Genomic DNA, 104,345 nt, shown 5'->3' with positions numbered 1-104,345 from the left:
GGCTTGCGCGACGGCCTGTTCACGGCGGTCAAGAGCTTTATCGAGCTGCATTCGCTCTTGCCCAAAGGCGTGAAGCTGATGCCCGAAGACGTGTTTGCCCGCGCCAGCTACGTGTTGTCGGCCAAGGTGCTGGACCCGCAGTTTCAAGGCCAGATCAAGGAGCGGCTGAACTCGCGCGATGCGGTGCGGCTGGTGTCGAGCTTTGTCCGACCGGCCCTGGAGCTGTGGTTGAACCAGCACGTCGAGTACGGCAAGAAGCTGGCGGAACTGGCGATCAAGGCGGCGCAGTTCCGCCAGAAAGCGGGCCAGAAGGTCGAGAAGCGCAAGGGCTCGGGTGTAGCCGTATTGCCGGGTAAGCTGACCGATTGCGAAAGCCGCGACCTGGCTTACAACGAGGTCTTTCTGGTCGAGGGCGACTCGGCCGGTGGCAGCGCCAAGATGGGGCGCGACAAGGAGAGCCAGGCGGTTTTGCCGCTGCGCGGCAAGGTGCTCAACACCTGGGAGGTCGAGCGTGACCGCCTGTTTGCCAACAATGAAATTCACGATATTTCGGTGGCGATTGGCGTTGATCCGCATGGGCCCAACGATTCGCCCGATTTGAGCGGGCTGCGCTACGGCAAGGTCTGCATTTTGTCGGATGCCGACGTGGACGGCTCGCACATCCAGGTGCTGCTGCTGACGCTGTTTTTCAAGCATTTCCCCAAGTTGATCGAGACCGGCCATATTTTTGTGGCACGCCCGCCGCTGTTTCGGGTCGATGCGCCTGCACGCGGCAAGAAGCCCGCCTCCAAGGCCTATGCGCTCGATGAGGGCGAGCTGACCGCCATTCTGGACAAGCTGCGCAAGGAAGGTGTGCGCGAGGGCGCCTGGAGCATCAGCCGCTTCAAAGGCCTGGGCGAGATGAATGCCGAGCAGTTGTGGGATACCACCTTGAACCCCGACACCCGGCGCTTGCTGCCGGTGCAGTTGGGCAGCATCGATCTTCTGCAAACGCAAAATTTGTTCACCCAACTGATGGGCAAGGGCGAGGCGGCGGCCCGGCGCGAGCTGATGGAATTGCATGGCGATACGGTCGAGATCGATATTTAGAATTTTTTAAGACTTTTAGGGCTCTAGCCCCCGTCCTGTATGCATTAGTAGCTATTATTTTTATACGGTAATCGCTGTCTTCATGGTGTCGCTGCGCAGCAGCCGGGTTTGGCTGCCTCCTCATGCTGGAGTACCAGAAATCGTCGGCCGCCCAACCCAGCCACTGCGCGGGTCCGTTTGAAATTTTTGCTTTGATTTAATGAAATCCGACTACTGTTTTCTATGACTGATCAACTAATTTTTGACATTGCACCACTGGCCGAGCCTGAGGGTGACGATGCGCTGAATCTGGCGACCTACGCCCAGCGTGCCTACCTGGAATACGCCCTGAGCGTGGTCAAGGGTCGCGCCTTGCCCGATGTTTGCGACGGCCAGAAACCTGTGCAGCGGCGCATTTTGTACGCCATGAGTCGCATGGGCTTGGGATATGGTGGCCCCAACGGCAATACGGGGGCCAAGCCGGTCAAATCGGCTCGGATAGTCGGTGACGTGCTGGGGCGCTTTCACCCACATGGGGACTCCTCGGTGTATGACGCTGCGGTGCGCATGGCGCAGGACTTTTCACAGCGCTACCCTTTGATTGACGGCCACGGCAACTTCGGCTCGCGTGACGGCGACGGCGCCGCCGCGATGCGTTACACCGAGGCGCGTTTGGCCAAGATCACCGGGCTGCTGCTCGATGAAATCGACGAAGGCACGGTCGATTTCGTTCCCAACTACGACGGATCGACGCAGGAGCCCAGCCAGTTGCCGGCGCGCTTGCCCTTCAACCTGCTCAATGGCGCCAGCGGCATTGCGGTCGGGCTCGCCACCGAAATCCCGAGCCACAACCTGCGCGAGGTGGCCGATGCCTGCATCGCGCTGATCAAGTCGCCCCAGCTCAGCGAGGCGGAGTTGTTCGCGCTGATTCCCGGCCCGGACTACCCCGGTGGCGGCCAGATCATCAGCAGCGCGGAAGACATTGCCGACGCTTACCGCAGCGGCCGCGGCTCGCTCAAATGCCGGGCGCGCTGGAAGATTGAAGACCTGGCGCGCGGCCAGTGGCGCCTGGTGCTGACCGAGTTGCCGCCGGGGGTCAGCACGCAGCGGGTGTTGGAGGAAATTGAAGAACTGAGCAACCCCAAGATCAAGGCCGGCAAAAAGGCCCTGTCGTTGGAGCAAAACCAGCTCAAGGCGACGCTCCTGTCGGTGCTCGACGGCGTGCGCGATGAATCGAGCAAAGACGCCGCCGTGCGTCTGGTGTGCGAGCCCAAGACCAGCAAGATCAGCCAGCAGGAGCTCATCACCACGCTGCTGGCGCACACCAGTCTGGAGAGCTCCAGCCCGATCAACCTGACCATGATCGGGTTGGATGGCCGGCCGACGCAAAAGTCCTTGCGTCAGATGCTGACCGAGTGGATCGCGTTCCGCCAGCAAACCATCGAGCGGCGCTCGCAACACCGCCTGGACAAGGTGCTGGACCGCATCCATATCCTGGAAGGGCGCGCACTGGTGCTGCTCAATATCGACGAAGTGATCGCCATCATTCGCCAGGCCGACGAGCCCAAGGCGGCGCTGATCGCCCGGTTTAACCTGTCGGACCGGCAGGCTGAGGACATATTGGAAATCCGCCTGCGCCAACTGGCGCGGCTGGAGGCGATCAAGATCGAGCAGGAGCTGGCCGGACTGCGCGGCGAGCAGCAAAAGCTCGAAGAAATCCTGGGCAGCCCAGCCACCTTGCGCCGCCTGATGATCAAGGAAATTGAGCTTGATGCCAAAACCTTTGCCGACCCGCGCCGCACGCTGATCCAGACCGAGAAAAAAGCGGTGCTCGAAGTCAAGGTGGTGGATGAGCCAGTGACGGTGGTGGTGAGTCAAATGGGCTGGGTGCGTGCGCAAAAAGGCTGGGCCAGCGAGCGCGCTGTCAACGGCGGCCTACCGGCGGAATACAACTTCAAGGCTGGTGACGCGCTTTACGACACCTTTGAATGCCGCACGGTCGACACGCTGCTGGTGTTTGGCAGCAATGGCCGGGTCTATTCGGTGGCGGTGGCATTGTTGCCAGGCGCGCGCGGTGACGGTCAACCGATCACGAGCCTGATTGAGTTGGAGAGTGGCACCGCGCTGCTGTATTACTTTGCCGGCCCGGCCACGGCGACCCTGCTGCTGAGCAGTTCGGGCGGCTACGGTTTTATGGCGTCGGTGGAGAACATGAGTTCGCGCCTGAAGGCGGGCAAGGCCTTCGTCACCTGCAACGCAGGCGAAACCTTGTGCAAGCCGTCACCGGTGGCGGGCGGCTCGGGGTCTGTGCCGTGGGTCGCTGCCACGCACGTGGCTTGCGCCTCAACTGGCGGACGCATTTTGACCTTCGAGATCGACCAGCTCAAAACCATGGCCACCGGCGGGCGCGGGCTGATGCTGATTGATCTGGAAGACAAGGACACGCTGGCCGGCGCTTGCGCTTACCTGCGCAGCGTCAAGATCGAAGGCATCGGGCGCGGTGGCAAAGCGCGCGACGAGACGCTGGAGATTCGCAGCCTCAACAACGCGCGGGCGGTGCGCGGGCGCAAAGGAAAGGTCGCTGATCTGGGCTTCAAGCCGACGACGGTCACGCGCGTGGCTTGAGGTTGCACGCCAGGCATGTCGCAAAGCATGGGGGCTGGTATGGCTGGGGACCGATTTCTGGGCCTTTGACAGCATGAGGGCCCTGGCCATGCCAGCCCCCATGCCACTTTACTGGATGAATTGCACCGGGATTCAGGTGTCGATGGAAGCGCTCCAGCGCTGGTCCCAGTCGTGGACCTGGCCGCTGCGGGCTTTTTCGGTGTCGCGGCGGTCGCGCTTGGTGGGGCGGCCTTGCGTCAGGCTCAGGGCCGGTTCCGGTGCCAGGCGGCGTTGCTCGGCGGCAAGGGCGCGGCTGGCGATGGACTCGGCGGTTTCCTGGAACAGCAGCGCGGCCACGGGCGCCGGGCCGCGCTTGTCACTGATGCCTTGCACGACCACGGTGCGGGTGATGGGGCCGGTGCGCAGCAGCAGCGTGTCGCCGACTTTGACTTCACGCGCCGGTTTGACCGCCACGCCGTTGACATGCACCCGGCCCTTGTCAATTTCTTCGCTGGCCAGACTGCGCGTTTTGTAAAAGCGGGCGGCCCACAGCCATTTGTCGATGCGCAATCGTTCCATTAGCTGGCACGCTTGATGGGTGATGGACGTGACACGACCAGATACCAGTCAATTTTCTGGCAGGTCGTGCAGCGTGATGAGATGCATGAAGGCTGCCAAGACCTCGTGCTTGAAGCCAATCCGGGTTCTGCCGACACCGTCACCGCCATTGAGAATCAGTTGATGCAAGTACTCGACGCAATCCTTGTGACCCCAAAACATGTCGATGGCGCTGGCGATGCGCGCGTGATGGGTGCGGATGACTGCCATCTCGTGGTCAATCTGGAATTGCCGCGGCAACTCCTGAATCGGCAGGGGCCGCGTGGTCTCATCCGCTTCATTGTTGATGAGTTCTGGAAAGAAGCCTGCGTATTTGCTATTGGTCATGGCTTGTGGTACTTGAGGTGTGCCTGCGCAGCAGGGTCGGCTTGCTCACAAAATGCAGTATTACAACGGAGACGTTCATCAGGGCCATCGCGTGATTCTGTCACTATTTTCTGGGCGGCGGCGGAGCCGGGCTTCGAGTTCATCAAGATCGAACGGTTTGGGCAGGGAGTCGTCGACACCGGCGTCGCCAGACCGTCTTCCACCAGCAGCAGTTTCATGGGTCAAGCCAGCACGTCGACGACGCTGGTCATGGTTGCTTGCTTGTGTTGGCTAAGCAGCTGCCAGGCGCCAGAGCGAGGTCACTTCACGCGACCTGGCATCGGCCAGCGGGTCGCTGGCATCCGACGCCTTGGGGTGCTGCGGTTTGGCATCGATGCGGCTCACCACGCGCAGGCCGTTAGCCTCGAACGCCGCCAGCAGTTCTTCGCGCGTGCGCAGACCCAGATGTTCGGCCAGGTTGGACAAGATCAGCCAGCCTTCCCCTTTGGGGGCGAGGTGGGCGGTCAGTCCCTTCAGAAAGCCGGTCAACATGCGCCCGCCTTCGTCGTACACCGCGCGTTCAATCGGCGAGCTGGGCCGCGCGGGCAGCCAGGGTGGGTTGCACACCACGAGCGAGGCTTGCCCCTCTGGAAACAGATCCGTCTGCACCAGTTGAACCTTGTCGGTTACGTTCAAACGCGTCAGGTTGTCCCGCGCGCAGGCCAGCGCCCGGGGGTCTTGATCGGTGGCCACAATCTGGCGGACGCCGCGCCGCGCCAGCACGGCGGATAGCACGCCGGTGCCGGTACCAACGTCAAACGCGATCAATGCCTGCCCGCTCGGGGGTTTGGGCAAATGCGCGGTGGCAACCAGATGGATGTATTCGCCACGCACCGGGGAGAACACGCCGTAATGCGGATGAATACGGTTGTGGGGAGGCTCGCCGAGCGCAGCAATTTCAACGCCTTTGCGGCGCCATTCGTGCGCGCTGGTGATGCCCAGCAATTCACGCAAGGAGACCACCGAGACGCCCGCAGGTTCATTCGCTGGGCCCCATGCCTCGGTGCAGGCAAGCTTCACGTCTGGCGCGCGGCGCAGGGGAATGCTGTAGTCGGCATTGACTGGAATCAACAGCATGCCCAGCATGCGCGCCCGCTGCGACTGCGCCAGGCGGTGCAGGTGAAAGGCCTGCGCCACCGGCACTGGCGTGGCTGCCTTTTTGCGCTTGCGCGTGGGAACCTGGTCCGTGCGGCGTGCCAGGGCCTGCAGCAGCTGCTTGGCATTCTGAAAATCGCCGCGCCAGAGCAGGGCCGTACCTTCGCAGGCCAGTCGGTAGGCAATGTCGGCGGTGGTGGTGTCATCGGCCAGCACGACTCGTTTGGGCGGTGGTGCACCGCGCTCCGAGCGCCAGCGCGCTGAACGCTCCTGCTCGGCCTCAAGCCAGCGGATCACAGGCGGCGGGTTGGTGGCAGGTTCTGTAGCGACAGGGGAAGGTGAATTAGGCATCGGCTGGGTCATTCGCAGAAAAATGGAGATTGCGTGTTTTAACAGATGGGCCAACTCAATCGGCGTGTCGGTATTTTCCCTGGCGTAAATAGACACTTTCGGACACCCGATCGGCCGCCAGGGCTCGCATGCTGGGCATGCTGTTGATTCCAGTCAATGCCGACTACAGCATTCCCCTGCGCCGCGCGCCAGACGTGAAGCTTGCCTGCACGAATGAACCTGCGGCTAGGCCGGCCTGAATCTGTTGTCCTTTTTTCAGCCCGCCATTAATTTGTGCACCAAGTCCCCGGTGTTGGATGCCTTGTATTTGCGCATCAGGCGGGCGCGGTAAATTTCAACCGTCCGGTGGCTGATGGCCAGCGTTTTGCCGATTTCCTTGCTGGTCAATCCATCCATCAGGTGCGCCGCCACCTCGCGTTCGCGCGCCGTCAACTCCGCCTTGACCGGGCGGCGCGAGCTCAGGTCTTTGAAGGTCCAGATACCGGTTTCATGCGGTGCGTCCGGGTTGAGCGCGCGGCCGGTGACATGACACCAGAATGTTTCACCGTTGGCGCGCTTCATGATGCGGTCGTCGGCGTAGGTGCCGTTGCGGTTCAACAAGGGGGCAATGCGCGAGCCCGTGCGCTCAAATTCAATGGCGCTGGGGTACAGCACCTGAAAGGACTGACCCACCAATAATTCACGCGAGGCACCAAACATCTCGCACAGGTGGCGGTTGCAGTCCAGCATGGTGCGGTTGCTTGAGAGGGCGAGGCCGACGGGCGCCAGATCGAAGGCAAGACGGTAATCGATATCCATGCGGTGTGGGCGAGCAATACTTAGGGTTTGTACTTTACGGAAAACTACGTATGAAGTTAGGTAGTATCGTAAGGCCATTATTTCTTTGAAGGAGATTGCACAGTGAACAAAATTTACCCTAACGCGGCCAAAGCACTGGAAGGCATCGTCAAAGATGGCCAGTTGCTGGCCGTTGGCGGCTTTGGTCTGTGTGGCATTCCCGAGGCCCTGATTGACGCCCTGTGTGCCAGCGGCGTCAAAGACCTCACCGTCATTTCCAACAATGCTGGCGTTGATGGCTTTGGCTTGGGCAAGCTCCTTGACACGCGCCAGATCACCAAAATGATCTCCAGCTACGTCGGTGAGAACAAGGAATTTGAACGCCAGTACCTGTCGGGCGAACTGCAGTTGGACTTCACGCCGCAAGGCACGCTGGCTGAAAAGCTGCGTGCTGGCGGCGCTGGCATTCCCGCTTTCTATGTGCGCACCGGCGTGGGCACGCTGGTGGCTGAGGGCAAAGAAACGCGCGAGTTTGATGGCCATACGTACATCATGGAGCGAGCGCTCGTGCCCGAGGTGTCCTTGGTCAAGGCCTGGAAGGCTGACAAGAGCGGCAATCTGCTGTTCAGGCGCACGGCGCGCAATTTCAACCCGGCGGTGGCGATGGCCGGCAAAATCACGGTGGTTGAGGTTGAAGAAATCGTTGAGGTGGGCACCTTCGACCCGGATTCGGTTCACTTGCCAGGAATTTACGTACACCGGATTGTTCTCAATGCGCATCCCGAGAAGCGGATTGAGCAGAGAACGATCACCGAAACATCGACCAAGAAAGCAGGAGTCTGATCATGGCCTGGACACGCGAACAAATGGCTGCCAAAGCGGCAGAAGAGCTTAAAGACGGTTTTTACGTCAACCTCGGCATCGGTTTGCCCACCCTGGTGGCGAACTTTGTGTCACCCGACATTGAAGTCTGGCTGCAAAGTGAAAACGGCATGCTGGGAATCGGTCCGTTTCCCACCGAAGACGAAGTCGACGCCGACCTGATCAACGCCGGCAAACAGACCGTGACCACGATCCCCGGTTCGTCCATCTTTGGCAGCCACGACAGCTTTGCCATGATCCGTGGCGGCAAGATCAACCTGAGTATTCTGGGTGCCATGCAGGTGAGCGAGAAAGGCGATCTGGCCAACTGGATGATCCCCGGCAAGATGGTCAAAGGCATGGGCGGTGCGATGGACCTGGTGGGCGGCGTCAAGAGCGTCGTCGTGCTGATGGAACACGTGGCCAAGAAGAAGGATGGCACCATTGATTTGAAAATCTTGCCCAGCTGCACGTTGCCATTGACCGGTGTCGGCGTGGTGGACCGCATCATCACCGACCTGGCCGTGCTGGACGTGACGCCGCATGGCCTGAAAGTGGTGGAGATGGCCCCGGGCGTAACGCTCGAAGAACTGCAGGCCAAGACCGGCGTGCAACTGCATTAAACGGTGCTCTAAGCGACTTGCGTCGCCGCCCAGGAAATGCGCGCAAATTCGCGTTGCAGTTGAGCGCGAACGTCCTGGTCAAAGTTCTTCAGCGGGTTGCTCTGCCGTATTTCGTCGATTGAAATCAGCTGGCCTTTACGGGCGAAAAGAATGCTGTTGCTTTTTTTCTGTGAGGCGACTTCCAGCAAATTGCCGTCAAAAGCCAGCCGGATGCGTGCGGTGAACAGGGCGTGTTGGGGATCGTCATGGTGCAGGTTGGCTACCATGACACCTTGCGGTGAGAGCGCCTGATAGCAGTCGTTGTAAAAGCGTTGTGAACACAGGCTGGGCGCCAGCCCCGCGCTGTCAAAGCCGTCAACCAGCAGCACGTCATAACCGATGGAGTTGTTGGCTGCGGCGTCACGGACAAAGTCGGCCCCGTCAGCGCAAACAAGCTCGATGCGCTGGGCATCTTCCGGCACTTCAAACTCGTGACGCAGCGCAATCACCTGCGGGTTGATCTCGACCATCGTCAGGTGTGCGTTGGGCAGGTGGCGGTAGCAAAACTTCAGTAGCGACCCACCGCCGAGTCCAATCATGGCAATGCGGGCCGGTCGACTGTTCAACAGCAAAAAGCCCATCATCGTGCGCGTGTAATCCACCTCCAGTTGGTTGGGATGCGCACTGCACATGCGGCTTTGCAGTTGGTCGAGCGTGAAATACAGGGATTTATGACCATCGGCCGAGAAAATGAAAGGTGCATCCCCTGCCGATGCGTCGACTTGGGGCTTAGACATCACGACGGGACGGCGCGTCCGCGCAGGACCGCGGCCCTGAGCAGCGGCAGACGGTCGTTGCCGAAATACATGTCGTCGCCGAGGAAAATGGTGGGCGAACCAAAGCCGCCACGCGCAATCACTTCTTCGGTGTTCGCTTTGAGCTGCGCCTTGATGGCAGGTTGCCCGATGCCGGCCAAGAACGCGTCTCCATCGACACCGACTTGGCCGCAGATTTCAATAAGCACGGCGTCCTGCGAAATGTCTTCTTCGCGCGTCCAGTAGGCTTCAAATACCGCCGTGGCAAAAGGCAGCAGCTTGCCCTGCGGCTCCAGCCAGAGGCAGCCGCGCATGGCCTTGACACTGTTGACTGGAAAGACCCTGGGCGGGAAGACAATCTTCAGACCCGTCTCGCGCGCCCAGTCCTGCAGGTCTTTGAGCATGTAAGCCCATTTGGCGGGCACCGGGTTGTCGCGCATGGCATAGACGCTGGGGTTGACGGCGTTAAAAATGCCGCCCACCAGCACCGGTCGCCAGCGCACCGGCTCATTCAATTCGGCGGCCAGTGGCTGCAGGTTGTGAAAGGCCAGATAGGTCCAGGGGCTGGAGCAGTCAAAGAAAAATTCAATCATGCTGGTTTTCCTTCAAATGAGTTTGTGATCACCGGCACGCACGCTCTGCGCCGTTTGTCCAAACAGTGCCTTGCGTGCGGTTTCGCTCATGGTGCCAGCGCGCAGGTCCTTGAGCACATCAAGCCCGCGCAGGACGGCCGGGCGCAGGAACAGTGCGTCATACCAGCGCTTGATGTGGGGAAATTCGTCGAGAGACACCTTCTGCGCCTGATGGGTTCGGATCCAGGGGAAGATCGCCATGTCGGCAATGGAGTAGTCAGGCCCGGCCACAAACGCGCCGGTCTTGCCGAGCTGGGTGTTGAGGACGCCATAAAGGCGGTTCACCTCTTTGCCGTATCGATCAATGGCGTAGGGTACTTTTTCGGGCGCATAGAGCAAAAAATGACCGTTTTGCCCCGCCATCGGTCCCAGTCCGCCCATCTGCCACATCAACCATTGCATGATCTGGGTCCTACCGCGCACGTCGCCGGGCATGAAGAGGCCGGTCTTCTCCGCGAGGTAAATCAGAATGGCGCCACTCTCAAACACTGCGATCGGCTCGCCGCCATCGGCGGGATCATGGTCGACGATGGCAGGCATGCGGTTGTTGGGGCTGATCGCTAAAAAATCGGGCGCAAACTGCTCGCCCTTGCCAATGTTCACCGGGAACAGATCGTACGGCAGCTTGCATTCTTCCAGCATGATGGAGATTTTCCAACCGTTGGGGGTGGGCCAGTAATACAAATCAATCATTAGGATTCCCTTTTCTTTGGATTCGGCATGATATTCTCCAAAGTCCAGGACGGAAATGTTGATCGGTCAGATCAGCATTCCAGTGTCAAATATTGCCTTGCTCATGAGACGCAGGGCGGCCAAACCGAATCACGTATGGACGAAGCTCAGTTCGAATTCATTGAAATTCATCAATTGCGACTTGGCATGTTCATCGAACTCGGGCTCGGCTGGATGTCACATCCATTTCCCACCGGCAGCTTCAAAATTAGCTCTGAGAAGCAGCTTGCGGTGATTCGCAGCCTGGGTTTGAAACGTGTTCGTTATTTGCCTGGCAAGAGTGATCTGTTGTCAGGGTTCGAAAATGTCGATGGCCCGCAGGTCGCGGCGGGCGCTGACCCGGGTGAACAAACCAAGCCAGACCTTAGTTTGGAGCCAACTGACGAGCTTCGTCTTCGCAAACAGCGCAGTGATCTGTTGAGCGCTCAGCAGCGCCAGCTGATCGTCTGTGAACGCCGCTTTGTTGACGCCATTCAACACTACAAGCTGGCCGTAGAACAAGTCAGCGCCTTGCCTGGTGCGGCCAAGCAACAGTGTTTTGGCGTGGTCAGCGGGTTTGTTGGTGACATGCTGGAGGAAGGCGAGTTGGCCATTCGCTTGTTGTCAGAGGGTATGGGGGACAAAGCGTCCATGCATCCGGTCAATGTGACCATTCTTTCACTGCTGCTTGGCCGGTCGTTGGGTCTGCCACAGCCAGACATGCTTGATCTGGGCATGGGGGCGTTCTTGCATGACATCGGCAAAACCCGTTTGCCGGATCGCGTGCGCTGGCCGGAAGAGAATTTTTCGACAGCTGAATACAAGTTGTACCAGGAGCATGTTGCGCAAGGCGTCACTCTGGGTCAGCACATGGACTTGAGCGCTGGCGCCGTACAAGCCATCGCCCAGCATCACGAGGCGATGGACGGCAGTGGTTTCCCGGGCCGACTCAAGGGCGACAGTCTGTCCACGCCGAGCAAAATTTTGTCGCTCATCAACCAGTATGACAACTTGTGCAACCCGGGCCGGCCATCGGCCGCAATCACCCCGCATGAAGCCCTGGCGCTCATTTTTGCCCAACTGAAGAACCGTTTTGACAGCGTGGCCCTGAATGCATTTATTCGCATGATGGGTGTTTACCCGCCAGGTTCTGTTGTGCAATTGGCCGACGAACGATTTGCCCTGGTGGTGTCGGTCAATTCCACCCGGCCGCTCAAGCCCCGGGTGATCGTGTATGAGCCCCGTATCCCCAAGCATGAGGCGCTGATTCTGGACTTGGAGCTCGTGCCTGATATCGGGATTCGGCGCAGTCTCAAGCCAACGAGTTTGCCGCGGGACGCCATGGATTACCTGTCGCCGCGACAGCGAATTTGTTATTTTTTTGAAAATGCAATCAATTCATCATCAGACGAGGTTGGAGCGTGACGTCGCCCGGGTGGGGACTCTTGATTGATGGCTTGATCGAGGCCGTCTGGCTGGTTGATCCGGTGAGTTTGCGCATCCTCTTGGTCAATCGCGCAGCGGCCGACTTGTTGGGGCTGCCGGCAGAGGAGTTGGTGGGCAAGCCCGCGATTGAGCTGACCGCGACGCCGGAAGACCAGTTCTTTTGGGAAGATGTCGCCGCTGGTTTGGTGGATGGCATTCACTCCGAAACCCTGTTGCGCGGCGCCGATGGCATGGCCGTCCCGGTGGAACGCCGTGTCAGCCGGGTTTGGCCCGAGACCGGTCGTGCCGTGTATTTGGTGGGCATCCGCGATATGCGTCAACAGCGCCGCGCCGAGGCTGAACTTGAAAGCTTGGTGACAGAGCTGCGTGCCACACTCGAATCTACCGCCGATGGCATTCTGGTCATTGATCGCGATGACGACATCCGCAACTACAACCGGCACTTTGCCGCCATGTGGGACGTGCCCGAAGAACTGCTGTTGAAGCGCGATGGCAGGGCTTTGTCTGCCCATCTTGCCTCATGTGTCGTCGATGAAACAGCGTATGAGAATCGGCTTCTGGAGATCACCGAGGATCCCTTATTGGAGAGCACCGATTTACTGGTTTTGACCACTGGGCGTCTGCTGGAACGGGTGTCACTGCCGCAATACAGCCGAGGACGCGCGACCGGTCGCGTGTTCTCATTTCGCGACATCACGCAGAGCGTTGACGCCCAGTCCCGGCTGCGTCTGGCGGCCAAGGTTTTCGAGTCAAGTGTGGAGGCGATCTTTATTACGGACCCAAGCCTGACGATACTGGCCGTCAATCCCGTGTGTGAGCGCTTGACAGAAGCGACCCAATCTCAATTACTGGGGCAGTCGGCGAGGGATTTTTTTCAAGACTCGCATGATGCTGAATTGATGGTTCGTGTGGACCAAGTGCTGCGCGATGCGGGTGTCTGGCGCGGTCAGGTTTGGCTCAATCGAGTCGGTCGTGCCGCTTGTGCTGTTCATTTGTCCTGGGTGTTGTTGCGAGATGAGCAGGGCGCTGTTTTGCACACCATTGGTTTTCTCAAGGACCTGACCGAAGAACTTGCGGCCCAAAAACGGATTGAGCAACTGGCTTACAGCGACGCCCTCACCGGCCTGCCCAATAAATTACTGTTGTCGCAGCGGGTCGGCTATGCATTGCGCGTGGCAGAGCGCCACAGCGCGCAATTTGGCGTTTTTTTTCTGGATCTGGATCACTTCAAGAATATCAATGACTCGATGGGGCATGTGTTTGGCGACCGGGTTCTGGTCGAGGTGGCCGAACGCATCAAACGGTGCTTGCGTGACGCCGACACCTTGTGCCGGCTCGGTGGCGATGACTTTGTTATCTTTGTCCAGGAAATGGACGCCCGTGGTGCAGAAGTGTTGGCACACCGCATTCTCGACCTGATGGCGCAGGCTTTTTTGATCGAGGAGACCAGCTTTTCGGTTGGCTGCAGCATCGGTATTGCGCTGTTTCCGGCCGACGGCCGCTCACTTGATGAATTGATCAAATGTGCTGACACGGCGATGTACTTGGTCAAGGAACGTGGACGCGGCAGTTTTCGTTTCTATCAGCCGCAGATGAACGTTGATTTGCTGTCGCGCATGAAAATGGACCATGCCATGCGCCGGGCCATGGAGCAGGGTTTGTTCCAGCTGCACTACCAACCCCAGATATCCCTGGACACCGGGCAGTTGCTGGGCGTGGAGGCGCTGATCCGCTGGTCCGATAGCGAATTGGGCCATGTGTCGCCCGTGGTGTTTATTCCCTTGGCGGAGGCATCGGGCTTCATCGTCACGATCGGTACCTGGGTGCTCAAGGAGGCCGTGCGGCAGGCGGTGCTCTGGCACGGTGGCGGCACGCCAGTCGCAGTTTCGGTCAACGTGTCCGCGTTGCAGTTTCAGCAGGCCGATTTTGTGGAAATTGTTGCCAATGTGCTGATCGCATCAAGGTTGCCGCCCCACCTGTTGGAGCTTGAATTGACCGAGTCCATTTTGGTCAGGGACGCGAATGAAACCTTGACCCGATTGCACGCCTTGGCGGCCCTCGGTGTCGCCCTGTCGATTGACGACTTTGGCACCGGTTATTCGAGTTTGGCTTATCTGAAAAGATTCCCCATCTCCAAGCTCAAGATCGATCGCTCTTTTGTGATGGGTTTGCCTGACGACGAAAGTGACCGGGCCATCGTGAGTGCGACCATTGGCATGGCGCGCGGCCTCAAATTGAAAGTGGTTGCAGAAGGGGTCGAAACCATTGCGCAAAGGGACTACCTGGCGGCGCTCAATTGCGAAGCGTTTCAGGGTTTTCTTTGTTCGCCTGGGCTGCCTGCCGATGAGCTTGAACGCCTGATGGCGTCATTGCCGCAAGCCTGCTCAATTGAAGCTCTCAAGAACTGCAACTGATTTCGATGCTGCTGGCCCAATCGGGCGGAGACGCCGCGTAGTCCTCAAAGCCGGCATGTTCCTCAAAGGGCGATTCAAGCAGCCTCAGCAAGGTCTCAACTACTGAATAGTCTTTCAGTTTTGACGCTTGGATAGCTTGTTCGCCCAAAAAATTGCGCAGCACAAATTTTGGATTGGTTTCAAGCATCAAATCGGCCGCTAGCCCGCGTGGAATAAGCGCAAGCCGCTCTGAATAGCGTAGTAACCACGCGTCTGCGCCGGATCGATCCAGAAACAATTCCCGCACCGATGGGGCGTGTGTACCGGCGGCGACATGGCTCAGGCGCCGCCAGAACAGGGTGTAGTCCACCCTGTCTTGGGCCAGCAGTTGCAGGATGTCTTGCAGCAGCCCCTGATCTACCGTGGCCGTGTTGGCGCTGGCATCCAACAGCCCCAGTTTGGCAAACATCAGGCGCTCAAAGACGGCGGGAAACACGGTCTTGTAGGATTCAAGCGCCGCGATGGCGAGTTCCTGCTCGCCGATCAGCGGCAGCAAAGCTTGCCCCAGACAAAACAGGTTCCAGTAGGCGATGTTAGGCTGCTGGTCGAAGGCGTAGCGGCCTTGGGTGTCGGAATGGTTGCAGATGTGGCCGGGGTCAAAGCCATCGAGAAACTGGAACGGGCCGTAGTCGATGGTCAGACCCAGAATGCTCATGTTGTCGGTGTTCAAGACGCCATGGCAAAAGCCGACCGCCTGCCACTGCGCCACCATGGTCGCAGTGCGCTCGCTCACCGCCTCCAGCAGGGCCGCGTATGGGTTCCCGGAAAACTTGGCGCTTGCGCGGCAGGCCGGGTAAAAGCGGTCAATCACGTAGTCGGCCAGGATCTTGAGCTGCGCAGGCTGGTCATGATGGCAAAAGTGCTCAAAGTGGCCGAACCGGATGAAGCTGGGCGCCACCCGCGTCACCACGGCGGCAGTCTCGACGGTCTCGCGCCGTATCGGTGCATCCGAGCCGATGACGCACAGGGCGCGCGAGGTGGCGATGCCCAGGCCGTGCATCGCTTCGCTGCACAAGAACTCGCGGATGCTCGAACGCAACACGGCACGCCCGTCGCCCATACGGGAGTAGGGCGTCAGCCCGGAACCTTTCAGCTGCACCTCCAGGCCCCCGGTTTCGCCCAGCAAAATGGCACGGCCATCACCCAGTTGCCCGGCCCACTGGCCAAACTGATGGCCGCTGTAGACGCTGGCCAGCGGCTGCGTGCCTGCCATCGGTTGGTTGCCCGCCAGCACCTGGAGCAGCTCTGGCGAGTTCAGCCACAACGCGTTGAGACCCAACTCACGGGCCACGGAGGCGCTGCGGCCAACCCAATAAGGCGCAGGCAGTGGCCAGGGGGCGAGTGGCGTGAAAAAGCGTTTGCCCAGTTGGGCGAAGCTGTTGCGCCAGGTTAATCCCACATCGAGGGCGGTGAAGTTTTGTGCGGCCAGGGTCATGGTCGAATTGTGTCGCAGGACGCTGTCGCACAAGGCGCGCAGGGTTATCCACGCAGCGGGCGCCCGTGGCTCAGTTTTCAGGCGTACCGGGTGGATTTTCTGGCGTTGAAAAAAACTGCGTCAACGCGTCGTCGTTGGGAATATCCACACGTCCGAATTCAAGCGTCACCAGCCCACGTTGGGCCAAGGACTGCGTGGCTCGGTTTTCAGCGCTGAGCCTTTCCCGAATCTTTCGCCGCACGCTACCCCAGAAAACTGGACGACCGCCCCTTCACGGGAACGGTGGATTGGGCAAAGTGCAGGCCATTTGCATGAAAACCGCAGTACCATGCTGGCGGACCAATAGACCAATTTTGAGGAGAAGTTTCATGCTCGGGTTGATGCAAAGCCACCAATTGTTGATTTCGTCGCTGATCGAATTTGCAGATCGCCACCACGGCGAAGGTGAAGTCGTGTCGCGTCGGGTGGAGGGGGACATTCACCGCTGCACTTACAAGGACATAGCGTCACGTTCCCGACAGGTTGCCAATGCGCTGGATGGCATGAAGTTGCCCTTCAGCGACCGGGTGGCCACCCTCGCCTGGAATGGCTACCGCCACCTGGAAATGTACTTTGGCGTGAGCGGATCGGGTCGGGTGCTGCATACGCTCAATCCGCGCCTGCACCCGGACCAGATTGTCTGGATTGCCAACCACGCCGAAGATTCCGTGCTGTGTTTTGACACGAGCTTTTTGCCCATTGTCAAAGCCATCCATAGCCGCTGCACCACCATCAAACACTTTGTGGCCCTGTGTGATGCCGACAAACTGCCGGCCGACAGCGGCATTCCCGGCCTGCTAAGTTATGAAGCCTGGATTGGCGCGCAATCGAGCATTTATCAGTGGCCCTCATTTGATGAAAATTCGGCGTCCAGCATGTGCTACACCAGCGGCACCACCGGCAACCCCAAGGGAGCGCTGTACAGCCATCGATCCACCATGCTGCATGCGTTTGCGGGCGCTTTGCCAGACGCCTTGAGCATGAGCGCGCGCGACACCGTGTTGCCCGTGGTACCCATGTTCCACGTCAATGCCTGGGGCTTGCCATACTCTGCGGCCATGACGGGGGCGAAACTGGTGTTTCCGGGGCCAGCCATGGACGGAAAATCCATCTTTGAATTGATCGAGAGCGAACGTGTGTCGTTTGCTGCCGGTGTGCCCACCGTATGGCAGATGATGCTGAGTCATATGCAGGCCGGTGGTTTGCGTTTCAGCACGCTCAAGCGCACTGTCATTGGCGGCTCGGCCTGCCCGCCGGCCATGATCACAGCTTTCAATGACGTCTATGGGGTGGAGGTCCTGCATGCCTGGGGTATGACGGAAATGTCACCCCTGGGCACGGTCTGCACCCTCAAGAACAAGCATCTTACGATGTCGCCAGAGGAAAAAATGAAGGTCCGGCTCAAGCAGGGGCGGGGCGTTTTCGGCGTGGACATGAAAATTGTGGATGGCAACGGGAACGAATTGCCTTGGGACGGCAAGACCTACGGTGACCTGCTGGTCAAGGGTCCGTGGATCATCAGTGACTATTTCAAAGGCGAGGGTGGCTCACCCTTGGTCGACGGCTGGTTCCCGACTGGCGACGTCGCCACCATTGATGCCGATGGCTACATGCAGATCACCGACCGCAGCAAAGACGTCATCAAGTCCGGCGGTGAGTGGATCAGTTCCATTGATGTAGAGAACATTGCCATGTCCCATCCAGCCGTGGCGATGGCGGCTTGCATCGGCATGAAGCATCCCAAGTGGGACGAGCGGCCCATCATCGCCGTGATGAAGAAACCCGGTGCGGACGTCTTGCGTGACGAGTTGCTTGCCTTTTATGAAGGCAAAACTGCCAAGTGGCAGATACCGGACGACGTCGTTTTTGTCGACGCGATTCCGCTCGGTGGCACCGGCAAGATGCAGAAGAGCAAATTGCGTGAACTGCTCAAGGATTACAAGCTGCCGGATGCCTGAGACCTGATTCGATTCGTGTCGCCTGGGTGATTCATCGTACGGGAAATCCCTCATGGGACAAGCCAAAAATGCTTGTACGCTGGACGGGTGTTGATGTATCAAAACCCAGGAGATTTATATATGAAATTGGTAAGGAATGTTGTCGCTGCCACGGTGGCTGCTTTGTGCGTCGGTGGTGCGTTGGCCCAGGCTGGATCAACCGTCAAGATCGCTTTTATTGATCCGCTGTCCGGCCCATTCGCCAATGTGGGGCAAAACCAGCTCAAAAGCTGGCAGTTTGTGGCCGAGCGCTTGAGTGGGGCCAAAAACCCCGCCGGCGTGAAGTTCGAAGTCACAGGTTTTGACAACAAGGGGTCTCCCCAGGAAAGCCTGAACTCACTCAAGGCGGCCATCGACCAGGGTTTTCGCTACGTGACCCAAGGCAACGGCTCAGGTGCCGGGTTGGCGATTGCCGATGCTGTGTCCAAACACAATGCGCGCAATCCCGGCAAAGAAGTCGTGTACCTCAATTACGCCGCAGTTGATCCAGCCATGACCAACGAGAAATGCGACTACTGGCATTTCCGCCTCGACGCCGACACCAGCATGAAGATGGAGGCGTTGACCGCCTTCATGAAGGATCAGCCGAACGTCAAAAATGTTTATTTGATCAACCAGAACTACTCTCACGGGCAGCAGGTTGCCAAGTATTTCAAGCAGGGTATTGCCCGCAAACGCCCTGACGTGAAGATTGTGGGTGATGATCTGCATCCCATTGGTCAGGTCAAAGACTTTGCACCTTATGTCGCCAAGATCAAGCAGTCCGGCGCCGACACCATCGTGACCGGCAATTGGGGCGCGGATTTGACGCTGCTTGTCAAGGCGCTCAATGATGCCGGTCTCAAATTGCCGATGTACACCTACTACGCCCAGGTCACCGGGACGCCCACCGCGCTGGCTGCGGGTGGCGGTGACAGCGAGGTGTACGTCATTGCCTATGGTCACGCCAACCACACCGGCGAGATCGGTGCGATTACGGCGGATTTCAAAAATAAGTTCAACGACGACTATTACACCCTGGCTACTTACAACGGCATCAACGTGATGGCGGCCGCGATGGCCAAAGCCAAGTCCAGCGACCCGGTCAAGGTAGCCGCCGCGATGGAGGGTTTGACGGTCAAGAGCTTTGCGGGTGAAGTACAAATGCGCAAGTCCGATCACCAGTTGCAGCAGTCCATGTTTGTCACCAAGTGGCAAAAAGTCGACAAGAAATATCCGTACAGCGTGGAGAACACCGGCTACACCTTCGTACCGGTTAAGCAGATGGACGCGTTCATTGCCAGCACGCCAACCAGCTGCCAGATGAAGCGACCGGCCTAAGACCAGTGACGCTGGACGGGTGTTGATTGACTGAAACTAAGGAGATTTTTATGAAATTTGTAATAAACGTTGTTGCAGCTGCGGCTGCGGTATTTTGTGCCGGCAGCGCGCTTGCCCAAAAGGGCGAGACCGTCAAAATTGCCATGATCGAGGGACTGTCCGGGCCGATGGCCAACGTGGGCCAGAACCAGCTGAAGAACTGGCAGTTCCTTGCCGACCGCGCCAATGGCGTCAGGAACCCGGCAGGCGTGAGATTTGAAATCGTTGGTATGGACAGCAAAGGGTCGCCACAAGAAGCACTCAACACCTTCAAAGCGGCGGTCGACCAGGGCTTTCGTTACATCGCGCAGGGAAACGGTTCCGGCGCGGCGCTTGCCTTGTCCGATGCAGTCGCCAAGCACAACGAGCGTAACCCTGGCAAGGAAGTGGTCTACCTGAATTACTCCGCAGTGGATCCGGCCTTGACCAATGAGAAATGCAATTATTGGCACTTCCGGCTGGATGCAGACACGTCGCAGAAAATGGAGGCGCTGACCAGCTTCATAAAAGACAAGCCCGAAGTCAAAAAGGTCTACTTGCTTAACCAGAATTACTCACACGGCCAGCAGGTCAGCAAGTATTTCAAGGAAGGTATGGCCCGCAAGCGGCCCGATGCCCAGATGGTTGGCGATGATCTAGTGCCGATGGGTCAGGTCAAGGACTTTTCTCCCTATGTCGCCAAGATCAAGGCGTCGGGGGCCGACACCATCGTGACGGGCAATTGGGGGCAAGACCTGACGCTGTTCGTCAAGGCATTGAACGACTCTGGGCTCAAGCTGCCGATGTATACCTACTATGCCGGTGTGTCGGGCACGCCCACCGCGCTGGCCGCAGGCGGTGAAGGCGAGATTTATCAGATCGCGTACAACCATTCCAACTACACGGGTGGCATGGGCAAACTGGCGAACGACTTCCAGAAGAAGTTTGGCGATGACTTCTACACCTTCTCCATCTACAACGGCCTCGTGCTTTTAAGTGAAGGCATGGCCAAGGCAAGGTCCACCGACCCGGTCAAGGTGGCTGCCGCGATGGAGGGGCTGAAGTTCCAGGGCTTCAACGGCGACTCCGAGATGCGCAAGTCAGACCACCAGATGCAGCAGGGCTTGTACATTTCAAAATGGCAAAAAGTGGACAAAAAGTACCCTTATAGTGCTGAAAAAACCGGTTACACCTTTGCGCCTGTCAAATACATTGAGGCGTATGTGGCCAGCACACCCACCAGCTGCCAGATGAAGCGTCCAGGCTAAAACTGCCAAGAGATGAACCCAGGGTGACATTGCTTGTCACCGTGGCGTTCATTGCCGGCGATTGATGGCCGGTTTTTTTTGCACCAACCCTGGCGGTTGTTTGCTGTTGCTTAAATTCACCAATTCACGGGTACTGCATGGAGTTCTACACCATTTCCCTGCTCAACGGCATCAGTTACGGCATGCTGCTGTTCATGCTGAGTTCCGGGCTGACGCTGATCTTCAGCATGATGGGCGTTCTCAACTTTGCCCATGCCTCCTTTTACATGTTGGGCGCCTACTTCGCGTACACGGTCACGTCGCTGCTGGGTTTCTGGGCCGCCCTGTTGGTAGCGCCGGTCCTGGTCGGCCTGGTGGGCGCAGGCTTTGAAAAATATTTTCTGCGTCGGGTGCACAAGTTTGGCCACGTGCCTGAACTGCTGATCACCTTTGGACTGAGCTACATCATTCTGGAACTGGTGCAACTGGTGTGGGGGCGCAGTTCGGTCGACTACCGGGTGCCGGTGGCGCTCGATGGACCTTTGTTCACGCTTTATGGCACCCAGTTTCCCATGTACCGGGGCTTCATGATGGCGGTGGCCCTGTTGATGTTGATCTCTATCTGGCTGTTGCTGACCCGCACGCGCATTGGCTTGGTGATTCAGGCGGCTTTGACGCACCCGGAGATGGTGGAGGCCTTGGGGCATAACGTGCCGCGTGTCTTCATGCTGGTGTTTGGCGGCGGCTGCGCGCTGGCGGGCCTGGCCGGCGTGATTGGTGGCAATGCCTATGTGACGGAGCCGAGCATGGCATTCTCAGTCGGCGGTGTTATTTTTGTGGTCGTGGTGGTGGGTGGCATGGGTTCCTTGGCGGGTGCTTTTCTGGCCTCCATCCTTATTGGCGTGCTGCAGACTTTTGCCGTGGCGATTGATGCATCGCTGATGTCGGCCTTGCAGACGGTCGGCGTGACGCTGGCACCAGAGACATTCGGCTATGCGTTGTGGAAGCTCAAGCTCAGCCAGGTCGCACCCATCCTGCCGTATCTGTTTCTGGTGCTGATTCTTATCTTCCGGCCCAAGGGTCTTCTTGGCACGCGGGAGGGTTGATCCATGAGCAGCAAGGTTTATCAATTCAAACCGTTTAATGTTGGTCGTGTCCTTATCTGGAGCCTGTTTGCCTTGGTCCTGCTGATGGCACCGCTGGTGTTTACCAGCAGCCTGAGCCAGACCATGCTCAGCCAGATGGGCATTGCCATCATTGTCTGCCTGAGCTACAACATTTTGCTGGGGCAGGGCGGCATGCTGAGCTTTGGTCATGCGGTCTATTCGGGCATGGGCTCGTTTTTGGCGATTCACACGCTCAATCAGGTCAGTGGAGGCTGGCCCTTGCCGGTGAGTCTGGTGCCCATTGCGGGTGGACTCTCCAGCATGCTGGTCGCCATCCTGTTGGGCTGGGTCACCACCAAGAAGGCAGCGACACCGTTTGCCATGATCACGCTCGGCATTGGCGAACTGGTATGGGCCATGTCGCTGATGTTCCCCGAGTTTTTTGGCGGTGAGGGCGGCGTATCGGGTAACCGCGTGGCGGGTGCCAAGACCTTTGGCATCACTTACGGGCCGCAGATCGAGCTGTATTACCTGATTGCTGTCTACACCTTTGTCTGTACCGGCCTGATGTTTGCGTTTACCCGCACGCCACTGGGGCGCATGCTTAACGCCGTGCGCGACAACCCCGAACGCGTGGAATTCGTCGGCTATGACACGCAGAAGGTGCGCTATTTCGCTTTCATCATCGCCGCCTTTTTTGCCGGCATTTCGGGCGGATTGGCGGCCCTGAATTTTGAAATTGTCACCTCGGAAGTCGTCAGTGGTTACCGCTCCGGCGCCTATCTGCTTTTCACTTTCTTGGGCGGGGCCACCTTCTTCTTCGGGCCCATCCTGGGCGGCATTCTGATGGTGCTCGCGTTTGTGCTGCTGTCCGAGTTCACCAAGGCGTGGCTCTTGTACCTGGGTCTGGTTTTCCTGTTCATGGTGATGTATGCACCGGGCGGCGTCGCCTCGCTGCTCATGATGAACTTGCGGGTGGCCAAGTTTGGCCACTTGCGAAAACTTTGGGTCAGCTATCTGGCCTTGGGGCTCACGGCGCTGGTCGTGCTGCTGGGGGCGGCGGCAATGATCGAGATGGTCTATCACCTGCAGCTCAACGCGGCGCTCGGGCCGGAGTTGAGCTTTCTGGGTGCTACCCTGGACTCGAAGGGTCTGAACAGCTGGTTTGGCTCCGCGTTCGTCATGTTGACGGGGCTGGGTCTGTTTGAACTCTGCCGCCGCCAGTTTGCGCGCGAGTGGGGGCAGATCCAGGAGAACATTGAGAAAGAGATCAAACGGATGGAAACGCTATGAGCTTCGCTCTGGAACTCAAGGACTTGCGCAAAAGTTTTGGCAAGACAGCGATCATTCGCGGTATCAATCTGGCTGTGCCACAAGGCGAGCGGGTTGGCATCATCGGCCCCAATGGCGCTGGCAAGTCCACCCTGTTCAACCTGATCAGTGGCCGCTTCGAGCCCACCAGTGGTGAGGTACTTCTAAACGGTCAGCGCCTGAATGGAAAAAAACCATTTGAGATCAACCGCATGGGTTTGAGCCGCAGTTTCCAGATCACCAATATCTTCCCCAAACTCAGCGTGTTCGAGAATTTGCGCTGCGGCGTACTCTGGAGCCTGGGTTACAAGTACACTTTTTTGAAGTTTTTGGCCGATCTGGACGACGCCAATGAGCGCGCCGATGAACTGATGCAAATGGTCAAGCTGGATAAAAAGCGTGACGTGCTGGCCATCAACCTCACTTATGCGGAGCAGCGGGCGCTGGAGATCGGCATCACCATCGCCGGGGGCGCCAGCGTCATTCTGCTCGATGAGCCCACGGCAGGGATGAGCAAGTCAGAGACCAGCCGATTCATCTCGCTGATCAAAGAAGTGACGGTGGGCAAGACGCTGTTGACGGTGGAGCACGACATGGGTGTGGTATTTGGCCTGGCTGACAAGATCGCGGTGGTGGTTTACGGCGAGCTGTTGGCCTACGACACCCCGGAGGCGGTGCGCGCAAACGCGCTGGTGCAAGAGGCTTACCTCGGCTCCTCCGTGGCGGACATGCAGGCAGGGGGGCATTGAGCATGTTGAAGATAGAAAATCTGCACGCCTTCTACGGCAAGAGCCATGTGCTGCATGGCGTTCACTTTGGCGTTGCGGCCGGTGAAATTGTTTCGCTGTTGGGACGCAACGGTTCCGGGCGCTCCTCCACCGCCAAGGCCATCATGGGCCTGGTGGATTGCGAAGGTTCGCTCTTGTGGCGCGGGCAGGAGTTGCTGGGCAAGAAGACCTTTGAGATCGCGCATCTGGGCCTGGGCTACGTGCCCGAGAGCCGTGACATTTTCCCCAACCTGACGGTGGAGCAGAATTTGTACTTGGGGCAGAAGAATGCCCGCAAGGCCGGGCGCTGGTCATTGGATGACATGTACCAGATGTTTCCGCGGCTCAAGGAGCGGCAAAACATGCTGGCCGGCGTGATGTCGGGCGGCGAGCAGCAGATGCTCACGCTGTGCCGCTCGCTGATGGGCGACCCTGATTTGATCATCATCGACGAGCCCACCGAAGGCCTGGCGCCCAAAATTGTCGAACTGGTGGCGCACTACCTCAAAGAACTGAAAAATCGGGGCATTTCGGTGCTGTTGATAGAGCAGAAACTGACCATTGCCATGGATATTTCCGATCGCTGCCTGGTCATGGGCCACGGCAGCATTGTGTTCAGCGGCACGCCCGACGAATTGCGCAAAGACAGCTACACGCGCAAGGAGTGGCTGGAGGTTTAGGCGATTTGTCCCACCTGCGACAAACCCGAAGTGGACTCCTGGGTATAGTCAACATTTGCAACTTATCGCACGATCGTTCTATTTTTTTATTACCGAGGAATGCAAGCATGACCGCTGACTACAAAGTGCATGGCGACATCGCCGTGATTACGCTCAACAACCCGCCTGTCAATGGTCTGGGTTATGCCACACGGGTGGCGCTCACCGACGGTTTGTCCAAAGCCAATGACGATGCAGCCGTGAAAGCCATCGTCATCACCGGCGCCGGAAAAGCGTTCTCGGGTGGTGCCGACATCAAGGAATTTGGAAGCCCCAAAGCCTTGCAGGAGCCCAATCTGCACAGTGTCATTCTGATGGTTGAAAACTCCAGCAAACCGGTCATCGCCGCCATTCATACCGTCTGCATGGGTGGTGGGCTGGAACTGTCGCTGGGCTGCCATTACCGCATTGCGGCGCCCGGTTGCAGCGTGGCGCTGCCGGAAGTCAAGCTCGGTTTGCTGCCCGGTGCCGGCGGCACACAGCGCCTGCCGCGCGCGCTGGGCGTGGAGCCCGCTCTGAACATGATTGTCAGCGGTGAGCCGGTCAAGAGTGAAATGCTGGCCATGCTGCCGGGCCAACAGTTGTTTAACAAAATGGCCGCGTCCAGCGAGTCCTTGCTGCAAGAAGCCCTGGCGTATGCCAGCGAGGTGGCCGACGTGCGGCCGCTGCCCCTGGTGCGTAACCTGCCCTGCAAACATCCGCAAGGCGATGCTTATTTTCAATTTGCCCGCAATATGGTGGGCGGCATGTCGAAGAACTTTCCGGCGCCGCTCAAATGCGTGGATGCGGTGGAAGCTGCCGCAAAGAAGAAGTTTGATGACGGCCTGCTCACGGAGCGCGACCTATTCATCAACCTGATGTGGACCCCGGAGAGCCGGGCCTTGCGCCACATTTTCATGGCCCAGCGCGCCGCCTCGAAGATTCCGGACGTGCCAGCCGACACGCCGACACGCGAGATCAAGTCCATCGCGGTCATTGGCGCAGGCACGATGGGCGGCGGTATTTCGATGAACTTTTTGAATGCCGGCATTGCGGTGAAGATGCTGGAGATGAAGCAGGACGCGCTCGATCGCGGCATTGCGACCATTCGCAAGAATTACGAAGCCCAGGTCAAGAAGGGCAAACTCAAGCAAGACAAATACGAGCAGCGCATGAGCCTGCTGAGCACGACGCTGAGCTACGACGACCTCAAAGACGCCGACATGGTGATCGAGGCCGTGTTTGAAGAAATTGGCGTGAAAGAAGCGGTGTTCAAGGAACTTGACCGGGTCATGAAGCCAGGCGCCATTCTGGCCAGCAACACCTCGACGCTGGACGTGAACAAGATCGCTTCCTTCACCCAGCGTCCGCAAGACGTGGTGGGCATGCATTTCTTCAGCCCGGCCAATGTGATGAAGCTGCTCGAAGTGATCCGCGGTGAGAAAACGGCCAAGGACGTGCTGGCCACGGTGATGGCGCTGGCGAAAAAAATCAAGAAGACCGCCGTGGTATCGGGCGTGTGCGATGGTTTCATTGGCAACCGCATGATCGAGCAATATGGCCGCCAGGGCGGCTTTCTGCTGGACGAAGGCTGCACGCCAGCGCAGGTTGACAAGGCGGTGGAGAAATTTGGCTTTGCCATGGGCCCGTTCCGCATGGGTGACCTGGCCGGCAACGACATCGGTTGGGCCATCCGCAAGCGCCGCTACCTTGAAAAACCTGACATGAAGTACAGCAAGACTGCGGACCTGTTGTGTGAAAAAGGCCGCTATGGCCAGAAGACGGGTGCCGGCTGGTATGACTACGTGGCGGGCAAGCGCGACGCGATCCCCAATGCTGAAGTGGTGAAAATGATTGAAGACCATCGCGCCTCGCTGGGCATCACCCCGCGCAAGATTTCGGACGAAGAGATTGTGCAGCGTCTGGTGTATTCGCTGGTCAATGAAGCGGCGCACATCCTGGAAGAAGGCATTGCCTCCAAAGCCAGCGACATTGACATGGTGTATCTGATGGGCTACGGTTTCCCGATCTGGCGCGGTGGCCCGATGAACTACGCCGATGAAGTGGGCCTGTTCAACGTGGTGCAAGCCATGCACCGCTTTGCCAAGAACCCGCTCGACGATGCCAAGTTCTGGCAACCTGCCCCCTTGCTGGCCAAGTTGGCGGCTGAAGGCAAGACATTCAATTAAAAATTTGTGGGACAGACCGTCGCCACACGAAGTGGGCAAGCTCTGTCCCCAACACTTTAGAAAGATCAAAATGACTGCAGCCGTAATCGTTTCCACCGCCCGCACGCCGCTCGCCAAGAGCTGGAAGGGTTCTTTCAACATGACCCATGGCGCCACGCTCGGTGGCCATGCCGTCGAACACGCCATCAAGCGCGCCGGCATCGAGGCCGCTGAGGTCGAAGATGTCCTCATGGGCTGTGCCACGCCCGAAGGTGCGACCGGCGCCAACATTGCCCGTCAGATCGCGCTGCGTGCCGGCTGCCCGGTGACCGTGCCAGGCATGACCATCAACCGTTTTTGCTCCTCCGGTCTGCAAACGATCGCCATGGCGTCGCAACGCATCATTGCGGGCGAGGGCGACATTTTTGTCGCCGGGGGCGTAGAGGCCATCTCCTGCGTGCAGCAGGAGATGAACCAGCACATGCTGACCGACCCCTGGCTGCTGAAAAACAAGCCCGAGGTTTACCTCAATATGCTGCAAACGGCCGAGATCGTGGCCAAGCGCTACAACATTAGCCGCGACGCGATGGATGAGTACGGTGCTGCCAGCCAGCAGCGCGCCACGGCGGCGCTGGCCGCCGGTCTGTTCGATGATGAGATTGCGCCGATCAGCGTGATCATGGGTGTGGCCGACAAGGTGATGGGCCTGACGACCAAAAAAGTGACCGTCAGCCAGGACGAGGGCATTCGCGCTGGAACCACCAAAGAGGGCATCAGTGGGCTGCGCTCGGCCGTGCCGGGCGGCCTGATCACCGCTGGCAACGCCAGCCAGTTCTCCGATGGCGGTGGCGCTGTCGTGGTCATGCACGAATCGGTTGCCGAGAAAAAAGGTCTCAAGCCACTGGGCCGTTTCCTGGGCTTTGCCGTGGCCGGTTGCGAGCCCGACGAGATGGGCATCGGCCCGGTGTTTGCCATCCCCAAGGTGTTGGCGCGCCTGGGTCTGAAGATCGACGACATCGACCTGTGGGAGCTCAATGAAGCTTTTGCCGTGCAAGTGCTGTATTGCCGCGACCGGCTGGGCATTCCCCATGACCGGCTCAACGTCAACGGTGGCGCCATTGCTGTGGGACACCCCTATGGTGTCAGCGGCCAGCGCCTGACCGGTCACGCCCTGATCGAGGGCAGGCGCCGCGGTGCCAAACGCGTTTGCGTCACCATGTGCATTGGTGGCGGCATGGGCGCAGCAGGCATATTTGAGGTGCTGTGACGCCTCGCCGCTCGCGGCGTAACAAACCAGGGTCGGGCGCAAACAGATGAGCGGCCCGGCCTTTTTTTTGATGGGATGCAACCATGTCTTTACGTTCTACGCTTGATTTTCTGCTGTACCAGTGGCTTGACGCCGAGTCTCTGAACCAGCGGCCGCGTTTTGCCGAGCATTCACGCGAGACCTTTGATGCGGTGTTTGAGACCTGCGAGCGCATTGCGCGTGAAAAGTACGCCCCGTTCAACCGGCTGGTGGACACGCAGGAGCCGCATTTCGACGGTGACAAAGTGATCTTGCCACAAGCCACCTATGAGGCGCAAAAAGCCTACGCCGAATCCGGCATGCTCAGCGCAGCGCAAGACTTTGAGCATGGGGGCATGCAGTTGCCGTACACCATTGAGGCGGCGGCAAATTCGTTTTTTGCCATGGCCTCGGTCAGCATCGGCTCGGGCATGCTGAGCACCGGCAACGCCAATTTGCTGATGGCGCATGGCACGCCGATGCAAAAACAGGTGTTTGCCAGCAATGAGTTTTCTGGACGTTTCTCGGGCACCATGTGTCTGTCTGAGCCGCAGGCAGGCTCTTCTCTGAGCGACGTGGCCACCCGCGCAACGCCTGACGGTGAGGACTTTGCGCAAGACCCGCTGGGTGCGCGCTACCGCATGCGCGGCAACAAGATGTGGATTTCGGCCGGTGACCACGAGTTGACGGAGAACATCATTCACCTGGTGCTCGCCAAAATACCTGGGCCGGACAGTCAGTTACCGGCCGGCACGCGTGGCATTTCGCTCTTCATCGTCCCCAAGAAATTGGTGAATACGGCGGGAGAATTAACCGGCGAGCGCAATGACGTCGCGCTGGCGGGCCTGAATCACAAGCTGGGCTGGCGTGGCACGGTCAACACCTTGCTCAATTTCGGCGAAGGCAAATACCCGGTCGTCAGCACCGGCGGCGGCCTGGACGGCAAGGGCGCTGGCGCCGTCGGCTACCTGGTGGGCCAACCGGGCGAGGGCCTGCGCTGCATGTTCCACATGATGAACGAGGCGCGCATCGGCGTCGGTATTGCAGCGGTGATGCTCGGTCAGGCGGGTTATGAAGCCTCGCTGGACTACGCCAAGACCCGGCCCCAGGGCCGACCCAGCGGCCCCGCCGGCAAGGACGCCACTCGGCCTCAAGTGCCCATCATTGAACACGCCGACGTCAAGCGCATGCTGCTGGCGCAAAAGTCCTATTGCGAAGGGGCGCTGGCACTGGCCTTGTACTGCGCCCGCCTGGTCGACGAGCAGCACACCGGTACACCTGATGCCGCGGATGAGGCGCGCCTGCTGCTCGAAGTGCTGACCCCGATTGCCAAGAGCTGGCCCAGTGAGTGGTGTCTGGAGGCCAACTCGTTGGCGATCCAGGTCCACGGCGGTTATGGCTACACGCGCGACTTCCCGGTCGAGCAGTATTGGCGCGACAACCGTCTGAACATGATCCACGAAGGCACGCACGGCATTCAGGCGATGGACTTGCTCGGGCGCAAGGTGCTCATGGAGAACGGGCGCGGGCTGGCGCTGCTGGCCGGGCGCATCCAGGCCACGGCCGCGCAGGCTCAACAGGTGCCCGAATTGACGGCGCATGCTGCAGCTTTGACCGCCGCTTGGCAGCAGGTAACAAACGCCACCCAGGCGGCCTGGGCCACCGGCAAACCGGTTGACGCGCTGGCCAATGCAGTGCCCTATCTGCAGGCCTTTGGCCACACCGTGCTGGCCTGGATATGGCTCGATGTGGCGCTAGCCACGGTGCGCCTGGATGCTTCGCAATTGATAGCTGTTAACATAGGCAGGATGAGGGCTGCAGCCTATTTTTATCATTATGAATTGCCAAAAATAGGCGCCTGGCTGCAGGTGGTTGCCAACCGCGACCTGACCTGCGCCGACATGCCGGCCGACGCGTTCTGAGGCAGCGACCAGCGCTTGTGTAGAGCGCCGGGCGTCTTCGTTGATGCCACCTCGCATTTCTTCCTGCCGCTCTCAATCGGTGCCACTGTCGATTGCGTGTAGGATAAAAAAATGCACATCAACAAGAACCCGCGCCGCAATGAGTCACCGTCGTAACCCACGCACCTTGCTGACGCCTGCCATGCACAGCGTGCTGGACCGCATGACGCGTGCTAACCAGATGCCGCTGCACGCGCTCACGCCCGCGCAAGCACGCCTCGCCTACGAGGTCGGGGCCGGTTTTCTGGACATCACCGCGCCGGCGCTGCAGCGGGTGGAGAGTTTCACTGTACCTGCGCGTGATGGCCATGCTTTGCCGGTGCGGCTCTATGTCCCCAGCACCGAGCAGTTGCCGATCCTGGTCTATTTCCATGGCGGCGGTTTCACCATTGGCGGCATCGCCACGCACGATGTGTTGTGCCGCACCTTGAGTCATCTGGCGCATTGCGCGGTCTTGTCGGTGGCCTACCGGCTGGCGCCTGAACATCAATTCCCGGTCGCGCACAACGACGCCTGGGATGCTCTGCAATGGGTCGCCAGCCACGGCGCCAGCCTGGGTCTGAACGCCAGCCTCCTCGCCGTCGGGGGCGACAGCGCCGGGGGCACGCTGGCTTGCGCCTGCGCGCTGCAGGCCAGAGCCCTGGGCTTGCCGCTGGCATTGCAATTGCTCTTTTACCCCGGCTGCACCGCGCACCACGACACGCCTTCCCACAAAACCTTCGCTCATGGCTTCATGCTGGAGGAGGCGCACATTGAATATTTCTTTGACCAGTACATTCCCGCCTTGAAGGACCGCGATGACTGGCGTTTTGCGCCGCTCAATGCCCCGGATGTCGACGGTGTTGCGCCGGCCTGGTTCGGCCTGGCGGAATGCGACCCGCTGGTGGATGAAGGCATTTTGTACGCCGACAAATTGCGCGCAGCCGCCGTGCCGGTCGACCTGGAGATTTACCGCGGTGTGGTGCACGGCTTTGCCATGATGGGGCGGGCCATTCCAGAGGCGCGCCGCGCCCATCTGGACGCCGCCCGCGCGCTGCAACACGCTTTTCAGACCAACCTTTGAGCCAAAAAAGTCCCATGACTGACACCGCCCGCCAGCAGTTCCGCTTCGTCCACCGCCTGCGCGTGCGCTGGGCCGAAGTGGACATGCAAAAAATCGTATTCAACGCGCACTACCTGATGTACTTTGATACCGCCATCACGGACTACTGGCGCGCGCTGGCGCTGCCGTACGAGGCCACTTTTGTGGCACTGCAGGGTGACTTGTATGTCAAGAAAGCCACGCTGGAGTTTCACGCGTCGGCGCGGCTGGATGACCAGTTGGACGTGGCGCTCAAATGCAGCCGCATCGGCAGTTCGTCGATGCTGTTCACGGGCGCCATTTTTCGGGGCGAAGAGCACTTGATCAGTTGCGAACTGGTTTACGTGTTTGCCGACCCCGTCACACAAACGTCCAGGCCGGTGCCCACGTCCTTGCGCGACATCCTGCTGGGCTATGAAGCGGGCCAAACCATGATGGAGGTCGCGGTCGGTGATTGGCAGGCGCTGGGCGAGGGGGCGCGCACGGTGCGGGGCGAGGTGTTTGTGCAAGAGCAGCAGATTCCGATCGAGATGGAGCAAGACGCGGCAGATGAGACCGCGCTTCACGTGCTGATTCGCAATCGGCTGGGCCTGGCCGTGGCCACCGGGCGGCTGTTGCAGCCTGCACCGGGTGTGGGTCAAATTGGCCGGCTGGCGGTGAACCGGGTGCTGCGCGGGTCGAACCTGGGCCGCGCGGCGCTGCAAGCCCTGATGGCGGCTGCGGCCCAGCGTGGCGACCTTGAGGTGATGTTGCACGCCCAAAGCAGCGCGCAGGGTTTTTATGCAGCGCAAGGCTTCGTGCCGCGTGGGCCATCCTTTGTGGAAGCCGGGATCTCGCACATTGAGATGGTGCGCACCTTGCAATGACGCCTGAAAAAAACTATCAATTGAATAGCTACTGAGGCCCTGTCTTAAAGGGCCAGAGGCCAATTTCATATAAATTTTAGGGCAAGACCTGCCAATCCGAGCGTGCACTCCTGAATCGTCCGATTGCGCCAGAGGGCGAGCAGTGGAGGGTCTTGGGTCCAATGCCCTCATGCCAAGGTTTGGTCGCGAGGCTGTTCAAAGTCGTGAGGTTTAACGCGCCTGCTTGGCCTGGCGGCGCCGCCGCTTGTCACCAACACAGCACGCTAGGCGCTCATTCGCCTGAGATTGTCAAAAGTAGGTATTAACCCTTATTTGCGCTATTAATCGCACATTAACGTTCGATCAACGAACGATAATGGACAATTTAGTTCATTTCAAAAGCGCGCAATAGATAAAGTAACGAAGCTTTCTGGAATTTATCTGTTCATCGCACGTTCAAACCGCTTTCGATGACAACAAAGCCCTTTCACATCAGGAGACAAAAATGCAAGATCTCATTTCTCATCAACTCGTCAAGTACCTCGAAGACCGCGGCGTTGAGCATATTTTTGGCTTGTGCGGCCACACCAATATTGCCGTGCTGACGGCGCTTGAAAAAAGCAGTATCAAATTCATCAACACCCGCCACGAACAGGTGGCAGCCCACGCGGCGGACGGCTACGCCCGCGCCAGGAAAACCACGGCTGTGGTGCTCAGCCACCTCGGCCCTGGACTGACCAATGCGGCTACCGGTGTTGCCAATGCCGCGCTGGATTCAATTCCCATGGTGGTGATTGCCGGTGACGTGCCCAGCCACTACTACGGCAAGCACCCTCACCAGGAAGTCAACTTGCACGCCGATGCCGCCCAATCAGAAATTTACCGTCCCTTTTGCAAGCGCGTCTGGCGTGTCGAGCGCCCGGACCTGTTCCCTGAAATCATTGAAAAAGCATTTCAACTGGCTGAAACAGGCCGCCCCGGCCCCGTGCTGGTGTCCGTGCCGATGGACATCTTCTCCAAGCCAGTGGACGTCGAACTGTTTGCCAAGCTCAAGCGCCACACCAAGAAGCTGCACACCCCCAGCATCGATGATGAAGTCGCCACCCAGATCATCGAAGCGCTGGTGGCCGCCAAAACACCGCAGCTCCATGTCGGTGGCGGCGTGGTATTGGCCGACGCCACGGCCGAGTTGCAGGAGTTCGTGGACCACATGAGCCTGCCGCTGTCGCACAGCCTGATGGGCAAGGGCGTGCTGCCGGACGATCACCCGTTCATCCTGGGCATGACCGGTTTCTGGGGCACCAAATTCATCAACGACAAGTGCCTGAACGCTGACCTCGTGTTGGGCTTGGGCACGCGTTTTGCCGAAGCCGACTGCAGCTCGTGGGAGAACGCGTACACCTTCGACTTCACGAAATCGAAGCTGATCCACATCGACATCGACCCCAGCGAAATAGGCCGCAACTACCCGGTGCAAATCGGTGCCGTGGCAGACCTGAAGCAAGCGCTGAAGGTGCTCAACCGCGTCGCCAAAAAGCTCTACCCGCAAGGCTTCAAGAACGAAGCACTCAAGGCCGAGATGGCCGCCAACCGCAGCACCTTCAAGGCAGGCCTGGTGGCCGCACAGCAAAGCGACGCCTTCCCGATGCGCCCCGAGCGCATCCTGGCCGATGCGCGCGCCGTGTTGCCGCGCGACGTGATCATCACCACCGACGTGGGCTGGAACAAGAACGGTGTCGGTCAACAGTTTGACATCTTCACGCCCGGCAGCATCCTGACCCCCGGCGGCTTTGCAACCATGGGCTTTGGCGCACCGGCGGCCATCGGCGCCAAGATTGCCTGCCCGGACCGCGTTGTGGTCTCGCTGGTAGGTGACGGTGGCTTCGGTCAGAACCCGGCGATGTTGGCCACCGCGGTTGAAAGCAATGTGCCGGTCATCTGGGTGATCATGAACAACTGCGCGTTCGGCACCATCGCCGGCCTGCAGCTGGCGCACTACGGCACCACGGTCGGCACGCTGTTTTTCAAGGACGGTGAGCCCTTCCAGGCTGACTTTGCCGCCATTGCCCGGGCCTACGGTGCTGAAGGCATTCGCGTCACCTCTGCCGAGGAATTCAAGCCTGCGCTGGAAAAAGCCATTGCGTCCAACCGCCCCTTCGTTATCGACGTGGCGATGCAAAACGCCCCGGTGGAGACCGCGGGCCACTGGAACATCATGGACATTTACTCGCCCGGCAAGAAGGTTCACCACGCAGACACCAGCGCCATTGCTGGTGCTGGCAGCAAGAAATAAGCCGCTCAATTCAGTGAGATCATCATGAAACACACCTATTCATTGGCCCATCTCACCGCCATGGCGCTGCCGCCGGTGGATTTGATCGAGGTGGCCGCCAGGACGGGCTACGACTATGTCGGTCTGCGACTCTCGCGCGTGACCGATGCCGAACCGCTCTACCCGATCATCTCCAGCAAGACCGCCATGGCGGCCACCAAAGCCAAACTGGCGGACACAGGCGTGAAGGTGTGGGACGTGGAACTGGCCCGCATGGACCCCAGCCACGACGCCCAAAGTTACTACCCCATGCTCGACGCCACAGCCGAGCTGGGTGCGCACCATGTGATTTGCCAGTTGCCCGACCCGGATCGCGAACGCGCCCACGCCCGCTTTGCCACACTGTGCGACTACGCCAAGACGCTGGACATCACCATCAACCTGGAGTTTCCCTGGTGGACAGAAACCGGCAGCCTGGAAACCGCCACCACCGCGCTCAATACCGTGAAGCGCTCCAACGCCGGCATGTTGATCGACATGCTGCATTTCTTCCGTTCCAATTCCAGCCGTGAAGCGCTCAAGGCCTTGCCGCGTGAATGGTTTCACTCTGCCCATGTCTGTGATGGCCCTAGAACCATCGCACCGGGCATCGACAGCATCCTGTTTGAGGCCCGCAGCGACCGCTACTTTCCCGGCGACGGGGCCTTTGGCGTGAAAGAGATTCTGGCTTGCCTGCCGCAGCAAATCACCTACACCCTTGAAATCCCCGGCGACGCGCTGGCCGCCCAGATTGGTTTTGAAGAGTACGCCCGCCGCGCCCTGCTAACCGCCCAGAAAAACCTGGACTGATCCCCTACCCACTGAAACCGGAGACAAACCATGAGCAACATTCCCCCCGAACTCAAAAAGACCGAGATCAATGCCGAACAGCGCGAAGAACTCGACAGCGCCTTTGCCAAAGCCCGCGCTGCCTTGGCCATTATTGAAACTTACGACCAGGCGCGCATCGACCGCCTGTGCCAAGCTGTCGCCTGGGCCGTTTCCAACAAGAAAACCTTCACCCGCCTGGTGGCTGAAGGCATTGCAGAAAGCCGCCTGGGTGACCCGGACAGCCGCATGGGCAAGCGCATGAAAATCCGGGGTATCTTGCGTGATGCATTGCGCCAAAAGAGCGTGGGCATCATTGAAGAAATCCCTGAAAAAGGCATCGTCAAATACGGCAAACCCGCTGGTGTGGTCGCGTGTATCGTCCCCACCACCAACCCGGACCTGACGCCCGCTGGCAACGCCATTTACGGCATCAAGGCCCGTGACGCGGTCATCTTCTCGCCGCATCCGCGCGCCAAGAAGACCTCCTTCGAGACTGTGCGCCTGATGCGCGAGGCTCTGGAAAAAGAAGGCGCGCCGCCTGACCTGCTGCAATGCCTGACCCGCGTGAACATTCCGATGTCGCAAGCGCTGATGGCTGAAGCGGATCTGGTGATCGCCACCGGTGGCCAGCCGATGGTGCGCGCCGCCTACAGCTCGGGCACCCCTGCCTATGGTGTCGGTGCTGGCAATTCCACCATGATCATCGACGAGACCGCCAACATCGAAGAAGCGGCCATGAATACCCGCTTGAGCAAGACGTCCGACTTCGGCTCGGGCTGCTCGGCCGATGGCAACCTGATCATTCAGGAAGGCATTTTTGATGCGTTTCTGGCTCAATTGGTCAAAGAAGGCGGCTACATCGCCAACGACACCGAGAAGGCGGCGCTGCGCAAAGCCATGTGGGACGACGAGCTGCACCGCCTGGCCGACACTGTGGCCGTGGCACCGCAAAAACTGGCCGAGGCCGCGGGCTTCTCCATCCCCGCTGACCGCAAGTTCATCATCGTGCACGGCGATGCCATCGGCAAGGGCCATCCGTACTCGGGTGAAAAGCTCACCACGTTGCTGGCCGTGTACAAGTACGGCACCTTTGACGAAGCCCTGAACATGATGCGCGGCATTTACAACGTGGGCGGCAAGGGGCACTCCTGCGGCATCTATTCGTTCAACCAGGACCACATCCACCAACTCGCCATGGCGGCGCCCGTGAGCCGCATCATGGTGCGCCAACCGCAGTCAAAAGCAAACGCAGGCGCCTTCAACAACGGCATGCCCATGACCTCCAGCCTGGGCTGCGGCACCTGGGGCGGCAACGTGATCAGCGAAAACGTCAGCCTGAAGCACTACATGAATACCACCTGGGTGTCCGTGCCCATCAAGGAAGACCGCCCGTCTGACCGGGAGCTGTTTGGCGCGTTTTATGATCCGGCCATGGAAGAGGGCGAGTTCACAGCCGAAGACATGACCAGCGCCTGCTAAACAAGCCCTGACATGACGTAAAGTGGCTGCCGTGCGCTCTTGTAGCGCTGGCAGGCTTTTTTATTGAGGAGATCCTTATGCAAATCAACAAACCGATCGAATTGAACGGACAACCCATCGCTGGCGGCAAGTTTCCGCTGATCTGTACCCCGCTGGTCGGGCGCACGTTGGACAAGCTGATGGCAGAACTGGCTGTGGTGCTGCCCAAGAAGCCTGACGTGCTGGAATGGCGCGTTGATTATTTTGAGCAAATTGGCGATGCAGCCGGCGTCATTTCTGCGGCAGTAGCTATCAAAAAGGCAGCAGGGGACATTCCTTTGCTGTTCACCCGCCGCTCCACCATGGAGGGGGGTGAAAAGATCGCTTTGAGCGAAGAGCAGGTCATCGCCATGTACACGGCCGTGTGCGAGAGCAAAACCATCGACCTCATCGACTATGAAATGGCCAACGACGCCGCCAACATCGTGCGTGTGCGCGATGCGGCCAAAGCCAACGGTATCAAACTGGTGCTGTCGTTCCACAACTTCTCTTACACACCGGGTCTCGAAACACTGGCAGCCAAGTTCCTCACCGCCGATCAGTTGGGCGCCGACGTGGCCAAGGTGGCCGTCATGCCACGCGATCTGGACGATGTGCTGACGCTGCTCACGGCCACCCGCGAAGCCAGCAAGAAGCTGCGCATTCCGCTGATCAGCATGTCCATGGGGCCGCTGGGCGCGCTGACCCGCATGATCGGCGGTGCGTTTGGCTCTTCGCTCAGCTTCGCGGTCGGAGCCGCCGCCTCGGCACCGGGTCAGGTGCCGATTGAAGACCTGAACACCGTTCTGAGCATTGTCAACAAGTCCATGGGGTGCACCTAAATTAAGTGCTTTTTTGGCCTCTAGCCCTTGTCGTGCAGGCTTTTTGTGCTTCTATATTAATAGCAGTTATGCGAGTGCCGAAAGAGCGCACGACACCCAAGCCCACCGGGCCGGATCACCGGTTTGACTTTGTCCAGCATGGTGTTTTCCTATTGTCGTGATTGAAACGTCTTGACCCCTTGGTGTCTCCAGGCCATTCCAACAGGGCGCATTCAAGACTACAGTGGCCTCCCTGCTGCTTTTTTCAATGACCCTCAAGCCTGCGGCAAAGGGTCTGGAAGATCGCATGAGTATGTTTGTTGTCACTGTCACCAAAGGAGCGCGAAATGGAAAATATTGCAGAGAGTTCAGCTGGCAAGTGTCCCGTCATGCATGGAGGTGTCACATCGGCGGGCAGGTCTAACATGGACTGGTGGCCCAAAACGCTGAGCCTGGACATCCTGCACCAGCACGATAGCAAGACCAACCCGATGGGTGCGGACTTCAACTACCGGGAACAGGTCAGCAAGCTCGATGTCGACGCGCTGAAAAATGATCTCAAGGCCCTGATGACCGACAGCCAGGCGTGGTGGCCCGCTGACTGGGGCCACTATGGCGGCCTGATGATCCGCCTGGCGTGGCACTCGGCAGGCACCTACCGCGTCGCTGATGGCCGTGGCGGTGGCGGCAAGGGCAATCAGCGCTTCGCCCCGCTGAACTCCTGGCCTGACAACGTGAATCTGGACAAGGCCCGTCGCCTGTTGTGGCCGATCAAGAAGAAGTATGGCAACAAGCTCAGCTGGGCCGATCTGATCATCCTGGCGGGCACCATGGCCTATGAATCGATGGGCCTGGAGACCTTCGGTTTCGGTTTTGGCCGCGAAGACATCTGGCACCCCGAGAAAGACACCTACTGGGGTGCCGAGAAAGAGTGGCTGGCCCCGAGCGGCAGCGCCAACAGCCGCTACTCCGGTGAGCGTGCCCTGGAGAACCCGCTGGCTGCGGTGATGATGGGCCTGATTTACGTCAACCCGGAAGGCGTGGATGGCCAGCCCGACCCTCTGAAGACGGCTCACGACGTGCGCGTGACCTTCGAGCGCATGGCCATGAACGACGAGGAAACCGTTGCCCTGACGGCGGGCGGCCACACGGTCGGCAAGTGCCATGGCAACGGCGACCCCAAGCAACTCGGGCCCGATCCTGAAGCCGCTGACGTGCAAGACCAGGGGCTGGGCTGGATCAACAAGACCAGCCGCGGTATCGGCCGCAACACAGTGACCAGCGGCCTCGAAGGTGCCTGGACCACCCGTCCCACCCAGTGGGACAACGGCTACTTCGCCATGCTGCTCAACCACGACTGGGAACTCAAAAAGAGCCCGGCCGGTGCCTGGCAGTGGGAGCCGATCAACATCAAAGAAGAGGACAAGCCGGTTGATGTGGAAGACCCCAGCATCCGCCACAACCCGATCATGACCGATGCCGACATGGCCATGAAGATGGACCCCGAGTACAGCAAGATCTCAGAGCGTTTCTACAAAGACCCGGACTACTTCTCGGACGTTTTTGCCCGCGCGTGGTTCAAGCTGACGCACCGCGACATGGGCCCCAAGGCCCGCTACCTTGGCCCGGATGTGCCCAAGGAAGACCTGATCTGGCAAGACCCGGTAAGCCCCGGCCGCGCCGACTACGACGTGGCCGCCGTCAAGGCCAGGATTGCCGCCAGTGGGCTGAGCATTCCCGAGTTGGTGGCCACGGCTTGGGACAGCGCCCGCACCTTCCGGGGCTCCGACAAGCGCGGTGGCGCCAATGGGGCACGCATTCGCCTGGCCCCGCAAAGGCACTGGGAGGGCAATGAACCTGAGCGCCTGGGCAAGGTGCTGGCCGTACTGGAAGGCATTGCGTCGCAGACCGGCGCAAGCGTGGCAGATGTCATCGTGCTGGCCGGTAACGTCGGCGTCGAGCAGGCAGCCAAGGCGGCGGGGTTTGAGGTGACTGTGCCATTCGCACCGGGCCGTGGTGATGCCACACCCGAGATGACGGATGCCGCATCTTTCGAAGCGATGGAGCCAGTGGCCGACGGCTACCGCAACTGGATGAAGAAAGATTACGTCGTCAGCGCCGAGGAATTGTTGCTCGACCGCACCCAACTGCTGGGCCTCACCGCCCACGAGATGACGGCGCTGGTCGGCGGCATGCGCGTGCTCGGCACCAACCATGGTGGCACCCGGCACGGTGTTTTGACCGACCGGGTGGGTGCCCTGACCAACGACTTCTTCGTCAACCTGACCGACATGGCCTACACGTGGAAACCTGCCGGTAGCAACCTGTACCAGCTCTGTGAGCGAAAGAGCGGCGCGGTCAAATGGACGGCGACCCGGGTTGACCTGGTTTTCGGCTCCAATTCCATCCTGCGTTCTTACGCGGAGGTCTATGCCCAGGATGACAACCAGGAAAAGTTTGTCCGGGACTTCATCGCAGCATGGTCAAAAGTCATGAACGCTGACCGCTTCGACCTGGCCTGACAGCGTCAACAACAGACATCCCCGACACGGAAAGTTGCTTGCGGTGCCGGGGAGGTCCTTCAAATCAGATTGCGCATGGCCCTTGCTGTTTCCATCAGCACGGGCAGAACACGCTGCACCGCATCGTCGCTGCTCTCATGCCCCATGGGCATGGTGACGTTGAGGGCGCCGACCAGATCACCCTTGCGATCGATCAGCGGCACCGCCACGCCCCGGTATGTCAACTCCAGTTGCTGCTCTGAGATCGCCCAGCCGCGCTGGCGGATGCGGGCCAGCTCAATGCGCAAACGGTCCTTGCTGGAGATGGTGTAGGTGGTGTAGGCCTTGAGCTCATGGTGCGTCAGCCAGTTCTCCAGCCACTCCGGCGCGCGCATCGACAGCAGCAGCATGCCGGCCGCCGTCACTTGGGCTTGTACCCGCGAGCCCAACACGATGCCCGTGTTCATGCTGCGGCTTGAGCCGTTGCGCGCGATATAGACGATATCGTCACCATCCATCACGCTCACATAAGCGATCTCCTGCGTGCCCGATGTCACACGCTGCAGGAACGGCTGCACGATACGCGGCAACCGGGCTGACTCCAGATAAGCCTGACCGAGGCGCAGCACCCGCGGGGTGAGCCAAAACAGCTTTCCATCGCATGCCACATAACCCAGGTGCTGCAGGGTCAGCAGGTAGCGCCGGGCCGCAGTGCGGGTCAGACCGCAACGCACCCCGGCCTGGCTGGCGGTCATGCGCGGGTTGGCGTCGTCAAAGGCATCAATGATGGACAGGCCTTTTTCCAGCCCGGCAATCCAGTCGCGTTTGTCCAGCACCGCACTTGAAGCGCTAGTTCTTTGGGAAGTGATCAGGCTGGTCATGGTTGATGTCGGTTCAATCAGTCAAAGTCGGTCCATATTGATGGGCGTCGTTCGTTCGTTTATCACTTTTCATAGTTCATTTATCGTACGAAAACGGGTAATTTGCTCGCCATTAATTATTTAAATTGGGTAAAGTGCATCTTGAAATGCAATTATGAGCGATTAACGTATTAATTTTCAGCCGCAATCGGCAATGATGTCCCTTGATCGGAGCCGCACAGGCCTGAAATTTCTCAAGCCACGCGCTATCGACTTTCGTTCGCGAGGAAGAGAGGGTGCGACTGATTCGACTGTGGTCAATGACACCGCGAGTGCCTGGCCCATCAAGCATCGCATAATCACTTTGATTCATTCCAGAGGAACACCACCATGACGGCAGCCACCCTGATATCACCCAGCGCAGACCGCGAAGAGATGGTCGAAGAAGCCAATCCACTCGGCTTGGACGGCATCGAATTCATTGAGTACGCCACCGCCAAACCCCAAGCGCTGGGCCAGGTGCTTGAAATGATGGGTTTCAAACCCGTGGCGCGACACCGTTCGCGTGAAGTCTTGCTGTACCGCCAGGGTGGCATCAACATCATCGTCAATGCCCACGCCAAAGGCTCGCCCTTGAGCGACAAGCCCATCATCACCGCCATCGCCCTGCGCGTGCGCGATGCGACTGCCGCCTACCAGCGTGCTCTGGACCGGGGCGCCTGGGGTGTGCCCACCCACGTGGAAGTGATGGAGCTCAATATTCCGGCCATTCACGGGGTCGGCACCAGCCGCATTTACTTTGTCGACCGGCACAAACAGTTTTCAATTTACGACGTGGATTTCACCCCGATTCCGGGTGTGGACCAGTACCCGCCGGCCACCGCAGGCCTGCATTTTTTTGGCGTTGTGCAATACATCGGAAACGAACGCACTGAGGACTGGACCGAGTTTTACCGCGAGCTGTTTGGCTTTGGCACGCTAGCGCCCGAGCAGCGCTTTGGCATCTTGCCCAAAGGCCGGATTTTGCGCAGCCCCTGCCCGCCAGCGTCACGTTTTTACATTCAATTGATTGAGCCGGAAGCGGGCGTACTGGATGTGGAGGACGACGAAGGCTTGCAGCGCATTGGTCTGGGCAGTGCGGACGTGCTGGCTACCGTGGCTGAGCTGACCCAGCGCGGTGTCGAGTTCGTGGCCTCGCGCAGTGTGCAAACCAGCGAGCGCGGCGCGCTGACCAAGACCTGGTTGGGCAGTGTGAGCTTTGAGATTGTTCACGACCTGCGCGGCTGATCATCATGAGCAACGCGAATTTGAACGATTTCGGCATGGACAGCCGCTCGCTGGCGGGCTCGTTGAGCGTCAAGCTCGACGCCGTGCGTGCGGCAGGGTTTTCGCAGATCATGCTGTGTGCCCAAGACCTGGTGAGCCACCCTGGCGGGGTCGATGCCGCAGTGGCATGCGTGCACGCCAGCGGTTTGCGCCTGTCGGCCTTTCAGGCAAGGTGTGATTTTGAAGGTCAAACCGATCCTTTGCACGCCTACAAGCTGGACGTCGCCCAGGCGATGCTGGGGATGTGCCATGCTTTGAAATGCCGTTTGCTGGTGCTGCCGTCTTCCAGCCTGGCACCAGGTGCTGATAGCCCCCAGGCGCTGATTCGTGACCTGCGCCAATTGGCCATGCTGGCGATTCCCATGAACATCAAAGTCGCCTACCAAGGTTGGGCCGGTGGCGCGGTGGTGCAAGATTTTCTACAGGCCTGGGACTTGGTCTGCGAGGCCGACATGCCCAATCTGGGGCTGTGCCTGGACAGCCATGCGCTGCTGGCCGCCAACACGCCGCTAGAGGACCTGGAGATGCTCGACACCGACAAGTTGTTCTTGATGGAACTGGCCGACCTCTTGGGTTCATCAAACAGCCCGGACCAGGCGTTTCGCGTCTTCCCCGGCGACGGTGCGCACCGGGCGGAGTTAGCCACGCTGGTCACCACCATGCACACGCTGGGTTATCGTGGTGCTTACAGCTTGGCAGCTTTCAATGACGACTACGCTGCCATGCCCTCGTTGCATGTGGCGCAGCGGGCTCGCAGCGCAGCCTTGTGGCTGGGCCAGGACGTACTGCAGCGCTCGGTGCCTCTGCCCAACCAGATCCGCCTGCGCCGCGCGCTAGCTGCCTGATTTTTCATGAGCAGCCTGTTCGAGAGTTTTTTATCCACACCTGAGGTCACCGAAGCGCTCAGCGATCGCGCTGTGATCGCCGCCATGCTGCGCTTTGAAGCCGCGCTGGCGCGCGCGCAGGCCGGTGTGGGTTTGATCCCGCAAGCGGCCTCGCAATCCATCATTGGCAGCTGCAAGGTTGAGTTGTTTGATGTGCCAAAGCTGGTGCGCGAGAGCGCCCGCGCGCGTTGCCTGGCGACCCCGCTGGTGACAAACCTGCGCGAAACCGTGGCGCTGTTCAACCCGGATGCTGCCAGCCTTGTGCATTTGGGCTGCAGCGACCAGGAACTGGTGGACACTTCTCTGGCGTTGGTCATGCGTGACGTGCTCACACTCATTGAAGCTGATCTTGCCCAGACCGTTCATGCGCTGCTGGCTCTGGCGGCACAGCATGCGGATGACGCAATGCTGGCACGCAACCCGCAGCAGCCGGCGGCTGTCACCACCTTTGGACTCACCTGCAGCCAGTGGGCGGCCCCGCTGGCGCGCAGCCAACAGCGTTTGCGGTCTGCCGCGAGCTGTGCACTCAGTCTCAGCTTGGGCAGCGAGATCGTCACCCGGGCGGCATTGCAGGGCAAGGACGCGCTGGTCATGACCTTGATGGCCATGGACTTGCAGCTCAAAGCGCCTGCATTTGCCGGCAATCCTTCGCCTGATGAAGCAGTCGCATTGGCTTGTGAGCTGGGTGTGCTGGTAGGGAGCCTTGGAAAAATGGCTGGCGACATCGCCCACATGGCACAGTGCGAGATCGGCGAACTGACGCGAGCTGTCGCACCTGCTGTCTCCGTGCCCGGGGCAAAGCCAGTGCCGCCCGTGCCCATGGCCATGCTGAGCATGGCAGCGCTCGCAGCAGCGCAGCGGGTGCCGCAGCAAGTGGCGACATTGCTGGCCACCTTGTCGCGGACCAGCGGCACTGCCCCAGGCAACTGGCAAACCCAACTGGCGCAGTGGCCAGCACTTCTCACCGCGAGCCAGACCATCACCCAGGCCATGGCTCAAATGGTGCGCGGCCTGTACGCCGACACCCAGCGGATGCGCAACAACCTGGAGGCCGTGCGCGCCAGTCTGCCTGCCAAAGAGGCCAAAGCGCGCTTGTCCGCTGAGCTGGTGCAACAAGCGTCAGCTCTGACCCACACCCAGATCGCGGCCTTGTCGGCGCTGCGCCCTGCGGCACCACAGGATTGATGACCGGCGCCGTTGCACAACGGAAGTAAGCTGCGCTGCGCTGCTGACCTTCAATGGTGACGGTCAGCTTCCGAGAAGGTTGACTGGCTCCAGCAGACCCATCAGAGCCGTTAACGACAGGCAGCTTTCCGGTTGTCTACTTCAACTCCAGTCAGAAGCCCTTCGTGGCATTCCGCAACGAAATCCAAAGATGTCGCTCAAGCTCACGCCGCAATCGTCGCCTGCCTGCCCATAGGCCCACAACTTCAAATCGTGGGGCTGAGCACATGACGTGCGACAAGAAAAACCCGGCGTATGACCGGGTCTATGACCCGACGCGCAGCAAGCCGCGCTTGAGGTTGCTTCAGCTGGGCATCTTGCGCCGGGAGAAACCAAGGGCTGCCAGACCCAATCCGAGCAAGGCGAGGGTCGCGGGCTCTGGGACCACCGCTGCGTCGGCAACGCGTAATTCCGTGTTGTCGAAAGCGAGTGTTGAGAATTCGTTGAAATCGAACCAGCCGTACCGGTTGCCGCCAACGCCGGCGATGGCCGGCGCGGGGACACTCAGCGTCCAATCGTTTATGAGTAAGTCCGCGGAGTCCAAGATGCTCATGTCCACAGCCAGATTGCCGCCATTGTTGTAAAAATGGTGCTCAAAAGTGTACCAACCGCTCGCGGCAATGGCGACGGGGTCTTTGCCGGGATTCTTCGCATAAGCGCTGCCGGGCTGACTGTTGTTGCTTGCGCTGATTACAAAACGGCTGGAGCTGGCGCCGGGTCCGGTGGCGTCGTTATAAAAGCCGGCGTTGAAGATGAAATCGCCCAGATGGGCACCAGCAGCGTTGTTAATGGCTGACGAGAAGTCGAAGCGGGTATTGTTGGCCCAGCCGCCACCCACGTTGAGGTAGATATCGACCGAGGTCCAGTATTCCTGGAAGGTAGTCGGCACTGCGCCAGCGCCGTAGTTGTACCCGCCCCAACGCGTGAAGTCACTTGCACGTGCAGCGGTCGTTGCATGAAAACCACCGGTACTGGATGTGATTCCGCCGGTTCCAGAGCTGACGCGCGTCGGCGTTTCCCATCCCGCGATGTCGGTCTCGAAGCCGTTAAAGTAGATCGGAGCGGCGCTTGCCATACTCGCGAAAAGCACGCCGCTCGTCAGCGCGAGGGCGGCAGTAAACCTGAGCACTGGCGCTGAGTGCTGTTGAAGCCTATTGTCAAAGTTCATGTGATACCTGTTTTGGTTAATGCTGTAAGAAATTTGCTCCCACTTGTTTGCCTTTACTTCCGGCCGAAAGGTACAGCATTCAAGCCTTGGCTATGAAAGCAAGTTTCATGCCTAAATCGTAAGCCGTTGATTTTGTGTAATAAAATGTTTCAGTGACAGACGATGTGTAAAGAAAACCGACACATTTTGCCCAATTAAGCATTTTTCCCGTCGGCGGAATTTCTTTAGTTCCACAGACATGTCCCAATCATCTGAACCCATCCAGGACCAGTTCTTTGCTGCCACGAGTTGGCCGCCGCGCTCAGCGATCAGGGTAAGCGGGCCTGGTGATCGACACCGCGACACCTGGCGCAATAACTCGTGAAGCAAGCTCTTTGGACGAGGCGATAACCAGCGGCCTAGATGACGTTGAAGTTTTGTTGCGGGACACCAACCTCGACGGCTTGAGCGGGCTTGAAGGCATTGAACTGATCAAACGCAATTGACCATTGGCGCCGGTTTTGATGCTGTCGTTGCTGAGCGCGGGAGCAATAAAACCCAATATGACTGAGTGGTGCGCACCGAAAATTGCTCAGGGTGATTTGCCTTCCTGCTTCTTCTTTATGCAGGACAGAGGGAGATGACCACCATGATAGCTTTGGGCATTGTTCGACGCTTGTTTTTCCGTCATGGGTTGTTGGTATCAGAGATTGAAAGGTGCACTGGACTGACCCGTAACGTGTTTGTGCAATGCGGATGACCGTTATTTATGTAAGTGCCAACGGTCATCTGGTGGCATACCAGTGAGTGACTCTTGATGGGCGCTGGCGAGTGCAGCGATCCGAAAAAAATCGATGCCACATTACTGACGGTCAGGGTAGTGGGGTGGAGGTCGGGTATCGAGCGAGCAGTTTTGGCAAACCTATGTCAGCAACCGCCACATTGCCGCCTTCAAAACAGCCAAGTATCGGTCTACCACCCCCTCAAGCCCGCACCACCGGCATATTCGCCCAGCAGGTGGTGTACCCCAGCGTTCGCCGATCCTGCTTCATCGACCAAGCGCGTTCATCCCCCGCCAGCCCGGCGCTGGCCATGAGCACGTGCCACGGCCGTAACGCAGGTTCAGGCCGTCCAGCGTTGTCATCAGGTGGCCCGTCGTGGGCCGTGGGTGGACACCGAAACGACCGTACGCGAGCGAATCGGTTTCAGTCACGCGAAGACATCTGTCAAGAGCCGACGCGATCAAGCAGGGCCTTGACGGCCGCTGCCTCAGCGCTCGGCAATGTAGTGCGACATGCGCGCGCTTTCGCCGGGCGCCAGAAAGGCGCGTACCTCGACTTCAAGCGCCTGATCGGCCACAGTGGCGCGGGCGCGCTGGTGAAGGTAGCTGGCCCACGACGCCACAATGAAACGCTCGACATAGCGAGATGGCTCACCGAGGTCTCTGTAGACACGCCAGAAGGTGGCGCCGTCGCGCCGGCGGTGGGCCTTCATGCGGCTGATGGTGTCGAGAAATGCCTTGTCTTCGCCGGTGCGGATGCGGTAGCCCACCTCAACCGCCACTGGGCCAGCCTCTGGGCTGGGTTCGGCTGCCACGAGCGGTTCGTCCCACTGCGTACCTTGCGTCACTTCGTGGATCGCGCCCACCCGCAGCGGAAACGGACGCGCCAGCAGCGGGCCCGCTGCCATCAGCAGGCTGGCAGCGGTCAGCGCAGCGGTCAATCCGGCAATGTCGGACACCGCGCCCCAGAACGCTGAGCCAATGGCGAAGGCGCCCAGCGCGGCCACCATGTGCAGCGCCACCGCGCGCGAGCGCACCCACGGTGGCGCGCTGGCCTGCGTGGCGCTGTTGAAGATGGACATGGCAGCCATCCATGCGGCGCCACCCAGCGCCATGGCGCCATAGACCAGCACCGGCACGCGGACCCACGCGGCCAGCAGCATGACACCGGAGAAGGCCACGCAGCTCGCGCCGACGATGGCGTCCAGCCCGAAGCGTGCGCGCAGCCGCCCGACCACCAGACCGGAGGCCACGGCACCCGTCCCCAGGCAGCCCATCAACAGGCCGAAGCCTTCGGCACCCGTGCCCAGTTGGCGCTGTGCGATCACCGGCAGCAGCGCCCAAAGCGCCGAGCCGGCCGCGCCGTAAGCCGTCACCCGCACCAATTGCGCCAGGATCATGCGCGAGTGCCAGGCAAAGCGCAGCCCGCTGAGTGTGCCGCCCCACAGGCGTTCGGCCGGCAGGCGTGACGGTGGGTGCGGGCGCGGCGGCCAGCGGCGGATCGATTCCCACATCACCAGTGTTGTGAACGCCGTGACCGTGAATACCCAGCCCGCACCCAAGCGGGCAAACATCAGACCGGCCAGCGTGGGGCCGATGGCGCGCGCCGCGTTGTAGGCAATGCTGATGGCGGTGATGGCCTGCGGCCACTCGTCGCGCGGCACCGGGTCGACCACCGAGGAGTTCCACGCCGGCGTCAGCACGGCCGTGCAGCAACCACACACAAACACCAGGAACAGCACCGATGCTGGCCCGCCCCAGTCGCCCAGCACCAGCACGGCCAGCAAGGCGGATGCGGCCACCTGGGCTATCAGCGCGCCTGAGATCAGGCGCCCGCGATCAGTGGTGTCGGCCAGCACGCCCGCAGGCAGGGCCAGCAGGAACATGGGCAGGAACACGGCCGTCTGCACCAGCGCCGCCAAGAAGGACGAACCGGTGAGTTCGACCATGAGCCAGGCCGCCGCCATGGACTGCATGCCGCTGCCAATGAAGAAGACACCACCGCAAAGCCACAGCCCGCGAAAGGCGGGCTGGCGCAGGGGGCTCCAGATAGAGTGGCTAGGCGGCATGGGGTCATTATTCCTGAACCGGCGCAAGTCTTGGGTCAGGTCTGCACAACCCAGGTTCAAGCGGGTGTTGATCAGCTTGCGTTCAGTCCATCAGACTTGTGGGGCCACGGCAATTGTCGTCAACCAACTGCGGCTTCTAGGCTCCAACCCGGCCCTGCATGAGGATTTGGCGGTGGGTCACGCGTTCCAAAATTTCGTTGAGCGCTCGTCAGCGTGGGGTCGCTGAAGACCCAATGCTGTCATTCGAGGTCTTTCACTCGATAATCGCCTCGTGCCCAAAGCGGTAGTAGTGATTCCTGAGAAGCTGCCCCAAACCTGCCATTGGCCATGCCTTTACTCAAATCACCGTCACTATGCCCAGCCAAACCAATGAAGTCCATGCCATAAACCTGCTGCGCCCCGGAGTCCGCCACAAAGCAAGAACAAGAAAAACGTTGTAGGGCAAGCATGAAAAATGCACTATGGCAGCGAGCCCAAGGTCGCCACCTTGCGCAGCAATCATCAGTGCAGCAAAACCGGTCAAGAGGTTAATGACGCTGCCGACGATCAATATGTCGCGCCAATAAAGCTTGCTCAAAGACGCTTCGCCGCGCCACCGCGTGCCAAAAAAGCTGGTCGTCTTAGGCTTGTCCACTACAAGACCTGGGTGAAGAAATGCAAGGTGGGCTTGAGCATGGCGAAAACCACACCATAGACCACAAACACGGCAACCCCTGTGGCCGTGAGTCCAGAAAGTACCCAAAGGCCGTCACGCTCAAGCACCCCAAGCGCCATCAGGTTGATGGCCAAAGCAGGCAACACGTTACCCAGGGGAATTGGCAGCACCAGCAACACGGCGAGCAGCAGCGACAACAAGCCAACGACATACGCCATCGGCGGCAGGGCACAGCTGGTCAAGTGCGGACACAACAGGCCTTTAGCACGTTGTAGCCAGGGCACGATGCGTTGAACCAAAGAAGAAAAATCTGAACGCGTCATGGAGCGGTTCGCCACAAACTGCGGCAACCATAGGTCCCGGCACAGTTTCAACGGTTCTGCAAGAAATATCAGCGGGGCTCCCAAAATGGTTGATGTGCCAGGCGGCGTTGGCGAGACATTGGGGAACGAAAAAATAAACATCAAGGCACCGCTGCGTGTCTGCTGACAGTTCCCAAAGAATTGTCGATAGTGCACGACCGCACAGAATGCACCAGTTCGAGTTGAACAACCTGGCATTCTACAAAACGCTTTTTTTCCTGCTGTGCAGGCGCAACCCAGTTAACAATACTTGAAGCGAGTTGGATGAGATCAAGTCGTCGGAATTCTTTGTGGGACAGCGCATGGTGGTGTTCACGCCCGCATGACAGGAGTTGCCATCTTGGACTCTTTGCGCTCGAATAGGCCTTGGCTTTGCTGTGGCTTCATCCGCTTTTCAGGCGCACAGACGTTGACGATTTAGGCAAGCCGGTAGACTCGCTTCCTTTTACCTGCGCTGAGGCCACGATGGACTTACTCACCGACCCAAATGTCTGGATCGCTTTCTTTATGCTTGCGGCCCTTGAGATCGTTCTGGGCATCGACAACATCATTTTTATCAGCATCCTGGTCGGACGCTTGCCAGCCGAAAAGCGCGATGTGGCGCGTCGTCTCGGACTGGGATTCGCGATGGTCTCACGCATCGCGCTTCTGTTTAGCCTCGCTTGGGTCATGACGCTCACCAGTCCTCTTTTTTCGGTGGTCGGACAAGAAATCAGTGGCCGGGACCTGATCCTGCTGTTCGGTGGATTGTTCTTGCTGTACAAAGCCTCGCACGAGATATTCCTGGAGGTGGAAGCGCACCCGTCCAAGGAGGCCAGCGCGGGGGCCGATGCAGTCAAAACCGGCTCCACCCTATTCTGGGGAACGATTGTGCAAATCGGGGTCGTGGACATCGTCTTTTCGCTGGACTCGGTAATCACGGCGGTTGGCATGGTGGACAACATCGGCGTGATGGTGGCCGCCGTGATTGCATCGGTCGCCGTGATGATGTTTGCGGCCAAGCCCATCGGTGAATTCGTGGATCGCCATCCGTCAATCAAAGTGCTGGCGTTAGCGTTCTTGACGATGGTGGGAACCCTGCTAATCGCTGAAGCGTTTGACGTGCATGTGCCGAAAGCCTACGTCTACACTGCGATGCTATTTTCGCTGGGGGTTGAGGCGCTCAACATCAGGGCGCGAAGCAAGCGACTGGCAGCCTGAAGACGCCGGACGGCTGATTCACAAAGATTGCGGTGAGCGACGCGTTTGGACGTCACCCGCCATCGTAATTGCGAGTCAACATCCAGGCGGCATGGGATCATTATTCCTGAACCGGTGCCAGTCTTCGGGAGGGTCAGCACAGCCTAGGTCCAAGCGGGCGTTAAACAGCCTGCGTTCAGTCCATCGGACTTGTCGGGCCTGATCTGCTTTTTTCGATGCGCTTGACCTACAGCACCCGCATGAATGCCACCAGATCCTTCTTCTCCTGTTCATTCAGCTTCAGTTCCAACACGAGATTGAAGAACTCCACCGTGTCATCCAGTGTCAGCAGGCGGTCATCGTGCAGATACGGCGGCGAGTCTTTGATGCCTCGCAACGGGAAGGTCTTGATCGGGCCGTCGGCCGACGCCTTGCGACCGTTGATCGTGACCTCCTTGAAGAAGCGTTCCACCTTCAAGTTGTGCATGAGGTTGTCGGTGTAGTACGGCGCGGTGTGGCAGCTCGCGCACTGGCCTTTCCCGAAGAAGATTCCCTGACCGCGCATCTCGCTCTCGCTGGCCTTGGCGGAATTGAGCTTGCCGAAGACGTTGAGTTTGGGCGCGGGCGGGAAGTCCAGCAGTGCCTGAAACTCAGCCATGAAATGCACCTGGCTGCCGCGTTCGAGGACGTTGGTGCCTTTACGCGCCGCGTCGGCTGGGATGCCGTCGAAGTAGGCGGCCCGCTGCTCGAACTCGGTGAAGTCCTCAACGGTCTTCATCGCCCGTTGCGAACCGAACAGGCGCTGAACATTCAGGCCCCGCAGGGTTGGCGTGTCGATCCGATGCCGATGCTCGTTGGGCCGAATGTCGCCGACCGTATGGGTGGCGGCGTTGGTATGGCCGTTGGCGTGACAGTCGAAGCAGGCTACACCCTGAGAGGCCTTCAAGCTGCGGCGGTCTTCGATGGCGTTGAACTGTTGCTGGGGAAACGGGGTAACCAGCAAGCGCAATCCTTCGAGCTGCTTGGGATTGAGGATGTCCTTGAACACGTCGTTGAAGTTGCTGAGCGTCACCAGTTTCCCTTGGGAAACGTCGCCCAGATCCGGCCGCGTCGTCAGATAGATCGGTGCCGGGAACTCGGGCAAGAGGTGATCCGGCAAGTCGAAGTCGAGATCGAAACGGGTTAGATCACGATCGGTCTGCTTTTTCGTTTCCTCAATGAGGAATTTCGGGAAGATCATGCCGCCCGCTTCGTGGTGAGGATGTGGTAACGGCAGAAAGCCGGCCGGCCAGAGCTGCTTTTCCTTGACTTCCTCCGGCGACAAGGCCGCGAGTTTCTCCCAGGTCATGCCACTGGGCAACTTGACGCGCACGCCATCTTGAACCGGCTTGCCGCGCGACATGGCCGTTCCCTTGGCCGGCCGGTCTGAGAGGTCATAGCGCTCTGCGAGCAAGGCCTGTTGGCGCTGTGCGAACTTCGGTTTCTCCGCTTGAAGGCGTTTTGTCAGCGTGGTGAAGTCCTCGATGGCGGGGGGTTACGCAACACTCAGGATCGGGAGAACGATGGCGATACTAGCGGCAAAAAGTACTTTCTTGTTCATGTTCCATACTCCTATTGGTTAGGGGCGGGCCAGCTTTTTCAGCACGGCCGCCTCAGGTGCACCCACGCAGGAAAAATAACAGCAACAGGATTGGGACCGGGATTCCCACGAGCCAAAGCAAAATCCACCCAATCTTCCCTTCTTCTTTGTTACGCATAGTGATCTTCCTTTGTTCAAGACTTGCAATTTTTCGTGACTTTGTGCCTTGCTTTATGCCAAGGTTCGAACCGACTTTTCCCGTTCCCACTGGCGTGTCATCGCCGCCGCAATAAATGCATCTATGTCGCCGACATCCACGACGCCTGCGCCCCGTGCGACATTCGCTGCTTTCAACAGCGCCTGGCCGCCCTTGTGAGCGGCGATGCCCCTTCCTCATGGCGGCACGTTACGCAAGCCCAGACAGGTTGTCTGTGCGCTTGCGAACAAACGAGTGCGTTCGGCACCGCACAGACGCTTGTGGGGGCGCCTGGGTACGCTTGAATCCTCCCGCCTTTCACGGGCCAAATCCAGGAGAACCACCATGAATGAATACGGTCATCACGTGTCGGGCTTCTTTGCCAACCGTCGGTGGCATAAAAGGCGCGGATGACAGCATTAAGACGGCTGCAGCCATCAAAGAAGGCTGGCTGTCAGGCTGGGTGCGTGATGCCATTGCCAGCGAACAGACCGTGCGGGTGGTGCGAGCCCAAACGGAACAAGAAGCAGCGATCGCCCGTGAGGTGATCCAGGCTTCGTTGGGCGACTACAAGGAAACTGCCCCCGCCTGAGCAGGGCTCAGTTGTGACTATATGAAAAAACTTTAACCGGATGAAAGAAAACCTCATGAACATTGAAATGCCATCACCATCGCCATCGCCAGAACGGTTGCCACCCATGCCCACGCCGCCATCGCCCATGCCACCACCTTCGGAGGCACCGTTTCCATCGCCGCCGCCTTCACCGTTGCCCATGCCACTGCCGATGAAGGTCTAGGTGGGGTGATGATGGTCGTCAAGAGACATGCCCAGTCGCAACTCCAATGACTCTTTGCGCTGCGCAACAGCCACCCCCCATTCACGACGTTGGCTACTTCCCAAACCCAAACAACCGTTGCGGTGTGTCCCAGCCGATGGCTTGACGGTCGGCCGCTTGCGGCACCAGTTGTTCAAACAGCGCCAGCAATGGGCCGTAATCAATCCGCTCAGGTGCCCGCAGAAACGGCCAGTCTGTGGCCCACACCAGCCGCTGCGGGGTATAGGCCTGCAGCAGCGCCTGCACATACGGCCACGCATCCGGGTAAGGGTAGGGCTGGGTTGAAGATTTCACCAGACTGGACAGCTTGACGCAGGCCCGGCCCGTGTCTGCCAGCGCCAGCAGCGCCGCAAAACCCGCCTGCCCGACGCCCGCCACCGGGTCAGGGCGGCCACAGTGGTCAAACAGCAACTTCGCGCCGCTGCCCACCAACATCGGCTGCAAATCCAGCAACTGGTTGCCTTGCACTTGCACCTGCGCCCACAGGGCCAGATCACGCAGGCGCTCCAACAGGGGCGCGGTGTTGCGGTAAAAATCCACGCCCAGCAACGCCACGTTCATGGCCACGCCCACCACGCCCTGGGCTTGCAGGTCTTGCAGTTCCCCTCGGCTGGCGTCGTTGCGCACCACGGCCACGCCCTTGAAGCGGCCCGCACTGTGTTTGATGGCGTCCAGGAGACAGCGGTTGTCCAGCCCGTAGCCTGAATTGGGGCCTACCAATAGCGCATGGCTTACGCCGTGGGCATCCATCACCTGGGTCAGTTGGACCGCAGTGCCGGTCTCGCCACCCGCCGGGGTGTACCAAGTGTCAGGCGCATAGGGGAAACGGGCCGGATCAAAAATGTGCACATGGCAGTCGATCATGGGTGTGCGGTGGGTCGTCATGTCATATAAAAACAATAGCGGTATGCGCTTATTCCATGCGGGCTAGAGGCCTAAATGGCTATATAAACCGCTGGGATTACGGTCTGGTTCGGGTGGCTGCAAAACGCTGCTCCATCTCGCGGCGCATCTGTTTGCGCAGTTCAGCGGCAGCGTGGCGGCGAATTTCATCCGGCGTGCGGGGCAGCCAAGGCGTCACCTGCGTGGGTTTTTTGTCGTCGTCCACCGCCACCATGGTGAAGAAGCAGCTGTTCACATGGCGCACCACACGCTTCTGGATGTCCTCGGTAATCACCTTGATGCCGATTTCCATCGACGACGAGCCGGTGTGGTTCACCGACGACAAGAATGTAACCAGCTCGCCCACATGAATGGGCTGACGAAACATGACCTGGTCCACACTGAGCGTGACCGCGTAGCGCCCGGCGTAACGGCTGGCGCAGGCAAAGGCCACCTGGTCCAGCAATTTGAGGATGGTGCCGCCATGCACGTTGCCGGAAAAGTTGGCGGTGTCGGGGGTCATCAGCACCGTCATGGACAGTTGGTGAATCGGCAAATCCATGGGCACGGCTCCTGATGAAAAAAATTCAGTGCCCGGGCCAACCCGCTACAGCCGCAGTGCCAGCGGGATGAAAAACAAGGCCGCCGCACTGCCGATGATGACAATGCTGGCGACATTCTCGGGCTCTTGCTGGTAGCGCTATGCAAAGATGAAGCTCGACACGGCCTGAGCTTAGCGCCGCAAGCAAAGCCAAGCAGCACGATAGGGAAGATCGGGAAGACGATGCCGAGGAGACGCAGGAACATGGGAACTTAGGTCAAATCAGCCTCTAGCCAACGTTCCATAAGCGCTAGTAGCTATGTAATTAATAGCTAACAGGGGTCGATTCGGCGTGTCGATGAACTGGCGGCGGTCTACTGGTGAACACGTTTGAGCTCGTCGTTGTAGAGCTTGACCATCACCGGGTCATAGCTGGCAGCCAGTCGGGCCCTGACGGGTTTGGCGACGTCGCTCATGCGGGCCAATTCAGCTTTGCTGAGTTCGTTGAATTGCATGCCCTTGGACTGCAAATCTGCCACCGCCTTTTGTGCGGCTGCGCGGCTTGCCGTGCGCTGGTAGCCGCGTGCCTCATTGGCCGCCTCGGTCATGATTTTTTGTTCGGTGCTGGAGAGTTTGTCCCAGAACTTCTTGCTCACCAAAACGATGTTGGCCGCGTACACATGGTTGGTCGCGCTGAGGTACTTTTGCACCTCATACATTTTGTTGGACAGGATCACCGCATACGGGTTTTCCTGGCCATCCACTGCATGGCTCTCCAGCGCGCCGTACAGCTCGGCAAACGGCAGCGGCACCGGGTTGGCTTTGAGCGCCGTGAAAGTCTGCACAAATACCGGGTTGGGTATCACGCGCAGTTTCAGGCCGTTCATGTCCTCAGGCCGGGTGATGGGGCGTTTGCTGTTGGTGACGTTGCGAAACCCAAGATCCCAGTAGCCCAGCGCCACCAGGCCTTTGGCGGGCAATTTAGCCAACAAGGCGGCACCAAATGGGCCATCCAGCATGCCGTCAGCCTGTTCGAACGTGCTGACCGCAAACGGAAAATCAACCAGGCCAAATTCACGCACGATGCCCGCCAACGACGTGGTGGAGGGCGCGGACATTTCCTGCACGCCACCTTGCAAGGCCGACTGCTGCTGCATGTCACTGCCCAGTTGCGATGACGGGAACTCCTGCACCTTGAGCTTGCCGCCACTCTTGGCTGCCAGCAGCTCGGCAAAGCGCTTGACACCCAGGCTGGTGGGGTGGTCGGCATTGTTCAGGTGGCCAAATTTGATGACCCGCTCTTGAATGTCCTGCGCCAGTGTCGGCAGTGAGATCAACAAGCCAAGGCTGGTGACAGCCAGCAAACGACGGAATGGATTCATGAGGAATTTCCTTTTAAAAATGGAGTTTGATTTCAACTGTGGATCACAGTGCCTGCGCCCAACCCTTGGGCAAACCCGCCAGCGGGGTCATGCCGTAAACCGGCTCGCCGGGCAGACCCGCCATCAAAGGCGCACGCGCGGCGATGAGTTTTTCAAGGTCGACGCCGGTTGTGATGCCCATGGCCTCGAACATGAAGACCAGGTCTTCGGTGACCACATTGCCCGATGCACCCGGCGCGTAGGGGCAGCCACCCAGGCCACCCAGCGAGCTGTCAAAGGTGCGCACACCCACGTCATAGGCCGCCAGGCAGTTGGCCAGGCCCAGGCCACGGGTGTTGTGCATGTGCGCGGCACCGGTCTTGTCGCCAATGGCGGCGCGTACCTTGTTAAAGAGGCGGCGCACCTGCGCTGGATTGGCCATGCCGGTGGTGTCTGACAGTCCAGCTTCGTCCACGCCGGCCGCCACCACCTGTTCGGCCATCCAGACCACGTCGTCATCGGTGACCGCGCCCTGAATCGTGCAGCCAAAAGCGGTGGACAGTCCGGCTTCGATCTTTACGCCGGAGGCGATCTCGTCGCGCAGGCGCACGATGGCCCGCACTTCTTCCACCATGTCCTTTCGGCTCTTGCGCACATTGGCCAATGAATGCGCTTCACTGGCCGAACAGGGAATGGTGATCTTGTGCACGCCCGACTTGAGTGCGGCCTCGGCACCGCGCAAGTTGGGCACCAGCGCCATGATGGTCACGCCGGGGTGGGTGAGCGCATGGCGCACCACCTCAGCCGCGTCGGCCATTTGTGGCAACAGCTTGGGTGGCACGAACGAGCAGACCTCGATCTCGCGCAGGCCGGCGGCCACCAGCGCATCGATCCACTTGAATTTGTCGTCCGTGGACATGGTGGCTTTGACCGATTGCAGGCCGTCGCGAGGGCCGACTTCGCTGATCAGAACGTCATAAGTTTTAGCAGGTGTGGACATGATTTCCTTTGGTTGGCAATTCAATAGGGCGGTCTGGGGCAGCTCTGTAGGGCCAAATTTATTCGCGCCCTGATTGGCGGCAAGCCCGGCTGAGCAGTCAATAAGTCGTCATGCAGATCCGATCAGCGCAGGCGATCCCCGCGGCGAGTCGTTGGCTCCCAGCTTGAACACCGCCACGACCTGCACCAAGTCCTGTGCCTGGCTTTTCAAGCTGCTGGCCGCGGCGGCCATCTGCTCCACCAGGGCCGCGTTTTGCTGTGTAGCCTGGTCCATTTGCGTCACCGCTTCGCCTACTTGCGACACGCCTGCCGCCTGTTCACTGCTGGCCGCGCTGATCTCGCCCATGATGTCGGTGACACGTTGGATGGAATTGACAACCTCGGTCATGGTGCTGCCGGCTTGGCCCACCAGGGTGGTGCCTTGCTCTACGCGCTCGACGCTGGCGTTGATCAGTGACTTGATTTCCTTGGCGGCCTCGGCGGAGCGTCCAGCCAAGGACCGAACTTCTGATGCAACCACGGCAAAGCCACGGCCTTGTTCGCCCGCGCGCGCAGCTTCTACCGCGGCATTCAGCGCCAGGATGTTGGTCTGAAAGGCGATGCCGTCAATCACACTGATGATGTCGCTGATCTTGCGAGAGGCATCGCTGATGCCTTTCATGGTACCGACCACGTGGGACACCACGTCGCCACCCTGCATCGCAACGGTAGATGCATTCATCGCAAGTTGATTGGCTTGGCGCGCACTGTCGGCGTTCTGTTTGACGGTGGCGCTGAGCTCTTCCATGGAGGCGGCAGTTTGTTCAAGGGCACTGGCTTGACTCTCGGTACGTGCACTTAAATCGCTGTTGCCTTGGGCAATTTCTGCGCTGGCCGTAGCGACACCCTCGGAGCCTTGGCGCACGTTGGTAACAACAGTGGTCAGACTGCCTTGCATGGCGGCCAGGCTACGCATCAGAGTCGCGATCTCGTCGCTGCCAGCCGTGGGTATGTTCTGGCTCAAATCGCCGTGCGCCACAGCGTCTGAAATTTCTACGGCACGTTGCAAGGGGTTGGCAATTCCGCGCGCCAGAATCCAGCCAAACCACGCCGCAAACAACAGGCCCACCACAATGGAGACAATCGATGCGCCACGAATGGTGTGAAAACGAGCAGTCTCGTCATCGAATCCCTGTTTTGCCACGCCGAGTTGAGATTTCATCATGATGTCAGACTGAGCACTCACGGCATCAAACAGCGGGCTTATTTTCGCGCCCATGAGGTCGTGCACTTTCATGAAATCACTGGCACGAAAGGCTTCCACGGCGGGCAGGAATCCTTCCTGCACCAGTTGCTTGTTCCTGTCAGCAAACACATTGGCCATTTGTGCCGCATCGGGCGTCCTTTGGGTGGCCAAATAGGTGCTCCAAAGTTGGGTGACCTGGGCAAGATTTGCGTCAACCTCATTGATGCTTTGTTTGATGAGTTCGGGCGTCTGTTCGATAAATGCATTGGCGATAACCATGCGGTTACGCAGGATCAGGTGGCGGATTTCGGCCATCTGTGAGATGGGTAACGTCGATCCCGTATAGGCTGTCTCTAACGCTTGGTCGCTTTTGGTCATGCCGTACAAGCCAATGCTCCCAATGAGCACCAGCAAGGCCCCCAACACACCAATAAGGATCGCCAGTCGGGTTGAAATTTTCAGGTTGTTCATTTGGTTCCTCGTGGGTCGCTCCTAATGCGACGACGGCTATAGATTCGCCACAGCACGCAACTCTTGCGCGGTGGTGGTGGCATAGCCAAAGAACTCCAGGTAAGCCGGTATCTGCTCAAACAGCATGTCTGAGCCCACCTGGATGCGGCAGCCGCGCGCTTGCGCCGCTTTCAGAAACGCCGTCATCTCGGACTGCATGACCACTTCGCCGACGAAGGTGGACGGGTCAACGCGGCCCATGTCCACCGGAAGTGGGTCGCCGTCGTTCATGCCCATCGGGGTGGCATTGACCAGCAGCTCAAATCCCGCAGGATCTTTGCAGCCAGTACGCACCGTCATTTGCGGGTAATGCTGCATCAGGCGCGCTGCCAGGCCGGTGGCGCAGTCTGCATGCACGTCAAACAAGTCCATCTCCAGCACACCCGCAGCGGCCAGTGAGGCGGCAATGGCGCAGCCGACACCACCGGCGCCGACCAACAGGGCACGCCGGCCTTTGGGATCGAAACCCTTGCGCTTGATGCCACGCACAAAACCCTCGCCATCGAACATGTCGCCCTGCAAGCGGCCATCGGGCCCGCGGCGCACTGCGTTGCAGGAGCCGGCAATGGCAGCGGTGGGAAACACCTCGTCGAGCAAGCCGACGGTGCTCACCTTGTGCGGCATGGTGATCAGCGCGCCCCGGATGTTGGTGAGCTTGAACAAGGACCGCAAGAAATCCGGGTAATCGGCGGCCTGGCAGCCCATCGGCACGACGACGGCGTTGATGCCCGATTTTTCAAACCAGGGGTTGTAAATCAGGGGCGCTTTGAATGCGAACGTGGGAAAGCCAATGTGCGCAATCAATTCGGTGTTGCCATTGATGGTCATCATATATTTAGATAAAAATGGGCTCTAGCCCTTATGGATAGTGCGTAGGCAGCTATGCTTTTTGCAAGGCGCTTGGTTTTGCCTTGGCCTTTGATGCGCCAGCGGGTCGCGGATGCCGCAGCTGACGCGGGTGACCAGCGTCCCAAGGAACGCCGGTCACAGCAGGCTTACTTGCGCATCTTGGCCAATTCGGCCTGGACTTCCTTGACGGTCTCTTCGCCCACGTTGGCGCTGAACTGGGCAATCACCGGCTTCATCTTTTCGCGCAGCTTGGCCACTTCAACCGGTGCGAATTCCGACACGGTCATGCCATTTTTCTTCAGCAGTTCCATGTTGACTGCCACGGCGGCACGCGCTTGCTCGCGCTGGTACTTGGTGGCTTCATCCGCCGAGTCGTCCAGAATCTTGCGCTCGGTCGGGGTCAGAGCGTCCCAGACCTTTTTGCTGAAGATCACCGACTGCGGGTTGTACTGGTGGTTGGTCATCGTCATGTACTTCTGGACTTCCCAGAACTTGCTGGTGGCAATCACGGACACCGGGTTTTCCTGACCGTCAATGGCTTTTTGCTCCAACGCGCTGTACACCTCGGGGAAGGGCAGCGGTGTCGGGTTGGCACCCAGCGCCTTGACCCAGGCCACGTTGATCGGGTTTGGGATCACGCGTAGTTTCAGACCTTCGATATCTTCCACCTTGACCAGCGCACGCTTGCTGTTGGTGATCTCGCGGTAACCCAGTTCCCAGTAAGCCAGACCAATCAGGCCCTTGGCTTCGAGTTTCTGGTGCAGCTTCTTGCCCACCGGGCCGTCCACCAGCGCGTCAGACTCTTTGCTATTGGCGAACAAGAACGGGAAATCGAAAATCGCCAGTTCCTTGGCCACACTGGCCAGAATACCGGTGTTCATCACCGCCATTTCCAGCGTGCCGCCCTGGATGGCCGAAATGTTGGCCTGGTCACTGCCGAGAATGCCGCCGACGAACATCTTGACCCGCATCTTGCCACCGGACTTGGCCGCCACCAGTTCCGAGAACTTTTTCATGCCGGCCACTGAAGGGTGCTCGCCGGCCCCGTTGGTGGCGAACTTGAAGGTGTGCTCTTTGATGTCCTGAGCAGAAGCCATGCCAAAAGCGGCCAGGGCCACGGCGGCCACGATTGATTTAAGTACGAGTCGTTTCATTTGAGTCTCCATCTACAGTGCAGTCGGGACGCCGTTGAAAGGGTTGAAGCGGTGGCGTGCCCAGCACCGCAACAACCCGAGAAAATCATTTATAGAAGAAGTCCAGGGGCGCCAGCACGAGGGCAGGGAAGGCCACAAGCAGGAACAAAACAATCACGTCGGCGATCAGGAACGGCATCACACCGCGCGCCACCTGGTCCATCTTCATCTTGCCGACACCGGCCACAACATTGAGCACGGTGCCCACGGGCGGTGTGACCAGGCCAATGACGCCCACCATCACAAACAGCACGCCAAAGTACACCGGGTCAATGCCTGCGGCCTTGACCACCGGCACCATCACCGGCGCCAGAATCAGGATGGTCGGGGTCAGGTCCATCACCATGCCGACCAGCAGCAACACCAGCATCAAAATGCACAACAAGGTGGTTGGGCTTTGCATGAAGGGCTGCAAGATGCCAATGAGTTGTCCCGGCAGGTCGGCCACGGCAATCAACCAGGCGCTGACTGCTGCAGCTGCCACCATGAACATGATGACCGAGGTGGTTTTGGCCGAAGCGGCAAACACCTCATACAACTGCTTCAGGCTCAGTTCGCGGTACACCACGGTCGCCACAAAAAATGCATAGACAGCGGCCACCACGGCGGCTTCGGTCGGTGTGAACACACCAAACTTCAGACCGACCAGCACAATGAGCGGCAACACCAGCGCCCAGGTGGATTCACGAAAAGCCTTGATCAGGGTGGCACGGGTCGCTTTGGGTGGGGTCACCACGGCCTCGGCGCGTGCCGTCAGCCACCAGGCAATCGCGCAGGCGATGCCCATCATGAGGCCGGGCACGATACCCGCCAGAAACAGCTTGCCGATGGACACGTTGGCGGTCACACCAAAGATCACGAAAGGGATCGACGGTGGAATGATCGGCGCAATGATGCCAGCCGACGCAATCAGGCCGCCCGAGCGGGCCTTCTGGTGGCCGGCGCGCACCATCATGGGCAGCAACAAGGCGGTCAGCGCGGCGGTATCCGCCACGGCAGAGCCCGACAGCGAGGCCATCAGACAGGCCGCGATGATGGTCACATAACCGAGACCGCCACGCACATGGCCGACCAGCGCAATGGCCAGGTCCACAATGCGCCGCGACAAGCCGCCGACGTTCATGATTTCACCGGCCAGCATGAAGAAAGGCACGGCCAGAAGCGGGAAGCTGTTGGCGCCCTCCAACACGTTTTGCGCCAGAATTTGCGCGTCAAAATTACCCAGATGCACCATCAAGGCCACACCGGAAAGCAACAGGGAATAGGCAATCGGAATACCGAGCGCAACCGCCCCGATCAAGGCGGCTAGAAAAATGGCAATGGTCATCGAAAGCTCCGTGTCAGAGGGGGGTAGCCGACTTGCCACCCTGCTGTTCAGCGGCACGTGCATTGAATTCAAATTGCTCCAGCTCGGCGGCGTGCTGCGCTTTTCGGATCTGCACCGGGGTGAGTTCGCCGCGCAGCGTGAACCACAGGTCGCTGAGCAGCATGAGCCCGGTGGAGACAGAAAACACCACGCCGGTGCTGTAGACCCAGGCCATGGAGTATTCGGTCACGGGCGCCACCACGTCCCAATTGATCTTTGTTTGCGCCAGGCTGCCAGAGAAGATCAGCCAGGTCACCCACAGCATCAGCAACTGCCCGACCACCACGGCTACTTTTTGCAGTTTGGGGGGCAGCATTTCCAACACCATGTCACTGCCCATGTGGGCCTGCTCATGCACCGCAATGCTGGCCCCCAGGAAGATCAGCCACAGGAACAACCACCGGGACATCTCTTCTGACACCGCAATGCCGGAGTTGAAGGCGTAGCGCATCACCACGTTGCCAAACACCATGAGCACCATGATCACCAGGCACATGACGATGATCGCAGTGAGCAACTGGCAGTAGCGGCCAATCAATTTTTGAACCATTTTGTCTCCAGAATATTTGGAATGCAGTTAATGTACGAACTAGTTAGTCTTGCTGAATCAGGGTTTACCCTAAGTTCGCCAACTATTTTTGGCAGAATGTGTTAACGCAGGGAAAACTCAGGCCAACATGAAGCGCAGCACCATGTCACCGATGCTGGCGCGCCGTGCTGCAATGGCTTGGGGTGAAGCCGGGTCCCGATTGAAAATCAGACCGAAAGTGTGCTGGTTGGAGACATTGAAAAACGTCAGCGCTGAAATGGACGCATGAATGTCGACCGGGTCGAGGCCCGCACGAAATACCCCGGCCGCGATACCCCGGTTGTACAGGTCGGCAATGGCGGCAATGGCCGGCACATTCAAATCCTGAATACTTTTGCTCTGCGCCAGATAGGCACCGCGCTGTATGTTTTCGGACATTACCAATCGAATGAAATTCTCGTTGCTGTGGTGATGGTCGAAAGTGAAGCCAATCAGTTTTTGCAGCGCTTCGATCGGCGGCAAATCGGACAGATGCAAGCTCGACTCGATGGCGCGCATGCGCCGGTAAACATCTTCCAGCACAGCACGGTACAAGCCCTCTTTGCTGCCAAAGTAGTAGTAAATCATGCGTTTGCTGGTCTGGGTGGCCGCGGCGATCTTGTCGATGCGGGCGCCGTCCAAGCCCTTCTCGCCAAACTCCACCGTGGCCACTTCCAGAATGCCGGCCATGGTGCGATCCGGGTCGTTGGTGCGAGTGGGCACACGCAAGGCCAGTGGCGCTTTGACGGCCTTGACCGGCTTGGATCCCTCAGCCTTTTTGGGCAGCAAATGTACTGATTGGTTCATACCTAAAGTATAGGACGCATTGAGACGGTAACCTGGATGTCTATCAGGCCGAGGCGCCTGTCCGCATCAACGCGGTCGTTCAGTTGTTCGCGATCCGGCTGACCAGCGCCTTGGTGAACGCGGCCGTTCCCGCCGTGCCACCCAGGTCGCCGGTGCGCACCTTGTCGATGTTCAGCGTGTCATCAATAGCTTGGCGAAGCCGCGTGGCCAACTCGGGCAATTTGCAGTGATCGAGCATCATGGCGGCGGCCAGCATCAGGGCAATAGGGTTGGCAATGCCCTTGCCCGCGATGTCCGGGGCCGAGCCATGCACCGCCTCGAAGATCGCCGCATCGACGCCGATGTTGGCACCCGGCGTCATGCCCAGGCCGCCGACCAGACCGGCCACCAGGTCGGACAGGATGTCGCCGAACAGGTTGGTGGTGACCAGCATGTCGAACTGCCAGGGATTGATGACGAGTTTCATGGCGCAAGCATCAATGATGACGGCATCGAGTTCAAAGCGGCCCTTGTACTTGCGCTCGTACAGTTCCAGACCGGTTTCCAGAAAGAGCCCAGTCAGTGCCTTCATGATGTTGGCCTTGTGCACGATCGTGACTTTCTTGCGACCGGTTGCGATGGCATGTTCAAACGCGTATTCCAGCAGGCGGCGGCTGCCGGTTCGGGTATTGATGCCGGTGGCCATGGCCACGGCATGCGGATCACCGTCGATCGGAATGTAGGTTTCGTGACCGATGTACAGACCTTCGAGGTTCTCGCGCACCACCACCAGATCGATCTTGTCGAAACGTCCGCCCGGGATGATGGTCTTCGCTGGGCGCAGGTTGGCGTAGAGCTGGAACTCTTCCCGCAGTCGCACGTTTGACGAGCGGTAGCCGCCGCCCGACGGCGTCTCCAGCGGGCCCTTGAGCGCCAGACGCGTGCGCCGGATGCTGTCAAGCGTGGCGGCTGGCAGCGGGTCGCCCGCGGCCTGAATGCCGCCCAGGCCGGCGATCTGGCGGTCCCAAACAAAGGGGGCCTGCAGCGCATCGAGCGCTGCCAGTGTCGCGTCGACGATTTCGGGGCCGATGCCGTCGCCGGGGATCAAGGTAGCGGGAATGGGGTTTGACATGTGCGGGCCTCTCAAAGAGTTGAATTTCCACAATTATCCGGCGGCGCCGATCAAGCGGTCGAACGCGTACGTTATGCTCAAGCGAACACTCTCTATGGCCTATGAAATTTATTATCAGAACTTTTTTTAAGACCCTGCGGCTGGTGCTTGGCCCCGTGATGCTGCTGCGCGAACGACTGAGCCGTCCGGTTGGACTGGTGCGTCCGCCCGAAGCACAGGCGCTGGTCGATCAGGAGTGTCGCAGTCTGGCTTTGTACCAATTCACGACCTGTCCCTTTTGCATCAAGGTGCGCCAGGAAATGCGGCGTTTGTCTCTGGACATTGAACGACGGGACGCGCAGCATGACGTCAAAAATCGCGAGGAGTTAGGGCGTGCAGGCGGACAGGTCAAGGTGCCCTGCCTGAAAATCACCGATGCGTCCGGCAGCAGCCAGTGGCTGTATGAATCGGGCGCGATCATCAGCTACCTGCAGGGTCGATTTGCCGCGGTTTGACCCTTGCAGTCATTGGCTAGTGCGGGGGCGCGGGTCCAGACGGCCCGTTTGCGTGCCTGCACATCGACTTCCATGCCGAGGTAGGCACCGGGTGCGCCGGTCCATGAGTCGCTGATCGGGGACGCCGGGCGGGCGTGTCGCGCCACGCCCACACGGATCAGGTCTGTCCCGCCCACCAGGTTGTTGGTAGGGTCGAATGGAATCCAGCACGCCCCTGAGTGGCAGACCTGCAGCACGGCGTGGGTCCGGATCGGCGCTGATGGCGCGCTGCGTGCCGCTGTCGAGTCTGGACGTGTACAAGTGGCCCGAGACGAAGCGGGCGGCATAGCCAAGATGGCGAACGCATCGATCATCAGGGTTGCGAAGTCACGGCAGGTGCCGCTTTGCAGCAGCAGTGCAAATCGCGCTCCGTGAACTTGGACAAGAGGTGAACGCTGCTGTGGCTACGGCCGTGTGGAGACACCATTCCGAGTCATTGATGGCTGGTTGGATGTCTGGGGCATCTACTCCCCTTCGATCACGATTCATCGCCGAATTGCGAATAATCAACGGCGCCATTTGCCGCACTCATACCCTGCAAGTTAGTCGCAAGAAGGCACTAGGCTACGCTAGCGTCATATAGGCGGCTTTGAATTCATTCAATGCGAAAAGCAAGAAAAATATTATGCAGACAGATGCAAAAACAATTAAAGACATTGAGGACAGTTTGACGGTCCATATTTGCACGTTCGTCATCAAATATTTCTTCGATCGGACGACATACTTTGAAAGGAAGCCTATGCTTTCCTTCACCGTGAACATGAATGAACAGTACGCTCCAAGGAAAGCGTCAATGTCACATCTTCGGCCCTCTGAGTCGGCACCCGAGAATGCTGATGAAAGGTAAATTTGGGCGCCTTCCTAACGGACCGAAGACGCTAGACGTCGGGGGCAGACGCTGCCGCGGTGAGCCAGGCGGTGGCAAACCGATATTCACTGCATCTCCTGTGTCAGGGATTCGATCATGAGCATTCGAATTCTTCTCGTTGACGACAACATCCTGTTCCGCAAAGGCCTGGCCGCGCTGCTTTCGACGCAGCCTGACTTGTCGGTCGTCGGCGATCTGCGCGGGGGCAAGGAGGCCATTCAGGCGTCGTTGAGTATGGAGCCCGATGTGATCGTGATGGACATCATTCAGGCTGGTGTCAACGGACTCGACACCGTGGCGCAGATCAAGCGGCGCCAGCTGCAGGTCAAGGTGCTGATGCTGACCGCCTTCAGGACCCATGACTACGTGCGCGCCGCACTGCGCGCTGGTGCTGACGGCTATGTGCTCAAAGACGCCACCTTCGAGGAGTTGCTGATGTGCACGCGCTGCGTGGCGACGGGCAAGAAGTACCTCAGCCCGGATGTCTCGGGCAATGTCGTGGAAGGATTGTTGCATCCTGAGCACGCCCATGCGAATCCGTCCGCGCTGGAAAAGCTCACCCAACGGGAGCTCAGCATCCTTCAACTGATCGCCGAAGGGCGCACTAACAGTGGCGCCGCCGAAATCCTCAGTCTGAGTCCGAAAACCGTCGAGAAGCACCGCGCCAGCTTGATGAACAAGCTCGGCTTGCGCAACGCCGTCGAACTGACGATGGTGGCCATTGCCTTGGGCCTGGTCAAACGGCCTACGCCAATGTCGTGTCTCGAGTGTGACTCCGGGTACCTTATGACTTCGCTGTGTAGGGCTGGCGGTATGGCCTCAGGGTACGGTCCCGTTCCTGTCTAACACCGACACGAAGCCGCCTTGCCCTTTGTCACTCCTCCGTCATCGACATTTTCAAGTGATCAACGATAGGTTTCAGTAAATAGTTCATCAACGTACGCTCGCCTGTTTTGACAAACAAATCAACCGGCATGCCCGCACGAATCTTCAAGTTTGTGATTTTCTTCATACCTTCTGGTGTGGCTTTGGCTAAAAGCTTGTAATAGGGTTCACCCGTTTTTTCGTCTACCAAGCGATCCGCCGAGACTTGCGTAACAACGCCTGGGATATGAGGGGTTTTGTTTTGATTGAATGCGGAGAATATCAGTTCGACATCCAGATTGGCGCCCATTTTATCAATCAGTTGCACCGGTAGCCGACCCTCAACTACCAATGGATCATCACTGGGGACAATATCCATTATCTTAAAGCCAGGGGCAATGACGGCGCCATGAGTGAATACATTTAGACCAATGACGGTGCCACTCACCGGCGCCTTTACCAGAACATTATCCAAATTGTAGTCAAGACCAGATAGACGATTGGCCAGTGAATTGGCTTCTTTTTGCACCTCGGATAATTGTGTTCTCACCTCTTTCTGGTATTCCTGCATGACTTGTTGATATTTTGATTTTAATTCTGAAATCTGTCGCTTCCCACGGCCTATGTTGCCGATATCTTCGGATATGGCTGCGTTGACTTGCGCATAAGATTGCTCCACATCCAGCAAGCGATTGCGTGATACAAAGCCATTTTTTGTCAGGTCACGCAAACCATCGAGTTGCTCTTTGAGAAACTGAAGTTGTTGCTGTTTGTTATCCCTGGATTCCTCCATGCCTTTATTTTGCAGCGACAGCCCGGCGATGTTTTCGTTGATGGACGCCAGTTCGCTTTGTTTCGCTGCCGTTCGTGAGTTGAATAACTGCTGTTGCAGACTGATATTACGAGCAACACGAGGGTCATCTTTCACCCCTTGCAACTCGGGAGGAAATTCGATCATTTTCTTCCCCTCACCCTCGGCAAGCAGCCGTGCTTCTGCGGTACGTGCAACAAAATACTGCACGCGTGCCATTTCAGCGTCTGCGCTGGCTTGCACGTTGTTCATGCGCACCAGGGCATCACCCGCCTTGACGACATCCCCTTCTTTAACCAATATCGCTTCAACTGTGCCGCCGGTTGCATGCTGGATTGCCTTTTTATTGGTTTCAACAGTGACCGTGCCGCTGAGAGGCACGCCCTTGTCCAGCGGAGCCAATGACGCCCACGTCAGGAAACCACCGATGCCGCCCACGACAATCCACCAGCCTAAACGGGCATGCCATGTGGCATCGGTGTTGACCTCATCGTCGGTGCTTTTGTCGAAAAGGATTTCGGTCACGGCCACTTGATTGCTTGCGGTACTCATCATGCCTCCCGTTCTTACGCCGCGGCTTCTGCCGCACGCTTCGTAGCTTCATGTGTCACAGCGACGGCTTTTACATGCGCTGGCGCCCCCGGTTTATGGAATTTATGAATATGTTGCTGAGTAACTTTGTCCAGCTCGGCTAACACCTCAGCACTGGGTCCAAACATTTGCGCCAGCCCATCGGTCAAGAGCAATAGCTTATTGGTGACGCCAATCGCACTATTACGGTGAGTGATCATCACAATGGTTTTGCCGCGCTGTTGCAAATCGGCAATGGCCGCCAAGAGCGCTTTTTCACCGACATCATCAAGATTTGAGTTAGGCTCATCCAGCACAATCAAAGAAGGGTCGTCGTACATGGCGCGCGCCAGCCCGATTCGCTGCTTTTGCCCACCCGACAAGCCTGCGCCCCCATCCCCTAAGGGCGTGTTGTAGCCTATGGGCATATGAAGAATCATGTCATGCACGCCAGCCCGTTTGGCAGCCAGCACTACTTTGTCTGCATCGACCTCGCCAAAACGCGCGATGTTCTCGCTAATGGTTCCGCCAAAGAGTTCGATATCCTGAGGCAAATAGCCAATATGGGGGCCCAACTCATCCTTGTTCCACTGGTAAACATCCGCACCGTCCAGGCGCACATGGCCCACGGCTGCCGGCCAGACACCGACCAGTAGCCGTGCCAGCGTGGATTTTCCAGCCCCACTGGGTCCGATAACGCCCAATACATCACCTGGAGCGAGCGTAAAGCTCAGATTCTTGATCGCCGCCTCTGCGGCGCCGGGGGGCACTGCGGTCACCGACTGCAGCTCGACCCTGCCAAGTGGTTTTGGCAAAGCCATGCCCGTTATGCGTGTTGGATTGGTGCTTAATAATTCGACCAGCCGCTGATAGGCACTGCGCGAGCTGCTCCAGCTTTTCCAGACGTTAATCAGTTGTTCAACTGGACTTAATGCGCGGCCCATCAAAATAGAGGCAACGATCATCATTCCCGGTGTAATTGTGCCTTTCAAAGCCAGTAATGCGCCAAAGCCAAGAATAAGAGATTGCATGGAAATGCGGGCAAACTTGGTTACTGCGCCAATGATGCTGGCCTTTTCGCTGGCCTCTGCCTGCAATTGAATGAATCGGCTATGCAGTTTGAACCACCGGCTCATTAAGTTCGGCAGCATGCCCATGGCGTCTATCACCTCGGCATTGCGTAGATTGTTAGTCGCCAGATTACTGGCAGCAACGTGCATGCCGCTGGCTTGTGACAGTGGCTTTTTGGATACCACCTCATTGGCATATGCTAGCGCCACCAACAGGATGGTGCCGATCAGCGCAAAAAGACCCAAATAAGTATTAAATAAAAATATCACCAGTAAATAAACGGGAAACCAGGGTGCATCGAAAAATGCGAAAACGCCATTGCCGGTCAGAAACTGACGAATATTGGCAAGATCCTGCAAGGCTTGCCCCGCATTGCCACCCGTGCGCTTGAGATTTTGCTCAAAGGCCGCGGTATAGATCCGCTTGTTCAATTTCATGTCCAACTGCGCGCCCAGGCGAATCAGGACAAAGCTGCGCACAAATTCCAGCGCGCTGATAAATAGGTAGGCGCCCAACATCATCACGGTGAGCATCCATAAGGTTGTTTCGTTGCGGCTTGAAAGCACACGGTCATACACCTGCAACATATATAAGGAGGGCACCAGCATCAGCAGATTAATAATGGCGCTGAATACACCTACCGTCCGGAATGTTCCCGTGAAACCAAGCAGGATTTGCGCAATTTCATTTTTTGAGTGGTTAATTTTTGAAATCATGATGTTGATCTATGGTCATGGTTGAGTCGGTCAAGCAGGCTTCACGTGCCAGCCTTGTCACCCCCTTGTTGTCCGCAAGTCAGACAACAAGGGGTTATGGCAAGGGTCCTAGAGCACGAAGTCCGTTGCCGCCAACGCATGGTGCCCAACCAGGGCCACCTGGAAATCGGTTCCCAGCGCTGCATTGATGTTGCCCTCAATCACCGTGATTTCACTTGAACCTGAGCCTTCATAGTGGAAAATCAACTGCCCTGCGGCCGTGAACGCCGCCCCATCCACGGCATTGAAGGTGAACGCCTGATCTGTGGCTGCCACCGTGTTGGCGTCGATGCCGGCGAAGTCCAGTATGTCGCTCCCGCTCAGGAAGTCGGTGATGAGATCCCGCATGGCGGCACCGTTGCCAGACTCGGTGTAGACGTTGAATTCAAATACGTCCGCCTCTGATCCGCCAGTGAGGATGTCCGCGCCAGCACCACCGGTGAGGGTGTCCGAACCGGCACCGCCATCCAGGGAGTCTGCCCCGGCAAGGCCACTGAGGATGTCATTGCCAGCGCCACCGACAAGCCGGTTGCCAAGGGCGCTGCCGGTGATGGTGTCGTTGCCTGCGCCGGCGATGAAGTTCTCAATGGTGTTGACCGTATCGCTCAGCGCAGCGGTGGTACCGGTTCCGGTCACCACCGCAGTGGCGGTGCTCAGGTTGACGGTTAGATCAGCCGTGGCAAGCGCGTAATCGACCGTGTCGTTGCCGACACCACCGATGACCACATCGCGGGCGTCGTCACCGAGCAGAACGAAGGTGTCGTCACCGGCATTGCCGGAGAGGCTATTGGCCCCGACGGCGTCGGTCAGGAGGTTGGCGCCGCTGCTGCCCACCACGTTCTCGATACCGACCAGCGTATCGCTGCCAGTTTCCAGGCTGGAGGCGAGGCCGGTTGTCAGATTCACGTCGGCAGCCGCCGCCGTCGCGGACAGGTTGTAGGTGTCGATACCCAAGCCGCCGTTGTAGGCGTCGTTGCCGTCGCCCACCGTGGCCAGCAGCGTGTCGTTGCCCGCACCGCCATCCACCGTGTCGTCACCGACGCCACCGGTCAGCGTGTCATTACCGCCCAGGCCCAGCACGAAATCTCTGCCGGCGCTGGCGACAATCGTGTTCGCGACCGCGTTGCCCATGTACACCGTTTCATCCGAAACAAAGGTCTTGTTGCCGAAAACGTCGGTGTACGCTGAAGCAAGACGCAGGGTGGCGTTGGTCGTGTTCGCCACGGTCGTCGCCAACGTGGCGCCGTTACCTGCTGTACCCGGAATGTTGACCCAGCTGCTGCCGTCGAAGCGCTGCCACTGGTACTTCGAGAAGTTGCTCATGCCGTCCGGATCGGCCAGCGTGTTGGCCGCGCTGAGCGTGGCCACCGTGCCAAGGGGGCTGCTGTAGCCGGTGATGCTCACCGATCCTGTGGCGGCTTCATCGACGTTTTGCACCGTCACGGCGATCGCCTGGAAATCGTGGGCGGCGCCATCGCTGACTTTCACCAGCACGTCATAGACTCTGTTCGCTCCAGCGTCCGTCGGAGCTTCAAAATTCGGCGCCGCGTTCAAGCTCAGCACGCCGGCGGCGTTGATCGTGAACAGGGCCGCATCAGCACCGCCGTCGATCGAATAGGTCAGCGTATCGGCAACATTCGCATCGGTGGCGGTGACCGTGGTCACGGCGCTGGTGTTCTCGGCGACGGTGATCGCTGCAGCGGCCGCGCCCCCGTTGGAAGTGATGACTGGCGTTGCATTCGACGATGCCACGGCGGCCAGGTTGAAGTCTCCATTGGAAAATCTGGCACGCTCAATGCCGACTAGCACGTCGGTGCCGTCACGGCCAGCGACATCGTCAGTGACCTTCCATGCCGAGATCTCGCCTTGATTTGCGGTCGCGACCTGGACCAGAGCGAATGTGTAGTCAGCAGAATTACCGGTGAACACGGCAGTATCCGAACCACTCGCACCGCCCGTGGCGGCGGTACCGCCGTCGCCGGTGATTCCGCCGCCCGACAGCGGCGTCATGGTATTGCCGCCGAGCTCGAGGTTCCTGAACATTTCAGACTTGAGCATCTCCGTGAAATGCTTGTCGAAGCCCGGGCCCACTTGGTCGAGCAGGCCGTTGTGGCCGATAAAGCCGAGCGCACGATGGCTGGCGCCATCGAACTCGCTGGTGTACGAAGTCGCATAAGACCCGATCAGGCTGTCCAGCCGGATGCCGTCACCCACGATCACGTCATTGCCACCGGCACCCGTCAGCGTGTCGCTGCCGCTGCCCCCGATCAGCCAATTGTTGTTCGCGTCCGCCAGCTGTTGCGCGAGCCGATGACGCCTTCGATGCCGACCCAGGCCGGGAACGGCGTGGTGCCGTCGATGGCCTCCAGCGGGTTCTGTTGGGTCGCAAAGTCTGCATTCACACCGACCGGAGCGCTCGCGTAGTCGCTGAAGTCGATCAGGTCGAAGCCAACGCCCTCGCCATCATTGCCACGGTCGCCCGCGCCGTCACCGCCCAGCACCTCGTCCGGCCCGCCGCCCGCGGCGGACGAGGGGATGCCGGGGCGCAGAATGTCGTCGCCGTCCAGGCCGGCCACGATGTCCTGGTTGTCGCCACCGACGATCAGGTCATCGCCACCATCGCCCCACAACAGGTCGCCGTCACTGCCGCCGTCAATGTAGTCGTTGCCGTCGCCGCCATGGGTGAATGCGTCCGTATCACCGCCCCCGAAGATCACGTCGTCACCACTGCCGCCTGAAATCTTGTCAATGCCGACACCCCCGTAGATCACATCGTTGCCGGCGCCACCTATGATCTGGTCCAGGCCTGCCGCCGCCGTGCCGCTGGACTCGCCGAACAGCGTGTCGTCGCCATCGCCACCGTCGATCAGGTCACCGCTGTCGCCGCCGAAAATGGTGTCATTGCCATCCCCACCGTAGAGGCGGTCAATGCCCGCGCCGCCGTAGATGATGTCGTTGTCACCTTCGCCGTAGGCGGTGTCATCGCCGGCCCACATGTAGATGAGGTCCTTGTTGTCTGTGCCCACCAGCACTTCATTGGAGTTGGCGCCGGTGTCCGGGGTGCCATCGAGGTTGGTGCCATTGACATTGGGGTTGCCATTGGCGCCTTCCACGCGGAGGTCACGGATGTACTGCACGCCGCTGACGGTGATCAGTGCGCCATTGCTGTTGGTGCTGGTGCCGTTCGTGCTGTAAACGCCGAGGGTCGGGTTGGCCGCCAGGGTGTCGCCGTACTTGTGTTCGGTCTTCTGGTTGAGCAGTCTGTCGGCAAGCGTTGCGCCAGTTGCCGTTTCTGTGAGGTCAACATACTGGTCGGCGTAGGCAAACGCGCTGCCGTTCAGGTGCTCCAGGCCGGTGTTGCGCTCGATGATGTCCTTGAACTGGGCGTTGGCGATCTCGTCACCCATCTGCATGTTATTCAAGCGATAGAGGTAGTAGAAGCGGTCACCGTCCATCAGACGGTTGATCTGGTCCACAAACACCACGTTGAAGGTCTCACCCAGCAGGCCGCCCATCACATGGACTTCAGCCAGGCCGCCTATCCAGGTGTCGATCTTGTTGAAACCGTTGTCACCCCCGTTGATGAAGTTGATCGCCTCATTGGTGGTGTAACCATAAGCCGCTTCGGTGCCCTCGGCGATCTCGCCGCTCACCAAACCAACAACCGCCAGTGCCCTGCCGATGTCGCCGTCGAACGAGTAGGCGGCGATGAAATTCACCAGGGATTCCGGGTGAACCATGCTGTCGCCGAAGTCGGCCCAACTGGAGTAACGGGTCAGGCCGACCGCTTCACGAAAATCGTTCAGGGTTGGCAAGCCGACGTCACGGCCGCGAGCGATGTTGATGGCAGCCAGGTCCAGCGGTTGGCCGAGCAGGCCCTGGTTCATGGCCGGGGTCAACAGCTCGTCGATCTCGTTCATCTGCTGGTGCGTCATGCCCAATGCGATCGAGGCCGCGCCCTTCTCGGCGAACAAGGCCGGGTTCAGAAAAGCCTGCTCCAGCGCCACGCTCATCACCTTGCCGGTGATGCTGCCGTTGGGGTCCATGTAGTTGATGGTTTCGCGCATCGTCGAGTGGCCGAAGCGGAAGGCACCCTGCGCGTACTCAAGGGAGACCGTGGCATTCTCGCCGCTGTTGTAACCCACAAACTCGGGGATGTCGGGCGTGATGGTGCGCGCATACTGGTCAACCGCAGCGTGCTGGTACTCCATCTCCACGGTCAGCTTGGCGGCGTCGAACAGCTTGCCCTCATCCCAGGAAATGGCACCAGTGGCAGTGAGGTAATTGCCCTGGGCGTCTGTGCCGTTGCCGGTATCGACTTGCCAGTCGTGCGCGACGGAGTGATCATAGATGCCGGCGGCATCTAGTGTCACCTGGCGCGCGTCCTGCGCAATGATCGCCTCCTGGATATTGCGTACCTGGAAGTTGTGCTCCTCGTGGAACACGTGGTGGATGGTGGTTAGGCCGATGTTTTCGTTGACACGGCCATCGCCGGCGATGTAGTGGTCACCGACGGATTCGATCAAGACATCCAGCGCCAGCGCATTCAGCGGGTCGGACCCACTCGAAGCCATCGGCTCAAAGGTGGCAAAGTTGATGATGGCGCCTAAACTGCCAGGGCCGCCCAGCGCATAGGTGCCATCGATAGCGGCATCAATGCCTAGGTCATGAAGCGCAGCTTGCGTTGCTGCACTCAGATGGGTGACATCGAAATGGGGATTCATGTCCAGCAGCAAGGCCTGCCCACTGCCAGTGCCCTGCACGCCCGCTGTAACCAAATCGGAGTCGATGACGTGCCCGCTGGCATCTCGGTTACGCAGGTTGAGTACATCGTCCCAGGTCAGGTCATCGCGACCCGTTGCGGCCAGATGCGCGCGTAGCTCGTTGAGGGTGGGCAGTGTCGCGGTGGTCAATTCACCCCAGGCGTTGGTCCAGGCAGCTGAGGTGGTGCCATCCAGCAGGTGCCCACCAGCGTGATAGGTGACACCGCTGTCGGTCGACACCCATTCACGCAACAGTTGCGTCATCTGCTCGTGGGAGCCATACGTCTGGCTCTGGTCGATGTAGGGTGAGGTGTGGTTCACCCATTGCGCGTTGCCATTGGCATCGAAACCGCTGATGTCGGCGCGTGATACGGTGATTTTGGTGTTTCCGGGGTCACCCGGGAAGTTGGTGTTCGGCGCGCGGTACAGCGGGTCGTCGAGCGCCAACGGAATCGTGATCTTTGACGGCACTAGTCCGCCGCCCTTGCCGACGAAATCCAGCCCGTGGTCAAAGAACTGGCCGAAGTACGCCAGCCAGCTGTTGCCGGGGGCAACGCCTGGGTTAATAGCGCCGAAGAAAAGCTCGCCGTTGGTCGGATCTTGCGGGTCGTGCTGGCCGCCTGCCAGAATGCCCACGTCACTCATGATGGCAGCGCCTTCGATCAGGCCAGCGCCGCCAACCGACACCGTGTCCACCGCTGCAGCGTAGGTCGAATCGGTCGCGTAGCGCGCCGCGTTCCAATGCAGGACCTGGCCGCCATCAACCGTCGCGTCCTGCAGCGGTGTGGCGCCACCGGTGGTGATGGTGCGGCTGATCATGCGCGGTGTGTAGTCAACGATGTTGCCGTCGAGTTGGCTACCACCCGGCAGGGCTTGCGTCTTGGTGTAGTCAGTCGAGCCGGTGGACATCGCCGTCGTCATGGACGCGGTGAAGGTCTTGGCAGCGTAGAAGCCATTGATCTCGCCAGCGGCCAGTGGCTTGACATAGTTGCTGAAGTCCGGCGCCACCGTTTGCAGGAACGGCTGGTCAACGGCACCCCAGAACTTGTTGACCAGCAGCAGGTTGTTGTTTTGGCCAGTCACTTCACGCAGGCCCTCAGCCGCAGTGACGGAGGCGTAGGAGCGGCCAAAGGCCGCGATGGCGTCTACGGCACTCATGCCTGTGGTGTTGTACTGTGTGCCCGTCACGTCAAAGATCGCGCCGGTGCCATCCCAGTTGATCAGGGCGTTGCCAGCCGCATCGAACAAGGGACGGAAGTTGATCTGATCCCGCATGAAGTTCAAATCATCAAGATTGAATCTGAAGGGTTTAAGTTTGTAGTTGGTTGCCATGACACGTCTCCTTGGGTTAAGTCAACACACCGTATGGGCCAGAGCACAAAAACGCTTCAGCCTGTCCCAGGCCACGATGCGGGGTACTTCACCGTGGTCGAAATTCCGCATCTCGTGCTCGACGGGAAAACAAAATTCCTGTAAACAATAGTAGGAACAAGTAACGTTTGTGACATGGGGAAACACCCGCTTTATGAATGAGGGTGTCTCCTACATCGACGGGTCGGGAAGGTGGCCGCTTCTGAACGGCCGATGCCACCAAGGCCGCCAAACTCAACATTGCGGCCCAGCAGCGTGCCAGGCAGTTGGCACACGCAGTCATCAATGTGGATATGGAGCGAGCCAAGGCCGAGCTTGACATTGCGGGTGCGCAGGGCGGTAGTGCCAACGCCAGCCGTCAGACCGTCAACTTGAAGAATCTGGGCGCGCAAAATCAGACAGTCCGCCACCCAAAGCCATGGCCACGACTACCTCAACACCGCCACCCCCTAAGGCACTGACACAGCCAAAGCCGTGCGGGTAATTCGACGATGAATCACGTCTGTTGTCCGGGTAGTGCGCTCACGCATGTCCCGGAATGGTTTGCCCTGGACTTTCGCGGTCCACATATCAATTCCTCTGAACCCCAAGCCCGGCCAGTCAGCCGTTTTTTTGTGCCTGGTCAGTTGCAAGGCAGGCAAGGTATTGGCTGACGTTTGAAATGGCAAGCTGAGCGTCTGACTGGGGCATATGAACCGTTCAAATGTGCCCCCACTTTTCAGATATGTGCCCCACAATCTGCCGGAATGTGAAACGGTCAAGCGGAACCAAGCGCACAAAAAACAGAGAAGTTACAGAGGATAAAAGAGAAAGGCCGCACGTTCATGGAACGGTGCGGCCTCATATCTGGTGCCCGGGGCCGGAATCGAACCGGCACGCCTTGCGGCGCGGGATTTTGAGTCCCGTGCGTCTACCAATTCCACCACCCGGGCGACGCTTTTTGCAGCCCTGAATTATGGCACAGTGTGGGGTATGAAATATCCAACCATTGAAGATTCCATCGGAAAAACCCCCTTGGTCAGGCTGCAGCGCATCGGGGCTCAAGACAACACTGCCCGTGGCAATGTGATTTTGGGCAAACTAGAGGGCAACAACCCGGCTGGTTCGGTCAAAGACCGCCCGGCCTTGTCCATGATCCAGCGGGCGCAGGAGCGTGGCGAGATCAAGCCGGGTGACACGCTGATCGAAGCCACTTCGGGCAACACCGGCATCGCACTGGCCATGGCTGCGGCCATCAAGGGCTACCGCATGATTTTGATCATGCCCGAAGACCTGTCGATCGAGCGCGCCCAAACCATGAAGGCCTTTGGTGCCGAGTTGATCCTCACGCCCAAAAGCGGCGGCATCGAGTATTCACGCGATCTGGCCGAGCAAATGCAGCGCGACGGCAAAGGCCGGGTATTGGACCAGTTCTCGAATGCCGACAATCCGCGCATTCATTTTGAAACCACGGGTCCCGAAATCTGGGCTGATACCAAGGGGCAGATTACCCATTTTGTTAGCGCCATGGGCACCACCGGCACCATCACGGGGGTATCTCAGTTTCTGAAAAGTAAGAATCCGAAGATTCAAATCATCGGTGTGCAGCCCAACGAGGGCTCCCGCATTCCTGGCATCCGCAAGTGGCCGCAAGCGTATTTGCCCAAGATTTACGACCCGTCCCACGTGGATGAGCTGATCTACGTGAGCCAGGAAGATGCTGAAGAAATGTGCCGACGCATGGCGCGAGAAGAAGGCATTTTTGCCGGCATCTCAGCGGCCGGCGCCTGTTGGGTGGCGCAGGAGATTGCCAAGCGTGAAGCCAATGCGACCATTGTCTTCATTGTGTGCGACCGTGGCGACCGTTATCTCTCCACCGGTGTCTTCCCGGCCTGAACTCTAGAATCGCCCCAATTTCAAGGACATTTGATGCAAATCGACAAAGAACTGGACGCCCGCGGCCTGAACTGCCCGTTGCCTATCCTTAAAGCCAAAAAAGCATTGAGCGACATGCAAAGCGGGCAAACGCTGCGGGTGGTCGCCACCGATGCCGGCTCGGTGCGTGACTTTCAGGCCTTTGCCAAGCAGACCGGCAATGAGCTGCTGGAGCAGCAGACCGTGGGCGCCGATTTCATCCACGTGATGCGCCGGCGTTAAGCTGCCATCAGGCCGGCGCGGCGGCCTGGGATGAGGTTCAGCCCAGGCGCGCGAGTTGTTCCTTTATTTTGGCCAGGGTCGCACCAAAATCAACCATGCGCTGGCGTTCCAGTTCGATGATGGCTGCTGGCGCTCTGGCGACAAAGGCTTCATTGCCCAGCTTGCCCTCGGTCTTGACGACCTCGCCTTCCAGGCGCGCGGCCTCTTTGCCCAGACGCAACTTTTCGGCAGCGACGTCCACTTCCATGAACAGACAAATGCGCGCGCTACCCACCACGGCCACGGGTGCGGCTTGTGCGGCCGTGGCCCAGGCGGCTTCATCGTCAAACACGCGCACTTCGCTGAGCTTGGCCAGTGCTTTAAGCACTGGCGCCGCTTGCGTCAAAAACGCCGCTTCATCGGCTAGGCTGGCGATCACAAACAGTGGCAAGCGGGTCGCGGGTGACACGCTCATCTCGCCGCGCAGGTTGCGGCAGGCATCCACCAAGAGCTTGAGTTTGCCCACGTAGGCCAGCGCGGCCTCGTCGATGCGCTCGGGCTGTGCCTGCGGGTAGGTGGCGATCGCCACCGATTCGCCGGCGCGTCCGGCCACCGGCGCCACTTTTTGCCACAGCTCTTCGGTCACGAACGGAATCACTGGGTGCGCCAGGCGCAGGATGGTCTCTAAAGTGCGAATCAGCGTGCGGCGCGTGGCGCGCTTTTGGGCGTCGTCGCCGCCCTGAATCTGCACCTTGGCGATCTCAAGGTACCAGTCGCAGAACTCGTTCCAGACAAAGTCATAGAGGGTGCTGGCGACGTTGTCCAGGCGGTACTCTTCAAAGCCTTTGGCCACTTCAGCCTCGGTGCGCTGCAGCAGCGAGACGATCCAGCGGTCTGCGGCGCTGAACGCCAGGTAGGCGGGTGCATCGCCGCCGGCGGCGCATTCGGCCGGGCTGTGCTCGTTCAAGCCGCAGTCCTGGCCCTCGCAGTTCATCAGCACAAAGCGGCTGGCGTTCCACAGTTTGTTGCAGAAATTGCGGTAACCCTCGCAGCGTTTGGTGTCGAAGTTGATGCTGCGGCCCAGGGATGCCAGCGAGGCAAAGGTGAAGCGCAGCGCATCGGCGCCAAAGGCGGGGATGCCCGCGGGGAATTCTTTTTCGGTGTTCTTGCGCACTTGCGGCGCGGTTTCGGGCTTGCGCAGACCTTCAGCGCGTTTGACCAGCAACTCGGGCAGGGCAATGCCGTCGATCAGGTCCACCGGGTCGAGCACATTGCCTTCTGACTTGCTCATCTTGTGACCCTGCGCGTCGCGCACCAGGCCGTGGATGTAGACGTGTTTGAACGGCACCTGGCCGGTGAAATGCGTGGTCATCATGATCATCCGGGCGACCCAGAAGAAGATGATGTCGTAGCCGGTGACCAGGACGCTGGAGGGTAGGTAGAGGTCGTAGTCTGGCGTCTTTTCTGGCCAGCCCATGGTGCTGAATGGCACTAACGCGGATGAGTACCAGGTGTCGAGCACGTCTTCGTCGCGCGTCAATGTCCCGGTATAGCCGGCTTTTTCGGCCTTGGCCCTTGCCTCGTCTTCATTCCTTGCTACAAAAAAAGAACCGTCTTCACCGTACCAGGCCGGAATCTGATGCCCCCACCAAAGCTGGCGGCTGATGCACCAGTCCTGGATGTTGTTCATCCACTGGTTGTAGGTGTTGACCCAGTTCTCGGGCACAAACTTGACTTGGCCCGACTGCACCGCATCAATCGCTTTTTGTGCAATGGATTTGCCGGTCGGGTCGATCGGGCTGACCTTGCTCATGGCCACAAACCACTGGTCGGTCAGCATCGGCTCGATGATCTGGCCGGTGCGGGCGCAGCGCGGCACCATGAGTTTGTGCTTCTTGACCTCAACCAGCAGGCCCAGCGCTTCGAGGTCCTTGACGATTTGCTTGCGCGCGGCAAAGCGGTCCATGCCGACGTAAGCGGCGGGCGCCACCGCATCGATCTTGGCATCGAGCGTCAGCACGCAAATCATCGGCAGCTTGTGGCGCTGGCCCACGGCGTAATCGTTCTGGTCGTGTGCGGGCGTGACCTTCACGACGCCGGTGCCGAATGCCTTGTCGACGTAGTCGTCGGCAATCACGGGAATGGTGCGGCTGCACAAGGGCAGCGTGACGTGCTTGCCCAGCAGGTGCAGGTAGCGTTCGTCCTCGGGGTGGATCATCGCGGCGACGTCGCCGAGCATGGTTTCCGGGCGCGTGGTCGCCACCACCAGGCCGGGCGCGAGTTCGCCATTGACCAGTTGCGGGCCGTCGGCGAAGGGATAAAGGATGTGCCACAGAAAGCCGTCTTCCTCTTCGCTTTCCACTTCCAGATCGCTGACTGCACTTTGCAACACCGGGTCCCAGTTCACCAGGCGTTTTCCACGGTAGATCAGGCCTTGCTCGTACAACTGCACAAAGGTTTCGGTCACGGTTTTGGACAGTTTGTCGTCCATGGTGAAGTACTCTCTAGACCAGTCCACGCTGTCGCCCATGCGGCGCATCTGCGTGGTGATGGTGTTGCCACTCTTTTCTTTCCATTCCCAGACCTTGCTCACAAAGTTCTTGCGGCCCAGGTCATGGCGGCTGATCTTCTGCTCCTGCAACTGCCGCTCCACCACGATTTGGGTCGCAATGCCGGCGTGGTCGGTGCCCGGAATCCAGACCGTGTTGTCGCCGCGCATGCGGTGGTAGCGCGTGAGCGAGTCCATGATGGTCTGGTTGAAGGCGTGCCCCATGTGCAGCGTGCCCGTGACGTTGGGCGGGGGCAGCTGGATGGCGAAGGACTCGGCGCCTGTTTTGGGCATGCCCGTGCCCCGGTAGCCCGCTACGGCGTAGCCGCGTTTTTCCCATTCGGGACCCCAGTGCGCTTCCAGCGCGGCAGGCTCAAATGATTTGGACAGGCTGTTCAGGCCGGGTTGTTGCAGTGCGTCGTTCATGGTGTCTTTGGCTGTTTCGCTGGCACGCCCGGGTCGGGCAGGTGGCAGCGAGCGCGGCATCGGGATGCAAATACCGCAGGGGAGGGGGCTGATCAGTCAGAATTTTATTCGACACCGCCGCGTGTCTGGATGGGAGCCCGAATGCAGGCGCCACAAGCCTTGCTCAGCAAGCCCGGCTTTTGCACGGGTGCCTGGCTGCTAGTTGTTGAGCATTATCAAAAATTGTATTTTCATAGTCAAAAACAATTCATGGCATTGATGCTTCCAATTAGACGCGGGCGCCAATCCGGTCTATCCTGCACCTGTCTTTGGCAAACCATTGTTCAAAGCAAGCGCCTCAATTTTTTAACTGATGAAGGAGATTTCCATGGCAGCACTCAAAGGCTCGAAGACGGAAGACAACCTGAAGGCCGCCTTCGCGGGAGAATCCCAGGCCAACCGCCGTTATTTGTATTTCGCAAACAAGGCCGACGTGGAAGGTCAACCTGACGTGGCTGCGCTGTTCCGCTCTACCGCCGAAGGCGAAACCGGCCACGCGCACGGTCATCTGGAGTGGCTGGAAACCTGTGGCGACCCCGCCACCGGTCTGCCCTTTGGCGGCACCCGTGACAACCTCAAGTCGGCGGTAGCCGGCGAGACCCACGAGTACACCGACATGTACCCCGGCATGGCCAAGACCGCGCGTGACGAAGGTCATGATGAAGTGGCTGACTGGTTTGAGACGCTGGCCAAGGCCGAGCGCTCGCACGCCAATCGCTATGCCAAGGCCTTGGTTGAATTGGTCGATTGATCTTGGCTGATTGATCTGTGTTGGGCGTTGCTTGCAGCGCCCAATGCAGAAGACTCAGAGACTGACAACAAAAATTATCCAAGGGACTGCACCATGGCACGTGAAGGCAATTTATCAGCGCCCACCCGTCACCCGATCGACTGGAAGGGAGCTGATTACTACAACGAAGAAGCCACCTTTCACGAGCTCGAGCGTATTTTTGACATCTGCCACGGTTGCCGTCGCTGCGTCAGCCTGTGCGGCTCCTTTCCGACGCTGTTTGACCTGGTCGATGAGAGCCGGACCCAGGAAGTCGACGGCGTCGACAAAAAAGACTACTGGAAGGTGGTGGACCAGTGTTACCTGTGTGACCTGTGCTACATGACCAAGTGCCCGTATGTGCCGCCGCACCAGTTCAACCTCGACTTTCCGCACACCATGCTGCGCGCCAAGGCGATCAAGTTCAAAAAAGGCGAGGTGTCAACGGCCGAGAAGTTCTTGGCGTCGACCGATGTGCATGGCCAGTTGGCCGGTATCCCGATCGTGGTGCAGGTCGCCAACGCAGTCAACAAGACCAAGTTGGCGCGCAGCGTGATGGAAAGCGTGGCGGGTGTGGACAAGAACGCCTGGCTGCCGTCGCTGGCGACCAAGAAATTCCGCTCCGGCACGCCCATGGCCAAAGCCACCATCGTGACCGACGGTGAAAAGACGCCGGGGAAGGTCGCCATTTTTGCCACCTGTTTCATCAACTACAACGAACCCGGCATTGGCCTGGACTTGCTCAAAATCTTGGATCACAACGACGTGCCTTATGTGATCGTCGAGAAGGAAAAATGCTGCGGCATGCCCAAGCTCGAATTGGGTGACATGGAATCCGTCAACGCCAGCAAGGAAGCCAACATCCCGGTGCTGGCCAAATATGCCAAAGACGGTTATGCCATTTTGGCGGCGGTGCCCAGTTGCGCGTTGATGTTCAAGCAGGAGATTCCGCTGATGTACCCGGATGAGCCGGACGTCCAGCTGGTCAAGGACGCGATGTGGGATCCGTTTGAATACCTGATGCAGCGCAAGCGCGATGGCCTTTTGAAGGCTGATTTCCCGGTGCCGCTGGGCAACGTGAGCTACCAGATTCCGTGCCACGGCCGGGTGCAGAACATCGGAAAGAAAACCGAAGAGATGCTCAAGATGATTCCCGGCACCACGGTCAACACCTTTGAGCGTTGCTCGGGACACGCCGGCACCTTTGGTGTCAAGAAAGCGCACCATGAGCAGGCCATGAAGATCGGCAAACCGCTGTTCAAAGGTATGGCGGCCATGAAAGACGGCAGCAAGCCTGATTTCATCAGCTCGGACTGTCCGCTCGGTGGTCACCACATTGCGCAGGGGTTTGATGTGAACCAGCTCGGTACGCCCGAGTTGTTGCACCCCTTGAGCCTGGTGGCCAAGGCCTATGGTTTGAAGTGAATGGAAACTGTTGCTATTTTGGAGATTCAATGCAAATAACCGGAAACATCAGCCTGGAGAGCCTCATGTCCCTGGAGGCCTACAGCAAGTGGCGCAAGGCCAACAAGCCCATCGTGATGGCGCACCGCAAGCTGCGCAGCGTGCGCCTGGGTGAGTTCATCAACCTGCAGTTCGAGAGCGAGATGACCATCCGCTACCAGATTCAGGAAATGCTGCGCATCGAGAAAGTGTTTGAAGAAGACGGTATCCAGCAAGAGATTGACGCTTACGCGCCGCTGGTGCCGACCGGCAGCAACTGGAAAGCCACGGTCATGCTGGAGTACCCCGACGTGAACGAGCGCAAGCGCGAGTTGGCGCGCTTGATTGGTGTGGAAGACCATTTGTTTGTGGAAGTTGAAGGCCAGCCGCGCGTCTATGCCATTGCCGATGAGGACATGGAGCGCGAAAACGACGAGAAAACATCTGCGGTGCACTTTGTGCGCTTCGAGTTGACGCCGGCCATGTGCGCTGCCGTCAAAGCCGGCGCCAGCGTCAAGATCGGCTGCGACCACACCAACTACCCGGCCCATGTGACGATTCCACCCGAAACACTGGCTTCGCTGGCGGGAGACCTCAAGTAGCGGGGGCTCGCCACGGGTCACGATAATCAAGGCTTCATCATGAAGCCTTTTTCTTTTTTTACGCGCCTTTCAAGCGAGTTCGTCTGCCATGCTGTTTTTGTTGTCTCCCGCCAAATCCCTCGACTTTGACACCCCGGCGGGCGCTGCGCCGCACACGCAGCCGCTGTTCATCCCGCAAGCAACCGAGTTGATCGGTGTCTTGAGGCAGAAATCACCGCAGCAAATCGCCTCGCTGATGAGTCTGAGCGACACCCTGGCCGGCCTGAACGCGGCGCGCTACCAGGCTTGGACGCCCAAATTTACCGCCAAGAATGCCAAGCAGGCGGTGCTGGCCTTCAATGGCGATGTCTATGAAGGGCTTGACGCCAAGAGCCTGCCCTTTGACGAGTTGAAGTGGCTGCAGGACCATGTCTGCATCCTGAGTGGCCTGTACGGCGTGCTGCGCCCGCTGGACTACATGCAGCCTTACCGGCTGGAAATGGGCACCAAATTGGCGACACCGCAGGGCAAGGACCTGTACCAGTTCTGGGGCGCACAAATCTCCGACTACCTCAACAGCCGCTTGCACAAGGAGGCCGCGCCGGTCGTGGTGAATCTTGCCTCGCAAGAGTATTTCAAGGCGGTGGACCGCAAGGCGCTGCAGGCCCGTGTGGTGGAATGCGTCTTCCAGGAGTACCGAAGCGGCCAGTACAAGATCATCAGTTTCTACGCCAAGCGGGCCCGTGGCCTGATGGCACGATTTGCCGCCATGCACCGGATGACCCGCCCGAAACAGCTTGAAAGCTTTGACTTGGAGGGCTACGCTTTTGACGCAGCCGCCTCCGAACCGGACCGGCTGGTTTTCCGGCGTTCGCAACTTTAAGCATAAATTTATGATAAATCAGGCTCTAGCCCGCGTGGAATATGCCTAAGCAGCTATGAAGATACGAGCAAACAGTATTGACATCGAAGTCGAAGACAGCGGCCCCGGCGACGCGGGTGAAGATCGCCCGGTGGTTTTGCTGATCATGGGGCTGGGGATGCAACTCGTGGCCTGGCCGCCGGCTTTTGTTCATGCCCTGATTGACGCCGGCTACCGTGTCATCCGCCATGACAACCGCGACGTTGGCTTGAGCCACCGTTTTGAGGCCATGGGCAAGCCGCACCTGCTCTGGCAGGGGCTCAGGTACAAACTGGGATTGAAGCCGCAGGCACCTTACAGCGTGGCGGACATGGCGGCCGATTCGCTCGGCGTGCTGGACGCTCTGGGCATCAAGAAGGCCCATGTGCTCGGTGTCAGCTTGGGCGGCATGATTGCGCAGCGCATCGCACTGGCAGCACCCGAGCGGGTGCTGAGCTTGACCAGCGTGATGAGCACCAGCGGCGCCAAAGGCCTGGCGCAGGCGCGGCCCGCCGTGATGCGCGTGTTGCTCAGCCGTCCCAAGGCCCATGATCCGCAGACGGTGCTCAAGCATTACGTGCGTTTGTTCAAAGCCATTGGCAGCCCGGGGTTTCCGACGCCCGAGCATGAGATGCGCGAGCGCATCTTGCTCGGAGTCGAGCGTGGCTATTACCCGGCGGGCACGCTGCGCCAGATGCTGGCCATCATGGCCGACATCACCCGCCCCGCGCAATTGCGGCGCATCACGGCCCCGACGCTGGTGATGCATGGCAAGGCCGACCCACTCTTGCCCTTCGTTCATGGTGAGGACACGGCCCGGCGCGTCCAAGGTGCCCGGCTGGTTGGCATTGAGGGTATGGGGCACGACTTGCCGCCCGGCGTGGTGACCCATCTGCTGGCGGCGCTGTTGCCGCACCTGAAGGCCGCCGATGCCGGTCGCTAGACCGAGACCCAGCCTCAAACCCCCGTTCTTTCCTCCGTTTCAGATCAAAACCCACGCCCATGAACTCACCGCAACACTCGCCCCTGGGTCAAGCCACTGTCTACCTCGACCAGTACGACGCCTCCTTGCTGTTCCCGATCGCGCGCGCAGCCAAACGCGTTGAGCTGGGTGTCAAAGGGGCGCTGCCTTTTTTGGGCGCCGACATGTGGACTGCATTTGAGCTGAGCTGGCTCAATCTGCGCGGCAAGCCGCAGGTGGCGCTGGCGCGCTTCACGGTGCCGTGCGAGACGCCCAACATCATCGAGAGCAAGTCCTTCAAGCTCTACCTCAACAGTTTCAACAACACGCGCTTTGCCGACGCGGAGTCAGTGAAAGCCCGCCTGCGCACCGACCTGAGCGAAGCGGTCTGGCGTGATATGGAGACGCATGCGGCTCGCGACGCTGCGGCCTGCCCGTTGGGCGCAACCGTCACGACCGCCCCAAGCATTGGCGTCACCCTGTTGCTGCCCGATTTGTTTAACCGTGAACCGATTTACGAGCTCGACGGCCTGAGCCTGGACCGGCTCGATATCGAATGCAGCCACACCACCCCGGCGCCTGAGTTGTTGCGGGTGGTGCCGGGCGAAGCGCCGGTGAGCGAAGTGCTGGTCAGCAACCTGCTGAAAAGCAACTGCCCGGTGACCGGCCAGCCCGACTGGGCCAGTGTGCAGATCAGTTACAGCGGCGCGCCGATCGATCAGGAGCGCTTGCTGCAATACCTGGTGAGTTTTCGCAACCACAACGAGTTTCATGAGCAGTGTGTGGAGCGCATCTTCATGGACATCTGGACGCGCTGCCAGCCGACCCGCCTGGCGGTGTACGCGCGCTACACGCGCCGCGGTGGCCTGGACATCAACCCGTTTCGCACCAGCTATGCGCAGGCGCTGCCAGCCAATACCCGTATGGCGCGGCAGTGACAAGTCACGCTGGCCCGGCGTCAATCTCCATTGAGGCTCAAAGGTGTCATGGTTTCACTGTCGGCCCAACGCCCTTGCCCAGCAGCTGGCCGTTGACTGTGAGACCGTACATATCGTCGGGCGAGTCATGGTGCTTCTGGCGCGTCTCTGCGATCGAACCCGTGAAACGCGGATCCTGGGGGCGCTCATGGCTGTCCATGAACATCGCAACATCCCAGGCTTCCTGATCCGTCAGCGTGTTGCCCTGGCTCAGCGGCATATTGCCCTGGATGAACGCCGCGGCGTTCTTGATCACGCCCATGCCGGCGCCCCAGTTGAACGACTGGGGCCCCCACAGCGGTGGGAAAACAACGGCGCCATGAGAAGACTGGCCTTGGCCATCGGCACCATGGCAAAGCGCGCATTTTTTCTGGAAGACGAGCTCACCACGGGCAAAGTCCATGGCCAGCGGTGGATCGTCCGGTGCCGGGTAGCCGCGCCCGGGCAGCGAGGTGCCGACGGGCGCCCCCTTGGCCAGGAAAAAAGCATAGGACTCCAGCGCGACCAGCACGTTGTCACCCGCTGGCGGCGCCTTGCCATTCATGCTGTAGACAAAACAGCCCTGAAGCCGCTCGGTGAATGTGTTCACCTGGCCGGTCTTGCGGCGGTATGCCGGGTAGGCAACGTAGGCCGCCCAGAGCGGCGCCGAATCGGCCAGTCGACCCGCGTCAAGGTGGCAGTTTGCACAGGTCAGGGAGTTGCCGACGAATTTGGGGGCCTCCTGGCCCGTGTTATTGAAGATGCGTTGCCCGAGCTTCACTTGTTTGCCGAATTCATTGTCAGGTATGGCGCTGTCGGGGGGTGGCACGAAGGCGGGCGCTGCGGCGCTGGCGGGGGGTGGGACTGCCGCGCCAGACGCGACGGCCATCGGTTGCGGCGCGCTGGCCGGGACACTTGCGGATGCAGCTTGCGCCACAGGCTCGGCAGTGGGGCGTTGATCGCAGGCGACCAATAGCGCCGCCGCAGGGGCGAGGCCGAGCACCCACACGAGCGCTGAAATGAGGGAAGGGTTTTTCATGGCTTGACACTCCGCTTGGTGCTCGGCGCGGCATCAAGACTGCCGTAGTAAACGGCCACAGCGCCGATGTCGGTTGGCGACAACTTGAGCGCAATGCCGTGCATCAGACCCAAGGGGTCGTTCTTGCGCGTCCCGGTCTGCCAAGCCTTCAATTGCGTGACGATGTAAGCGGGGGACTGACCTGCGATTTGAGGAAAGGCCGCACCCACGCCCAAGCCCTTAAGCCCGTGGCATTGGGCGCAGGCAGGAAGCCCCTTGTTCCAGTCGCCGCGCTGGGCGAGGGACTCACCGACGCTGAGGGATTTGGTGTCGGCCGGCGGTTGACCGTCATGGTTGGTCACGGCCAGCCCGGCGTAATACTCGGCCAGGGCTTGTCGATCCGTCGCGCTGAGTTGCTGGACGACCGGCGCCATGATGGGGTTCACCCTTGTTGCGTCGTGAAAGCTCTGCAGTTGCCGCAGAAAATACGCCGCATTCAGGCCTGCCAAGCGCGGAAACCCCGCTGCCGGCTGCCCTTGTCCAGTTGCCCCATGGCATGTCACACAAGCGGGTGCGCCAGCAGCGTTACCCGATTTGGCGATTTTTTCACCGGTTTGAGCCAAGGCCGGCAACACAGTCAGGGCCAGAGCTGTGAATAGCGCCGTGCCAGCAGTTCTGCATAAGAGGCTGACGCCGATCGATGTCGCGCGAGGCCCGTCTTGGCGAATTGGCTGGGACAGCGCCATTGCGCGCCTGGATTGAAGTTGGATCATCGTGGGGCTCTCCGTCAATGGACCGATTCATGCAATTTTTTCCATTTGAGCTGGTCGGAGATGTACCGTCTGTGCGTTATCGCACAACAAAGACCTCAATCGCATGGGAGGATTGAAGTTGATGGCCCAATTGCGGCCATTGATGCCCTCGCAGGAGACCGCCATGACCCACGCCTTTGCAGCCACGCTCAAGACTTTTGAAACTGCCTCTGGCAAAACGGGAAAGCTCTTCTCCCTGCCTGCGCTGGCGCGCCAGTTCCCCAACATCAAGCGTCTGCCGCTTTCCCTGCGCATCGTGCTCGAATCGGTGCTGCGCAACTGCGACGGCAAAAAAGTGACCGCCGACCATGTGGCGCAGTTGGCCGGCTGGCAGCCGCACGCGCCGCGCACCGACGAAATTGCGTTTGTGGTGTCGCGCGTGGTGCTGCAGGACTTCACTGGCGTGCCGCTGCTGGCGGACCTGGCGGCCATGCGCAGCACCGCGCAACGCCTGGGGCTGGACCCGCGGCGCATTGAGCCGCTGGTGCCGGTGGACCTGGTGGTAGACCATTCCATCATGGTCGACCACTATGGCAAGAAAAACTCGCTGGACCTGAACATGAGCCTCGAATTCCAGCGCAACCGCGAGCGCTACGAGTTCATGAAGTGGGGCATGCAGGCATTTGACACCTTTGGCGTGGTGCCGCCGGGTTTTGGCATCGTGCACCAGGTCAATCTGGAGTACCTGGCACGCGGCGTGCACACATCGAAAGACGGCATTTATTACCCCGACACGCTGGTGGGCACCGACAGCCACACCACCATGATCAACGGCATTGGCGTGGTCGGCTGGGGTGTCGGCGGCATCGAGGCCGAGGCCGCGATGCTGGGCCAGCCGGTGTATTTGCTCACGCCCGACGTGGTCGGCTTTGAGCTCACCGGGCGCCTGCGCGAGGGCGTGACCGCCACCGACCTGGTGCTCACCGTCACGCAGACGCTGCGCCAGCACAAGGTCGTGGGCAAGTTTGTCGAGTTTTTTGGCGAAGGCACGCGCACGCTGGCGCTGCCCGACCGCGCCACCATCGCCAACATGGCGCCTGAATATGGCGCCACCATGGGCTTTTTCCCGGTGGACCAAGAAACCATGGACTACTTCAAGGGCACGGGCCGCACCACCAGCGAAATCGAGGCCTTCGAGGCCTACTTCAAGGCGCAGGGCCTGTTCGGTGTGCCGCTCGCGGGCGAGATCGACTATTCGCAAGTGGTCAAGCTCGACCTGGGCGACGTGACCCCCAGTCTGGCCGGACCCAAGCGCCCGCAGGACCGCATCGAACTGGGCCGCGTGGCCGCGCAGTTTGCCGACCTGTTCAGCCAGTCAGGGGCCAGCAACGGTTTTAACCAGCCAGCCGAGCGCCTGCTCAAGCGTTACCCGGTTAGCAGCGCCACTGCCACCGGTGAAGCACCGCCGGCGCCGCCGCTCCCGCCCGGCGCGCCCCGTGATTTGGCCGAGATGGAGATCAATCGACCCACCCTGGAAGCCGCCCTGGCCAGCGCCAGCCCATCCGACGCCGTCACTGCAACGCAGCACACCCCCCGGCACACCACGGTGGGCCATGGCGACGTGCTGATCGCCGCCATCACGAGTTGCACCAACACCTCCAACCCCAGCGTGCTGCTGGCGGCGGGCCTGCTGGCCAAAAAGGCCGTCGAGGCGGGCCTCACCGTGCAGCCGCACATCAAGACGTCATTGGCGCCGGGTTCGCGCATCGTCACCGAGTACCTCACGCAAACCGGGCTGCTGCCCTACCTGGAGAAACTCGGCTTTGCCCTGGCGGGCTACGGCTGCACCACCTGCATTGGCAACTCCGGCGACCTGACGCCCGAGCTCAACGCCGTCATCGGCCAGAACGACCTGGTCTGCGCCGCAGTGCTGTCGGGCAACCGCAACTTCGAGGCGCGCATCCACCCCAACCTGAAGGCCAATTTTCTGGCGAGCCCGCCGCTGGTGGTGGCTTACGCGATTGCCGGCACGGTGTTGCGCGACCTGATGACCGAACCGGTGGGGCAGGGCACCGGGGGCAAGGATGTGTTTCTGGGGGACATCTGGCCCAGCAGCGACGAGATTGCGGCGCTCATGAAGTTCGCCATGAACGGCAAGGCCTTTCGCGAGAACTACGCCCGCATTGCGTCCGAGCCCGGCGCGCTGTGGGAGGAGATCAAAGGTGTGGCCGGCACCACCTACAGCTGGCCTAAGAGCAGCTACATCGCCGAGCCGCCGTTCTTCTTCACTTTCACTATGGAAAGTGAAGCCACTAAAGCAATAGACACGGGGGCTAGAGGCCAAAAAGGCTCTGAATCTGTGCGCAATGCCCGGATCATGGCGCTGTTTGGCGACTCCATCACCACCGACCACATTTCCCCGGCCGGCGCCATCAAGGAGAGTTCTCCGGCCGGCCAGTGGCTGCTGGCCCACGGCGTGCAAAAGGCCGACTTCAACTCCTACGGCGCGCGCCGCGGCAACCATGAGGTGATGGTGCGCGGCACCTTTGCCAACGTGCGCATCAAAAACCTGATGATCCCGCCGTTGGCGGACGGCTCGCGCGAGGAAGGCGGCCTGACCCTGTACCAGGCCCCCGCCGAAGGGCAGGGTGCGGGCGCCGTCGGCGAAAAGCTCTTCATCTTCGACGCCGCCACCCGCTACATGGTCGCAGGCACGCCCGCAGTGGTGTTTGCCGGCGAGGAATACGGCACCGGGTCCAGCCGCGACTGGGCCGCCAAGGGCACCCAGCTGCTGGGCATCAAGGCGGTGGTGGCGCAAAGTTTTGAGCGCATTCACCGCAGCAACCTGGTGGGCATGGGCGTGTTGCCGCTGCAGTTCAAGGCCGGCGACAGCTGGCAAGGGCTGGGGCTGACTGGCAACGAGGTCATCGACATCGTCCCCGACTTGGATTTGCGCCCGCAGAGCGATGTGCAACTGGTCGTCACCCGCGCCGACGGCAGCAGTCTGTCGGTTACGGTCCTGCTGCGCATTGACACCCCGATCGAGGTGGATTACTACCACGCGGGCGGCATATTGCCGTTTGTGCTGCGGCAGTTGTTGTTGGGCTGACACGCTCCTTGCTTTGGCGTCGGGGCCTTCAATCGCTGCAGTCAACATGCTGGTTCATTGTTCGGCATCGCACAGACCATGGGCCCGGGCCTGGGTAAATTTGGCCCCATGTTGTGCCGCAGTGCACGGGGCCACCCGGTCCGTCTTGCGCGCTCGACCCGTCGGCGGTGCTGAACGCGTCTCGCTCGCTCGCTCGGATCGAGCACTCATGCAAGCTATTCAATCAATTTCTCAACTTGTGAAACAAAGGAGCAGTCACCATGCCTAGCATCATCACCGCGGATAACACCGAGCTCTATGTCAAGGATTGGGGCACCGGCCAGCCCGTCATTCTGATTCACGGCTGGCCGCTGTCGGCTGACACCTGGGATGACCAGGCGCTGGCGCTGGTCGAAGCGGGTTACCGCGCTATTGCCTATGACCGCCGTGGCTTTGGCCGTTCCTCGCAGCCGTGGAGCGGCTACGACTACGACACGCTGTCGGACGACCTGGCGGCGGTGATCGAGCAAACCGGCGCGAAGGACGCGGTGATTGTGGGCTTTTCCATGGGCGGCGGCGAAGTGGCGCGCTACATGTCGCGCCACCATGGAAAATCGGTTGCCAAGGCGGTGCTGGTCTCTGCCAGCCTGCCGTACCGGCTCAAGACCAGCGACAACCCGCTCGGCGTGGAGCAGGCTGCGTTTGACAAGACGGCGCAGGCCCTCAATGACGACCGGCCCAAGTTCCTGGCCGGCTTCTTCGAGAAGTTCTTTGGTATGACGCCGGACGAAAAACCGGTGAGTGACGAACTGCTGGCCTGGGCGCGCAGCGTCTCGATGCAAGCGAGCTTGAGGGCCACCCTGGGCTGCGCCAAGTCCTTCACGACCACGGACTTTCGCCCGGAACTGGCCGCATTCAAGGTGCCCACCCTCATCATCCACGGCGCTGACGACAAGGTTGTGCCAATTGAATCCTCAAGCCGACTCACGGCCAAAGGCATTGCACAGTCAACCTTTGTCGAATACGCCGGCGCACCGCATGGCTTGTTCGCCACCCACAAGGAACGGCTGACCAAGGACCTGCTTGACTTTTTGGCAAGGTGAGTTCGCAATGCGGCCATGAGCACCACCCGCACCGAATCCGACAGCTTCGGCCCGATTGAAGTCCCGGTCGATGCCTTGTGGGGCGCGCAAACAGCGCGCAGCCTGAAGTTCTTCGCCATTGGTGAGCAGCGCATGCCGCTGCCGGTGATCCATGCGCTGGCCTGGGTCAAGTGGGCGGCAGCGAACGTTAACAGTGACCTGCACCTGCTCGACACCGGCAAGGCGCAGGCGATTGCCGACGCGGCGCAGCGCGTGGCGCGAGGCGAGTTCGACGCCGAATTCCCGTTGTCGGTGTGGCAGACCGGTTCGGGCACGCAGAGCAACATGAACGTCAACGAGGTGGTGGCCAATCTGGCCTCGCGCGCACTCGGCGGGGAGGTGGGCGCAGCGCGAACAATTCATCCCAATGACGAGGTGAATCTGGGGCAGTCGTCCAACGACGTGTTCCCGAGCGCCATGCACATCGCGGTGGCGCAGCAAGCCAAGCTCAGTCTGCTGCCGGCGCTGAAACAGTTGCGTAGCGCTCTGGCGGCCAAGGCCATTGAGTTCGAAACCGTCGTGAAGATCGGGCGCACGCACCTGCAAGATGCAACGCCGGTGACGCTGGGCCAGGAGTTCGGTGGCTACGAGGCGCAACTGGTTCTGTGCGAGCAAAGCATCCGTCATGCCCTGTTGGTGGTGCACACGCTGGCCATCGGCGGCACGGCCGTCGGTACAGGCCTGAACACACACCCGCAGTTCGGCGCTCGGGTCGCAGCCCTGCTGGCAGAGCAACTTGATCTTCCGCTGGTGCAGGCCGGCAATTTGTTTGCTGCCATGGCAGGGCACGAAGCGCTGGTGGCCTTGCATGCGAGCCTGAAAATGTTGGCCATCGCCTTGACCAAAATTGGCAATGACATTCGCTTGATGGGCAGCGGGCCGCGCGCCGGTTTGGGTGAGCTGCGATTGCCAGAGAATGAGCCCGGCAGTTCCATCATGCCCGGCAAAGTTAACCCAACCCAGATTGAGGCATTGACGATGGTGTGCGCCCAGGTGATGGGGCATGACACTGCCATTGGCTTTGCCGCCAGCCAGGGCCACTTTGAGCTCAACGTCTACAAGCCGCTGATCATTCTTGACACGCTGGGCAGCCTTCGCCTGCTGACGGATGCGATGCGCAGCTTTAGCCAGCACTGTGTGGCGGGGATCGCGGTGAACGCCGCGCGGGTCCAGGCGTTGTTGGAGAGCTCGCTGATGCTGGTCACGGCGCTCACGCCGCACATCGGCTACGACCGCGCGGCGCAGATTGCCAAGCACGCCCATGCGCACGGCAGCACCCTGCGCGAGGCCGCGCTGGCGCTGGGGATGGTGAATGCGCAGCAGTTTGACGTCTGGGTCGACCCACGGCGGATGCTTGGCGAAGCAAATAGCGGTAGCCAGGGTGTCAACCCGCCAAATCTCACAGCAGCGAGGAGATAACATGAATTTGAACCCCCTTCACGCCGCGCATGCGCTTGCGAATATTCAGGCTGCGCTGGGGCGCACCATGGCTGCGTTGCTTGGCTTGGCATTGGCGTCTCTGGCGGGCTGCGGCGACATGGCCAGTTTGCCGGTGTCGGCCGGCACCGGGCCGCAACCCACATTGCCGGCCCCGCGCCAGTCACTGATTCCGACGGTGAACATTGCACCGGCCAAGGGCTGGGCAGAAGGTGCGACACCACAAGCGGCCCCAGGCACCCGCGTGGCGGCCTTTGCCAGGGAGTTGGATCATCCACGCTGGCTCTACGTGCTGCCCAACGGCGATGTGCTGGTGGCAGAAAGCAATACGCCGCCCAAGCCGCAAGACGCTGCGGGGCTCAAAGGATGGGCGATGGGTCTGGTGATGAAGTGGGCCGGCGCGGGCGTGCCCAGCGCCAATCGCATCACACTGCTGCGCGATACCGACGGCGATGGAGTGGCCGACTTGCGTTCGGTGTTGCTGAAAGACTTGAATTCACCCTTTGGCATGGCCTTGGTGGGCAACCGTCTTTTTGTGGCGAACTCGGACGCCGTGCTGCGCTTTCCCTACGCCAGCGGCGACACCCGCATCACCGCGCCCGGCGTCAAGGTGTTGGACCTGCCAGCCGGCCCGATCAACCACCATTGGACCAAGAATCTTCTTGCCAGCGTGGACGGCAGCCAACTGTTCGTGACCGTGGGCTCCAACAGCAACGTGGCCGAGCGCGGCATGGCGGTGGAGGCCGGGCGGGCCGCCATCTGGCAAGTGGACATCAAGACCGGCACCCATCAAATCTTTGCATCGGGTCTGCGCAACCCGGTTGGCCTTGCCTGGGAGCCTCACACGGGCGCCTTGTGGACGGTGGTGAATGAGCGTGACGAACTCGGCAGCGACCTGGTGCCTGATTACCTGACCTCGGTACGCGAGGGCGCCTTTTACGGCTGGCCCTACAGCTACTACGGCCAGCATCTGGATGCGCGGGTGAAGCCGCAGCAGCCCGCCCTGGTCGCCACCGCCATCGCACCGGATTACGCCTTGGGGCCTCACACGGCGTCACTGGGTTTGGCTACTTCTCTTGGCAACTCACTGCCACCCACCTTTGCCACCGGCATGTTCATTGGCCAGCATGGCTCATGGAACCGCCGGCCGCACAGCGGCTACAAGGTAATATTTGTGCCTTTCGTAGGTGGCAAGCCGGTCGGCGCGCCGATTGACGTGCTGACGGGTTTTCTCAGTGAGCAAGGCACGGCCAACGGCCGCCCGGTGGGCGTGGCGCTGGACAAGCAGGGCGCGTTGCTGGTCGCGGACGATGTCGGCAATGTGGTCTGGCGCGTCAGTGCAAAGTGATGTTGCCACCGAAAAACGGAATCCTTACCCCCGGAATTTCTTCAACGCCGCAGCTCGGCATCCCCAGGATCAACGTGTCCCAACGGCGATGTGCTCGTCGCCGAGATCAATGCGCTGGCCAAGCCGGAAGACACTTCGGGCCTCAAGGGTTGCCAGCGAGCTCATCAGCGGTTTCATCACAGTCAAGGTGCCTCCCAGTTTTTGCTAAACCAAATGTGTGCATGATCTGCACATGGTCGGGTCTGGTCTGTGCGAAAACGCACAGAGTTAATTGCGCCGGGTCATTAATATGAATAGCAAGTCCGCCCTGAGTTCGCTGGCCGGTCGGCTGGCGAGCTCAGGGTAATTGGGAAGTAAACCAGGAGAATCACCATGCCGGAGTTCGGATCGCCTTTTTCAGGCGTAGCCCACAACAAGAAGCTCAGTCATGAAGAGCTTGTTAGAGCCATTCGTTTCATGGTGGCCGCAGAGTACGAGGCCACGCAGATGTACATGCAGCTGGCCGAGTCCACCGACCACCCGCTCGCCATCAAGGTGCTGACGGAGATCGCGGACGAGGAGCGCGTGCACGCGGGAGAATTTCTCCGGTTGCTGCACGAGTTGGCGCCCGATGAAGCCAAGTTTTATGCCAAAGGCGCCAAAGAAGTCGAAGAAGAAATCAAGAAGCTCAAGCCGTGAGGGCAAAGGCCCCCAAGGTGCCAGGCTTGGCTTGGCGAGCCCCTGCTTCCCTTGTCAGACGCACAGTCCTCGCGCGTGCCTGACCTGGACCGGGCGGCAACGCTGCTGTTCGTCATCAATGCGGCGTCGGGTCATCATGCCGTTGATGCGACACGCGAGCTGATTGAAAGCGCGCTGCGCACGAACGGCAGAAGCGGTGAACTGCTGTTTGCCCGCCCGCAGGACTTGGCCGAGGTGGCACGGCAGGCAGCTGCGACGGCCTGTACCCGCCGCAGCGCCGTGGTGGCCGTGGGAGGCGATGGCACCATCAACACCGTGGCGCAAGCCGCCTACGCCCAGGGCTGCGCCATGGGGGTGCTGCCGCAGGGCACCTTCAACTACTTTGCCCGCACGCATGGCATTCCCGGCGATGGCGCCCAAGCGCTGCAGACCCTGCTCGATTGCGAGCCGATGGCGGTGCAGGTCGGGCTCATCAACGAGCGGGTGTTTCTGGTCAACGCCAGCCTGGGCCTGTACCCCGAGCTGTTGCAGGACCGGGAGGCCTGGAAAGCGCGCTTTGGCCGCAGCCGCGTGGTGGCGTTCGCCGCCGCTCTGGCCACCTTGCTGGGGCGCCGCCGCCAGTTGCGCCTGCGCATTGAACGCGGCACCACCGTGCGCGACGTGAGCACACCCACGCTCTTCATTGGCAACAACCGGCTGCAGTTTGAGCAAGTCGGTCTGGCGCAGGCCGGCGCGCTTGACCAGGGTTGTCTGGCCGCCGTGATGCTGCGCCCCATTGGTTCCATGGCCATGCTCTGGTTGCTGCTGCGCGGGAGCTTTGGCACGCTGGGCGAGGCCGACTCGGTCGAGAGCGTTCAGTTTCAACGCATGCTGGTCACGCCGCGCGTGCCCTGGCTTCGCAGGCGCGTGAAGGTCGCGTTCGATGGCGAGGTCGGCGTGATGCGCGCACCGATTGAATTCCGGGTTGCGCCCAAGCCGCTTTACCTGATCAAGCCGGTCAGCGCAGACGGCGCAACCGGCCAGTCCGGCGGTGGCGCATGAGTGTTCTGCTGCAGATCTCCGACCCTCATTTCGGCACCGAGCAGGCGGAAGTGGTTGAAGCGTTGGAGCTGCTGTCACAGCAGCATCAGCCCACTGTTCTGGTGCTTTCGGGCGACATCACCCAGCGCGCCCGACCAAGCCAGTTCGCTGCGGCGCGCGCGTTCACCGATCGGCTCGGTGTGCCGCTGTTGAGCCTGGCCGGCAACCACGATATTCCCTTGCTTGACCTGAAGCAGCGCCTGTTTCATCCGTACGCGCGTTACAGCGCAGCGTTTGGCGCGGAACTGGAGCCGGTGCATGCCTCGGCCGATTTGCTGGTGCTGGGCGTGAATACGACGCGCTGGTACCGGCACAAGAACGGCGAAGTCTCGCGTGCCCAGATCGAGCGCGTGGCCAGCCGCCTGGGCAGTGCCACACCGGGTCAATTGCGGGTGGTCGTGGTGCATCAGCCGGTTGCCGTGCTGATGCCTGAGGATAGGCACGACTTGCTGCGCGGCCACGCTGGCGCGCTCAAGCGTTGGGCTGAGGCAGGCTGCGATCTGGTCATGGGTGGCCATATCCACCTGCCATACGTGGTAGCGCTTGCAGGGCTGGCCCACCCGATGTGGGCGGTGCAAGCCGGCACCGCCGTATCAAAACGGGTGCGTGATGGCGCACCGAACTCGGTCAACCTGTTGCGTTGGGGTGGCGCTGCAGCGCCCGGCTGCTGCCTGATTGAGCAATGGGACTTTAGCGCCTCTGCCAAAGCCTTTGTACGCAGTCGCGTCACCGAAGTTCATCCGGCGCGCGGCAGCGCAGCGGCCCGTGAACGCTGACGCAGATCGCCTGGTGCAGCTCGCACTGTGGGCCGGTCAACACGCGCTACCTCTTTTTTCCGTGCTGCTGGTGCTGTCATTGGCGGCAACCTTTGCCGGCTGGTGCTGGCTGCGGCGAGCCAAGCTGCGTCGCACTTCGCCTGGGGCTTCGTCCCAACCTGCCGTTGGCCGACGTGTCGCAGTTGGCCTTGTCATCATTCTGTTAGGCGCTGCGGTCTTTGCCAGCTTGGCCGCACATCTAGGTGCGGGAACAACACTGGCCCGAGCGGACCAGGCGCTCACCGATGCCTTGCGCGTCAGCGTGGCGCCGTTGACGCAGCAAATGTTTGCCGCACTCACGCACCTGGCTGACACCGCCACGCTCACCGTGATGTGCATTGGCCTCGCGGTTGTGCTGGTCGCCCGCAGGCGGCCCGGCCTCGCCCTGGGCTGGGTGGTCGCGTTGGCGGGCAACGGCTTGCTGAACCAGACCCTCAAGCAAGTATTCGGCCGCGCTCGGCCACTGGAGCCGCACAACCTGGTGCAGGCCACGGGACTCAGCTTCCCCAGCGGCCACAGCTCCGGCGCGGTCGTGGCCTACGGCATGCTGGCCTATCTGGCGCTGCGCCTGCTTCCCGAGCGCTGGCAGTTGCCGACGCTGCTGGCGGCAGTGACGCTGGTCTTCACGGTTGGCGCCAGCCGTTTGTTTTTGCGGGTGCATTTTGCCAGCGATGTGCTTGCCGGTTTCGCCTCAGGTACAGCCTGGCTTGCGTTGTGCATCACGGGCATTGGGCTCGTGCGTTGGTGGCGCTCAGGCCGTGGCTGAGATTGAGTGCCTGAGGTCCTTAGGCCTGAGCCTGCGCAATGCGCCCAATTTCTTTGGCAATGTCTTCGGGCGACAAGACAAAATCAATGCAGCCGCTGTCAATGGCGCTTTCGGGCATGTCGGGTTGACTCGCTGTGTCAGGTTTTTGCGCGATGGTGATACCGCCCACCTCCTTGATGCCACGCAGTGCGGCGGCGCCGTCGCCGTCATAACCCGAAACAATCACGGCAATCAGCTTGCCGTCCCAGTACTGGGTGAGGGACTTCAAAAAAACCGTGATCACATCCGGCCAGCCGCGCGGCTTGGAGATGGGCCTGAGCTGGAATACTTCGCCATCAACATGCAAATCGCGGTTGGCGGGAATGATGTAGACATGGTTGGGCTCGACACCCATGTTCTCGGAGATCAGCTCCACCGGCATCTTGCTGTAAGGTGGAAGCACCTCGTGCAGCTGGGTCGGCATGATTGTGATGTGGTTGACGATGACGATCGCCACCCCCATATCGGGCGGCAGATTTTTCAGCAGCCGGATGTAGGCGTCCAGTCCACCGGCCGAACCACCGACGCAGACAATCGGAAAATTTTTCATTTGGGCACCTTTGCAGCTTCCAGCGCCACATCGAACGCTTGCATCAGCTCGTCGATTTTGATCGGCTTGGTCAAATAGCGAAGAAATCCTGCAGCCAAGCCCGCTTGAATGTCGTGTGGCATGGCATTGGCACTCAGGGCCAGCACCGGGATGTGTTGGGTTGCAGGGTCTTCACGCAGGGTTTTCAACGCCTGAAAGCCATTGATGCCAGGCAGATTAATATCCATCAGGATCACCTGGGGCAGATGCATGCGCGCCAGCGCGATACCGCTCGAACCATTGCCCGCCTTTAACAAGCGCAGGTCGGAACGACGCTCAATGAGTCGCTCGATCAGTTCCATGTTGGCGGGGTTGTCCTCGATATACAGCAAGGTGCGCACCTCGGCCCCATCCTGAACTGCTGCTTGCGCCAGCGCTGACGCTTCACCGGTAGCGGCCGTTTGCGGTGGCGCTGCCAAGTTCAACTCAAACCAGAACTCACTGCCAATCCCAACGCGGCTTTGTACGCCGATGTCACCGCCCATCATTTCAACCAGGCGCTTGCAAACCACCAAGCCGATGCCGGTGTCCTCCTGCGGGCCGCTCTCTTGGCCAAGACGATTGAAGGGCTGGAACAATTGGGCCAATTTATTTTCGGATAAGCCTGGGCCGCTATCAATCACGCTGATGCGGATGCGCCCTGCGGTGGGCGTGCTGCAGGTCACCTCGACGGAGCCGCCAGCGCGGTTGTATTTGATGGCGTTGCTGAGCAAATTGACCATCACTTGCTTCAGGCGGGTGCGGTCGGCATGAACAAAGCACGGGTTGTCGAATGGCGCAAAACTGACACGGATGCCGGCTTTTTCCGCCAGCGGGTCGATCATGGCCTGGCAATCGCAAAACTCTTCAGACAGGGAGACCGGTTCCATCGACAGCGACAGTTTGCCGGACTCGATCAGGGACAGATCAAGAATTTCGTTGATCAGCGTCAGCAAATACCAGCCACCCCGCAGAATCTGTTCCAGACTGGCTTGCTGGCCTGGCGTGGGCGCCGGCGTGCCCGTCTCAATCAACTGCGCAAAGCCCAAAACCGCATTCAACGGTGAGCGCAACTCATGGCTCATGCTCGACAGAAACTCCGACTTGGCAAGGTTGGCTTTGTCCGCCAGAAACAGGGCACTCTCGAGCTTGACGTTGGTCTCCTGTAACGACTGATCCAGCAACTTGCGCTCGGAGATGTCGTTCAGCACCACGCGCAATATGGTCGCGCCATCTGTTTCCTGCGCGGCAGTCACCACCAAATTGACCCACAGTTCGGTGCCCTCACTGTGCAGCATCTGCAACTCACAGATCTGGGTCTGACCCGTTTCCATGAGTCGCTGCCGGCACTGGTAATAGCTGTCCTGCTGCGCCTTGACAATCAAGCGGCTGAGCGAGCGCTTGACCAGCGCGCTGCGCGGGACGCCGAGCAGGCTGGCCGCGCACAGGTTGGCCTCCAGGATCAGACCATCGGCGCTCACGGTCAGGTAGCCTACCGGCGCCAAGTCATACAGGTCGAAATAACGTGCGCGGGAGTCCTCAATCTCTTGTTGGGCCCGGCGCAGTTCGTCGTTCTGCATCTCCAACTCAATCTGATGCACGGATAGCTCGTGCATCAGTTGCCGCATCTCCTCTGGCGACAGCGCTTGCAGCCTCGGGGGCAATTGCGCCAGTCTTTCAAGGGCCATGTCTTCGGCCCGCCGACGCATGGCCTGCGCCGCCGTTGGCGCGTCGCGGGTCTCAGAAGACGCACGACCAGTGCTGAGAGGGGGATCAGTGTTCCACATGTAGGCACCCGAAATATGACTGCAACATTCTCGCATGCTTTGCCGGCCATCTGACGCAGTAGAACGCGCTGATTGGATGCCACAGCCGCAGCTCTAAAAATCAGATAAATGCTACATAAAAAATAATAGCTGATAGCGAATGTGCTACGGGGGCTAGAGGTCGAAAACGTATAAAAATACACCCTGGCACCAGGGCCGGTTCGGCAGGCGCTCAGCCTGGCGCCGCCGCGGTATCACTGGGCCGCTCGGTGGTGGCAATCGCATACACCTGGCCTGCCTCATTGAGCAAGGCAGTGGCTGTGAGCGACACGTCCAGCACGCGGCCGTCCTTGGTCAGCCGCCGGGTCGGGTAGGGCGCCAGCGTTTGCGCCTGGCTGAGCCGGTGGACCTGGGCCAAGGCCGCTTCTTGTAGCGCCTTGGGGATACGTTCGCGCACGTTCATCTGCAGGGCCTCGGCCTCGCTCCAGCCATACAGGCGCTCGGCGCCCGGGTTCCAGGCGATGATGCGGCCACTCAGCTCCTGCACCGTGATGGCGTCATGCGCATCGCGCACCACCACCGCCAGGCGCAGCAGTTCATTGGCTTTGTGCAGCGCCTCGCGCACGCGCTTGACTTCGGTGATTTCAACAAAGGTGATCACCGCGCCTTCAATCACGTTGTCGAGCGTGCGGTAGGGCAGGATGCGCAGGGTGTAGGTCTTGGCATCAAAGGTCTGCACCTCCACCTCTTTGGGGACCAGGGTTTTGAGCACGGTTTCCACGTCAGCCACCAGCGTGGTGTAGCCGACCAGATTGCTCACAATGTGAGCCACCGGGCGCCCCACGTCGTTCAAAATCAGGTTGATGATCTGGCTGGCCGCCGGCGTAAAGCGCAGGATGCGCAACTCATGGTCGACAAAAATGGTGCCAATGCCGGTGCCGGCCAGCAGGTTGTTCATGTCGTTGTTGGCGCGCGATAAATCGCCCAGCTTGGCTTGCAGTTCGCTGTTGACGGTGCTCAGTTCCTCGTTAATGGACTGCATCTCTTCCTTGGAAGTTTCCAGCTCTTCATTGGTGCTTTGCAGCTCTTCATTGACCGACTGCATTTCTTCGTTGCTTGATTTGAGCTCTTCGTTGGTGGTTTCCAGCTCTTCATTGGCGGCGTGCAGGTACTCTTCTTTGGCATGCAGCTCTTCGTTGAGTTCGGCAATCTGGGCGCTGGCATCAGCGCCCAGATTGTCGCTGCCGCCTGCCGCGCGGATGGTCGGCAGGGTGGCGGGGGCTGGTGGGCTTTTGGAGTCAGCGGCGTTGGCATCGGGTGCTTTCTCCAGCATCACCAAAAACAGAGGCGACTCCAGCGTTGCCGACGGGCTGCCCGCCACCGGGCACACGCTGAGGTTGACCAGTGTGAAGTGGCCGTTGGTCTTGACGCGTACACCCAGGGCGCGCACGGTGTCGCTGCCTTTGGCGGCCTTGTGCAGGCTGGTGGTCAGGTCGCTGCGCAGGCCTTCGCGCGCCATTTTCAGAATGTTGTTGATACCGGCCTCGCCGGGTGCGGGCTCCAGGTACAGGCCGGTGCGCCCGTGCAGGTAGAGGATGTCGCCTTGGCCGTTGACCAGTGCCGCCACGAGCGCCACCTGCTGCAACAAGGTCTGCTCGGTCAACTCACGCAATGACAGCTTGGGCACTTGTGCGGCTTTGCCGGGCGTCGTGGGCAGCGTCAAGTCCCGCTCGGTCAAGGGTGGCAAAAACCGGCCCAGGGCGGCACGCTGCGTCCCTTGAAAATCTTCCTTGCGCCGGTAGATCTTGGCCTTGCGGTCCAACACCGAGAATAGACTGCCCTGCTCACCAGCGGTCTCCGAGGTGCCCAAAAACAGCACGCCGCCGGGCAGCAGGGCGTAGTGAAACAGGGAGATCAGCTTCCTTTGCAACTCGGGGCCGAGGTAGATCAGCAGGTTGCGGCAACTGATCAGGTCGAGCCGGGAGAACGGCGGGTCTTTGATCACGTCCTGCTCGGAAAACACCAGCATGTCGCGAATGCCCTTGTGCACAGAGTAGGCGCTGCCGTCGGGCTCGGCGGTGAAAAAGCGGGCCAGCCGCTCGGGCGAGATGTCGTCGGCAATGCTGCATGGGTACAGGCCAGCGCGGGCCACGGCAATGGCGCGGCTGTCAATATCGGTGGCAAATACCTGCACCTTGTAGCTCACTTTGAGGGCCTCGAGCCGCTCTTGCAGCAAGATGGCAATTGAATAAGCCTCTTCGCCCGTCGAGCAGCCAGCGCACCAGACGCGCACCGCGCTCCCTGCCGTCTTGCCCTCAAACAGTTTGGGGATCACCAGAGACTCCAGCAGGGCGAAGGCCTCTGGGTCGCGGAAGAAATTGGTCACGCCAATCAGCAGGTCATTGAACAGCGCCTGCACTTCAATCGGCGATTGCTGCAAATACTTGACATAGTCTTCAATGCCCTCGATCTGATGCACTGCCATGCGGCGCTCAATGCGGCGAAAAATGGTGTTCGGCTTGTACTGAGAAAAGTCGTGCCCGGTCTGGCTGCGCAGCAAGACAAATATCTTTTTCAGCGCGTTCTCAGTGTGCGGCGTCGCCACGGTGGCGGACTGGGGTGGATGCCCAAAAGCGTGGGTGACGTAGGCAATCAGTTGAGTCGCCATCTCGGCCGGTGGCAATTCATAGTCCACCAGGCCGGTGGCCAGCGCACTTTGCGGCATGCCATCAAATTCGCAGGAGGCTGGTGTTTGCACCATCACCATGCCGCCGTCGCCCTTGATGGCGCGCACGCCGAGCGTGCCGTCGCTGCCGGTGCCGGAGAGCACGATGCCAATGGCGCGCTCATGCTGGTCCAGGGCCAGTGAGCGGAACAAAAAATCAATCGGCAGGCGGTGCCCACGCGGCGCTGCCGGCTCCAGCAACTGCAGCGTGCCGTTCAAAAAGGCCATGTCGCGATTCGGCGGAATGATGTAAATGCAATTGGGCTGCACCACCACGCCGTCCTTCACCTCGAATACCTGCATGCGGGTGGTGCGTTGAATCAGCTCCGTGAGGATGCTCTTGTGGTCCGGGTCCAGATGCTGAACCAGCACAAAGGCCATGCCGGGATCGACATCGGGCGGTAGGCCTGAGAAGAACGCTTCAATCGCGGCCAGACCGCCGGCCGAGGCGCCGATGCCGACGATAGGAAAGCTGCTGGTGGGAATCGTCGGGACGTCCTGTTTCTCGGCGGGAATAAGATTTTTTTGGCGGGTCATGAAGATTCTTGTGCAGTGAGCGGTGCAGGGACGGCGGGTCAAGCCCGCAGTGACAGCCGAGCCGGTGTTGACAACTGGGGGGGCGTCGACAGC

The 104,345-nt window shown here is 59.8% G+C and carries 85 protein-coding genes and 1 tRNA gene; 47 read left to right on the top strand and 39 right to left on the bottom strand.

All coding sequences use genetic code 11. The annotated features are described in order from the left end of the window. Both GZ093_RS03270 and parC read left to right on the top strand, forming a co-directional pair. Positions 1–1,089 (top strand): toprim domain-containing protein (locus GZ093_RS03270; protein ID WP_296482008.1); only part of this gene is annotated, 1,089 nt, incomplete at its 5' end. 222 nt (positions 1,090–1,311) lie between these two features. Further along, a complete protein-coding gene (parC, locus tag GZ093_RS03265) occupies positions 1,312–3,693 on the top strand; it encodes a DNA topoisomerase IV subunit A (protein ID WP_296482003.1) in 2,382 nt (793 codons plus the stop codon). 132 nt (positions 3,694–3,825) lie between these two features. On the opposite strand, the gene GZ093_RS03260 is transcribed toward parC, so the two are convergent. From GZ093_RS03260 to GZ093_RS03240, 5 genes are all read right to left on the bottom strand, one after another. Next, positions 3,826–4,251, bottom strand: a complete 426-nt coding sequence (locus GZ093_RS03260; protein WP_296482000.1) for a S4 domain-containing protein — start codon at positions 4,249–4,251, stop codon at positions 3,826–3,828. Positions 4,252–4,299: 48 nt separating this feature from the next. Continuing rightward, complete coding sequence (locus GZ093_RS03255; protein ID WP_296481997.1) at positions 4,300–4,617, bottom strand: hypothetical protein; 318 nt, start codon at positions 4,615–4,617, stop codon at positions 4,300–4,302. Further along, the gene (locus tag GZ093_RS03250) at positions 4,614–4,835 is read right to left on the bottom strand and encodes a hypothetical protein (RefSeq protein ID WP_296482032.1); all 222 of its coding nucleotides are present in this window, start codon (positions 4,833–4,835) and stop codon (positions 4,614–4,616) included. Before GZ093_RS03250 ends, GZ093_RS03255 begins: the two co-directional genes overlap by 4 nt. 52 nt (positions 4,836–4,887) lie before the next feature. Then, positions 4,888–6,102, bottom strand: a complete 1,215-nt coding sequence (locus tag GZ093_RS03245; protein ID WP_296481994.1) for a class I SAM-dependent methyltransferase — start codon at positions 6,100–6,102, stop codon at positions 4,888–4,890. Positions 6,103–6,357: 255 nt separating this feature from the next. Then, positions 6,358–6,900, bottom strand: a complete 543-nt coding sequence (locus tag GZ093_RS03240; RefSeq protein ID WP_296481991.1) for a PAS and helix-turn-helix domain-containing protein — start codon at positions 6,898–6,900, stop codon at positions 6,358–6,360. A gap of 102 nt (positions 6,901–7,002) precedes the next feature. Between GZ093_RS03240 and GZ093_RS03235 the strand changes: the two genes are divergently transcribed. Both GZ093_RS03235 and GZ093_RS03230 read left to right on the top strand, forming a co-directional pair. Beyond that, the gene (locus GZ093_RS03235; protein WP_296481988.1) at positions 7,003–7,722 is read left to right on the top strand and encodes a CoA transferase subunit A; all 720 of its coding nucleotides are present in this window, start codon (positions 7,003–7,005) and stop codon (positions 7,720–7,722) included. A 2-nt stretch (positions 7,723–7,724) separates the two neighbouring features. Further along, positions 7,725–8,363, top strand: coding sequence for a 3-oxoacid CoA-transferase subunit B (locus GZ093_RS03230; RefSeq protein WP_296481985.1), 639 nt, complete (start codon positions 7,725–7,727; stop codon positions 8,361–8,363). A gap of 8 nt (positions 8,364–8,371) precedes the next feature. On the opposite strand, the gene GZ093_RS03225 is transcribed toward GZ093_RS03230, so the two are convergent. Genes GZ093_RS03225 through GZ093_RS03215 form a run of 3 tightly spaced genes read right to left on the bottom strand, consistent with a single transcriptional unit; the run spans position 8,372 to position 10,482 of the window. Next, on the bottom strand, positions 8,372–9,139 hold the full coding sequence (locus tag GZ093_RS03225) for a transferase (protein WP_296481982.1): 768 nt from the start codon (positions 9,137–9,139) through the stop codon (positions 8,372–8,374). After that, entirely contained in the window at positions 9,139–9,750 is a 612-nt protein-coding gene (locus GZ093_RS03220; protein WP_296481979.1) for a 2-hydroxychromene-2-carboxylate isomerase, read from the bottom strand. Before GZ093_RS03220 ends, GZ093_RS03225 begins: the two co-directional genes overlap by 1 nt. A gap of 12 nt (positions 9,751–9,762) precedes the next feature. Further along, on the bottom strand, positions 9,763–10,482 hold the full coding sequence (locus tag GZ093_RS03215) for a glutathione binding-like protein (protein WP_296481977.1): 720 nt from the start codon (positions 10,480–10,482) through the stop codon (positions 9,763–9,765). Between the two features lie 135 nt (positions 10,483–10,617). Between GZ093_RS03215 and GZ093_RS03210 the strand changes: the two genes are divergently transcribed. After that, positions 10,618–11,925, top strand: coding sequence for an HD-GYP domain-containing protein (locus tag GZ093_RS03210; protein ID WP_296481974.1), 1,308 nt, complete (start codon positions 10,618–10,620; stop codon positions 11,923–11,925). Next, entirely contained in the window at positions 11,922–14,360 is a 2,439-nt protein-coding gene (locus GZ093_RS03205) for an EAL domain-containing protein (RefSeq protein WP_296481972.1), read from the top strand. Before GZ093_RS03210 ends, GZ093_RS03205 begins: the two co-directional genes overlap by 4 nt. On the opposite strand, the gene GZ093_RS03200 is transcribed toward GZ093_RS03205, so the two are convergent. Continuing rightward, a complete protein-coding gene (locus GZ093_RS03200) occupies positions 14,344–15,834 on the bottom strand; it encodes a protein adenylyltransferase SelO (protein WP_296481969.1) in 1,491 nt (496 codons plus the stop codon). The two genes, GZ093_RS03205 and GZ093_RS03200, sit on opposite strands and share 17 nt — an antisense overlap. A 368-nt stretch (positions 15,835–16,202) precedes the next feature. Between GZ093_RS03200 and GZ093_RS03195 the strand changes: the two genes are divergently transcribed. The 17 genes from GZ093_RS03195 to katG all read left to right on the top strand — a co-directional run bounded on the left by GZ093_RS03195 (position 16,203) and on the right by katG (position 39,659). Further along, on the top strand, positions 16,203–17,831 hold the full coding sequence (locus GZ093_RS03195) for a 3-(methylthio)propionyl-CoA ligase (RefSeq protein ID WP_296481967.1): 1,629 nt from the start codon (positions 16,203–16,205) through the stop codon (positions 17,829–17,831). Positions 17,832–17,951: 120 nt separating this feature from the next. Further along, positions 17,952–19,190 (top strand): branched-chain amino acid ABC transporter substrate-binding protein, encoded by a 1,239-nt coding sequence (locus GZ093_RS03190; protein WP_296481965.1) that lies wholly within the window; start codon positions 17,952–17,954, stop codon positions 19,188–19,190. Between the two features lie 50 nt (positions 19,191–19,240). Further along, positions 19,241–20,476 (top strand): branched-chain amino acid ABC transporter substrate-binding protein, encoded by a 1,236-nt coding sequence (locus GZ093_RS03185; RefSeq protein WP_296481962.1) that lies wholly within the window; start codon positions 19,241–19,243, stop codon positions 20,474–20,476. A 137-nt stretch (positions 20,477–20,613) separates the two neighbouring features. After that, positions 20,614–21,561, top strand: a complete 948-nt coding sequence (locus GZ093_RS03180) for a branched-chain amino acid ABC transporter permease (protein WP_296481959.1) — start codon at positions 20,614–20,616, stop codon at positions 21,559–21,561. A 3-nt stretch (positions 21,562–21,564) separates the two neighbouring features. Next, positions 21,565–22,854 (top strand): branched-chain amino acid ABC transporter permease, encoded by a 1,290-nt coding sequence (locus tag GZ093_RS03175; RefSeq protein ID WP_296481958.1) that lies wholly within the window; start codon positions 21,565–21,567, stop codon positions 22,852–22,854. Then, a complete protein-coding gene (locus GZ093_RS03170; RefSeq protein ID WP_296481954.1) occupies positions 22,851–23,621 on the top strand; it encodes an ABC transporter ATP-binding protein in 771 nt (256 codons plus the stop codon). The genes GZ093_RS03175 and GZ093_RS03170 overlap by 4 nt, the downstream gene beginning before the upstream one ends. 2 nt (positions 23,622–23,623) lie before the next feature. After that, positions 23,624–24,319 carry an ABC transporter ATP-binding protein gene (locus tag GZ093_RS03165; RefSeq protein ID WP_296481952.1) on the top strand — a complete coding sequence of 232 codons (696 nt, stop codon included), beginning with the start codon at positions 23,624–23,626 and terminating at the stop codon, positions 24,317–24,319. Positions 24,320–24,426: 107 nt separating this feature from the next. Next, a complete protein-coding gene (locus GZ093_RS03160; RefSeq protein ID WP_296481949.1) occupies positions 24,427–26,526 on the top strand; it encodes a 3-hydroxyacyl-CoA dehydrogenase NAD-binding domain-containing protein in 2,100 nt (699 codons plus the stop codon). 70 nt (positions 26,527–26,596) lie between these two features. Then, positions 26,597–27,772, top strand: coding sequence for an acetyl-CoA C-acyltransferase (locus GZ093_RS03155; RefSeq protein ID WP_296481947.1), 1,176 nt, complete (start codon positions 26,597–26,599; stop codon positions 27,770–27,772). Positions 27,773–27,855: 83 nt separating this feature from the next. Next, entirely contained in the window at positions 27,856–29,712 is a 1,857-nt protein-coding gene (locus GZ093_RS03150) for an acyl-CoA dehydrogenase (RefSeq protein ID WP_296481943.1), read from the top strand. 139 nt (positions 29,713–29,851) lie between these two features. Then, positions 29,852–30,814, top strand: a complete 963-nt coding sequence (locus GZ093_RS03145) for an alpha/beta hydrolase (protein WP_296481939.1) — start codon at positions 29,852–29,854, stop codon at positions 30,812–30,814. 14 nt (positions 30,815–30,828) lie between these two features. Then, positions 30,829–31,698: a YbgC/FadM family acyl-CoA thioesterase gene (locus tag GZ093_RS03140; RefSeq protein ID WP_296481936.1), complete on the top strand. Its 870-nt coding sequence runs from the start codon at positions 30,829–30,831 to the stop codon at positions 31,696–31,698. A 484-nt stretch (positions 31,699–32,182) separates the two neighbouring features. Continuing rightward, on the top strand, positions 32,183–33,970 hold the full coding sequence (locus tag GZ093_RS03135) for a thiamine pyrophosphate-binding protein (RefSeq protein ID WP_296481933.1): 1,788 nt from the start codon (positions 32,183–32,185) through the stop codon (positions 33,968–33,970). Positions 33,971–33,994: 24 nt separating this feature from the next. Further along, positions 33,995–34,798, top strand: a complete 804-nt coding sequence (locus GZ093_RS03130) for a sugar phosphate isomerase/epimerase (protein ID WP_296481928.1) — start codon at positions 33,995–33,997, stop codon at positions 34,796–34,798. 30 nt (positions 34,799–34,828) lie between these two features. After that, positions 34,829–36,298, top strand: a complete 1,470-nt coding sequence (locus GZ093_RS03125) for an aldehyde dehydrogenase family protein (RefSeq protein WP_296481926.1) — start codon at positions 34,829–34,831, stop codon at positions 36,296–36,298. A 77-nt stretch (positions 36,299–36,375) separates the two neighbouring features. After that, positions 36,376–37,158 (top strand): type I 3-dehydroquinate dehydratase, encoded by a 783-nt coding sequence (aroD, locus tag GZ093_RS03120; RefSeq protein ID WP_296481923.1) that lies wholly within the window; start codon positions 36,376–36,378, stop codon positions 37,156–37,158. A gap of 326 nt (positions 37,159–37,484) precedes the next feature. Then, a complete protein-coding gene (gene katG, locus GZ093_RS03115; RefSeq protein ID WP_296481921.1) occupies positions 37,485–39,659 on the top strand; it encodes a catalase/peroxidase HPI in 2,175 nt (724 codons plus the stop codon). Between the two features lie 59 nt (positions 39,660–39,718). On the opposite strand, the gene GZ093_RS03110 is transcribed toward katG, so the two are convergent. Then, positions 39,719–40,519 (bottom strand): IclR family transcriptional regulator C-terminal domain-containing protein, encoded by an 801-nt coding sequence (locus tag GZ093_RS03110; RefSeq protein ID WP_296481919.1) that lies wholly within the window; start codon positions 40,517–40,519, stop codon positions 39,719–39,721. Positions 40,520–40,888: 369 nt separating this feature from the next. Here GZ093_RS03110 and GZ093_RS03105 point away from each other — a divergent pair, with 369 nt between their 5' ends. Genes GZ093_RS03105 through GZ093_RS03095 form a run of 3 tightly spaced genes read left to right on the top strand, consistent with a single transcriptional unit; the run spans position 40,889 to position 43,893 of the window. After that, positions 40,889–41,785: a 4-hydroxyphenylpyruvate dioxygenase gene (locus tag GZ093_RS03105; RefSeq protein ID WP_296481917.1), complete on the top strand. Its 897-nt coding sequence runs from the start codon at positions 40,889–40,891 to the stop codon at positions 41,783–41,785. Positions 41,786–41,790: 5 nt separating this feature from the next. Next, the gene (locus GZ093_RS03100) at positions 41,791–42,669 is read left to right on the top strand and encodes a TIM barrel protein (protein ID WP_296481915.1); all 879 of its coding nucleotides are present in this window, start codon (positions 41,791–41,793) and stop codon (positions 42,667–42,669) included. A gap of 6 nt (positions 42,670–42,675) precedes the next feature. After that, positions 42,676–43,893, top strand: a complete 1,218-nt coding sequence (locus GZ093_RS03095; protein ID WP_296481912.1) for a lyase family protein — start codon at positions 42,676–42,678, stop codon at positions 43,891–43,893. 343 nt (positions 43,894–44,236) lie between these two features. On the opposite strand, the gene GZ093_RS03090 is transcribed toward GZ093_RS03095, so the two are convergent. Beyond that, positions 44,237–45,100 (bottom strand): PEP-CTERM sorting domain-containing protein, encoded by an 864-nt coding sequence (locus GZ093_RS03090; RefSeq protein WP_296481910.1) that lies wholly within the window; start codon positions 45,098–45,100, stop codon positions 44,237–44,239. A 326-nt stretch (positions 45,101–45,426) separates the two neighbouring features. On the opposite strand from GZ093_RS03090, the gene GZ093_RS03085 reads away from it, so the two are divergent. Then, on the top strand, positions 45,427–45,585 hold the full coding sequence (locus GZ093_RS03085) for a hypothetical protein (RefSeq protein WP_296481907.1): 159 nt from the start codon (positions 45,427–45,429) through the stop codon (positions 45,583–45,585). Positions 45,586–46,062: 477 nt separating this feature from the next. Here GZ093_RS03085 and GZ093_RS03080 read toward each other — a convergent pair whose 3' ends face one another. The 4 genes from GZ093_RS03080 to GZ093_RS03065 form a co-directional block, all read right to left on the bottom strand. Then, positions 46,063–46,131 (bottom strand): DUF4113 domain-containing protein, encoded by a 69-nt coding sequence (locus GZ093_RS03080; protein WP_296482030.1) that lies wholly within the window; start codon positions 46,129–46,131, stop codon positions 46,063–46,065. A gap of 217 nt (positions 46,132–46,348) precedes the next feature. Beyond that, positions 46,349–47,929 (bottom strand): MFS transporter, encoded by a 1,581-nt coding sequence (locus GZ093_RS03075; protein WP_296481904.1) that lies wholly within the window; start codon positions 47,927–47,929, stop codon positions 46,349–46,351. A 337-nt stretch (positions 47,930–48,266) separates the two neighbouring features. After that, positions 48,267–48,563 carry a hypothetical protein gene (locus GZ093_RS03070; RefSeq protein WP_296481901.1) on the bottom strand — a complete coding sequence of 99 codons (297 nt, stop codon included), beginning with the start codon at positions 48,561–48,563 and terminating at the stop codon, positions 48,267–48,269. Continuing rightward, the gene (locus GZ093_RS03065) at positions 48,563–49,144 is read right to left on the bottom strand and encodes an exopolysaccharide biosynthesis protein (protein ID WP_296481898.1); all 582 of its coding nucleotides are present in this window, start codon (positions 49,142–49,144) and stop codon (positions 48,563–48,565) included. Before GZ093_RS03065 ends, GZ093_RS03070 begins: the two co-directional genes overlap by 1 nt. A 267-nt stretch (positions 49,145–49,411) precedes the next feature. Here GZ093_RS03065 and GZ093_RS03060 point away from each other — a divergent pair, with 267 nt between their 5' ends. Then, positions 49,412–50,146 carry a TerC family protein gene (locus GZ093_RS03060; protein WP_296482027.1) on the top strand — a complete coding sequence of 245 codons (735 nt, stop codon included), beginning with the start codon at positions 49,412–49,414 and terminating at the stop codon, positions 50,144–50,146. Between the two features lie 226 nt (positions 50,147–50,372). Here the strand turns inward: GZ093_RS03060 and GZ093_RS03055 are convergent, their stop codons facing one another. Beyond that, entirely contained in the window at positions 50,373–51,527 is a 1,155-nt protein-coding gene (locus GZ093_RS03055) for a hypothetical protein (RefSeq protein WP_296481895.1), read from the bottom strand. Positions 51,528–52,249: 722 nt separating this feature from the next. Here GZ093_RS03055 and GZ093_RS03050 point away from each other — a divergent pair. Beyond that, entirely contained in the window at positions 52,250–52,492 is a 243-nt protein-coding gene (locus GZ093_RS03050) for a hypothetical protein (RefSeq protein WP_296481892.1), read from the top strand. 53 nt (positions 52,493–52,545) lie between these two features. On the opposite strand, the gene GZ093_RS03045 is transcribed toward GZ093_RS03050, so the two are convergent. From GZ093_RS03045 to GZ093_RS02990, 12 genes are all read right to left on the bottom strand, one after another. Beyond that, positions 52,546–52,719: a hypothetical protein gene (locus GZ093_RS03045; RefSeq protein WP_296481889.1), complete on the bottom strand. Its 174-nt coding sequence runs from the start codon at positions 52,717–52,719 to the stop codon at positions 52,546–52,548. A 71-nt stretch (positions 52,720–52,790) separates the two neighbouring features. Then, positions 52,791–53,621 (bottom strand): amidohydrolase family protein, encoded by an 831-nt coding sequence (locus GZ093_RS03040; RefSeq protein WP_296481885.1) that lies wholly within the window; start codon positions 53,619–53,621, stop codon positions 52,791–52,793. A 76-nt stretch (positions 53,622–53,697) separates the two neighbouring features. Continuing rightward, positions 53,698–54,180, bottom strand: coding sequence for an acyl-CoA thioesterase (locus GZ093_RS03035; RefSeq protein WP_296481882.1), 483 nt, complete (start codon positions 54,178–54,180; stop codon positions 53,698–53,700). Between the two features lie 353 nt (positions 54,181–54,533). Further along, entirely contained in the window at positions 54,534–55,541 is a 1,008-nt protein-coding gene (locus tag GZ093_RS03030; RefSeq protein WP_296481880.1) for a TRAP transporter substrate-binding protein, read from the bottom strand. A gap of 43 nt (positions 55,542–55,584) precedes the next feature. Then, complete coding sequence (locus GZ093_RS03025; RefSeq protein WP_296481877.1) at positions 55,585–56,520, bottom strand: hydroxymethylglutaryl-CoA lyase; 936 nt, start codon at positions 56,518–56,520, stop codon at positions 55,585–55,587. Positions 56,521–56,628: 108 nt separating this feature from the next. After that, the gene (locus GZ093_RS03020; RefSeq protein WP_296481874.1) at positions 56,629–58,215 is read right to left on the bottom strand and encodes a methyl-accepting chemotaxis protein; all 1,587 of its coding nucleotides are present in this window, start codon (positions 58,213–58,215) and stop codon (positions 56,629–56,631) included. A 36-nt stretch (positions 58,216–58,251) separates the two neighbouring features. Beyond that, a complete protein-coding gene (locus GZ093_RS03015; protein ID WP_296482023.1) occupies positions 58,252–59,082 on the bottom strand; it encodes a shikimate dehydrogenase in 831 nt (276 codons plus the stop codon). Between the two features lie 167 nt (positions 59,083–59,249). Further along, positions 59,250–60,257, bottom strand: a complete 1,008-nt coding sequence (locus tag GZ093_RS03010) for a TRAP transporter substrate-binding protein (RefSeq protein ID WP_296481871.1) — start codon at positions 60,255–60,257, stop codon at positions 59,250–59,252. A gap of 85 nt (positions 60,258–60,342) precedes the next feature. Continuing rightward, positions 60,343–61,623, bottom strand: coding sequence for a TRAP transporter large permease subunit (locus GZ093_RS03005; RefSeq protein WP_296481868.1), 1,281 nt, complete (start codon positions 61,621–61,623; stop codon positions 60,343–60,345). A gap of 13 nt (positions 61,624–61,636) precedes the next feature. Continuing rightward, positions 61,637–62,212 (bottom strand): TRAP transporter small permease, encoded by a 576-nt coding sequence (locus tag GZ093_RS03000; protein ID WP_296481865.1) that lies wholly within the window; start codon positions 62,210–62,212, stop codon positions 61,637–61,639. A 117-nt stretch (positions 62,213–62,329) separates the two neighbouring features. Beyond that, the gene (locus GZ093_RS02995; protein WP_296481862.1) at positions 62,330–63,037 is read right to left on the bottom strand and encodes a TetR/AcrR family transcriptional regulator; all 708 of its coding nucleotides are present in this window, start codon (positions 63,035–63,037) and stop codon (positions 62,330–62,332) included. A 79-nt stretch (positions 63,038–63,116) separates the two neighbouring features. Beyond that, a complete protein-coding gene (locus tag GZ093_RS02990) occupies positions 63,117–64,148 on the bottom strand; it encodes an isocitrate/isopropylmalate family dehydrogenase (RefSeq protein WP_296481859.1) in 1,032 nt (343 codons plus the stop codon). 101 nt (positions 64,149–64,249) lie between these two features. Between GZ093_RS02990 and GZ093_RS02985 the strand changes: the two genes are divergently transcribed. Further along, on the top strand, positions 64,250–64,642 hold the full coding sequence (locus GZ093_RS02985; protein WP_296481854.1) for a glutathione S-transferase N-terminal domain-containing protein: 393 nt from the start codon (positions 64,250–64,252) through the stop codon (positions 64,640–64,642). Positions 64,643–65,645: 1,003 nt separating this feature from the next. Next, a complete protein-coding gene (locus GZ093_RS02980; RefSeq protein WP_296481852.1) occupies positions 65,646–66,395 on the top strand; it encodes a response regulator transcription factor in 750 nt (249 codons plus the stop codon). 28 nt (positions 66,396–66,423) lie between these two features. On the opposite strand, the gene GZ093_RS02975 is transcribed toward GZ093_RS02980, so the two are convergent. From GZ093_RS02975 to GZ093_RS02955, 5 genes are all read right to left on the bottom strand, one after another. Beyond that, positions 66,424–67,776: an HlyD family type I secretion periplasmic adaptor subunit gene (locus GZ093_RS02975; RefSeq protein ID WP_296481849.1), complete on the bottom strand. Its 1,353-nt coding sequence runs from the start codon at positions 67,774–67,776 to the stop codon at positions 66,424–66,426. 14 nt (positions 67,777–67,790) lie between these two features. Then, complete coding sequence (locus tag GZ093_RS02970) at positions 67,791–69,581, bottom strand: type I secretion system permease/ATPase (RefSeq protein WP_296481845.1); 1,791 nt, start codon at positions 69,579–69,581, stop codon at positions 67,791–67,793. Between the two features lie 108 nt (positions 69,582–69,689). Then, the gene (locus GZ093_RS02965; protein ID WP_296481843.1) at positions 69,690–71,834 is read right to left on the bottom strand and encodes a M10 family metallopeptidase C-terminal domain-containing protein; all 2,145 of its coding nucleotides are present in this window, start codon (positions 71,832–71,834) and stop codon (positions 69,690–69,692) included. Positions 71,835–71,887: 53 nt separating this feature from the next. Further along, a complete protein-coding gene (locus tag GZ093_RS02960; protein WP_296481838.1) occupies positions 71,888–75,715 on the bottom strand; it encodes a peroxidase family protein in 3,828 nt (1,275 codons plus the stop codon). 886 nt (positions 75,716–76,601) lie between these two features. Next, positions 76,602–76,686 (bottom strand) — tRNA-Leu (locus tag GZ093_RS02955). Between the two features lie 40 nt (positions 76,687–76,726). On the opposite strand from GZ093_RS02955, the gene cysM reads away from it, so the two are divergent. Continuing rightward, positions 76,727–77,629, top strand: coding sequence for a cysteine synthase CysM (gene cysM, locus GZ093_RS02950; protein ID WP_296481833.1), 903 nt, complete (start codon positions 76,727–76,729; stop codon positions 77,627–77,629). A 33-nt stretch (positions 77,630–77,662) separates the two neighbouring features. Next, the gene (locus GZ093_RS02945; RefSeq protein WP_296481831.1) at positions 77,663–77,890 is read left to right on the top strand and encodes a sulfurtransferase TusA family protein; all 228 of its coding nucleotides are present in this window, start codon (positions 77,663–77,665) and stop codon (positions 77,888–77,890) included. A gap of 37 nt (positions 77,891–77,927) precedes the next feature. On the opposite strand, the gene GZ093_RS02940 is transcribed toward GZ093_RS02945, so the two are convergent. Next, positions 77,928–80,843, bottom strand: a complete 2,916-nt coding sequence (locus GZ093_RS02940) for a valine--tRNA ligase (RefSeq protein WP_296481825.1) — start codon at positions 80,841–80,843, stop codon at positions 77,928–77,930. Between the two features lie 367 nt (positions 80,844–81,210). On the opposite strand from GZ093_RS02940, the gene GZ093_RS02935 reads away from it, so the two are divergent. From GZ093_RS02935 to GZ093_RS02910, 6 genes are all read left to right on the top strand, one after another. Then, positions 81,211–81,633 (top strand): rubrerythrin family protein, encoded by a 423-nt coding sequence (locus tag GZ093_RS02935; RefSeq protein ID WP_296481822.1) that lies wholly within the window; start codon positions 81,211–81,213, stop codon positions 81,631–81,633. Positions 81,634–81,726: 93 nt separating this feature from the next. Continuing rightward, a complete protein-coding gene (locus GZ093_RS02930) occupies positions 81,727–83,076 on the top strand; it encodes a heterodisulfide reductase-related iron-sulfur binding cluster (protein ID WP_296481818.1) in 1,350 nt (449 codons plus the stop codon). Positions 83,077–83,105: 29 nt separating this feature from the next. Then, positions 83,106–83,696, top strand: a complete 591-nt coding sequence (locus tag GZ093_RS02925) for a DUF3501 family protein (RefSeq protein ID WP_296481815.1) — start codon at positions 83,106–83,108, stop codon at positions 83,694–83,696. Between the two features lie 88 nt (positions 83,697–83,784). Continuing rightward, complete coding sequence (gene yaaA, locus GZ093_RS02920) at positions 83,785–84,558, top strand: peroxide stress protein YaaA (protein WP_296481812.1); 774 nt, start codon at positions 83,785–83,787, stop codon at positions 84,556–84,558. Positions 84,559–84,613: 55 nt separating this feature from the next. After that, the gene (locus GZ093_RS02915) at positions 84,614–85,519 is read left to right on the top strand and encodes an alpha/beta hydrolase (protein WP_296481810.1); all 906 of its coding nucleotides are present in this window, start codon (positions 84,614–84,616) and stop codon (positions 85,517–85,519) included. 59 nt (positions 85,520–85,578) lie between these two features. Then, positions 85,579–86,475 (top strand): NADPH-dependent 7-cyano-7-deazaguanine reductase, encoded by an 897-nt coding sequence (locus GZ093_RS02910; RefSeq protein WP_296481808.1) that lies wholly within the window; start codon positions 85,579–85,581, stop codon positions 86,473–86,475. 46 nt (positions 86,476–86,521) lie between these two features. On the opposite strand, the gene GZ093_RS02905 is transcribed toward GZ093_RS02910, so the two are convergent. Together GZ093_RS02905 and GZ093_RS02900 are read right to left on the bottom strand one after the other, a co-directional pair. After that, complete coding sequence (locus GZ093_RS02905; RefSeq protein ID WP_296482017.1) at positions 86,522–87,382, bottom strand: c-type cytochrome; 861 nt, start codon at positions 87,380–87,382, stop codon at positions 86,522–86,524. Between the two features lie 146 nt (positions 87,383–87,528). Then, a complete protein-coding gene (locus GZ093_RS02900) occupies positions 87,529–88,257 on the bottom strand; it encodes a c-type cytochrome (RefSeq protein ID WP_296482014.1) in 729 nt (242 codons plus the stop codon). A 190-nt stretch (positions 88,258–88,447) separates the two neighbouring features. Between GZ093_RS02900 and GZ093_RS02895 the strand changes: the two genes are divergently transcribed. The 8 genes from GZ093_RS02895 (at position 88,448) to GZ093_RS02860 (ending at position 98,617) form a co-directional block, all read left to right on the top strand. Beyond that, complete coding sequence (locus GZ093_RS02895; protein ID WP_296481806.1) at positions 88,448–91,372, top strand: aconitate hydratase; 2,925 nt, start codon at positions 88,448–88,450, stop codon at positions 91,370–91,372. A gap of 260 nt (positions 91,373–91,632) precedes the next feature. After that, complete coding sequence (locus GZ093_RS02890; protein ID WP_296481804.1) at positions 91,633–92,454, top strand: alpha/beta hydrolase; 822 nt, start codon at positions 91,633–91,635, stop codon at positions 92,452–92,454. Between the two features lie 15 nt (positions 92,455–92,469). Then, positions 92,470–93,912, top strand: coding sequence for a class II fumarate hydratase (gene fumC / locus GZ093_RS02885; RefSeq protein ID WP_296481802.1), 1,443 nt, complete (start codon positions 92,470–92,472; stop codon positions 93,910–93,912). 67 nt (positions 93,913–93,979) lie between these two features. Further along, positions 93,980–95,278, top strand: a complete 1,299-nt coding sequence (locus GZ093_RS02880; protein ID WP_296482011.1) for a sorbosone dehydrogenase family protein — start codon at positions 93,980–93,982, stop codon at positions 95,276–95,278. Between the two features lie 372 nt (positions 95,279–95,650). After that, positions 95,651–95,956, top strand: a complete 306-nt coding sequence (locus tag GZ093_RS02875; protein ID WP_296481798.1) for a ferritin family protein — start codon at positions 95,651–95,653, stop codon at positions 95,954–95,956. A 51-nt stretch (positions 95,957–96,007) separates the two neighbouring features. Then, positions 96,008–96,997, top strand: a complete 990-nt coding sequence (locus GZ093_RS02870) for a diacylglycerol kinase family protein (RefSeq protein ID WP_296481795.1) — start codon at positions 96,008–96,010, stop codon at positions 96,995–96,997. Next, on the top strand, positions 96,994–97,812 hold the full coding sequence (locus GZ093_RS02865) for a metallophosphoesterase (protein WP_296481793.1): 819 nt from the start codon (positions 96,994–96,996) through the stop codon (positions 97,810–97,812). The genes GZ093_RS02870 and GZ093_RS02865 overlap by 4 nt, the downstream gene beginning before the upstream one ends. Further along, positions 97,802–98,617, top strand: coding sequence for a phosphatase PAP2 family protein (locus GZ093_RS02860; protein WP_296481790.1), 816 nt, complete (start codon positions 97,802–97,804; stop codon positions 98,615–98,617). The genes GZ093_RS02865 and GZ093_RS02860 overlap by 11 nt, the downstream gene beginning before the upstream one ends. Before the next feature lie 19 nt (positions 98,618–98,636). Here GZ093_RS02860 and GZ093_RS02855 read toward each other — a convergent pair whose 3' ends face one another. From GZ093_RS02855 to GZ093_RS02845, 3 genes are all read right to left on the bottom strand, one after another. Beyond that, positions 98,637–99,206, bottom strand: a complete 570-nt coding sequence (locus GZ093_RS02855; RefSeq protein ID WP_296481788.1) for a chemotaxis protein CheB — start codon at positions 99,204–99,206, stop codon at positions 98,637–98,639. After that, entirely contained in the window at positions 99,203–101,011 is a 1,809-nt protein-coding gene (locus tag GZ093_RS02850; protein WP_296481785.1) for an ATP-binding protein, read from the bottom strand. The genes GZ093_RS02855 and GZ093_RS02850 overlap by 4 nt, the downstream gene beginning before the upstream one ends. 211 nt (positions 101,012–101,222) lie before the next feature. Further along, positions 101,223–104,252 (bottom strand): chemotaxis protein CheB, encoded by a 3,030-nt coding sequence (locus tag GZ093_RS02845; RefSeq protein WP_296481783.1) that lies wholly within the window; start codon positions 104,250–104,252, stop codon positions 101,223–101,225. Positions 104,253–104,345 lie beyond the last annotated feature (93 nt).

The sequence above is a fragment of the Rhodoferax sp. genome, assembly GCF_010365055.1.
Classification (GTDB): domain Bacteria; phylum Pseudomonadota; class Gammaproteobacteria; order Burkholderiales; family Burkholderiaceae_C; genus Rhodoferax.
Note: the sequence above shows the minus strand (reverse complement) of the source record. Positions and strands in the feature narration are given on the sequence as shown.

Excerpts from the sequence above, each read along its gene's own strand:
- parC (WP_296482003.1), top strand. The coding sequence starts at position 1,312 with ATGACTGATCAACTAATTTTTGACATTGCACCACTGGCCGAGCCTGAG.
- GZ093_RS03260 (WP_296482000.1), bottom strand. The coding sequence starts at position 4,251 with ATGGAACGATTGCGCATCGACAAATGGCTGTGGGCCGCCCGCTTTTAC.
- GZ093_RS03255 (WP_296481997.1), bottom strand. The coding sequence starts at position 4,617 with ATGACCAATAGCAAATACGCAGGCTTCTTTCCAGAACTCATCAACAAT.
- GZ093_RS03250 (WP_296482032.1), bottom strand. The coding sequence starts at position 4,835 with ATGAAACTGCTGCTGGTGGAAGACGGTCTGGCGACGCCGGTGTCGACG.
- GZ093_RS03245 (WP_296481994.1), bottom strand. The coding sequence starts at position 6,102 with ATGCCTAATTCACCTTCCCCTGTCGCTACAGAACCTGCCACCAACCCG.
- GZ093_RS03240 (WP_296481991.1), bottom strand. The coding sequence starts at position 6,900 with ATGGATATCGATTACCGTCTTGCCTTCGATCTGGCGCCCGTCGGCCTC.
- GZ093_RS03230 (WP_296481985.1), top strand. The coding sequence starts at position 7,725 with ATGGCCTGGACACGCGAACAAATGGCTGCCAAAGCGGCAGAAGAGCTT.
- GZ093_RS03225 (WP_296481982.1), bottom strand. The coding sequence starts at position 9,139 with ATGTCTAAGCCCCAAGTCGACGCATCGGCAGGGGATGCACCTTTCATT.
- GZ093_RS03220 (WP_296481979.1), bottom strand. The coding sequence starts at position 9,750 with ATGATTGAATTTTTCTTTGACTGCTCCAGCCCCTGGACCTATCTGGCC.
- GZ093_RS03215 (WP_296481977.1), bottom strand. The coding sequence starts at position 10,482 with ATGATTGATTTGTATTACTGGCCCACCCCCAACGGTTGGAAAATCTCC.
- GZ093_RS03210 (WP_296481974.1), top strand. The coding sequence starts at position 10,618 with ATGGACGAAGCTCAGTTCGAATTCATTGAAATTCATCAATTGCGACTT.
- GZ093_RS03200 (WP_296481969.1), bottom strand. The coding sequence starts at position 15,834 with ATGACCCTGGCCGCACAAAACTTCACCGCCCTCGATGTGGGATTAACC.
- GZ093_RS03195 (WP_296481967.1), top strand. The coding sequence starts at position 16,203 with ATGCTCGGGTTGATGCAAAGCCACCAATTGTTGATTTCGTCGCTGATC.
- GZ093_RS03190 (WP_296481965.1), top strand. The coding sequence starts at position 17,952 with ATGAAATTGGTAAGGAATGTTGTCGCTGCCACGGTGGCTGCTTTGTGC.
- GZ093_RS03185 (WP_296481962.1), top strand. The coding sequence starts at position 19,241 with ATGAAATTTGTAATAAACGTTGTTGCAGCTGCGGCTGCGGTATTTTGT.
- GZ093_RS03180 (WP_296481959.1), top strand. The coding sequence starts at position 20,614 with ATGGAGTTCTACACCATTTCCCTGCTCAACGGCATCAGTTACGGCATG.
- GZ093_RS03175 (WP_296481958.1), top strand. The coding sequence starts at position 21,565 with ATGAGCAGCAAGGTTTATCAATTCAAACCGTTTAATGTTGGTCGTGTC.
- GZ093_RS03170 (WP_296481954.1), top strand. The coding sequence starts at position 22,851 with ATGAGCTTCGCTCTGGAACTCAAGGACTTGCGCAAAAGTTTTGGCAAG.
- GZ093_RS03165 (WP_296481952.1), top strand. The coding sequence starts at position 23,624 with ATGTTGAAGATAGAAAATCTGCACGCCTTCTACGGCAAGAGCCATGTG.
- GZ093_RS03160 (WP_296481949.1), top strand. The coding sequence starts at position 24,427 with ATGACCGCTGACTACAAAGTGCATGGCGACATCGCCGTGATTACGCTC.
- GZ093_RS03155 (WP_296481947.1), top strand. The coding sequence starts at position 26,597 with ATGACTGCAGCCGTAATCGTTTCCACCGCCCGCACGCCGCTCGCCAAG.
- GZ093_RS03150 (WP_296481943.1), top strand. The coding sequence starts at position 27,856 with ATGTCTTTACGTTCTACGCTTGATTTTCTGCTGTACCAGTGGCTTGAC.
- GZ093_RS03145 (WP_296481939.1), top strand. The coding sequence starts at position 29,852 with ATGAGTCACCGTCGTAACCCACGCACCTTGCTGACGCCTGCCATGCAC.
- GZ093_RS03140 (WP_296481936.1), top strand. The coding sequence starts at position 30,829 with ATGACTGACACCGCCCGCCAGCAGTTCCGCTTCGTCCACCGCCTGCGC.
- GZ093_RS03135 (WP_296481933.1), top strand. The coding sequence starts at position 32,183 with ATGCAAGATCTCATTTCTCATCAACTCGTCAAGTACCTCGAAGACCGC.
- GZ093_RS03130 (WP_296481928.1), top strand. The coding sequence starts at position 33,995 with ATGAAACACACCTATTCATTGGCCCATCTCACCGCCATGGCGCTGCCG.
- GZ093_RS03125 (WP_296481926.1), top strand. The coding sequence starts at position 34,829 with ATGAGCAACATTCCCCCCGAACTCAAAAAGACCGAGATCAATGCCGAA.
- aroD (WP_296481923.1), top strand. The coding sequence starts at position 36,376 with ATGCAAATCAACAAACCGATCGAATTGAACGGACAACCCATCGCTGGC.
- katG (WP_296481921.1), top strand. The coding sequence starts at position 37,485 with ATGGAAAATATTGCAGAGAGTTCAGCTGGCAAGTGTCCCGTCATGCAT.
- GZ093_RS03110 (WP_296481919.1), bottom strand. The coding sequence starts at position 40,519 with ATGACCAGCCTGATCACTTCCCAAAGAACTAGCGCTTCAAGTGCGGTG.
- GZ093_RS03105 (WP_296481917.1), top strand. The coding sequence starts at position 40,889 with ATGACGGCAGCCACCCTGATATCACCCAGCGCAGACCGCGAAGAGATG.
- GZ093_RS03100 (WP_296481915.1), top strand. The coding sequence starts at position 41,791 with ATGAGCAACGCGAATTTGAACGATTTCGGCATGGACAGCCGCTCGCTG.
- GZ093_RS03095 (WP_296481912.1), top strand. The coding sequence starts at position 42,676 with ATGAGCAGCCTGTTCGAGAGTTTTTTATCCACACCTGAGGTCACCGAA.
- GZ093_RS03090 (WP_296481910.1), bottom strand. The coding sequence starts at position 45,100 with ATGAACTTTGACAATAGGCTTCAACAGCACTCAGCGCCAGTGCTCAGG.
- GZ093_RS03075 (WP_296481904.1), bottom strand. The coding sequence starts at position 47,929 with ATGCCGCCTAGCCACTCTATCTGGAGCCCCCTGCGCCAGCCCGCCTTT.
- GZ093_RS03065 (WP_296481898.1), bottom strand. The coding sequence starts at position 49,144 with ATGCCAGGTTGTTCAACTCGAACTGGTGCATTCTGTGCGGTCGTGCAC.
- GZ093_RS03060 (WP_296482027.1), top strand. The coding sequence starts at position 49,412 with ATGGACTTACTCACCGACCCAAATGTCTGGATCGCTTTCTTTATGCTT.
- GZ093_RS03055 (WP_296481895.1), bottom strand. The coding sequence starts at position 51,527 with ATGTCGCGCGGCAAGCCGGTTCAAGATGGCGTGCGCGTCAAGTTGCCC.
- GZ093_RS03050 (WP_296481892.1), top strand. The coding sequence starts at position 52,250 with ATGAATACGGTCATCACGTGTCGGGCTTCTTTGCCAACCGTCGGTGGC.
- GZ093_RS03040 (WP_296481885.1), bottom strand. The coding sequence starts at position 53,621 with ATGACGACCCACCGCACACCCATGATCGACTGCCATGTGCACATTTTT.
- GZ093_RS03035 (WP_296481882.1), bottom strand. The coding sequence starts at position 54,180 with ATGGATTTGCCGATTCACCAACTGTCCATGACGGTGCTGATGACCCCC.
- GZ093_RS03030 (WP_296481880.1), bottom strand. The coding sequence starts at position 55,541 with ATGAATCCATTCCGTCGTTTGCTGGCTGTCACCAGCCTTGGCTTGTTG.
- GZ093_RS03025 (WP_296481877.1), bottom strand. The coding sequence starts at position 56,520 with ATGTCCACACCTGCTAAAACTTATGACGTTCTGATCAGCGAAGTCGGC.
- GZ093_RS03020 (WP_296481874.1), bottom strand. The coding sequence starts at position 58,215 with ATGAACAACCTGAAAATTTCAACCCGACTGGCGATCCTTATTGGTGTG.
- GZ093_RS03015 (WP_296482023.1), bottom strand. The coding sequence starts at position 59,082 with ATGACCATCAATGGCAACACCGAATTGATTGCGCACATTGGCTTTCCC.
- GZ093_RS03010 (WP_296481871.1), bottom strand. The coding sequence starts at position 60,257 with ATGAAACGACTCGTACTTAAATCAATCGTGGCCGCCGTGGCCCTGGCC.
- GZ093_RS03005 (WP_296481868.1), bottom strand. The coding sequence starts at position 61,623 with ATGACCATTGCCATTTTTCTAGCCGCCTTGATCGGGGCGGTTGCGCTC.
- GZ093_RS03000 (WP_296481865.1), bottom strand. The coding sequence starts at position 62,212 with ATGGTTCAAAAATTGATTGGCCGCTACTGCCAGTTGCTCACTGCGATC.
- GZ093_RS02995 (WP_296481862.1), bottom strand. The coding sequence starts at position 63,037 with ATGAACCAATCAGTACATTTGCTGCCCAAAAAGGCTGAGGGATCCAAG.
- GZ093_RS02990 (WP_296481859.1), bottom strand. The coding sequence starts at position 64,148 with ATGTCAAACCCCATTCCCGCTACCTTGATCCCCGGCGACGGCATCGGC.
- GZ093_RS02985 (WP_296481854.1), top strand. The coding sequence starts at position 64,250 with ATGAAATTTATTATCAGAACTTTTTTTAAGACCCTGCGGCTGGTGCTT.
- GZ093_RS02980 (WP_296481852.1), top strand. The coding sequence starts at position 65,646 with ATGAGCATTCGAATTCTTCTCGTTGACGACAACATCCTGTTCCGCAAA.
- GZ093_RS02975 (WP_296481849.1), bottom strand. The coding sequence starts at position 67,776 with ATGAGTACCGCAAGCAATCAAGTGGCCGTGACCGAAATCCTTTTCGAC.
- GZ093_RS02970 (WP_296481845.1), bottom strand. The coding sequence starts at position 69,581 with ATGATTTCAAAAATTAACCACTCAAAAAATGAAATTGCGCAAATCCTG.
- GZ093_RS02960 (WP_296481838.1), bottom strand. The coding sequence starts at position 75,715 with ATGGCAACCAACTACAAACTTAAACCCTTCAGATTCAATCTTGATGAT.
- cysM (WP_296481833.1), top strand. The coding sequence starts at position 76,727 with ATGAAATATCCAACCATTGAAGATTCCATCGGAAAAACCCCCTTGGTC.
- GZ093_RS02945 (WP_296481831.1), top strand. The coding sequence starts at position 77,663 with ATGCAAATCGACAAAGAACTGGACGCCCGCGGCCTGAACTGCCCGTTG.
- GZ093_RS02940 (WP_296481825.1), bottom strand. The coding sequence starts at position 80,843 with ATGAACGACGCACTGCAACAACCCGGCCTGAACAGCCTGTCCAAATCA.
- GZ093_RS02935 (WP_296481822.1), top strand. The coding sequence starts at position 81,211 with ATGGCAGCACTCAAAGGCTCGAAGACGGAAGACAACCTGAAGGCCGCC.
- GZ093_RS02930 (WP_296481818.1), top strand. The coding sequence starts at position 81,727 with ATGGCACGTGAAGGCAATTTATCAGCGCCCACCCGTCACCCGATCGAC.
- GZ093_RS02925 (WP_296481815.1), top strand. The coding sequence starts at position 83,106 with ATGCAAATAACCGGAAACATCAGCCTGGAGAGCCTCATGTCCCTGGAG.
- yaaA (WP_296481812.1), top strand. The coding sequence starts at position 83,785 with ATGCTGTTTTTGTTGTCTCCCGCCAAATCCCTCGACTTTGACACCCCG.
- GZ093_RS02915 (WP_296481810.1), top strand. The coding sequence starts at position 84,614 with ATGAAGATACGAGCAAACAGTATTGACATCGAAGTCGAAGACAGCGGC.
- GZ093_RS02910 (WP_296481808.1), top strand. The coding sequence starts at position 85,579 with ATGAACTCACCGCAACACTCGCCCCTGGGTCAAGCCACTGTCTACCTC.
- GZ093_RS02905 (WP_296482017.1), bottom strand. The coding sequence starts at position 87,382 with ATGGCCGTCGCGTCTGGCGCGGCAGTCCCACCCCCCGCCAGCGCCGCA.
- GZ093_RS02900 (WP_296482014.1), bottom strand. The coding sequence starts at position 88,257 with ATGGCGCTGTCCCAGCCAATTCGCCAAGACGGGCCTCGCGCGACATCG.
- GZ093_RS02895 (WP_296481806.1), top strand. The coding sequence starts at position 88,448 with ATGACCCACGCCTTTGCAGCCACGCTCAAGACTTTTGAAACTGCCTCT.
- GZ093_RS02890 (WP_296481804.1), top strand. The coding sequence starts at position 91,633 with ATGCCTAGCATCATCACCGCGGATAACACCGAGCTCTATGTCAAGGAT.
- fumC (WP_296481802.1), top strand. The coding sequence starts at position 92,470 with ATGAGCACCACCCGCACCGAATCCGACAGCTTCGGCCCGATTGAAGTC.
- GZ093_RS02880 (WP_296482011.1), top strand. The coding sequence starts at position 93,980 with ATGGCTGCGTTGCTTGGCTTGGCATTGGCGTCTCTGGCGGGCTGCGGC.
- GZ093_RS02875 (WP_296481798.1), top strand. The coding sequence starts at position 95,651 with ATGCCGGAGTTCGGATCGCCTTTTTCAGGCGTAGCCCACAACAAGAAG.
- GZ093_RS02865 (WP_296481793.1), top strand. The coding sequence starts at position 96,994 with ATGAGTGTTCTGCTGCAGATCTCCGACCCTCATTTCGGCACCGAGCAG.
- GZ093_RS02855 (WP_296481788.1), bottom strand. The coding sequence starts at position 99,206 with ATGAAAAATTTTCCGATTGTCTGCGTCGGTGGTTCGGCCGGTGGACTG.
- GZ093_RS02850 (WP_296481785.1), bottom strand. The coding sequence starts at position 101,011 with ATGTGGAACACTGATCCCCCTCTCAGCACTGGTCGTGCGTCTTCTGAG.
- GZ093_RS02845 (WP_296481783.1), bottom strand. The coding sequence starts at position 104,252 with ATGACCCGCCAAAAAAATCTTATTCCCGCCGAGAAACAGGACGTCCCG.